At 62.0% G+C, this 115,343-nt stretch carries 98 protein-coding genes, 1 tRNA gene and 6 pseudogenes (2 of these 105 cut by a window edge); 66 read left to right on the top strand and 39 right to left on the bottom strand.

Features of this window, described 5'->3' with window-relative positions; translation table 11 throughout:
* Positions 1-484, bottom strand: partial view of an IS21-like element IS1491 family transposase gene (gene istA, locus J7655_RS11020; RefSeq protein WP_230924482.1) — the 5' portion only. It extends 1,031 nt beyond the left edge of the window; only the first 484 of its 1,515 coding nucleotides appear in the window; it begins with the start codon at positions 482-484; the stop codon falls past the left edge of the window.
* Positions 485-612: 128 nt separating this feature from the next.
* On the opposite strand from istA, the gene J7655_RS11015 reads away from it, so the two are divergent.
* Together J7655_RS11015 and J7655_RS11010 are read left to right on the top strand one after the other, a co-directional pair.
* Entirely contained in the window at positions 613-3,069 is a 2,457-nt protein-coding gene (locus tag J7655_RS11015) for a response regulator (protein ID WP_420850866.1), read from the top strand.
* The gene (locus tag J7655_RS11010) at positions 3,062-4,021 is read left to right on the top strand and encodes a GGDEF domain-containing response regulator (RefSeq protein ID WP_230924480.1); all 960 of its coding nucleotides are present in this window, start codon (positions 3,062-3,064) and stop codon (positions 4,019-4,021) included. Before J7655_RS11015 ends, J7655_RS11010 begins: the two co-directional genes overlap by 8 nt.
* Positions 4,022-4,214: 193 nt before the next feature.
* Here J7655_RS11010 and J7655_RS21055 read toward each other — a convergent pair.
* The 4 genes and pseudogenes from J7655_RS21055 to J7655_RS10995 all read right to left on the bottom strand — a co-directional run.
* A pseudogene (locus J7655_RS21055) lies at positions 4,215-4,652 on the bottom strand (methyl-accepting chemotaxis protein); the annotation flags it as partial.
* 114 nt (positions 4,653-4,766) lie between these two features.
* A pseudogene (locus tag J7655_RS21050) lies at positions 4,767-5,525 on the bottom strand (PAS domain-containing protein); the annotation flags it as partial.
* A gap of 170 nt (positions 5,526-5,695) precedes the next feature.
* Complete coding sequence (locus J7655_RS11000) at positions 5,696-7,087, bottom strand: heavy metal sensor histidine kinase (RefSeq protein ID WP_230924478.1); 1,392 nt, start codon at positions 7,085-7,087, stop codon at positions 5,696-5,698.
* Positions 7,084-7,755 carry a heavy metal response regulator transcription factor gene (locus tag J7655_RS10995; protein ID WP_230924477.1) on the bottom strand — a complete coding sequence of 224 codons (672 nt, stop codon included), beginning with the start codon at positions 7,753-7,755 and terminating at the stop codon, positions 7,084-7,086. The genes J7655_RS11000 and J7655_RS10995 overlap by 4 nt, the downstream gene beginning before the upstream one ends.
* Before the next feature lie 145 nt (positions 7,756-7,900).
* On the opposite strand from J7655_RS10995, the gene J7655_RS10990 reads away from it, so the two are divergent.
* The 11 genes from J7655_RS10990 to J7655_RS10945 all read left to right on the top strand — a co-directional run bounded on the left by J7655_RS10990 (position 7,901) and on the right by J7655_RS10945 (position 18,051).
* Complete coding sequence (locus tag J7655_RS10990) at positions 7,901-8,398, top strand: GlcG/HbpS family heme-binding protein (protein ID WP_230924476.1); 498 nt, start codon at positions 7,901-7,903, stop codon at positions 8,396-8,398.
* A gap of 14 nt (positions 8,399-8,412) precedes the next feature.
* Positions 8,413-8,823 carry a hydroxyisourate hydrolase gene (gene uraH, locus J7655_RS10985; RefSeq protein WP_230924475.1) on the top strand — a complete coding sequence of 137 codons (411 nt, stop codon included), beginning with the start codon at positions 8,413-8,415 and terminating at the stop codon, positions 8,821-8,823.
* Between the two features lie 221 nt (positions 8,824-9,044).
* Positions 9,045-9,614, top strand: a complete 570-nt coding sequence (locus J7655_RS10980) for a DUF6436 domain-containing protein (protein ID WP_230927713.1) — start codon at positions 9,045-9,047, stop codon at positions 9,612-9,614.
* A gap of 321 nt (positions 9,615-9,935) precedes the next feature.
* Complete coding sequence (locus J7655_RS10975; protein ID WP_420850865.1) at positions 9,936-11,216, top strand: methyl-accepting chemotaxis protein; 1,281 nt, start codon at positions 9,936-9,938, stop codon at positions 11,214-11,216.
* A 21-nt stretch (positions 11,217-11,237) separates the two neighbouring features.
* Complete coding sequence (locus J7655_RS21045) at positions 11,238-11,435, top strand: hypothetical protein (RefSeq protein WP_420850864.1); 198 nt, start codon at positions 11,238-11,240, stop codon at positions 11,433-11,435.
* A 323-nt stretch (positions 11,436-11,758) separates the two neighbouring features.
* The gene (locus tag J7655_RS10970; RefSeq protein ID WP_147810842.1) at positions 11,759-12,541 is read left to right on the top strand and encodes a MetQ/NlpA family ABC transporter substrate-binding protein; all 783 of its coding nucleotides are present in this window, start codon (positions 11,759-11,761) and stop codon (positions 12,539-12,541) included.
* A 252-nt stretch (positions 12,542-12,793) separates the two neighbouring features.
* Positions 12,794-13,984 carry a trans-sulfuration enzyme family protein gene (locus tag J7655_RS10965; RefSeq protein ID WP_230924474.1) on the top strand — a complete coding sequence of 397 codons (1,191 nt, stop codon included), beginning with the start codon at positions 12,794-12,796 and terminating at the stop codon, positions 13,982-13,984.
* A 326-nt stretch (positions 13,985-14,310) separates the two neighbouring features.
* On the top strand, positions 14,311-15,201 hold the full coding sequence (locus J7655_RS10960) for a TauD/TfdA dioxygenase family protein (protein ID WP_230924473.1): 891 nt from the start codon (positions 14,311-14,313) through the stop codon (positions 15,199-15,201).
* Between the two features lie 53 nt (positions 15,202-15,254).
* Positions 15,255-16,298 carry an ABC transporter substrate-binding protein gene (locus J7655_RS10955; RefSeq protein WP_230924472.1) on the top strand — a complete coding sequence of 348 codons (1,044 nt, stop codon included), beginning with the start codon at positions 15,255-15,257 and terminating at the stop codon, positions 16,296-16,298.
* 4 nt (positions 16,299-16,302) lie between these two features.
* Positions 16,303-17,172, top strand: coding sequence for an ABC transporter ATP-binding protein (locus tag J7655_RS10950; protein WP_230924471.1), 870 nt, complete (start codon positions 16,303-16,305; stop codon positions 17,170-17,172).
* A gap of 12 nt (positions 17,173-17,184) precedes the next feature.
* Positions 17,185-18,051, top strand: coding sequence for an ABC transporter permease (locus J7655_RS10945; protein ID WP_230924470.1), 867 nt, complete (start codon positions 17,185-17,187; stop codon positions 18,049-18,051).
* A gap of 102 nt (positions 18,052-18,153) precedes the next feature.
* Here J7655_RS10945 and J7655_RS10940 read toward each other — a convergent pair whose 3' ends face one another.
* From J7655_RS10940 to J7655_RS10925, 4 genes are all read right to left on the bottom strand, one after another.
* On the bottom strand, positions 18,154-19,338 hold the full coding sequence (locus J7655_RS10940; protein WP_230924469.1) for a YeeE/YedE family protein: 1,185 nt from the start codon (positions 19,336-19,338) through the stop codon (positions 18,154-18,156).
* A 211-nt stretch (positions 19,339-19,549) separates the two neighbouring features.
* A complete protein-coding gene (locus J7655_RS10935) occupies positions 19,550-20,476 on the bottom strand; it encodes a sulfurtransferase (RefSeq protein ID WP_230924468.1) in 927 nt (308 codons plus the stop codon).
* Positions 20,477-20,578: 102 nt separating this feature from the next.
* Positions 20,579-21,808 carry an acyl-CoA dehydrogenase family protein gene (locus J7655_RS10930; RefSeq protein WP_230924467.1) on the bottom strand — a complete coding sequence of 410 codons (1,230 nt, stop codon included), beginning with the start codon at positions 21,806-21,808 and terminating at the stop codon, positions 20,579-20,581.
* Entirely contained in the window at positions 21,805-22,764 is a 960-nt protein-coding gene (locus J7655_RS10925; protein ID WP_230924466.1) for an aliphatic sulfonate ABC transporter substrate-binding protein, read from the bottom strand. The genes J7655_RS10930 and J7655_RS10925 overlap by 4 nt, the downstream gene beginning before the upstream one ends.
* A 389-nt stretch (positions 22,765-23,153) precedes the next feature.
* Here J7655_RS10925 and J7655_RS10920 point away from each other — a divergent pair, with 389 nt between their 5' ends.
* The 6 genes from J7655_RS10920 to galU all read left to right on the top strand — a co-directional run bounded on the left by J7655_RS10920 (position 23,154) and on the right by galU (position 29,660).
* A complete protein-coding gene (locus J7655_RS10920) occupies positions 23,154-24,488 on the top strand; it encodes an OprD family porin (RefSeq protein WP_230924465.1) in 1,335 nt (444 codons plus the stop codon).
* 77 nt (positions 24,489-24,565) lie between these two features.
* Positions 24,566-25,558 carry an aliphatic sulfonate ABC transporter substrate-binding protein gene (locus J7655_RS10915; protein ID WP_230924464.1) on the top strand — a complete coding sequence of 331 codons (993 nt, stop codon included), beginning with the start codon at positions 24,566-24,568 and terminating at the stop codon, positions 25,556-25,558.
* Positions 25,559-25,561: 3 nt separating this feature from the next.
* Positions 25,562-26,392, top strand: a complete 831-nt coding sequence (locus J7655_RS10910; protein WP_230924463.1) for an ABC transporter permease — start codon at positions 25,562-25,564, stop codon at positions 26,390-26,392.
* On the top strand, positions 26,389-27,120 hold the full coding sequence (locus J7655_RS10905) for an ABC transporter ATP-binding protein (RefSeq protein ID WP_230924462.1): 732 nt from the start codon (positions 26,389-26,391) through the stop codon (positions 27,118-27,120). Before J7655_RS10910 ends, J7655_RS10905 begins: the two co-directional genes overlap by 4 nt.
* Positions 27,121-27,416: 296 nt before the next feature.
* Entirely contained in the window at positions 27,417-28,778 is a 1,362-nt protein-coding gene (locus J7655_RS10900; RefSeq protein ID WP_230924461.1) for a UDP-glucose dehydrogenase family protein, read from the top strand.
* A 42-nt stretch (positions 28,779-28,820) separates the two neighbouring features.
* The gene (gene galU / locus J7655_RS10895; protein WP_230924460.1) at positions 28,821-29,660 is read left to right on the top strand and encodes a UTP--glucose-1-phosphate uridylyltransferase GalU; all 840 of its coding nucleotides are present in this window, start codon (positions 28,821-28,823) and stop codon (positions 29,658-29,660) included.
* Between the two features lie 118 nt (positions 29,661-29,778).
* Here galU and J7655_RS10890 read toward each other — a convergent pair whose 3' ends face one another.
* Entirely contained in the window at positions 29,779-30,201 is a 423-nt protein-coding gene (locus tag J7655_RS10890; RefSeq protein WP_230924459.1) for a VOC family protein, read from the bottom strand.
* A gap of 72 nt (positions 30,202-30,273) precedes the next feature.
* Here J7655_RS10890 and gorA point away from each other — a divergent pair, with 72 nt between their 5' ends.
* The 4 genes from gorA (at position 30,274) to J7655_RS10870 (ending at position 33,741) form a co-directional block, all read left to right on the top strand.
* Positions 30,274-31,632 carry a glutathione-disulfide reductase gene (gene gorA, locus J7655_RS10885; RefSeq protein WP_230924458.1) on the top strand — a complete coding sequence of 453 codons (1,359 nt, stop codon included), beginning with the start codon at positions 30,274-30,276 and terminating at the stop codon, positions 31,630-31,632.
* A 7-nt stretch (positions 31,633-31,639) separates the two neighbouring features.
* Complete coding sequence (locus J7655_RS10880; RefSeq protein ID WP_230924457.1) at positions 31,640-32,263, top strand: trimeric intracellular cation channel family protein; 624 nt, start codon at positions 31,640-31,642, stop codon at positions 32,261-32,263.
* A 2-nt stretch (positions 32,264-32,265) separates the two neighbouring features.
* The gene (locus J7655_RS10875; RefSeq protein ID WP_230924456.1) at positions 32,266-32,658 is read left to right on the top strand and encodes a VOC family protein; all 393 of its coding nucleotides are present in this window, start codon (positions 32,266-32,268) and stop codon (positions 32,656-32,658) included.
* Positions 32,659-32,778: 120 nt separating this feature from the next.
* A complete protein-coding gene (locus J7655_RS10870; protein ID WP_230924455.1) occupies positions 32,779-33,741 on the top strand; it encodes a bifunctional GNAT family N-acetyltransferase/nucleoside diphosphate kinase regulator in 963 nt (320 codons plus the stop codon).
* 260 nt (positions 33,742-34,001) lie between these two features.
* Here the strand turns inward: J7655_RS10870 and J7655_RS10865 are convergent, their stop codons facing one another.
* Complete coding sequence (locus J7655_RS10865) at positions 34,002-34,895, bottom strand: chemotaxis protein CheV (protein WP_230924454.1); 894 nt, start codon at positions 34,893-34,895, stop codon at positions 34,002-34,004.
* A gap of 59 nt (positions 34,896-34,954) precedes the next feature.
* Complete coding sequence (locus J7655_RS10860; protein WP_230924453.1) at positions 34,955-35,977, bottom strand: zinc-dependent alcohol dehydrogenase family protein; 1,023 nt, start codon at positions 35,975-35,977, stop codon at positions 34,955-34,957.
* A gap of 217 nt (positions 35,978-36,194) precedes the next feature.
* Here J7655_RS10860 and J7655_RS10855 point away from each other — a divergent pair, with 217 nt between their 5' ends.
* The 4 genes from J7655_RS10855 to J7655_RS10840 all read left to right on the top strand — a co-directional run bounded on the left by J7655_RS10855 (position 36,195) and on the right by J7655_RS10840 (position 43,200).
* Positions 36,195-37,109 (top strand): LysR family transcriptional regulator, encoded by a 915-nt coding sequence (locus tag J7655_RS10855; protein WP_230924452.1) that lies wholly within the window; start codon positions 36,195-36,197, stop codon positions 37,107-37,109.
* 260 nt (positions 37,110-37,369) lie between these two features.
* Positions 37,370-38,608: a multidrug efflux RND transporter periplasmic adaptor subunit MexE gene (mexE, locus tag J7655_RS10850; protein ID WP_230924451.1), complete on the top strand. Its 1,239-nt coding sequence runs from the start codon at positions 37,370-37,372 to the stop codon at positions 38,606-38,608.
* 27 nt (positions 38,609-38,635) lie between these two features.
* Positions 38,636-41,815, top strand: coding sequence for an efflux RND transporter permease subunit (locus J7655_RS10845; protein ID WP_230924450.1), 3,180 nt, complete (start codon positions 38,636-38,638; stop codon positions 41,813-41,815).
* Positions 41,812-43,200: an efflux transporter outer membrane subunit gene (locus J7655_RS10840; RefSeq protein WP_230924449.1), complete on the top strand. Its 1,389-nt coding sequence runs from the start codon at positions 41,812-41,814 to the stop codon at positions 43,198-43,200. The genes J7655_RS10845 and J7655_RS10840 overlap by 4 nt, the downstream gene beginning before the upstream one ends.
* A gap of 97 nt (positions 43,201-43,297) precedes the next feature.
* Here J7655_RS10840 and J7655_RS10835 read toward each other — a convergent pair whose 3' ends face one another.
* Positions 43,298-45,151: a sensor domain-containing diguanylate cyclase gene (locus tag J7655_RS10835; RefSeq protein ID WP_230924448.1), complete on the bottom strand. Its 1,854-nt coding sequence runs from the start codon at positions 45,149-45,151 to the stop codon at positions 43,298-43,300.
* A gap of 146 nt (positions 45,152-45,297) precedes the next feature.
* On the opposite strand from J7655_RS10835, the gene J7655_RS10830 reads away from it, so the two are divergent.
* Positions 45,298-45,645 (top strand): MmcQ/YjbR family DNA-binding protein, encoded by a 348-nt coding sequence (locus tag J7655_RS10830; protein WP_230924447.1) that lies wholly within the window; start codon positions 45,298-45,300, stop codon positions 45,643-45,645.
* A gap of 138 nt (positions 45,646-45,783) precedes the next feature.
* Here J7655_RS10830 and J7655_RS10825 read toward each other — a convergent pair whose 3' ends face one another.
* The 4 genes from J7655_RS10825 to J7655_RS10810 form a co-directional block, all read right to left on the bottom strand.
* Positions 45,784-46,401: a hypothetical protein gene (locus tag J7655_RS10825; RefSeq protein ID WP_230924446.1), complete on the bottom strand. Its 618-nt coding sequence runs from the start codon at positions 46,399-46,401 to the stop codon at positions 45,784-45,786.
* A gap of 355 nt (positions 46,402-46,756) precedes the next feature.
* Positions 46,757-47,520, bottom strand: a protein-coding gene (locus J7655_RS10820) for an IS5 family transposase (protein ID WP_106735623.1) whose coding sequence is annotated in 2 segments (ribosomal slippage) — positions 46,757-47,205 and positions 47,205-47,520 — 765 coding nt in all. Because the reading frame shifts where the segments join, the coding sequence is not laid out codon by codon here.
* A 52-nt stretch (positions 47,521-47,572) separates the two neighbouring features.
* The gene (locus tag J7655_RS10815; RefSeq protein ID WP_230924445.1) at positions 47,573-48,298 is read right to left on the bottom strand and encodes a DUF1294 domain-containing protein; all 726 of its coding nucleotides are present in this window, start codon (positions 48,296-48,298) and stop codon (positions 47,573-47,575) included.
* On the bottom strand, positions 48,295-49,125 hold the full coding sequence (locus J7655_RS10810; RefSeq protein WP_003460188.1) for an undecaprenyl-diphosphate phosphatase: 831 nt from the start codon (positions 49,123-49,125) through the stop codon (positions 48,295-48,297). Before J7655_RS10810 ends, J7655_RS10815 begins: the two co-directional genes overlap by 4 nt.
* A gap of 264 nt (positions 49,126-49,389) precedes the next feature.
* Here J7655_RS10810 and J7655_RS10805 point away from each other — a divergent pair, with 264 nt between their 5' ends.
* From J7655_RS10805 to J7655_RS10795, 3 genes are all read left to right on the top strand, one after another.
* Positions 49,390-51,024: a methyl-accepting chemotaxis protein gene (locus J7655_RS10805; RefSeq protein WP_230924444.1), complete on the top strand. Its 1,635-nt coding sequence runs from the start codon at positions 49,390-49,392 to the stop codon at positions 51,022-51,024.
* A 165-nt stretch (positions 51,025-51,189) separates the two neighbouring features.
* Complete coding sequence (pnuC, locus tag J7655_RS10800; RefSeq protein WP_230924443.1) at positions 51,190-51,759, top strand: nicotinamide riboside transporter PnuC; 570 nt, start codon at positions 51,190-51,192, stop codon at positions 51,757-51,759.
* Positions 51,756-52,307, top strand: a complete 552-nt coding sequence (locus J7655_RS10795; protein WP_230924442.1) for an AAA family ATPase — start codon at positions 51,756-51,758, stop codon at positions 52,305-52,307. Before pnuC ends, J7655_RS10795 begins: the two co-directional genes overlap by 4 nt.
* On the opposite strand, the gene J7655_RS10790 is transcribed toward J7655_RS10795, so the two are convergent.
* Together J7655_RS10790 and J7655_RS10785 are read right to left on the bottom strand one after the other, a co-directional pair.
* Positions 52,275-52,742: a DUF3429 domain-containing protein gene (locus tag J7655_RS10790; RefSeq protein WP_230924441.1), complete on the bottom strand. Its 468-nt coding sequence runs from the start codon at positions 52,740-52,742 to the stop codon at positions 52,275-52,277. The two genes, J7655_RS10795 and J7655_RS10790, sit on opposite strands and share 33 nt — an antisense overlap.
* A gap of 69 nt (positions 52,743-52,811) precedes the next feature.
* Positions 52,812-53,003: pseudogene (locus tag J7655_RS10785) on the bottom strand (helix-turn-helix domain-containing protein); the annotation flags it as partial.
* 596 nt (positions 53,004-53,599) lie between these two features.
* On the opposite strand from J7655_RS10785, the gene J7655_RS10780 reads away from it, so the two are divergent.
* From J7655_RS10780 to J7655_RS10765, 4 genes are all read left to right on the top strand, one after another.
* The gene (locus J7655_RS10780) at positions 53,600-55,474 is read left to right on the top strand and encodes a c-type cytochrome (protein WP_230924440.1); all 1,875 of its coding nucleotides are present in this window, start codon (positions 53,600-53,602) and stop codon (positions 55,472-55,474) included.
* A 32-nt stretch (positions 55,475-55,506) separates the two neighbouring features.
* Positions 55,507-56,700: a catalase family protein gene (locus J7655_RS10775; RefSeq protein WP_230924439.1), complete on the top strand. Its 1,194-nt coding sequence runs from the start codon at positions 55,507-55,509 to the stop codon at positions 56,698-56,700.
* A 171-nt stretch (positions 56,701-56,871) separates the two neighbouring features.
* The gene (locus J7655_RS10770) at positions 56,872-57,138 is read left to right on the top strand and encodes a hypothetical protein (protein WP_147810855.1); all 267 of its coding nucleotides are present in this window, start codon (positions 56,872-56,874) and stop codon (positions 57,136-57,138) included.
* Positions 57,139-57,249: 111 nt separating this feature from the next.
* The gene (locus J7655_RS10765) at positions 57,250-57,477 is read left to right on the top strand and encodes a DUF1272 domain-containing protein (RefSeq protein WP_230924438.1); all 228 of its coding nucleotides are present in this window, start codon (positions 57,250-57,252) and stop codon (positions 57,475-57,477) included.
* Between the two features lie 51 nt (positions 57,478-57,528).
* Here the strand turns inward: J7655_RS10765 and nfuA are convergent, their stop codons facing one another.
* Both nfuA and J7655_RS10755 read right to left on the bottom strand, forming a co-directional pair.
* Positions 57,529-58,113, bottom strand: coding sequence for a Fe-S biogenesis protein NfuA (nfuA, locus tag J7655_RS10760; RefSeq protein WP_147810853.1), 585 nt, complete (start codon positions 58,111-58,113; stop codon positions 57,529-57,531).
* 207 nt (positions 58,114-58,320) lie between these two features.
* Positions 58,321-60,597, bottom strand: a complete 2,277-nt coding sequence (locus J7655_RS10755) for a fatty acid cis/trans isomerase (protein WP_230924437.1) — start codon at positions 60,595-60,597, stop codon at positions 58,321-58,323.
* 151 nt (positions 60,598-60,748) lie between these two features.
* Between J7655_RS10755 and metH the strand changes: the two genes are divergently transcribed.
* Both metH and J7655_RS10745 read left to right on the top strand, forming a co-directional pair.
* Positions 60,749-64,459, top strand: a complete 3,711-nt coding sequence (metH, locus tag J7655_RS10750; protein WP_230924436.1) for a methionine synthase — start codon at positions 60,749-60,751, stop codon at positions 64,457-64,459.
* A gap of 7 nt (positions 64,460-64,466) precedes the next feature.
* A complete protein-coding gene (locus J7655_RS10745; RefSeq protein ID WP_230924435.1) occupies positions 64,467-64,967 on the top strand; it encodes a hypothetical protein in 501 nt (166 codons plus the stop codon).
* Here the strand turns inward: J7655_RS10745 and J7655_RS10740 are convergent.
* Positions 64,964-65,263: a DUF1883 domain-containing protein gene (locus J7655_RS10740; protein ID WP_147810850.1), complete on the bottom strand. Its 300-nt coding sequence runs from the start codon at positions 65,261-65,263 to the stop codon at positions 64,964-64,966. The genes J7655_RS10745 and J7655_RS10740 overlap by 4 nt on opposite strands.
* 140 nt (positions 65,264-65,403) lie before the next feature.
* Between J7655_RS10740 and J7655_RS10735 the strand changes: the two genes are divergently transcribed.
* The 6 genes and pseudogenes from J7655_RS10735 (at position 65,404) to J7655_RS10715 (ending at position 71,720) form a co-directional block, all read left to right on the top strand.
* Positions 65,404-66,435, top strand: a complete 1,032-nt coding sequence (locus tag J7655_RS10735) for a DUF5924 family protein (RefSeq protein ID WP_230924434.1) — start codon at positions 65,404-65,406, stop codon at positions 66,433-66,435.
* Positions 66,436-66,515: 80 nt separating this feature from the next.
* Positions 66,516-68,255 carry an N-acyl-D-amino-acid deacylase family protein gene (locus tag J7655_RS10730; RefSeq protein ID WP_230924433.1) on the top strand — a complete coding sequence of 580 codons (1,740 nt, stop codon included), beginning with the start codon at positions 66,516-66,518 and terminating at the stop codon, positions 68,253-68,255.
* Positions 68,256-68,300: 45 nt separating this feature from the next.
* Positions 68,301-69,341 (top strand): RNA methyltransferase, encoded by a 1,041-nt coding sequence (locus J7655_RS10725; RefSeq protein ID WP_230924432.1) that lies wholly within the window; start codon positions 68,301-68,303, stop codon positions 69,339-69,341.
* A 140-nt stretch (positions 69,342-69,481) separates the two neighbouring features.
* Positions 69,482-70,507: pseudogene (locus J7655_RS21040) on the top strand (HAMP domain-containing protein); the annotation flags it as partial.
* A gap of 30 nt (positions 70,508-70,537) precedes the next feature.
* Entirely contained in the window at positions 70,538-71,365 is an 828-nt protein-coding gene (locus tag J7655_RS21035) for a methyl-accepting chemotaxis protein (RefSeq protein WP_420850944.1), read from the top strand.
* Positions 71,366-71,495: 130 nt separating this feature from the next.
* Positions 71,496-71,720, top strand: a complete 225-nt coding sequence (locus tag J7655_RS10715) for a DUF2970 domain-containing protein (RefSeq protein ID WP_230924430.1) — start codon at positions 71,496-71,498, stop codon at positions 71,718-71,720.
* Here J7655_RS10715 and J7655_RS10710 read toward each other — a convergent pair whose 3' ends face one another.
* Entirely contained in the window at positions 71,721-72,707 is a 987-nt protein-coding gene (locus J7655_RS10710) for an ABC transporter substrate-binding protein (protein ID WP_230927712.1), read from the bottom strand. It lies immediately after the preceding gene.
* Positions 72,708-73,213: 506 nt separating this feature from the next.
* Between J7655_RS10710 and J7655_RS10705 the strand changes: the two genes are divergently transcribed.
* Both J7655_RS10705 and J7655_RS10700 read left to right on the top strand, forming a co-directional pair.
* The gene (locus J7655_RS10705) at positions 73,214-74,872 is read left to right on the top strand and encodes a nitrite/sulfite reductase (protein WP_230924429.1); all 1,659 of its coding nucleotides are present in this window, start codon (positions 73,214-73,216) and stop codon (positions 74,870-74,872) included.
* On the top strand, positions 74,856-75,353 hold the full coding sequence (locus J7655_RS10700) for a DUF934 domain-containing protein (RefSeq protein ID WP_230924428.1): 498 nt from the start codon (positions 74,856-74,858) through the stop codon (positions 75,351-75,353). Before J7655_RS10705 ends, J7655_RS10700 begins: the two co-directional genes overlap by 17 nt.
* A 159-nt stretch (positions 75,354-75,512) precedes the next feature.
* Here J7655_RS10700 and J7655_RS10695 read toward each other — a convergent pair whose 3' ends face one another.
* The 3 genes from J7655_RS10695 to J7655_RS10685 form a co-directional block, all read right to left on the bottom strand.
* Positions 75,513-77,207, bottom strand: coding sequence for a DEAD/DEAH box helicase (locus J7655_RS10695; protein WP_230924427.1), 1,695 nt, complete (start codon positions 77,205-77,207; stop codon positions 75,513-75,515).
* Positions 77,208-77,498: 291 nt separating this feature from the next.
* Positions 77,499-78,272, bottom strand: a complete 774-nt coding sequence (locus J7655_RS10690) for a spermidine synthase (protein WP_230924426.1) — start codon at positions 78,270-78,272, stop codon at positions 77,499-77,501.
* Positions 78,273-78,436: 164 nt separating this feature from the next.
* Positions 78,437-79,408 carry an AraC family transcriptional regulator gene (locus J7655_RS10685; RefSeq protein ID WP_230924425.1) on the bottom strand — a complete coding sequence of 324 codons (972 nt, stop codon included), beginning with the start codon at positions 79,406-79,408 and terminating at the stop codon, positions 78,437-78,439.
* A gap of 103 nt (positions 79,409-79,511) precedes the next feature.
* Here J7655_RS10685 and J7655_RS10680 point away from each other — a divergent pair, with 103 nt between their 5' ends.
* The 6 genes from J7655_RS10680 to J7655_RS10655 all read left to right on the top strand — a co-directional run bounded on the left by J7655_RS10680 (position 79,512) and on the right by J7655_RS10655 (position 86,545).
* Positions 79,512-80,852 carry a flavin-containing monooxygenase gene (locus J7655_RS10680; protein ID WP_230924424.1) on the top strand — a complete coding sequence of 447 codons (1,341 nt, stop codon included), beginning with the start codon at positions 79,512-79,514 and terminating at the stop codon, positions 80,850-80,852.
* Between the two features lies 1 nt (position 80,853).
* Complete coding sequence (locus J7655_RS10675) at positions 80,854-81,789, top strand: bile acid:sodium symporter family protein (protein ID WP_230924423.1); 936 nt, start codon at positions 80,854-80,856, stop codon at positions 81,787-81,789.
* A complete protein-coding gene (locus J7655_RS10670; RefSeq protein ID WP_230924422.1) occupies positions 81,786-82,568 on the top strand; it encodes an SDR family NAD(P)-dependent oxidoreductase in 783 nt (260 codons plus the stop codon). Before J7655_RS10675 ends, J7655_RS10670 begins: the two co-directional genes overlap by 4 nt.
* Entirely contained in the window at positions 82,568-83,308 is a 741-nt protein-coding gene (locus J7655_RS10665) for a sulfite exporter TauE/SafE family protein (RefSeq protein ID WP_230924421.1), read from the top strand. The genes J7655_RS10670 and J7655_RS10665 overlap by 1 nt, the downstream gene beginning before the upstream one ends.
* The gene (locus J7655_RS10660; RefSeq protein WP_230924420.1) at positions 83,305-85,095 is read left to right on the top strand and encodes an N-acyl-D-amino-acid deacylase family protein; all 1,791 of its coding nucleotides are present in this window, start codon (positions 83,305-83,307) and stop codon (positions 85,093-85,095) included. The genes J7655_RS10665 and J7655_RS10660 overlap by 4 nt, the downstream gene beginning before the upstream one ends.
* 103 nt (positions 85,096-85,198) lie before the next feature.
* Positions 85,199-86,545, top strand: coding sequence for a class II 3-deoxy-7-phosphoheptulonate synthase (locus J7655_RS10655; RefSeq protein ID WP_230924419.1), 1,347 nt, complete (start codon positions 85,199-85,201; stop codon positions 86,543-86,545).
* A 93-nt stretch (positions 86,546-86,638) separates the two neighbouring features.
* On the opposite strand, the gene J7655_RS10650 is transcribed toward J7655_RS10655, so the two are convergent.
* Positions 86,639-87,583: a DMT family transporter gene (locus J7655_RS10650; protein ID WP_230924418.1), complete on the bottom strand. Its 945-nt coding sequence runs from the start codon at positions 87,581-87,583 to the stop codon at positions 86,639-86,641.
* A 315-nt stretch (positions 87,584-87,898) separates the two neighbouring features.
* On the opposite strand from J7655_RS10650, the pseudogene J7655_RS10645 reads away from it, so the two are divergent.
* Positions 87,899-87,997, top strand: a pseudogene (locus tag J7655_RS10645) (LysR family transcriptional regulator); the annotation flags it as partial.
* Here the strand turns inward: J7655_RS10645 and J7655_RS10640 are convergent.
* Positions 87,992-88,759, bottom strand: coding sequence for a sulfite exporter TauE/SafE family protein (locus tag J7655_RS10640; protein WP_230924417.1), 768 nt, complete (start codon positions 88,757-88,759; stop codon positions 87,992-87,994). The pseudogene J7655_RS10645 and the gene J7655_RS10640 sit on opposite strands and share 6 nt — an antisense overlap.
* A 101-nt stretch (positions 88,760-88,860) precedes the next feature.
* Here J7655_RS10640 and J7655_RS10635 point away from each other — a divergent pair, with 101 nt between their 5' ends.
* Positions 88,861-89,823 carry a LysR family transcriptional regulator gene (locus J7655_RS10635; RefSeq protein WP_230924416.1) on the top strand — a complete coding sequence of 321 codons (963 nt, stop codon included), beginning with the start codon at positions 88,861-88,863 and terminating at the stop codon, positions 89,821-89,823.
* A gap of 146 nt (positions 89,824-89,969) precedes the next feature.
* Here J7655_RS10635 and J7655_RS10630 read toward each other — a convergent pair whose 3' ends face one another.
* The 9 genes from J7655_RS10630 to J7655_RS10590 form a co-directional block, all read right to left on the bottom strand.
* On the bottom strand, positions 89,970-91,394 hold the full coding sequence (locus J7655_RS10630) for an IS1182 family transposase (RefSeq protein ID WP_230924415.1): 1,425 nt from the start codon (positions 91,392-91,394) through the stop codon (positions 89,970-89,972).
* 107 nt (positions 91,395-91,501) lie between these two features.
* Entirely contained in the window at positions 91,502-92,074 is a 573-nt protein-coding gene (efp, locus tag J7655_RS10625) for an elongation factor P (RefSeq protein WP_074678540.1), read from the bottom strand.
* Between the two features lie 34 nt (positions 92,075-92,108).
* Positions 92,109-93,281, bottom strand: coding sequence for an elongation factor P maturation arginine rhamnosyltransferase EarP (gene earP, locus J7655_RS10620; protein ID WP_230924414.1), 1,173 nt, complete (start codon positions 93,279-93,281; stop codon positions 92,109-92,111).
* A 534-nt stretch (positions 93,282-93,815) separates the two neighbouring features.
* On the bottom strand, positions 93,816-94,217 hold the full coding sequence (locus J7655_RS10615; RefSeq protein ID WP_031306592.1) for a type II TA system antitoxin MqsA family protein: 402 nt from the start codon (positions 94,215-94,217) through the stop codon (positions 93,816-93,818).
* Between the two features lie 2 nt (positions 94,218-94,219).
* Positions 94,220-94,516, bottom strand: a complete 297-nt coding sequence (locus J7655_RS10610) for a type II toxin-antitoxin system MqsR family toxin (protein ID WP_147811842.1) — start codon at positions 94,514-94,516, stop codon at positions 94,220-94,222.
* Positions 94,517-94,692: 176 nt separating this feature from the next.
* On the bottom strand, positions 94,693-95,463 hold the full coding sequence (locus J7655_RS10605) for a hypothetical protein (RefSeq protein ID WP_230924413.1): 771 nt from the start codon (positions 95,461-95,463) through the stop codon (positions 94,693-94,695).
* 271 nt (positions 95,464-95,734) lie between these two features.
* Positions 95,735-96,535 (bottom strand): DUF6538 domain-containing protein, encoded by an 801-nt coding sequence (locus J7655_RS10600; RefSeq protein WP_230924412.1) that lies wholly within the window; start codon positions 96,533-96,535, stop codon positions 95,735-95,737.
* A 103-nt stretch (positions 96,536-96,638) separates the two neighbouring features.
* Positions 96,639-96,728 (bottom strand) — tRNA-Ser (locus tag J7655_RS10595).
* Between the two features lie 93 nt (positions 96,729-96,821).
* Positions 96,822-97,040 carry a hypothetical protein gene (locus J7655_RS10590; RefSeq protein ID WP_230924411.1) on the bottom strand — a complete coding sequence of 73 codons (219 nt, stop codon included), beginning with the start codon at positions 97,038-97,040 and terminating at the stop codon, positions 96,822-96,824.
* Positions 97,041-97,227: 187 nt separating this feature from the next.
* On the opposite strand from J7655_RS10590, the gene J7655_RS10585 reads away from it, so the two are divergent.
* Positions 97,228-97,917, top strand: coding sequence for a crotonase/enoyl-CoA hydratase family protein (locus tag J7655_RS10585; RefSeq protein ID WP_075747856.1), 690 nt, complete (start codon positions 97,228-97,230; stop codon positions 97,915-97,917).
* 119 nt (positions 97,918-98,036) lie between these two features.
* Here the strand turns inward: J7655_RS10585 and J7655_RS10580 are convergent, their stop codons facing one another.
* Positions 98,037-98,429, bottom strand: a complete 393-nt coding sequence (locus J7655_RS10580) for a hypothetical protein (protein ID WP_003460092.1) — start codon at positions 98,427-98,429, stop codon at positions 98,037-98,039.
* A 154-nt stretch (positions 98,430-98,583) separates the two neighbouring features.
* Between J7655_RS10580 and J7655_RS10575 the strand changes: the two genes are divergently transcribed.
* The 12 genes and pseudogenes from J7655_RS10575 to cobA all read left to right on the top strand — a co-directional run bounded on the left by J7655_RS10575 (position 98,584) and on the right by cobA (position 114,229).
* Entirely contained in the window at positions 98,584-98,898 is a 315-nt protein-coding gene (locus J7655_RS10575; RefSeq protein WP_012018520.1) for a hypothetical protein, read from the top strand.
* Positions 98,899-99,284: 386 nt separating this feature from the next.
* Positions 99,285-100,568, top strand: a complete 1,284-nt coding sequence (locus J7655_RS10570) for a CmpA/NrtA family ABC transporter substrate-binding protein (protein ID WP_230924409.1) — start codon at positions 99,285-99,287, stop codon at positions 100,566-100,568.
* A 12-nt stretch (positions 100,569-100,580) separates the two neighbouring features.
* Positions 100,581-101,432 (top strand): nitrate ABC transporter permease, encoded by an 852-nt coding sequence (gene ntrB, locus J7655_RS10565; RefSeq protein ID WP_230924408.1) that lies wholly within the window; start codon positions 100,581-100,583, stop codon positions 101,430-101,432.
* Between the two features lie 183 nt (positions 101,433-101,615).
* On the top strand, positions 101,616-102,407 hold the full coding sequence (locus tag J7655_RS10560) for an ABC transporter ATP-binding protein (RefSeq protein ID WP_230924407.1): 792 nt from the start codon (positions 101,616-101,618) through the stop codon (positions 102,405-102,407).
* Positions 102,408-102,503: 96 nt separating this feature from the next.
* Positions 102,504-103,193 (top strand): polysaccharide lyase family 7 protein, encoded by a 690-nt coding sequence (locus tag J7655_RS10555; RefSeq protein WP_230924406.1) that lies wholly within the window; start codon positions 102,504-102,506, stop codon positions 103,191-103,193.
* Between the two features lie 48 nt (positions 103,194-103,241).
* Entirely contained in the window at positions 103,242-103,685 is a 444-nt protein-coding gene (locus tag J7655_RS10550; protein ID WP_017676825.1) for a thioesterase family protein, read from the top strand.
* Positions 103,686-104,386: 701 nt separating this feature from the next.
* Positions 104,387-105,598 (top strand): nitrate/nitrite transporter, encoded by a 1,212-nt coding sequence (locus J7655_RS10545; RefSeq protein WP_230924405.1) that lies wholly within the window; start codon positions 104,387-104,389, stop codon positions 105,596-105,598.
* Between the two features lie 116 nt (positions 105,599-105,714).
* Positions 105,715-107,379, top strand: a complete 1,665-nt coding sequence (locus J7655_RS10540) for a bifunctional protein-serine/threonine kinase/phosphatase (RefSeq protein WP_230924404.1) — start codon at positions 105,715-105,717, stop codon at positions 107,377-107,379.
* A gap of 357 nt (positions 107,380-107,736) precedes the next feature.
* Entirely contained in the window at positions 107,737-110,193 is a 2,457-nt protein-coding gene (gene nirB / locus J7655_RS10535) for a nitrite reductase large subunit NirB (protein ID WP_230924403.1), read from the top strand.
* Positions 110,190-110,507 carry a nitrite reductase small subunit NirD gene (gene nirD / locus J7655_RS10530; protein WP_230924402.1) on the top strand — a complete coding sequence of 106 codons (318 nt, stop codon included), beginning with the start codon at positions 110,190-110,192 and terminating at the stop codon, positions 110,505-110,507. The genes nirB and nirD overlap by 4 nt, the downstream gene beginning before the upstream one ends.
* Before the next feature lie 83 nt (positions 110,508-110,590).
* Positions 110,591-113,307, top strand: a pseudogene (locus tag J7655_RS10525) (nitrate reductase).
* 178 nt (positions 113,308-113,485) lie between these two features.
* A complete protein-coding gene (cobA, locus tag J7655_RS10520; protein WP_230924401.1) occupies positions 113,486-114,229 on the top strand; it encodes a uroporphyrinogen-III C-methyltransferase in 744 nt (247 codons plus the stop codon).
* 145 nt (positions 114,230-114,374) lie between these two features.
* On the opposite strand, the gene J7655_RS10515 is transcribed toward cobA, so the two are convergent.
* Positions 114,375-115,343 carry the 3' portion of an OmpA family protein gene (locus J7655_RS10515; protein ID WP_230924400.1) on the bottom strand. Its footprint extends 12 nt past the window's final position, so 969 of the gene's 981 nt are visible here — the last part of the coding sequence; its start codon lies off the right edge, out of view; the stop codon is at positions 114,375-114,377.

The following is a 115,343-nucleotide window of genomic DNA, read 5'->3' as shown; positions in this document are numbered from 1 at the left end:
CGACGAACACCTGCGCCTGGCGGATCTCGCCGCTGTGGCGATCGATAACCGGCACCGTCTGGCCGGCATAGTCGACGAACAGCTTCTCGCCGACGCGGTGCTCCTGACGCATCACCACGTCCAACTTGCCCTGCCAGGCTCGGTAATGCTCACAGAACCAGCTGTACTGAAAGCCCTGCGGCTGGCTCAGGCGGTACTCCTGCCAGAGCAGCGCCAGGGTCACCCCGGGGCGGCGCAGTTCGGCATGCACCCATGCCCAATCGGGTAAAGGCCGCTTCTCGCTGACAACCGCCGGGGCCGGCGGGAACAGTTGCTGCTCCAACTCGGCATCGGACAACGAACAGGGCCAACTGAGACCACTGGCGGCAAAACGATTGAGGTAGTCGCCGACGGTGACACGACCGACCTGCACGCTGACCGCAATCTGGCGAGCTGATAGTCCGACCTCGAACTTGAGACGTAGTACTTCGCGAATCTTACGCATGGATAAACGCTCCACGACGACCTCTCTGCTTCGAAAAAGAGGTCGATGGTAGTGAAGAAATCCTGCGTAGCTGCCTGCCCGGTTGAGTGGCCGGATGGCCGTGGAATCAGTGGCCGGATGCGCGTGGAATGGGTGGCCGGATCAGCGTGGAATCGGTGGTCAGATGTTCATGGAATGGGTGGCCAGATGACCGTGGAATCCGCACTTACGTACGCAAGGACGGCTCGCGGGTTCCGGTCTGGATGGTCATTACCCCCATTCGCATCAGCGGGGGCGAACTGATCGGGCACCTGGGCATTGCCCAGGACATTACCGAGCGTTTGCGTATCAGCGCAGAACTGCACCAGGCAAAGGCGGCTGCGGAATCGGCAAATGCCGCCAAGAGCCTCTTTCTCGCGAATATGAGCCATGAAATTCGTACGCCGATGAATGCCGTCATCGGCATTGCGCACTTGTTGCAAACCACGCAGATGGACGAGGAGCAGCGCAGGCTTTTGCGTAAATTGCAGATAGCAGGGCGTTCGCTGCTGGGAATCATCAACGACATCCTCGATATAGCCAAGATCGAAGCCGGGGAAATGAGGCTTGAGAATCGTCCGTTCAGTCCACGTCAGTTACTCGATGATCTGGCTGAGCTTTTCGGGCCGCAGGCGCAGGAGAAGGGGCTGAGTTTCGTCATCAACGGTGCCGAGTCACTGCCACTCTGGGTGATCGGCGACGCCCTGCGGATCAACCAGATACTGATGAACCTGATCGGCAATGCCCTGAAATTCACGGCCCGCGGAAGCATTGCCGTGCAGGCCAATTGTGAGGTGTCGGTATCGCGGTTTTGCTGGCTGAGCTTTGCGGTCACCGACACCGGCTGTGGTATCGCAGCCGATGTAATCGATCATTTGTTCACGCCTTTCACCCAGGCAGATTCCTCGACCACACGACGCTATGGCGGTACAGGCCTGGGGCTGTCGGTGGTGCGTGGGCTGGTCGAACAGATGGGCGGCACTGTCGGCGTTAACAGTCGACTGGGGGAGGGCAGTGAGTTCTGGCTGCGTCTACCTCTGCGCCTTGCGCCTGTCGATTGGGATGCGAGCACCTCCAGCCAGGGGCTGGAGGTGTGGGTGGTCGATGATCAGCAGGCCGATCGTGAACAGTTGGCGAGCCTATGTCGGCGCCTGGGGTGGCGAGTGACCATGCTTGAGTCCGGTGAAAAAATGCTGGCTCTGCTTGAGGTTCGCCGGGAGCAGGGAATAGCGCTGCCCGATGCGCTGCTGGTGGATTGGCAAATGCCGCAGCTCGATGGGCTGCAGGCGCTCAGACAGGCTGCCAACCAACTGGGGCTGGAGCGTTTGCCCAGTAGTCTGATCGTGTCATCCCATGACAAGGTGGATCTTGTCGATGGCCGCTACGAGAAGTGCGTCGATCAGGTGCTATCGAAGCCAATCAAAGCTTCCGACCTCTTCAATGCGGTCAATACCGGCGTTGCACGCCATCAGGGAAGCACCGAGCGGGTTCTGCAGGCGACGGAGTTGGATACGGGCACGGCACGCTGGCTGGATGGCCTGAAATTGCTGCTGGTTGATGACTGCGAGCTCAATCGCGAGGTGGGCAGTCTGCTACTGAGCCAGCAGGGCGCTACAGTGTGCACCTGTGACAATGGGCGCGAAGTCCTGGAACGCTTGCGTGACAAACCTGACGCCTTTGATGCGGTGTTGATGGATGTTCAGATGCCGGAAATGGACGGTTACGAAGCGACCCGACGCATTCGTAAGGATTTGGGCCTTTCCAGGCTGCCAATCATCGCGCTCACCGCAGGTGCCCTGGCAGAGGAGCGGCGGCAGGCTGAAGAGGCCGGTATGGATGATTTCCTGACCAAACCGCTGGAGCCCGTATTGTTGATCCGTGCCTTGCGCAAGGCAGTCGAGCGCACGCGGGGTATGCCAATCAACGTCTCGACAGCAGTGCGTGAGCTACCGGCACTGGCTGACTGGCCGGCACTTGACGGTATCGATCTGCTCGAAGCAGCTCGCAATGTAGGCCATGACCGCAGTGTCTTCATGGGGGCGATTCGTCACTGCGTCACCGAATTTCCAGAGTTTGCCAAGCCTGCTGCCTTGCTCGAGCTTTTGCATGATCAGCCGGATGTTCTGCGGGCGCGTCTGCATAAGTTACGGGGCGCTGTGGGCGTTATCGGTGCCAAAGGTGTCCATGAAATGGCCAGCCGCGCGGAGCGCCTGCTGCGTATCGATGCCAATGACCAGCACATCCCGGATATCCTCGAGACGCTTTCCGGACTCTACGCCAGCCTGAGTCAACAGATCGAACCTTACTGCGAAGCACCCCTGACATTGGTCCCGCAGGGGCGTGCCGACAATGTTGACCCTGCAGCCATCGAGCGGCTCTACATACAATTGCGCGAGCAGGATATTGCTGCACTGGATCAGTTCGAATTAGCTGCACCCGCGCTGCTGGCTCAGGCCGATTCAGTCCTGGTCGAGCAGATCTGGCGTGCCATAGAGGCGCTGGATTATCCAAAGGCGCTGACGTTACTGGACCTCACTTTCAAGAAAGAACGCCACTTCCATGGATAATCAGCCCTCGCTGTTAATCGTCGATGATGACACCACGACCTTGCGTATTTTGAGTAAGGCCCTCAATGGCCTTGGGCAAATTCGTTTTGCCACGGCTGGCGATGAAGCACTGCGTCTGGTTCGGGAAAACCCGCCTGACCTTGTCCTGCTCGATGCTGAAATGCCCGGCATGAGTGGTTTCGAGGTTTGCAAGGCCATCAAAGCCGATCCGCATTTGGCCGATGTGCCTATTATTTTCATCACCAGCCATACCGAGGCCAGCATGGAAGAAGCTGGCCTTGCCCTGGGAGCAGTCGATTTCATTGGTAAGCCGATTCGGCCGGCGATTGTTCACGCCCGTGCCCAAGCGCACCTGCGCCTGAAACTGGCGATGGATCGTCTTAGTCAACTGGCGCAGACCGACGGGCTGACCGGGATTGCCAACCGCAGGCTGTTTGATCAGTGCATCGAGCGTGACTGGTCGGGCGCTCTACGCAATCAGCGTCCGTTCTCGTTGCTGTTACTCGATGTTGATTATTTCAAGCGTTACAACGACTGTTATGGCCATGTGCAAGGTGACCAGTGCCTGATCACGATTGCCGAGACGCTCCGCGCCTGCATACATCGGCCCACTGATATGGTTGCACGCTATGGAGGTGAGGAGTTTGCGGTGTTACTCCCAGACACCGCTGCCGAAGGCGCACTGCAACTGGCCAACAGGATCGTTGCTGATGTCGAGCAGCAGGCGATGGAGCACAGGGAAAGTCCATTTGGGCATGTCACGGTATCGGTCGGAGTCGCCAGCTTTGATCATGCCAGCAGCGGTTGGATGTTGACCGGTAACTCGCTGCAGGGGGCGAAGGCGCATCACCCCTTGAGCGTTTCCGAACTGATCGCGGTTACGGATCGTGCCTTGTACCAGGCAAAGGATGAAGGGCGAAATCGCACACATTTCATCCGTATTGAGGGTTGATTCCGGCCGGATCGGATGAGGTGAAAATGATCAGGCTTACCTGGCCGATATCAGTTATTGCCCCGGCCTCGATGGCACGCGCCATAAAATGCTTGCGCACAAGGGCTCGAGTCGGCATTGCAGATATGTGGTCGCCATTATTCGGCCTGGACGCTGATCAGGGCGTTCGCCGCGCAGCCTGTTCCGCAGAGCATTACAGCAATTCTTCGGTAAAGCGTCCTACGGCTCCCACGACCTGTTTGGCACCTTCCTGGATTTCCACAATCACGCTACCTGCCTGGTTGGCCAGTGCCAGGCCTTGCTCGGCTTGCTCACGGCTGCTGAACATTTCCCGCCTGGCGCGCTCGGCCAGCGCCTGATTCTGCTGCACCACGCTGACGATTTCTTCAGTGGCTTCGCTGGTTCGGCCAGCCAGCTTGCGCACCTCATCGGCCACCACGGCGAAGCCGCGGCCATGTTCACCGGCACGGGCCGCTTCAATGGCCGCATTGAGTGCCAGCAAGTTGGTCTGGGAGGCAATGCCGCCAATCGTCTGCACGATTGAGTTGATCAACAGCGATTGTTCGCCGAGCGCTTCGATGCTTTCCGTCGCCGACTGCATTTTTACCGCAATGTTCTGCATGGTCTGTACCGTTTGCTGCACAACTTCAGCCCCATGCACGGCCCTCACATCCGTTTGTCGAGACACGTCATAGGCAACCCCTGCAGCTTCGCGCACCTGGGCCTCCCGGATCACCTGCTCGGTCACGACGCTGGCGAATTTCACCACTTTGTATAACTTGCCTTCGGCATCATGAACAGGGTTGTAGGTCGCCTCCAGCCAAACCGCATTACCTCTGCTGTCGATCCGCTTGAAGCGATTGGCTACGTATTCACCCCGGTTGAGCGTCTGCCAAAATGCTGCATATTCCGGTGTATTTACCTCTTCAGGCAGACAAAAAATGCGGTGATGTTTCCCGGTAATCTGGCCCAGTGAATAGCCCATGGCATTGAGAAATTGCTGATTGGCAGTAATAACCGTGCCATCCAGATTAAATTGAATAACGGCAGTGGAGCGGATCAAGGCTTCAATGAACGCTTCATTTTCCTTGGCTTTTTCGAGAGCCTGAGTTATTTCGCTACCATAGCCCTGAACATGCGACAGCTTTCCGTTCTCGTCTTTGATCGGGAACCAATTCAGCCTGATCCAGGCCAGGCTCCCGTCGGCTCGCAGATAGCGGTAGTCATCAGCGACGGGTTCGAACTTCGAGATGGCAGTATTGAATGAGCGAAAGCAGGGCAAGTCCTTCACGTAAGGTGGAACGATGGCCGACAGCGGGAGCCCCCGGAGATCATTGCTATACCCCAGTGTTTCAGCAAAATTCGGGTTGAAATCGCAGATATTGAATTGTGCATCCAGTCGGATGGCGAGCATGCTTCTATTCATCTGCTCAGCTTGCTGGCGCAGTAGATACAGTTCTGCACTCTGCTCTTCTAGCGTTTTTTTAAGGGCACTGTTGAACATTAACGTCTCCGCAAGATTGGAAAATTACTGATATGCCACTGCATCCTTGTCAGTCCGGGCAAGGCTTGCCAGCCCGCCATTAGTCATTTGCAATGGCAGTCCTGCCTGGGACTTTTCTGCTCTTTTTGCCTTGCCTGACTTGCGCGCGACGACTGTCCTACAGACCCTGGTCAGCCGGGTAGGCCTTCACTCTGTGCTCTGGTTGTGTCAAAGACAAGCCTGAATGTCGTTCCAGTGTGGTCGCTCGTCACCCTCACTTCACCTGCATGTGCATGCATGATCGAGCGCACGATGGCCAGGCCGAGACCGCCGGAGTCGCCAGGTTGATTGCGTGATGCGTCGCAGCGATAGAACCTTTCGAAAATATGCGGCATGTGCCCGGGTTCTATCACGTCGCCAAGGTTGTGAACCGATAGTTCCAGGGTACTTTCCGTCGTGTGGGTGCTGATGGTGACGGGGCTATTCGCTGCGCCGTAACGAAGTGCATTGGCGATGAGGTTGGCAAGCGCCCGGCGCAGTAGTTCGGGATCGGCCAGGAGCTTGGCATTACTGTGGTTGACCAGCGTGATGCCGCGGTCAGCTGCCATACCCTCGAAGTACTCGCACAGCTGTTCAGTCAGCGCGCGCAGATCGGTCGCTTTGCGCTTAGGCGTTGCCTTCGGCTGCTCGCTCCTGGCCAGGAACAGCATGCTGTCTATCATCCGCGCCAGCCGCTCGTACTCTTCCAGATTGGAGGCGAGCGCATTCTGGTATTCCTCCTGTGAGCGGCTGCGGTCAAGCAGTTGCTGGCTCTGTCCCATGAGGTTGGTCAGAGGCGTGCGCATCTCGTGGGCCAGGTCTTCAGAAAAGCGCGATAACTGGGCGAAGCCCTGTTCCAGTCTTTCCAGCATCTGGTTCAGTGCCTGGCTGAGCACTTCCAGTTCGACGGTGTCGGCGAAATCATCGAGGCGCAGATGTATGTGCCGGGGGTCAATGCTTGCGGCCTGTGTGGCCAGCGTTCTAACCGGGCGCAGGCCTCGCTGGCTGATGAGCCAGCCGAGCGCGAATGCAAGCAGCACACCTGCTGCAAGTGCCATCCAGATTTTGCTGCGATAGGCCCCGAGCATCTGTTCGCGCTCATCCGAACGCTTGCCTGCGATCAGCTTCAGAGCCCCTGCGGCGCGCGCTACATCCAACCAGGCCAGGCGCAGTGAGGGGTTGTGTGGGTCATTGCCCAACTGCGGAGCTGGGGCGGGCGCCAGGTCGGGCAATTGCAAGGATGCTGGGTTGACCTCAATCAGCATGCGCCCATTCGCATCGACTATCCAGAGGAAGCTATCCCGGTTGCCCAACATGTTTTCGTAAAGCTGAGGGCGATTGCGCAGGGCTTCAATGCTCTGGGTGTCATCCAGGAGGGCCTGCATGTGCTGCAGGCGACCGAGCAGAGCCTGATCGTCTCGCCAGAGAATTTCCCGCTCCAGAGAGTGATACAGGTAGACGGCTACCGCCCCGAGCAACAGGCAGCTCGAGAATGCGAACATCAGTGCCAGGCGCAGGCTGAGCGTTCTGGGCCACACCTTCATGGCTGGAGATCCAGCATATAGCCCATGCCCCTGACGGTATGTATCAGTTTCACTGGGTAGGGATCGTCAACCTTGGCCCGTAGCCGTCGAATGGCGACGTCCACGACGTTGGTGTCACTGTCGAAATTCATCTGCCAGACGTGCGAGGCGATCAATGCGCGTGACAGCACTTCACCTTGGCGGCTGAGCAGGAGATGGAGCAGAGCGAACTCCTTGTTGGTCAGGTTGAGACGATCCCCCGCACGGCTGACCTTGCGCTTGAGCAGATCGAGTGCAAGGTCGGCCACCTGGAAGCTTTCGATTTCGCGCGACGGCCCACGCCGCAGCAGGGTGCGAACCCTGGCGAGCAACTCGGCATAGGAGAAAGGCTTGACCAGATAATCGTCAGCTCCCAGCTCCAGCCCTTTGACGCGGTCTTCCACGGCGTCACGCGCAGTCAGAAACAGCACCGGAGTGTCGTGCCTGCGCCGGATGATCTGCAGCAATTGCCAGCCATCGAGCCCCGGCAGCATGACATCGAGAATGATCAGGTCGAATTCGAACTCCTGCGCCAGATGCTGACCATCCAGACCATTGAGCGCCACCTCGACCATGAAGCCTGATTCGCTCAAGCCCTTTCTCAGGTAATCAGCCGTTTTGACTTCGTCTTCAACCACCAGAATTCGCATTTTCTCTCCTGAATCTGTGCATAGCCTAGGCGCAACCGCTGCCGACTCCCATTACAAATTCGTAATCCTGGTGCAATCCGCCTGACGGTCATGGCTGGGCAAGATTGCCGGCATCCGCTCAGCCGAGCCTTACCAGGAGAACAGCATGTTCAAGCTTCACATCACCTTGTCAGCACTGACGCTGTCGATCCTCGCATCCAGCTCATGGGCCGCCGAGCAAGTCGCGATGCGTCAGGACGTGACCTTGCCGCTGGCCAATCAGCTGCTGGATGCAACCCTGTCTGCCTGCCACGCCGATGGCCGCAGCGCGGTCGCGGCGGTGGTCGATCGTGGCGGCAACCTGGTTGCTCTGCAGCGTGACGACAACGTTGGCCCGCACAACACGGCAGCAGCACAGCGCAAGGCCTTCACCGCGCTGTCGACGAAAACAGCAACAGGTCTCTTGGCCGAGCGCGCCCGCAATACCCCGGATACCGAAAACCTCAACACCCTCGATGAGCTTCTGCTGTTGGGCGGTGGCCTGCCTCTGAAAGTCGGTGATCAGGTCATTGGTGCCATTGGCGTTGCCGGGGCGGGCGGGGCGGCCAATGACGAGCGCTGCGCGCGCACGGCCATCGAACAGATTCTTTCCACCCATCAATGAAACGGAGATACAACATGAAAACGCTCAAAACCCTTCTCGCCGGTGCCATTCTCAGTGGCCTGTCGTCCCTGGCCCTGGCAGATGGCAATCCACTCAGCGTTCACGTGCTCAACCTGCAGGATGGTCTGCCGTCTCCTGCGGTGACCGTGACACTGGAGAAAAAGGACGGGCAGAGCTGGCAAACGCTCAATGATGGCATCACCAACGAGCAGGGCCGTATCACTGCCCTCTACCCGCAAGGCAAGTCGCTGGAGAAGGGCACCTATCGGGTGACGTTCAAGACCGGCGAGTGGTTCGCCAAGCACGACATGAAGAGCTTCTTCCCCGAAGTCCCCGTGATCTTCGAAGTCGATGGCACCGTGCCGCATTACCACATCCCGCTGCTGCTCAGCCCTTACGGTTTTTCGACATACCGTGGCAACTAAGGTGCCAGGCGCTTAAGTGCAGCCTGCAAGGAGGTGTCCGGCGGATCGGGCATCTCCTTGCACCTGAGATTCAAGGCAAGTTGGCTTGGCTGGCCACGCCACTGCTGATGGCGGATCAGAATGCCCAAGCCTGCACTATTGCCCTGCAGAATATCTGCAGGGTGACGTTCTGTTTTCAGGACGACGGTGGCAAGCTGGGGCAATTGATCAGAAGGTCGGCAATGACAGCTCCCAGACGAAACCTTGTCCTGGCAATCCTCCTGCTTGCTGTGTGGGGGGTGGCCATGCTGTATGCGTTCTGGTGGTTCGAGGGGCGCTATCTGCGCAGCTTCAGCGATCAACTCGCCCTCTTCGACAGTGCCAGCTTGCAGTTACCTGCCGACATGGCCGGCCCTGGCCCCATCCGTATCGTGCATTTCTGGAACCCCACGTGCCCATGCAATGCCGGTAATCAGCAGCATCTGGCTGATCTGATAGACCGCTATGCCTCGCCGGACGTGACCTTTCACTTCACGCAAAAAGCGGGCAGCCAGGGTGAGTTGCCGATCACATTGAAGGCGTTGCAGCCCCTGTTGGGGATGACCGCCGCCGAGCACATTCCCGCCAGCCCTGCCGTGGCGATTTGGGATCGTGAGGGTGAGCTGGCTTATTTCGGCCCCTACAGCGAAGGGGCGGTTTGCAGTTCGAGCAACAGTTTCATCGAACCCATTCTCGAGGCGTTGATTGCTGGACGCAGAGTAAGAGCAGGCAATGGCATGGCTGTTGGTTGCTTCTGCAGTTGGCGATCTTAGGCTTTGCACGCGAGTGCCTGCGCTCGGTAAGCCTGCATCGATATCCCCCCAGAATACGTCTGTGCATCACCTGGATGCGCAGAGCGCTGCTGCAGCGATGCGGCGCGCCTGACCTTTGCCCGAGGATGTTTCATGCAGCGTCCTGCTCGCAGTATCTGTCGGCAACTTCGGCATCTATGCTTTTCACGAGTCGTTACAGTCCGTTGCAACGACAGGTGCGTATATAGCTGGACAAAACATTTACAAAATATAGAATTTGTATAGGTTTGCGGCGCGACTCACACCTTTATTTTCCACAGCGTCTGCCCAGAGAACTGAAAAATGAGTGCCCAGCAGTCACTGATTGAAAAACACTACCGCAAGGCCGATCGCATCATGCTCGGTGTGCTCTGGCTGATGTTCGTCTATGCCCTCGGGCTGGCAGCCTGGCATGGCACATGGGGACAGGCACTGCTGGTCGGCGGTAGCACGGTGCTGATCATGACCGCGCTCCATCAGCTGATTCCAGGGCGGCGTCTGCTGCGTTGTGCCATCGGCGCAGCCTTCATGGTCATGTCGGCGTTGCATATCAACCAGAGTGGCGGTTTGCTGGAGATGCACTTCGGTATTTTCGTGCTCTTGGCCTTTCTGGTGTATTACCGCGACTGGCTGCCCATTGCGGTGGCGGCTCTGGTGATTGCATTACATCACCTGAGCTTCTTCGCCCTGCAGTTGCAAGAAGTCGGGGTGGTGGTCGTACGCGACGGTAGTTGGCCGGTGATCTTTCTGCACGCGTTCTATGTCGTCCTGGAATCGGCAATCCTGATCTATCTCGCGCGCCAGACTTATGCCGAGGCGGTGGAGGGGGCTGCACTGATGGACACCGTCGCGCAGTTGAGCGAAGAGAGCAAAGGCATCGATCTCAGTGTGCGCAGCCGCCTGAACGGCAAGGTATCGCTGCGTTTCAATCATTTCCTTGGCCTGCTCGATGAGCTGGTCAGCGAAGTGCTCAAGGATACTCATGGTCTGCAACGCATGAGCATTAGCCTCGTACAGGCTACGGAGCAACTGCGTCAGGGGGCTGCCAGCCAGCAAAACGAGGTGCGCTACATGAGTGGCGCGATGCAGCAGATGAGCGTAGCCATCGATGAGGTGGCCGGCCATGCCGATGAGGCGGCAACTGCAGCCCAGGCGGTGAATGGACAGGCACGGGAGGGCAGCCGCGCAGTCGACCATGTGCGCAGCGAGATCAACAAACTCTCGGATCACATAGATGAAACTGAGCGCGAGATGCAGTCCCTGGCGCTACAGTCGGAGCAGATCGGCAGGGTTGTCGAGGTGATTCGCGCCATTGCTGAACAGACCAATCTGCTGGCCCTCAATGCAGCCATCGAGGCTGCCCGTGCGGGTGAGCAGGGGCGAGGCTTTGCCGTGGTTGCAGATGAGGTGCGTAATCTGGCGCAGAAGACCGCGCTGTCGACTTCCGAGATCCAGAACATCATCAGCGCGCTGCAGCAAAGCAGCCGTCAGGCTGCCAGCGCCATGCAGCAGAGCCGAGACAGCGTCCGCAGTTGCGTGACGGACAGTGTCACCACCGCGCAGTTGCTGGCTGCCGTGGCATAAGACATCGAAGCCATCACCCGCATGAACGAGCTGATCGCAGCCGCAACCCACCAGCAGGCTGCAGTCAGTGCCGAGATCAGCCAGCATCTGGGCAGCATCGAACAGGTCGCTGAGCGTAATCTACAAGACGCTCATGAACTCGATGGCGACGGTCAGGAACTCAGCCAACTGGCGGGCCGATTGATTGCCCTCAGTCAGCGCTTCAGCGTCTCCACCTGAGCGCTGCCGGCCGAATCGGAGCAATCCAAGGCCGGCAAGTGAAACCCTTGTCAGCCAGGTCGGTATACGTGCCTGAACACACGAAGCTCAGCCAGCGGTACTGACGGGCGTGATATTCGCAAACACCTGCAGGCACGTGCTCTGTTTCGAGAGCGTCATGGTCATCGGTAATAAATTTTCTGCATAAGAAAATAAATAATAATTATTTTGTGGAATAAACATTTCTCCGTACTGTTGCATTCAGCCCGCCACATCTGCCGGGCACCTGCCCAACGCGCCGGACTGCTGATCCAGTCTGCGCCAAGACCGAGAACAAGGACATCATGAAGAAGACTCTGCTGCTGACTGCCCTGGCCGCTGCCCTGACTGCCTCCCTGGCCCACGCTGGCGAAAAGCTGAGCGTGGCTGCCACCCCGGTGCCGCACGCCGAAATCCTCGAACTGATCAAACCCGAGCTGGCCAAGCAAGGCGTGGATCTGGATATCAAGGTCTTCACCGACTACGTGCAACCCAACCTGCAGGTCAGCCAGAAGAATCTGGATGCCAACTACTTCCAGACCAAGCCGTACCTGGACACCTTCAATGCGCAGCGCGGTACCGAACTGGTGATCGTGCAGGGCGTACACGTCGAGCCTTTCGGCGCCTATTCGGCCAAGTACAAATCTCTCGACGAGCTGCCGAACGGGGCCACCATCGCCATCCCCAACGAAGTCAGCACCACCGGCCGGGCCTTGCTGCTGCTGCAGAAAGCCGGCCTGCTGACCCTCAAGGACCCCAACAGTGCCCAGGCACTGCCGCGTGATATCGTCGATAACCCGCGCAACTTCAAATTCCGCGAGCTGGAGGCGGCTACCGTGCCGCGTGTGTTGAATCAGGTGGACCTGGCACTGATCAACACCAACTACGCGCTGGAGGCCAAGCTCAATCCCAAGCGCGATGCGCTGGCGATCGAGGGGAGCGACTCGCCCTACGTCAACTACCTGGTGGCGCGCCCGGACAACCAGGACAGCGAGGCGATCAAGAAGCTTTCCGCCGCGCTGACCAGCCCGCAAGTCAAAGCCTTCATCGAGAAACGTTACGAGGGTGCGGTGCTGCCGGCTTTCTGATCGGATTTATACGGCGGCTGGGGCTGGGGCTTGGCAGCGCAGTGGATTGACTGAAACACCCGTCACTGCTGCACAGGAGGCAAGCCGGAGACCCCGCAATACCTGGGCTGCCTTCGTTGAACACGCCCGTGAACCTGTTTGAACAGGTTTGCGCCTACGCCGAGCCGGCTTAGCTGGCTCGGCGTTCTTTTTTGGCCATTCGGCCAGGTATGCTTCGCCGTCGCTTCTCAAGCCTGAATCGTGGAGATTGTTATGAGTGAACGACTGCCTGGGGTGTCTACCCGCGCGGTACACAGTGGCGTTGCGGTCGACCAGCGTATGGTCACCCGTGCCAAGACCCTGCCGATCTACGAAACGTCGGTGTTCGTCTATGACTCGCTGGAGCAGGTCGACGACTTTCTCGCGGGCAACCCCGACAACTACATGTACACGCGCCTGGGTAATCCCAACACCAGTGCGCTGGAAGAACTGATTCGTGACCTGGAGGGCGGTGCAGCAGCATTGTTCTCGGCCTCCGGGATGGCCTCGGTCAGCGCCGCGCTGCTTGGCCGGCTCAGTGCCGGGGATCACCTGATCGCCAGCCGCGAGCTGTATGGCACCACGCAGAGTCTGATCGAGCGTGAACTAAGCCGTTTTGGCATCAGTGCCACCCTGGTGGACATCAACGACCTGACCGCAGTGCAGGCGGCGATTACGCCCAGTACCCGGCTGATCTACACCGAGACTGCCTCCAACCCGTTGGTACGGATCAGTGATATTCCGGCGCTGGCGCGCCTGGCCAAGGCGCATGACCTGAAGCTGCTGGTCGACAATACCTTTCTCTCGCCGGCGCTGTACCAACCGTTGGCCGATGGCGCCGATCTGGTACTGCACAGCACCACCAAATACCTCAACGGGCACAGTGACGCCACGGGCGGCATCCTGGTCGGCGATGCCGAATGGGTGGCGCAGGCGAGGCGCTTCCAGATCAATGCCGGCGGCAGCGCCAGCCCCTTCGAGGCCTGGCTGACCTTCCGTGGTGCGAAAACCCTGGCCCTGCGCATGCGCGCCCATTCCAGCAATGCCCTGGTACTGGCCGAAGCGCTGCAGGCGCACCCGCGGGTGGCCAAGGTGTACTACCCAGGCCTGGCTTCGCACCCGGATCATGCCCTGGCGCAGCGACTGTTCCGCAAGGGGTATTCCGGGATGCTCAGCTTCACCCTCAAAGGTGGCCTGGAAGATGTGGATCGGCTGATCCGCGAATTGCAGTACACCGCCTTTGCGCCCTCGCTGGCGGGCGTAGCCAGCAGCATCACCCACCCCGGCAAGACCTCGCACCGTGCACTGTCGGCCGAGACCTTGAGCAGCCTCGACATCCACGACGGCACCATTCGTGTATCAGTCGGTATCGAGGATGCCGAGGATATCGTTGAAGACTTCATCCAGGCGCTGAATCGTCTCTGAGTCATACGGCCATATACGGCTGCGTGATTGCAGCCAGCCACTGCGGCGAGAGAGCACTGGCAGTGCTCGGTCGATCCGCAGAGGCTGGCCATGCAGCTGTGTCTGCCCCGATGGTGCCGCGCATTTGCAGCATGCGCAGGCGTACGGATGACTCGCTTATGGATCATATGGATATGATTAAAAGGTATTTAAAATAATTTTCTTATACCTATGAAGTTAAACCCATGCGTACCTGCCGACCAATCGGCGCGCCGCACTGAACACATGGCCGACACCACGGCCGGTCAAAGTGATGCGCCGATTGGCGCCCTTGCATGGAGTTTTCTATGTCGGCAGTAGCTCATACCCCCTCTGCGACGTCGGCGCAGTCGTTCGCAATTCGCCCCTTCGATGCGCCCCTGGGCGCCGAGATCATCGGTCTGGATCTGACCCGGCCGCTGAGCGATGAGGACTTCGCCCGCATCCATCGCGCCCATCTCGATCATGCGCTGCTGGTGTTCCGTGACCAGCGCATCACCCCCGAACAGCAGATCGCCTTCAGCCGCCGTTTTGGCCCATTGCAGATCCATGTGCTCAGGCAGTTCCTGCTCAGCAATCACTCGGAGATCTTCATCATCTCCAACATCATCGAGAACGGTCAGCCCATCGGTCTGGGCGATGCGGGCAAGTTCTGGCATTCGGATCTGTCCTACAAGGAGCTTCCCAGCCTCGGTTCCATGCTGCTGGCCCAGGAGCTGCCGGAGGAGGGCGGCGATACGCTGTTCGCCAGCCAGCAACTGGCCTATGAAACCCTGCCCGCCGCGCTGCGTCAGGCCATCGACGGCAAACGCGCCGCGCATTCCTACACCGCGCGCTATGCCGATCAAGTGTTCGCCGGTGTTCACCGCCCGACGCTGACCGAGGCGCAATTGGCCGAAGTCAAGGCAGTGGTGCATCCGGTGGTACGCACCCACCCGGAAACCGGGCGCAAGGGATTGTTCGTCAACGAGAACTTCACCACCCATATTCTCGACGTTCCCGAGGACGAGAGCCGGCAAATTCTCGCCGAACTCTATGCCCACAGCGCCCGCCCCGAGTTCATCTACCGCCACCAGTGGCAGCCGCATGACCTGGTGTTCTGGGACAACCGCGCGCTGATCCATCTGGCTACCGGTTGCCCGAGCCAACTGCGCCGGCGCATGCACCGCACGACCATCCAGGGCGACGCGCCGTTCTGATTAACCGCAACCCCCTAATTCCCTTTTCGCGTGCATCCGAATGGAGTCACACCATGTCTCTAGGTAAACGCTTTCCCTTCATTCCACGTTTTGGCCGGCTGGCCAGCGGTATCGGTCTTTCCCTGAGCCTGCTGGCAGGCTCGCTGGCAGCACCTCAGACGGCGCAGGCCGAGGGGCAGATTCGCATCGCCGAGCAGTTCGGTATCGTCTACCTGCTGCTCAATGTGGTGCGTGACCAGCAGTTGATCGAGAAACACGGCAAGGCCGACGGCCTGGAGATCGAGGTCGACTGGCAGCAGCTCTCCGGCGGCGCGGCGATCAACGATGCGCTGCTGTCCGGCGTCATCGACATTGCCGGTGCCGGCATCGGCCCGCTGCTCACCGTCTGGGATCGCACCCACGGCAAGCAGAACGTCAAGGGCGTGGCCTCGCTGGGCAACTTCCCCTATTACCTGCTGAGCAACAACCCCAAGGTCAAGACCATCGCCGACTTCACCGAGAAGGATCGCATCGCCGTGCCGGCGGTGGGCGTCTCGGTGCAGTCGCGCTTCCTCCAGTACGCCGCTGCCAAGCAGTGGGGCGACAAGGCGTTCGACCGCCTCGACAAGTACACCGTGGCGCTGCCGCACCCGGATGCCACGGCCTCGCTGTTGTCTGGCGGCACCGAGCTGACCGGGCACTTTTCCAACCCGCCGTTCCAGAACCAGGCGCTGGAAAACCCCAATGTGCATGTGGTGCTCGACACCTACGAGCTGCTCGGCCCGAATTCGCCGACCGTGCTCTACACCACCGAGAAATTCCGCAACGACAACCCCAGAACCTACAAGGCTTTCGTCGCTGCACTGGCCGAGGCTGCCGATTTCGCCCAGAACGACAAGGGTGCGGCCGCCGACACCTACATCCGCGTGACCGGCGCCAAGATCAGCCGCGAGGAGCTGCTGAAGATCATCGACAACGAGCGCTTCCAGTTCAGCGTGACGCCGACCAACACCTACCCGCTGGCCGAGTTCCTCCAGCGCGTTGGGGCGATCAAGCACAAGCCGGCCTCCTGGCAGGACTACTTCTTCGCAGATCCCGCCATCGGCGAGGGAAGCTGATCTCATGAATGCCGCTCTGCAAGGCCATACGGCCAGCATTGTCAGTCCTGGCGTATTCGACACCGTGCTGCAGGTGGAGAAGGTCAGCCTCGAATACCGCACCCCGCAGCGCGTGGTGCGCGCCACCCACGAAGTGAGCTTCGAGGTGGATCGCGCCGACCGTTTCGTGCTGCTTGGCCCTTCGGGGTGCGGCAAGTCCACGCTGCTCAAGGCCGTGGCCGGTTTTATCGAGCCGGTCGGCGGCCGCATTCGCCTGGATGGCGCCGAGGTGCGCGAGCCCGGCCCGGATCGCATCGTGGTGTTCCAGGAATTCGACCAGTTGCCACCGTGGAAGACGGTCAAGCAGAACGTCATGTTTCCACTGCTGGCCTCGCGCACTCTGGGGCGCAAGGAGGCCGAAGAACGGGCCCTGCATTATCTGGGGAAGGTCGGCCTGGCCGCCTTTGCCGACGCTTACCCGCACACCCTGTCCGGCGGCATGAAGGCACGCGTGGCCATCGCCCGCGCACTGGCCATGCAGCCGAAGATCCTGCTGATGGACGAGCCCTTCGCCGCGCTCGACGCGCTGACCCGCCGCAAGATGCAGGAAGAGCTTTTGGCGCTGTGGGAGGAGGTGCGCTTCACCCTGTTGTTCGTCACCCATTCCATCGAGGAAGCGTTGATCGTCGGCAATCGCATCCTGCTGCTATCGCCGCATCCGGGGCGGGTGCGGGCGGAGGTGGGCAGCCATCAGTTCGACCTGCACAGCCTGGGTGGTACAGCGTTCCAGCAGACCGCACACCGCATCCATCGCCTGTTGTTCGAGGCGGACAGCGAGGAGGGCGCACGCGCCGCTGCCGAGCTGGGCTTCCATGACATCCGCATTGCCTACTGAGGAGCGTGCACAATGAGTCTTTCCCCCGCACGCCGAGACGATTACGAAATTTCCCTGCAGCCGCTGCCGGATCTCAAGCTGGAACGTGAGCTGCCGTTGCTGCAGCGTCTGTGGCAACAGGGCTGGCTGCGCAAGACGCTGATCCTGCTGGTGCTGGCACTGATCTGGGAGCTGGCGGCACGTTACCAGGGCAATGACCTGCTACTGCCCAGCTTCCTGCAGACGGCCAAGGCTTTCTTCGAGGGCATCGGCAGCGGCGAGCTGCTGGAAAAGGTGGCGATCTCGCTGTCGGTGCTGGTCAAGGGTTATCTGCTCGGCATCGTCCTGGCCTTCCTGCTCACCACCCTGGCGGTGTCGACCCAACTGGGCCGCGACCTGCTGTCGACCCTGACCTCGATGTTCAACCCGCTGCCGGCCATCGCGCTGCTGCCGCTGTCGCTGCTGTGGTTCGGCCTGGGCGAGAACAGCCTGATATTCGTGCTGGTGCATTCGGTGCTCTGGGCACTGGCGCTGAACACCTACGCCGGCTTTCTCGGCGTCTCCGAGACCCAGCGCATGGCCGGGCGCAACTACGGCCTCAGGGGCCTGCGCTTCGTGCTGTTCATCCTGATTCCGGCAGCGCTGCCGTCGATCCTCTCGGGGTTGAAGATCGGCTGGGCCTTTGCCTGGCGCACGCTGATCGCCGCCGAGCTGGTGTTCGGCGCCTCCAGCGGCAAGGGCGGCCTGGGCTGGTACATCTTCCAGAACCGTAACAAGCTGTACACCGACAAGGTCTTCGCCGGCCTGGCAGCGGTGATCCTGATTGGCCTGCTGGTGGAGAACCTGGTGTTCGCCACGGTCGAGCGGGTGACCGTCAAGCGCTGGGGGATGCAGCGCTGAGCCCGCCAGCGGCGTACCCAGTTGGTGGGCTGAAGCCCACCCTACAGGTGCTCCTTGCCGCCAGCGAGCCGCCCTTGGATTCGAAGCACAACACGACACTGATTACCCCAGGCGCAGGCACGCTCTGAGCCTGAGCCCCAGCACGATGCCAAACAGGCAGAACAGGCCGAACACCCAGCCCGAGGCGGCGCCGGCCATGATGCCCGAGAGCAGCGTGCCTACCGTGCAGCCCAGTGCGAGCAGGCTGCCCCAGCCCAGCAGTACACCGCCGAGCAGGCCGCGTAGCCAGTCGCGAGGCGCGCCAGTGCTGGGGCGATAATCACCGGCTGCCAATGCACTGGCCCAGGAGCCGAACACCAGGCCGAGGATGAACAGGCCGTTGTTCGATAGCAGGGTTTCCTTGATCACTGTGGCGCAGCCGGAAAAGCCATCCAGCCCCTCCAGGCGCGGCGGCAGCCAACCCAGGTTGTCCGCGCTGGTGCGCGCCAGGCTACCCAGTTCGGCGGTCACCCCCAGCGGTGCGACGCGAAAGTAGGCCAGCACCGCCAGCCCGCCGATCAGTACACCGCCGACCCAGCTTGGCCAGCGCGCACCGAACAGCAGTGACCACAGCCCGTGAATCTGTGCCTGGCTGCTGGCTTGGCGATAACGCAGCAGCCAGGCGGCGAGCGTGCCGAGCAGGATCAATTGCAGCAGCAGTGAGGCGCCGTAGCCGAACCGGCCAGGCAGCCAGAGCACGGGCGCTTCCTGCAGGGCGGCCAGATACAGCGGATTCCAGCTGAGAAAGCCGAGGGCGAAGCCAAGCAACGCGCCGGCCAGCGTGGCCAGTGAGGCGAAGTGACCTTCGCCGAGTCGATACAGATGCGCGCTGATGCACGAGCCGGAAATCGCCATGCCGACGCCGAATACCGTGGCAGCCAGCGCCAGCACCCAGCTCAGCGGGCCGATATGGGCATCCGGGGGCAGACGCCCGCCGCTGGGATCAGGCAGGAAGGCGCCGAATACCGCGTGATAGCCAAGGGTACCGACCGCCAGGGCAGCGAGCAGACCGAGCAGGCCGTCTGGCACGCGGCGTTCGATAAAGTCGCGGGTGACGCAGAAGAAGCAGAAGCGTGAGCGCTGTAGAAACAGACCGAACAGCGCGCCGCTGGCCAGCGAGTAGCTGAAGGCGCGGCCCTGGTTGCTGCCATCGGACAGTTGCCAGATGAAGGCGAGCAGGGCGAGAGCGAGCAGGCCCGCCAGGGTGATGGGCAGCATGGCGCGAGTGGAGACGATACTGGCGGTCATAGGTTGTCCTTTCCGACCGTGATGACGAAAGATGCCCCGGCGTTTAGGCCGGGGCCGCGTTTTGCGTGACTGACATGTGTTTTGTAGGAGCGGCTTCAGCCGCGAAGCTCGCGGATAAATCCGCTCCTACAGGAAGCATCAGCCTTGGGGGATGACCTCGTGTTGGTGGTGAATCGCTGACGCGTGATTCACCCCCGCACCGAGTACCCCCTTACTTGCCGCCCCAGACGGTGCCGGCCACGTTTACCATCGGCACGCCCACGGCATTGCCATATTCGGTCCAGGAACCGTCGTAGTTGCGCACGTCGTAGCCGAGGATTTTCTTCAGGGCGAACCAGGTGTGGCTGGAGCGCTCGCCGATGCGGCAGTAGGTGATGATCGGCTTGCTGCCGTCGATGCCGACTGCGCCGTAGACCTTCTTCAGCTCTTCAGCCGATTTGAAGGTGCCGTCAGCGGCCACCGCCTGGCCCCAGGGCACGTTCACCGCGCCAGGCACGTGGCCGGCGCGCACCGCCAGCTCCTGCACGCCCTGCGGGGCGAACACCTTGCCGTTGTATTCGTCCGGCGAACGGATATCCACCAACTGCACGTCGCTGCGCTTTTCGGCGGCGGCCAGCACATCCGGGAGGAAGGCGCGCAGCTCCTTGTTGGCGGCCTGCACCGTGACGTTACCGGCTTTCGGCGTGCTGGCGCGGCTGTCCAGTTGGCGGCCTTCGGCTTCCCATTTGGCGCGGCCACCGTCGAGCAGTTTGACGTTATCCACGCCATACACGTCGAACACCCAGGCGCCCCAGGCCGCGAACCAGTTGTTGTTGTCGCCGTAGAGGATGGTGGTGCTGTCGTCATTCACTCCGGCTTTGCGCAGTAACTGCTGGAAGGCTTCCTGGCTGGCGATATCGCGGCGTACCGGGTCGACCAGGTCGCTGTGCCAGGCGAAGTTCACCGCGCCGGGGATATGCCCGCGCTCGTAGACGCCGGGCACCACGCTGACTTCGATGATGCGCACCCTGGGATCTTTCAGGTTCTTTTCCAGCCAGTCAGTGCTGACCAGGTATTCGCTGGCGGCATGCGCAGTCACCGATTGCAGCAGAGCGGCGGCGAGCAATGCGCCGGCGCCGAATAGGGTCTTGATCTTCATTGTGTTGACCTCGTTGTCGTTGGCAGTTTTGCGGCTGTTTAGCCTTTGTCGATGCCAGATATGGGTTTTCCATGCCTGTTGGTTGTGGCGCTAACCTCCTTGTCAGCTGTACAGCGACGCCTGTGGGCCCTGACCGCTGAGCAGCCAGTGGCCGAGGTCGCGCACCTTGTAGTCGATGGGGTCGTGCAGGCTGTGCACGCGCACGTTGCGCCAGAAGCGGTCGAAGCCGTAGCGCGAGCTGGTAGCGCGGGCGCCCATGGCTTCGAAAATCTGGCTGGTGATGTCGAGGGCAGCGCGCACCGCCACCACCTTGGCCTCGCTGATGGCCAGCGCCACTTCGGCGCGTTCGGCGGCTGTCAGCGCCGGTTTTTCCCAGGCGGCTTGCAGGCGCTGTGCGGCGTGCTCGGCCAGGGGCAGGGCGCTGCGGTAGCGCAGCCATAGCTCACCGTAGCGCTGCTGGATGAAGGGATCGTCGCTGGCATTCGCCACGCCCGACGCCGGCCAGGCGCGGCTCTGCTCGCGGGTGTAACGCAGCGCTGCGTCCAGCGCGCCCTGGGCGTTCCCCAGGTAAAGCTGGGTGAGGATCAGCTGTGACAGGCAGGCCCGCAGGGTGGTACGCGGGCTGGGGCCAACCGGGCCAAGCAGCTCGCCGGCATCGACGAACACCTGCTCGAACTGCACCGTGCCGCTGTCGGTCTGACGCTGGCCGAAGCCGTCCCAGTCGCTGTTCACCGCCAGGCCTTCGCGCTGGCTGGGCAGCACGATGAATACGCGATCCTCAGGGTTCTTGCCGCGCGGTGCGCTGATCACCAGCGCATCGGCGCCGAGCGCACCGGAGCAGAACGATTTGCTGCCATTGAGCTCGTAATGTTCCTCACGCGTGCTGAGCTTGAGGCCGGTGTCGCGCCCATTGGTGGCATTGCCCCAGAACCAGCGCTCCTGCACCGTGCGCGTCAACCAGTGGCGCTGCTGATCGGGGGTGCCGAACAGCAGAATGGTGGCCACCTGCAGGTGCTGGAAGGCGAACAGGTGGGCCAGTGAGCTGTCCACCGCCGCCAGGTAGCGCACGATGCGGTAGATTTCCGGCCAGGCCACGCCCTGACCACCGTATTGCTGCGGCACGGCCAGGGTCAGCAGGCCGCTCTCACGGATCAATTCGCGTTCGGCCTGGGCGCTGCCGCCAGCACGATCACGCTCCACCGCGCTTACCGCCAGGCGCCTTGCCAGGCGTTCGACCTTGGCCGTGCGGCTGCCGAAGTCCACGGGGAACAGATGCGCGGCGAACAGCGGTTCGTCGCGCAGGCTGGGATGTAGGCGGGCCTCGGCACTCATTGCGGGCTCCAGATGCTGACTTCGCGGGCATCCAGCGAGGTCGGCAGCAGGCTGGCGCCGTAGAAGGCATCGGCGATCTTCTGCTGCTCGGCGAGGCTATCCGGCTGTACCAGACGCACCTGGTAGCTGCGCTTGGCGTTGGCTTTCTCGACGATGGCCGGGTCGAGGTTGCCCCACAGCGGGCCAAGGATTTCGGCCGCCTGGCGCGGGTTGGCGCGCAGCCAGTCGCCGGTCTTCACCAGCTCGGCAAACACGGTCTGCAGCACCTGTGGGTGGTTCTTGGCGAAGGTGGCGCTGGTCAGGTAGTAGCGCTGGTAATCGGCCAGCCCCCTGCCGTCGGCGAGAATGCGCGTCGGCAGCTGTTGCTGCGCGCCGCTGAGGAAGGGTTCCCAGGTGACCCAGGCGTCCACCTTGCGGTTCTCGAAGGCGGCGCGGCCGTCGGCTGGGGTCAGGTAGGCCGGTTCGATGTCGCTGAACTTCAGGCCAGCCTTGTTCAGCGCGGCGATCAGCAGGTAATGCACACCGGCTGCCTTGGTCACGGCGACCTTTTTGCCCTTGATGTCGGCCAGGGTTTTGATCGGCGAATCCTCGCGCACGATGATCGCTTGCGCACTGGGGGAGGGTGCTTCCTGGGCAAAATAGGCGAGGTCGGCGCCGGCGGCCTGGGCGAATACCGGCACGGTGTCGGCGACATCGGCGGAGAGGTCGATATTGCCGACGTTGAGCGCCTCCAGCAGCGGTTGGCCGTTGGGGAATTCGTGCCAGCTGATCTTGATGTCCTGATCGGCCAGCGCTTTTTCCAGGGTGCCCTGGCTCTTCAGCAGGCTGATCAGCGTGGAGGACTTCTGGTAGCCGATGCGCAGTTGCTCGGCGGCCTCGGTGAGCGGAGCGACGAACAGGCCGATGGCCAGCGAGGCGGCGATCAGTGTGCTGCGTTTGGAATGAGTGTGGGGCATGGCGGCTCTCGGTACGAACACGTGCCGGCCATGGGGGCGGCGGATCACGCGTACTTCAGTGTTGAGGGAAAGAAGTCCGGTGATCCGGTGGAGAGAAGCTAGACGATCTAAAAAACAGCCAGCAAATAATTTTTAGGAATTAGCTTAGAGGTAAGCCTGATTTCAGGCTTATATTCCTTTTGGTTACTAAAAGATGAAAAATAATTCTTTCAGGGATTAACGCGTATTTCGTAGATTAGCCACCAGCCGACAGCGGACCACCGCATCGGGCCCGAATCAGGGGCTCTTTGCCAATCCGCCGAGACCAGCGCCACGTACGCTGTCCTGCCGAGCCCCTGTGCAGTGCCAACCCCAGAACAGCACTCAAAGCACTTGGAGCATCGAGCATCATGAAAAAAACCACCCTGGCCTTGGCCGTAGCCGCCACCACCCTGAGCCAAGTGGCCTCTGCCGATTTCATCAGTGACAGCAAGGCCACCCTCGACCTGCGCAACCTGTACTTCAACTCCGACAACCGTGAAAGTCAGAACTACTCCGGCCAGACCGAAGAGTGGGGCCAGGGCTTCATCCTCAACTTCCAGTCCGGTTACACCGAAGGCACGGTCGGCTTCGGCATTGACGCCATCGGCCTGCTCGGCGTGCGCCTGGACGGTGGCGGTCGCAACGTCACGCCCGCCAAGGCTGGCCAGGACCGTACCCCGGGGCAACTGTTCCCGCTGGATACTGACGGGTCGGCCGTCAGTGACTACAGCAAGGCCGGCGTGACCGCCAAGGCGCGTATTTCCAAGACCGAGCTGCGCATCGGCACCCTGCAACCGAAGCTACCGGTCGTGACCTTCAACGATGGTCGCCTGCTCCCGCAACTGTTCGAGGGCGGGCAGATCACCTCCAGCGAGATCGACGGCCTGACCCTCACCGCCGGCCAGTTGGAGCACGCCAAGGGGCGTAGTTCCACCGATTCGCGTGGCCTGTCGATCGCCGGTGCCAACAGCGGGGCAACCAGCCAGTTCGTCAACACCTTCTATTTTGCCGGTGGCGACTACAAGCTGACCAAGGACCTGACCGCGCAGTACTACTACGGCAACCTGGAAGACTTCTACAAACAACACTTCCTCGGCCTGATCCACAACTACGGGCTGGGCGGCGGCAACCTCAAGACCGACCTGCGCTACTTCTACAGCGACTCCGATGGCAAGAACAGCAGCGCTGCCGGGCGCGCCGAAGGCTACCGCAGCAGCGGCTACTGGGCCGCTGGCGACAGTGACAGGTTCGAGGTGGATAACCGCACCTGGAGCGCCCTGTTCACCTACAGCCACAGCGGTCATGAACTGAGCGCCGGCTATCAGCAGGTTTCGGGCAACAGTGCCTTCCCTTTCCTCAATCAGGGTGATGGTGCCACCTCCTACCTGATCACCGACCGTCAGATCGGCAAGTTCGCCAGCGCTGGCGAGCGCACCTGGCTGGCAGGCTACGGCTACGACTTCGGCAAGCTGGGCATACCGGGGCTGAAGGCATCGCTGACCTACCTGTCCGGTGACAACATCGACAACGCCACGGGCGACAAGACGGAATGGGAGCGTGACTTCCGTCTGGATTACGTCTTGCAGGAAGGCGTCCTCAAAGGGCTCGGCTTGTCCTGGCGTAATGCCAGCCTGCGCAGCGAAGTGGCCAACGACACCGACGAGAACCGTCTGTACGTGACCTACAGCCTGCCGCTGCTCTGATCCACTAACCCAGTTGTGACATCTCCTGACCGGCCCGCCAACGGGCCGGAAGGCCATTCATCCATGAGGAGATGACCATGAAAAAGAACACCTTGCGTGTTGGCCTGGCGGCGCTGTTCGCTGCCTGGTTACCGACTGCCGTACATGCTGCACCACCAAAGGAAGTCCGCCTGGACTACGCCTACTACGTCCCCACCAGCCTGGTGCTCAAGCAGCAGGGCCTGCTGGAAAAAGTCCTCGCGCCGCAGGGCATCGCCGTCAAATGGGTGTTCAGCCAGGGCAGCAACCGCTCGCTGGAATACCTCAACAGCGGCAGCACCGATTTCGCCTCCACCGCCGGCCTGGCGGCCGTGCTCAGCCGCGCCAACGGTGCACCGATCAACACCGTCTACGTCGCCAGCCGCCCGGAATGGACAGCGCTGGTGGTGCCCAAGGACTCGCCCATCCAGTCGCTGGCCGACCTCAAGGGCAAGAAGGTCGCCGCCACCAAGGGCACCGATCCCTTCCTGTTCCTCCTGCAAAGCCTGCAGAAGGCCGGGCTGGACAAGAACGACGTGGAAATCGTCCACCTGCAACACCCCGACGGTCGCGTCGCCCTGGAGCGCGGCGACGTGCAGGCCTGGGCCGGGCTCGACCCGCTGATGGCTTCCAGCGAACTGCAGGCCGGTTCGCGCCTGCTGTACCGCAACCGCGACTTCAACAGCTACAGCGTGCTCAGCGTCACCGAAAAGCTCGCCAAGGAGCAGCCCGAGCTGATCAAGCAGGTGATCGCCGCTTATGAGCAGGCGCGCCAGTGGGCCATCGCCAACCCCGATGCCCTGGCCCAGTTGCTCGCCAGTGAGGCCAAGCTGCCGCTGGAAGTGGCCAAACTGCAACTGTCGCGCACCGACTTCAGCAACCCGCAGCCGGGCGCCGAACACATCAAGGCGCTGAAAGCCGCCGCACCGATCCTGCTCGACGAGCAACTGGTGCGTCCGGGCACCGACGTGGCCCAGGTGGTCGACCAACTGATCCAGCCGCAACTGGCCGCTCAGGTGATCGGCCGCAACGTCGTCAAGGCGGGGAACTGACCGATGGGCGCGCTCAACCTCGTCATCGGTCGCTGGGCCGAACGGCTCCCCGGCTGGCGGCCGGCACTGACCGACCTGCGCGGTTGGGTGGTGCCCCTGCTGCTGCTGGCCCTGCTGGAAACCCTGGTGCGCAGCGGCATATTGCCCGCGCACCAGATGCCCGCGCCGAGCCAGGTGGCGCAAACCCTGTACCTGTTGGCGCAGAGCGGCGAGCTGTGGCGGCATCTGAACGCCAGCCTGTTGCGCGTCGGCGCCGGCTTTGCCATCGGCGCTACGCTGGCCATCGTCATCGGCACCTGGGTGGGCCTCAGCCGCCGCGCCGAAGCCTATCTGGAACCGACCTTCCAGGCGCTGCGGGCGATTCCCAGCCTGGCCTGGGTGCCTTTGTTGCTGCTCTGGTTGGGCATCGACGAAACGCCGAAGATCGTGCTGATCGCCCTTGGCGCCTTCTTCCCGGTGTACCTGGCACTGCTCGCCGGCATCCGCAACATCGACCGCAAACTGGTGGAAGTGGGCCGGCTCTACGGCCTTTCGTCTCTGGCGCTGGTGCGCCGTATTCTTTTGCCCGCTGCGCTGCCGAGCCTGTTCACCGGCCTGCGCGGCTCGCTCAGCCTGAGCTGGATGTTCCTCGTCGCCGCCGAACTGATCGCCGCCACCCGTGGCCTTGGCTACCTGCTCAGCGATGGCCGGGAAACCTCACGGCCGGATCTGGTGATCGCCGCCATCCTGCTGCTGGCGCTGCTCGGCAAACTCAGCGACAGCCTGCTCAAGGCCTGGGAAATCCGCGCGCTGCGCTGGCGCGACAGCTTTCAGGGTGGGGAGGGCGGAGCATGAGTGCGCTGCTGAAACTGCAGAATATCCACAAGGCCTTCGCTGACGTGCGTGTGCTCGAAAACGTCAGCCTGAGCCTGGCTGCTGGCGAAGTGGTCAGCCTGCTCGGCCCTTCCGGCTGTGGCAAGAGCACCCTGCTGCGCATCGCCGCCGGGCTGGATCAGGATTACCAGGGCGGGCTGGAACTCAACCCGCTGCTCAACTTCGGACGTGGCAGCGGCATCGGCGTGGTGTTCCAGGAGCCGCGGTTGATGCCCTGGCTCAGCGTGGCGCAGAACGTCGGCTTCGCCGATGGCTGGGTGGCCGACGATGCGTGGATTGAGCAACTGCTGCGTGACGTCGGCCTGCACGGGCGTGGTGATGCATTGCCCAAGCATCTTTCCGGCGGCCAGGCCCAGCGCGTGGCCATTGCCCGCGCGCTGTATGGCAAACCGCAGGTGCTGCTGCTGGATGAGCCCTTCAGCGCGGTGGACGCCTTTACCCGCATGAAGCTGCAGGACTTGGTGGTGGAACTGGCCGCCCGCTACGAGATCGCCGTGCTGCTGGTCACCCATGACCTCGACGAAGCCTTCTACCTCAGCGACCGCGTACTGATCCTCGGCGGAACGCCCAGCCGCCTGCAACGCGAACTGGCCGTCCCTCTGGCCCGCCCGCGCGACCGCCGCTCGGCGGAGCTGGCCTACCTGCGTGGCGAGGCCCTGACCGAGCTTTACCAGTCGCACATGCTGTAAACGAGCTCTTCAAGGTGGAGTACTTTTCGGGCCGTAAGGCCCGATTTTTTTGTCCGTGCAGGCTGACTGATTATTTGTGATGGTTCAGTAGGAAGTGCTCATGCCAGCCTTAATTAGCTTTCCCGATACAGCTTTCGTAGCAGTACCAGCAGTTGTGCGCGTTTCTCTGCTGGCTGTTGCACACAGGCAGATGACCGGGTGCAACAGCGGCGCTCGTCATCATTGCTTCGCCATTTCGTCACATGATTGCCACCGGGTTTGGTTGCAATCGCAGCAACGACCTGGAGGGTGCTGCGATGCAGATTTGCGTGATAGGAGCGGGTTACGTGGGGCTGGTGACGGCCACCTGTTTTGCCGAGATGGGCAATCAGGTGGTGTGCGTCGAGCGCGATCCGCAGCGCGTGGCGATGCTTGCGCGGGGTGAAGTACCGATTTATGAGCCTGGCCTGGAGGCGATGCTCAGGGCGCAACTGGCAGGCGGCCAGCTCAGCTTTACCGCGCAGTTGCAGGCGGGTGTCCGCCGCGCCGACGTCATCTTCATTGCCGTGGGTACACCCAGTGGCGAAGACGGCTCGGCCGATTTGAGCCATGTTCTGGCGGTGGCCGACGAGCTGGGTGAACGGCTCGATCATGCGTGCCTGGTCGTCGACAAATCCACCGTACCGGTGGGCACTGCAGAGCGTGTGGCGCAGCGCATCAATGCCGGCATGGCTCGCCGCGAGAAAACCGCACGGGTGCTGGTGGCGAGCAACCCGGAATTTCTCAAGGAAGGCTCGGCGGTCGAGGACTTCATGCGCCCTGATCGGGTCATCGTCGGCTGTGACGATGAGCGCGGCCGTGAGCTGCTGCGCAGGCTGTATGCGCCGTTTCTACGCAATCATGATCGTCTGCTGTGCATGGGCGTGCGCGCTGCCGAGTTCAGCAAGTACGCGGCCAACGCCTTCCTGGCGACCAAGATTTCCTTCATCAATGAAATGGCCGGCATTTGCGCGCGTCTCGGGGTGGACATCGAGGAGGTACGCCGGGGCATCGGCAGCGACCGACGTATCGGCACGCACTTCATCTATGCCGGTTGCGGTTACGGCGGCTCGTGCTTTCCCAAGGACGTGAAAGCGCTGATCCGCACGGCCGAATACGAAGGCATCGAACCGGGTATCCTGCGTGCGGTCGAAGCCCGCAACGCGCTGCAGAAGACGCTGCTGTTTCAGGCCTTGCGCGAGCATTTCAATGGTCATTTGCAGGGCAGGGTGGTTGCGCTCTGGGGGCTGGCCTTCAAACCCGGTACCGATGACCTGCGCGAAGCGCCCAGCCTGGTGCTGCTCGATGCGCTGCTGACCGCCGGTGCCAAGGTACAGGCCTGTGACCCGGCGGCCACGGCAGCGGTCGCTGCACGGTATGCCGTCGCAGTCGAGGCGGGGCAACTGGTGCTGAGTGAGTCACCCTATGCCGTTATCCAGGGCGCCGATGCCCTGGTACTGGTGACGGAGTGGAAACAGTTTCGCCAGCCGGACTTTCCGCGTATTCGTGGCGTGATGCGCATGCCGGTGCTGTTTGACGGGCGCAATATTTACGATGCCGAGCAACTGGCGCAGCTGGGTTTTCTGTATCGCGGCATCGGCCGCCCTGCAAGCGGCAGTTGTAAGGCCAGCGCGGCTTGATAGACTGAGCGCGCATTCAACCCACCCCCATTAGGGAGTCCCATGATCAAGAAATGCCTGTTCCCCGCGGCCGGTTATGGCACGCGCTTCCTGCCTGCGACCAAGGCAATGCCCAAGGAAATGTTGCCGGTGGTGAACAAGCCACTGATCCAGTACGGTGTTGAGGAGGCTCTGGAGGCGGGCCTCAACCAGATTTCCATCGTCACCGGGCGCGGCAAGCGTGCGCTGGAAGACCATTTCGATGTGAGCTACGAGCTCGAGCACCAGATTCAGGGCACCGACAAGGAAAAATACCTGGTTGGTATCCGCCGCCTGATCGATGAGTGCAGCTTCTCCTACACCCGTCAGGTCGAGATGAAAGGCCTGGGGCACGCCATCCTCTGCGGCCAGCCGCTGATCGGTGACGAGCCATTTGCGGTGGTTCTCGCTGACGACCTGTGCCTGAATCTGGAGGGCGACAGCGTCCTGGCGCAGATGGTCAAACTGTACAACCAGTTCCGCTGCTCCATCGTCGCGATTCAGGAAGTGCCGAAGGACGAAACCTCCAAGTACGGCGTGATCGCGGGCGAGATGATCCGCGAGGACATCTACCGCGTCAGCAACATGGTGGAGAAGCCCAAGCCGGAAGATGCGCCGTCGAACCTGGCGATCATCGGCCGCTACATCCTCACCCCGGATATCTTCGACCTGATTCGCAGCACACCGCCGGGCAAGGGTGGCGAAATCCAGATCACCGACGCGCTGATGCGCCAGGCCCAGCAGGGCTGCGTTATGGCGTACAAGTTCAAGGGCCAGCGTTTCGACTGCGGCAGCGCCGAGGGTTACATCGACGCGACCAACTTCTGCTTCGAGAACCTGTACAAGACCGGCAAGGCGTTCTGATACGCCTGCAGATCATGTAGGAGCCCCGCCCCGGGGCGAAGCTTTGCGATGCCTCGCTGTCCCGGTTCGCGGCGGGGCGCCGCTCCTACCAACGCCACCTGCGGGTGGCGTTTTGTATTCAGGGGATGGGCATTTCCTCGGAACCAGGCCCGAGCGGCTGGCCGTAGCTGAATTCGACGTAATTGCCGGCCGGGTCGCGCAGGCCGCAGTAATAGCCAACCGGGTAGGGTTCGTCGCGGGGCGGCCAGATCAGGCAGCTGTCGACGTCTGCCATGGCGGCAATGCGGTCGACCTCTGCGCGGCTGCCCAGAGCAAAGCCGAAGTGGCTGTAGTCGTTGGCAGCCAAATTGCGCTCTTGCCCACCCGGCATGATCACGAAAATGAACAGGTGCTCCTTGCCAGGCTCGGCCATCCAGACGATACGCGTGCCCTTGCCAGGGCGTTCGTGGATCACCTGCATGCCACAGAAACGCTCATAGAAAGCGATGCAGGCATCCAGATCGGGGACGTGCAGGGCAAGGTGGGTCAGGGTAGGGCGCATGTTCTTCACCTCCGGCGTTCAGCTTAGCGCGGGCCTTTGCGGTATGCTCCGCGTCTGCCAAGGAGATACCCCATGAGTTACGACTTTGACCTGTTCGTTATCGGCGCCGGTTCCGGCGGCGTACGTGCGGCGCGCTTCGCCGCTGGTTTTGGCGCTCGCGTTGCAGTCGCCGAGAGCCGTTATCTTGGCGGCACCTGTGTCAACGTTGGCTGCGTGCCGAAAAAGCTGCTGGTGTACGGCGCGCATTTCGCCGAGGACTTCGAGCAGGCCTCGGGTTTCGGCTGGTCGCTGGGTGAAGCCAACTTCGACTGGGCGACGCTGATCGGCAACAAGAACCGCGAAATCGAACGGCTCAATGGCATCTACCGCAATCTGCTGGTCAACAGCGGCGTCAGCCTGTTCGAGGGGCATGCGCGCATCGTCGATGCCCATACCGTTGAGGTCAATGGTCAGCGTCACAGCACTGAACGCATTCTGATCGCCACCGGCGGCTGGCCGCAGATTCCCTATATTCCCGGGCGCGGGCATGCCATCAGCTCCAACGAGGCCTTCTTTCTCGAACAACTGCCCAAGCGGGTATTGGTCGTAGGTGGCGGCTATATCGCCGTCGAGTTCGCTTCGATTTTCCATGGCCTCGGTGCGCAGACGTCGCTGCTGTATCGCGGCGACCTGTTTCTGCGAGGCTTCGATGGTGCCGTGCGTGAGCACCTGCGCGAGGAGTTGAGCAAGAAGGGCATGGATCTGCAGTTCAACGCCGACATCTCCAGCCTCGCGCGCCAGGCCGATGGCAGCCTGGCCGCGACGCTCAAGGATGGTCGCGTGTTGGAGGCCGACTGTGTGTTCTACGCCACCGGGCGCCGGCCGATGCTGGACAACCTCGGCCTGGAGAACGTTGAGGTCAAACTGGACACGCGCGGCTATATCGAAGTCGATGACCTGTTCCAGACCGCCACGCCATCGGTTCTTGCCATTGGCGACGTGATCGGTCGCGTGCAACTGACGCCAGTCGCGCTGGCTGAAGGCATGGCCGTGGCACGCCGGCTGTTCAAACCCGAGGAATATCGGCCGCTGGACTACCGCATGATTCCCACCGCCGTGTTCAGCCTGCCGAATATCGGCACCGTTGGCCTCAGTGAAGAACAGGCCGTCGAGGAGGGCTACCAGGTCAAAGTCTTCGAGAGCCGCTTCCGTCCGATGAAGTTGACCCTGACCGAGAATCCTGAACGCACCCTGATGAAACTGGTGGTCGACGCCGACAGTGATCGCGTGCTTGGCTGCCATATGGTCGGCCCGGAAGCAGGGGAGATCATCCAGGGGCTGGCCGTGGCGCTGAAAGCGGGGGCAACCAAACAGATCTTCGATGAAACCATCGGCGTGCACCCAAGCGCCGCCGAGGAATTCGTCACCCTGCGCACGCCGGTCAAGCGCTGAGGACAGCATGGAAACGCTTTTCTATTTTGCCGATCTGTTCGGCGTTGCCGTATTTGCCATCACTGGCGCGCTGATGGCCGGGCGCAAATCCATGGATCTGTTCGGTGTGCTGGTCATGGCCATCGTGACCGCACTGGGCGGCGGTACGCTGCGCGACCTGATCCTGGACAACCACCCGGTCAGCTGGATTCGTGACGACACCTATATCCTCGTTGCCTCATTGGCCGCGCTGGGTACCGTAGCCTGGGTACGCATGACCCGACCGATTCACGAAAAAGGCCTGCTGATCGCCGATGCCTTCGGCCTGGCCGTATTCACCGTGTACGGCACCGAACTGGCGCTGCAGCACGGTACACCGATCAGCACGGCGGTGATCATGGGGGTGATGACCGGCGTGGTCGGCGGGGTGATTCGCGATGTGCTGTGTAACGAGATCCCGCTGATCTTCCAGAAGGAAATCTACGCCACGGCCTGCATCGCCGGCGCGCTGACCTTCATCGGCCTGCGCGCCCTGGGCACGCCGCATTGGCTGGATACTGCAGCGGCGATGTTCGTGGTGCTGGCCGCCCGGCTGGCGGCGATCCACTGGCACCTTGGTTTGCCGCGCTTTCATCTACTCGACAGGCACTGAGCATGATCGACAGACTGGATCATCTGGTTCTGACCGTGGCGGACATCGAGGCCACTGTCGCGTTCTATCAGCGCGTACTGGGCATGCGTCACGAGCACTTTGGCGCCGGCCGCAGTGCTCTGCTTTTCGGCCAGCAGAAATTCAATCTGCACCAGGCCGGTCGCGAGTTCGAGCCCAAAGCGCGCAAGCCGACGCCAGGCGCCATCGACCTATGCCTGATCACGCGCTGGACGCTGGCGCGGGTTCTGGCCCATCTGGCCGAGCAGGGCGTAACAGTGGAAGAGGGGCCGGTAGCCCGTACCGGCGCCACAGGGCCAATCGAGTCCGTGTATTTTCGCGACCCGGACGGCAACCTGATCGAGGTAAGCCGTTATCCAGCGAACGAGCAGTGCTGATACCTCTGCAGCAAAGGTAATGCGCTCACGCCACGCTCGAATGGCCGAGTCATATCCGCCACTCGGTCTTCTCCTGGCCTGCCTTATGTCTTAAGGTCACGGGTTGCCGAAAGAACCGTCATGGCCATTGCCATGAAGGGCTTTCATCCTTTACACACAAGTACGGTGAAGATGAACAAGCCTTTCATTTCCCTGTGCCCTGAAATTACCCGGGCACACGCACTGACACTGATGAGTTGGTTGGAAGATGAGCGTGTCACGCGCTATCTGAGTGATTCGCGTGATGTTTCCCGCTCCATCGAGCATGCCATCGACCGCACCCAATTACCGATCCTGACCCATCTGTTCAATCGGGGCGGCCGATTCTTCATGGCCTATGACCGGCATGACGCTCCTGTGGGCTTCGTTCGCCTGATCAAGACGGGTGCAATGTGCGAAATAGTCCTGGCCATCGGAGACAGCGAAAAATGGGGGCGCAACCTTGGCGCGGGCACAATCCGCGAGGGCATGAAAATGGCCTTTCTCGATATGCGGGCCGAGAAGCTCATGGCCAAGATTCACCCGGACAACACGCGCTCGCTGAAGGCTTTCCTGCGCAGTGGTTTCACGCTTGAGAGTGAAACGCCGACATTGAAATCATTTTCCATGACGGCGGGGCGCTATCTGCAGTTTTTGCGCGAGGATGCCGTTGGCGACTCTGGCGGCATCTACATCACTGAAGTCGACAAAGCTCGCCTGGAGTGCCTCATCGCGCTCGAACAGGGCCAGGCCGTTATTGAGCTGGAACATGAGCTGGAACGAGCCATTGTCGTCAAGCCAGATCAGGTGGCACGCAATGTCGTCACCATGAATTCCAGGGCCTTACTGCAGCTGGACGATGAAGAAATCGAAGTGGCCGTGGTCTATCCCGAAGATGCTGACAGCCATGCAGGCAAGTATTCCGTGTGCTCAGACATCGGCGCGGCCATTCTCGGCTATCAGGAGGGAGACGCCATCGACTGGCGAATCGCAGATCGAACCCGCCGCATTGAAATCCGCAAGGTGCTCTACCAGCCGGAGGCTGCAGGGGATTATCACCTGTAGGTGCAACTTCAACTCAGACTTCGCACATCTGGCACGAACCCCGAAGTGGAAGGGGGCTCGTGCCGGACAGGTAATTCACCTGAAAAGCGCTTCACGGCCACAGCAGTCATCTAACGCAACATGTAATTTAACATAATATACATTATGCGAAGCCTTGGATAGAAAGCACTGCGGCAATGGCCGCGAGAATCGCCATGATCGACGCCGCGCTAAACGACCTTGCCGGCTTCTCTCGGGACTTGCCGACCATCCTTGGCGGACTACTGCAGTGTGCTCATTTTCCTGAAGGCATCGACCAGTGCCTGGCTGAGATCCACCGAGGAGAATTTGGTGAGCACCGCATTGGCACCCACTGTGCGTGCTTTCTCGGTATTCATGGTGCTGTCCAGCGAGGTATGCAACAGCACGTAGGTATCGGCAATGTCTGCGCTGCGGCGGATTTCCTGGACAAGGCTGTATCCGTCGAGCTCGGGCATTTCGATGTCCGATACCAGTAATTCGAATGGCATGCCGGCCTGGTGATACTCGCGCAGTTGCTGCAATGCGGCTTGGGCGCTGCGTACTGCCGTGCAATCGAGACCCAGTTGACGCAGTACGTTGAGCGTCTGCTGCAGGGCCACTTGCGAGTCATCGACCAACAACACACGACGCCCCTGCAGCAGGCGGCTGTCCTGGCTGTCGAGCAGTTGCCCTATCGCCCCCTCTTCCAGTGGCGGCGCGATATCGTGCAACACCTTCTCGATGTCGAGAACCTGCACAATGGCACCACCGATCTGCGTGACGCCGGTGATGAAGGCACGATTGCCGGCACCAGCGGGTGGCGGACGCACATCACGGGTTGAGCACTGCACGATGCGCTCGACACTTTTCACGTGCAGTCCCTGGCGCGAGCGACTCACCTCAGTGACGATCAGACAGCCATCGTCTTCATCGGCAGCGCCGCGCTCACCAATGGCCCGGGCCAGGTCGATTACCGTCAATGCAGAGCCGCGCAACGTGGCAATACCGCGCACATTGGGATGACGACTGGGCAGTTTGGTCAGGGCGGGACAGGGAATGATCTCGTTGACCTTGAGCAGGTTGATGCCCAACAAGCGCCCGCTATGAAGACGAAACAACAACAGCGACAGCGCATCGCCGGTAACCAACCCCATGACCCTTTCCTTAAAAGAACGTACGGTAGTGAGTATAGCGGCCAACGAGGCGAGAGACTTTAATCCGCACTCAGTTTCAGGGCCACACGTCCACGGCTGGGGCATGTTTCCATGTAGCGATGGGCGGCGATGAAGTCCTCGAAGTCGAAGACTTTGTCGATGACCGGCGTCAGCAAGCGGTCGGCGGTCATTTGGTTGATATGCACCAGTGCGCGCTGCACGGCTTCATGGTTTGGCTCGATGCCCAGTTCAGGGCAGCCGGTGAAGTCCAGCACACAATGCCGGAAGAAATGCAGGTGCTTCTTGAATGCCGCGCAGGCTGGGAAGGTCGCATCATTGCCGCCATTGATGCCATACAGGATCAACTTGCCGCGTGGCGCGGCGACATCACCCAGTAGTTTCATCTGCGGCCCTGCGCACTGGTCGAGAATCACCTCGACCCCCTTGCCTTCCGTATAGCGTTCAACCTCCAGCACCAGATCCTGCTCCTCGGTTGCGATCACCTTGTCGGCCCCCAGCCCATGCAGGAACTCGCGATCATCCGAAGCGCTTGTGGACGCAATGACCCTGGCACCCAGAGCCTTGGCCAGTTGCACGGTCTGGGGTGCCATGCAGCGGCTGGCTTCGGTGATGAGCACATGCTCGCCCGGCTTCAGTTGCGCCAGTTCGATCAGCGCGAGGTAACCAAACAGCAGGCAGGTGTAGTGAACACTGGCCTCGACCGGGTTGAGCACGTTGGGATATGGGGTCAGCGCATGCCTGGGCATCAGCACCAGATCACCCCAGGCCGGGTAACGGTTAGGCGTACTGGCCGGGAAACCGGCAACAACATTGCCCACTGCAAAGTCGCTCACACCCTCGCCCAGCGCCGCAACCTTACCGGCCAGTTCGAAACCGGTACCGGCCGGAAGCCTGGCCTGCTCGGCCGCCAGGTTTTGCCGCCACAGGACGTCTTTCCAGCCCAGCCCAACGGCCTGAACGCGCACCAGCACTTCACCAGGCCCGGGCACAGGCGTCGGAACCTCTTCGAGCTGGAGCACGTCGGCATCGCCGAACTTATGAAAACGGATCATGCGGGACATCGTTTACCTCGGGCTTGATCGCGGCTTAACACTGCAATGACTGTGGACTTTATCCGTTGCGCGGTGGCGACACTATCAGAGCGCGTCGATAGTCTTCATGCCTGGCAGTGATTCGGCGCCTTTCAATCCGCAGCGCACTGCCCGTACTATTCACGGGCAAAGGCTCTCATTAGCCCCCGCATGCTGACAAGGCCCGTATTCCTCGAATGGTAATCGGATGAACCGCAATGACCTGCGTCGCCTCGATCTCAACCTGCTGATCGTCTTCGAGACGCTGATGCACGAGCGCAGTGTGACCCGGGCTGCAGAGAAGCTGTTTCTTGGCCAGCCGGCCATCAGTGCCGCCCTCTCCCGCCTGCGTACCTTGTTCGATGACCCTTTGTTCGTGCGTACCGGCCGCAGCATGGAGCCTACGCCTCGCGCGCAGGAAATCTTTGCCCTGCTCTCGCCGGCGCTGGATTCGATCTCCACGGCCGTCAGCCGTGCAGCCGACTTCGATCCGGCCACCAGCAAGGCGGTGTTTCGCATCGGCCTGTCCGATGATGTCGAGTTCGCCCTCCTCCCAGCCCTGCTCCGCCGCCTGCGCGCCGAGGCCCCCGGCGTGGTGCTGGTGATCCGCCGCACCAATTACCTGATGATGCCGGCGCTGCTGGCATCCGGGGAAATCTCCGTCGGTGTGGCTTACACCGAGGAGCTGCCGGCCAACGCCAAGCGCAAGGTGCTGCGCCGCAGCAAGCCCAAACTGCTGCGCGCCGATACCGTACCCGGCGCGCTGAGCCTGGATGACTACTGCGCCCGCCCGCATGCACTGGTGTCGTTCGCAGGTGACCTCACCGGCTTCATCGATGACGAGCTGGCCAGGCTTGGCCGCGAACGTCATGTGGTACTGGCCGTGCCGCAGTTCAATGGCCTGGCGACCCTGTTGGCGGAAACCGACATCGTCGCCAGCGTGCCGGACTACACCGCTGCAGTCCTGACCGCCGCAGGCGGCCTGCGCGCTGAGGATTTGCCGCTGCAGACACAGTCCTTCGAGCTGCACATGGCCTGGCGTGGCGCCCAGGACAACGACCCGGCCGAGCGCTGGTTGCGCTCGCGCATTCAAATGTTCTGTGGCGACCCCGATAGTCTCTAGGCACGAACTGCCCTTGGCTGCTGCGTTTCAGTGAGCCTCAGGGGTTTCTTCGCCAACCAAGGCGCTCGTCAGTGTTCGTGTGCCCCCCGGATACCGGCCGTTGCCTGTCCTTGTGCCGAATGACAGGGCACCCGGCAGTGTCGCCATGAACGGTCAATCATCATTAACGCTGATAATGAGTTTCGTGGCATTCGATTCGTCGCCTGCCAGGCTCGGTCGCAGACTCCGCCAATCCATAAATCCGACTGGCGGAGTCACCCATGGAACAGCAGCACAAGAACATCTGGATATTCCCCCTGGCCCTCGCCGGCGTCCTTGCCCTCAGCGGCTGCGAGCAGGCAGCGCAGACCCAGGCGCAAATGCCTGCCCCCAAGGTCAGCGTCGCAGAGGTCATCGAACAACCCATCAACGAGTGGGACGAGTTCACCGGTCGCCTCGAAGCGCCGCAATCCGTCGAAATCCGTCCGCGCGTCTCCGGTTACATCGACAAGGTCGCCTTCGACGAAGGCACCCTGGTGAAGAAAGGCAATCTGCTGTTCCAGATCGACCCGCGTCCGTTCCAGGCGGAAGTCAAACGCCTCGAAGCCCAACTGCAACAGGCCCGCGCCAGCCAGGCCCGTGCCGCCAACGAAGCCCGCCGCGGCGAACGCCTGCGCCAGAGCAACGCCATCTCCGCCGAACTGGCCGATGCCCGCGCCAGCGCCGCCACTGAAGCTCAGGCTCAAGTCGCCGCAATCGCCGCCGAGCTGGAAAACGCCCGCCTCAACCTCAGTTTCACCCGCATCACTGCGCCCATCGACGGTCGCGTCAGCCGCGCCGAAATCACCGAAGGCAACCTGGTCGGCGCCGGTGAAAGCCTGCTGACCTCGGTGGTTTCCACCGACAAGGTTTACGCCTACTTCGACGCCGACGAGCGCGCCTTCCTCAAGTATGTCGAGCTGGCCCGCCAGTCCGGCGCCGACGCCCGCGGCGCCAGCCCGGTGTACCTCGGACTGTCCGATGAAAGCGGTCACCCGCATCTGGGCCAGCTGGATTTTCTCGATAACCAGGTCAACCCACGCACCGGCACCATCCGTGGCCGCGCCGTGTTCGACAATCAGGACGGCCGCTTCACCCCGGGCCTGTATGCGCGCCTGAAACTGGTGGGCAGCAAGCCCTACGCCGCCACCCTGATCAAGGATGAAGCGGTCGGCACCGATCTGGGCAAGAAGTACGTGCTGGTGCTGGGCGAGGACAATGCCGTGGCCTATCGCTCCATCGAACTGGGGCCGAAGCTCGAAGGTCTGCGCATCGTCCGCAGCGGCCTGAGCAAGGGCGAGAAGATCGTGGTCAACGGTCTGCAGCGCGCCATGCCTGGCTCCACCGTCGATCCGCAACCGGTATCCATGGCTGATGACAGCACCCTCGAACGACTGGCTCGCATGCGCCAGGCCGTCGATGGCAGCCAGGCCCCGCGCATCGCCGCCGAAAAAATCGAAGCTCGCTCGCCGCGCGGCTGATCCAGACCGCGCTCAGAGGAAAGACCCATGAATTTCTCACAATTCTTCATCCAGCGGCCGATCTTCGCCGCGGTGCTGTCGCTGCTGATTCTGATCGGCGGTGCCATCTCGCTGTTCCAGCTGCCGATCAGCGAATACCCGGAAGTGGTGCCGCCCACCGTCGTGGTGCGTGCCGATTTCCCCGGCGCCAACCCCAAGGTGATCGGTGAAACCGTCGCCTCGCCGCTGGAGCAGGCCATCGTCGGCGTCGAGGGCATGCTCTACATGTCGTCGCAGTCGACCATCGACGGCCGCCTGACGCTGACCGTGACCTTCGCCCTCGGTACCGACCTGGACAACGCCCAGGTGCAGGTGCAGAACCGCGTCACCCGCACCATGCCGACCCTGCCCACCGAGGTGCAGCGTCTCGGCGTGACCGTGGACAAGGCCTCCCCGGATCTGACCATGGTGGTGCACCTGACCTCGCCGGATCAGCGCTACGACATGCTTTACCTGTCCAACTACGCCGCGCTCAACGTCAAGGACGAGCTGGCGCGCCTGGACGGCGTGGGCGACGTGCAACTGTTCGGCATGGGCAACTACTCGCTGCGCGTCTGGCTCGACCCGAACAAGGTGGCCTCGCGTGGGCTGACCGCTACCGATGTGGTCAATGCCATTCGCGAGCAGAACCGCCAGGTCGCCGCCGGTGCCCTCGGCGCGCCGCCTTCCGATGCCGGCAACAGCTTCCAGCTGTCGATCAACGCTCAGGGCCGCCTGGTCTCCGAGGAAGAGTTTGAGAACATCATCATCCGCGTCGGCGACAACGGTGAGATTACCCGTCTGCGCGACATCGCCCGCGTCGAGCTGGGCTCCAACCAGTACGCCCTGCGCTCGCTGCTGAACAACGAGCCGGCGGTCGCCATCCCGGTGTTCCAGCGCCCGGGCTCCAATGCCATCGAGATTTCCGACTCGGTGCGCGAGCGCATGGCCGAGTTGAAACAGAGCTTCCCGCAGGGCATGGACTACGAGATCGTCTATGACCCGACCATCTTCGTACGCGGCTCCATCGAGGCTGTGGTGCACACCCTGCTCGAAGCCATCGTGCTGGTGGTGTTGGTGGTGATCCTGTTCCTGCAGACCTGGCGCGCCTCGATCATCCCGCTGGTGGCCGTACCTGTCTCGCTGATCGGCACCTTCGCGGTCATGCACCTGCTCGGTTTCTCGCTCAACGCCCTGTCGCTGTTCGGCCTGGTGCTGGCCATCGGTATCGTGGTGGACGACGCCATCGTCGTGGTGGAGAACGTCGAACGCAACATCGCCCTGGGCAAGTCGCCGCTCGACGCCACGCGTCAGGCCATGAAGGAAGTGACCGGCCCCATCGTCGCCACGGCGCTGGTGCTGTGCGCCGTGTTCATCCCGACGGCCTTCATTTCCGGCCTCACCGGGCAGTTCTACCAGCAGTTCGCGCTGACCATCGCCATTTCCACGGTGATTTCCGCGATCAACTCGCTGACCCTGTCGCCGGCCCTGTCGGCCATCCTGCTCAAGGAGCATCATGCGCCGAAGGACCGTTTCTCGCGCGGGCTCGACAAGCTGTTCGGCGGCTGGCTGTTCGCCCCGTTCAACCGTGTGTTCGAGCGTGCCAGCAACGGCTACGTTGCTACCGTGCGCCGCGTGCTGCGCGGCAGCAGCATTGCCATGCTGGTTTATGGCGGTCTGCTGCTGCTCGGTTACCTGGGCTTCGCCAGTACCCCGGCCGGCTTCGTGCCACAACAGGACAAGCAGTATCTGGTGGCTTTCGCCCAACTGCCGGACGCCGCGACGCTGGATCGCACCGAAACAGTCATCAAGCGCATGAGCGAGATCGCCGGCCAGCATCCGGGGGTGGAAAACACCGTGGCTTTCCCTGGCCTGTCGATCAATGGCTTCACCAACAGCCCCAACAGCGGCATCGTTTTCACCCCGCTCAAGCGTTTTGATGAGCGCACCGATCCGTCGCTGAGCGCTACGGCTATCGCCGCCGAACTCAATGCGCAGTTCGCCGATATTCAGGACGCCTACATCGCCATCTTCCCGCCGCCACCGGTACAGGGGCTGGGCACCATCGGCGGCTTCCGCCTGCAGATTCAGGATCGCGGCAACCTGGGCTACGAAGAGCTGTATACGCAGACCCAGAACATCCTCAACAAGGCCCGTCAGTTGCCGGAGCTGAACCCGATGTCGGTGTTCACCAGCTACCAGATCAACGTGCCGCAGGTCGATGCCGCCATCGACCGCGAGAAGGCCAAGACCCATGGCGTGGCCATCAGCGACATCTTCGACACCTTGCAGGTGTACCTGGGCTCGCTGTATGCCAACGACTTCAACCGCTTTGGCCGTACCTACCAGGTCAACGTCCAGGCCGACCAGCAGTTCCGCCTGGAGCCGGAGCAAATCGGCCAGCTCAAGGTGCGCAACAACCGTGGCGAGATGGTGCCGCTGTCGACCTTCGTCAAGGTCGATGACAGCGCAGGCCCGGATCGGGTGATGCACTACAACGGCTTCCTCACTGCCGAGATCAACGGTGCCGCCGCGCCGGGCTACAGCTCGGGCCAGGCCGAGGCGGCCATCGCCAAATTGCTGGAAGAAGAACTGCCAATCGGCATGACCTTCGAGTGGACCGATCTGACCTACCAGCAGATTCTCGCCGGCAATACCGCGATCTTCATCTTCCCGCTCTGCGTGCTGCTGGCGTTCCTGGTACTGGCGGCTCAGTACGAAAGCTGGAGTCTGCCGCTGGCGGTGATCCTCATCGTACCGACCGTACTGCTCGCCGCCATCACCGGCGTAATCATGGCCGGCATCGACAACAACATCTTCACCCAGATCGGCCTGATCGTATTGGTGGGCCTGGCCTGCAAGAACGCCATCCTGCTGGTGGAGTTCGCCAAGGACAAACAGGAAGAAGGCATGGACCGTGTCGCTGCCGTGCTGAAGGCCTGCCGCCTGCGCCTGCGGCCGATCCTGATGACCTCGATCGCCTTCATCATGGGCGTGGTGCCGCTGGTGTTGTCGAGCGGCGCGGGTGCCGAGATGCGCCATGCCATGGGCGTGGCGGTGTTCAGCGGGATGATCGGCGTGACCTTCTTCGGTCTGCTGCTGACACCGGTGTTCTATGTACTGATCCGTGGCTTCGTGGAAAAACGCGCAGCGCGCAAAGCTGCCCGCCTGCAGGAGTCGCATGCATGAAAGCCTTCGCCCCCGCTCTGCTGACCCTGGCGCTGTCGGCCTGCGCCGTCGGCCCGGACTACCGGGCACCTGCTACCGAGCCTGCGCGCTTCAGGGCGCTGGAGGCTGCCGAGTACGACCGCAGCCGGTTTGAAGCCGTCTGGTGGCAGCAATTCGACGACCCGACGCTGAACCTGCTGGTGCAGCGCTCGCTGGCGGATAACCGTGAGCTGCGCGTGGCGTTCAACCGCCTGCGCGCGGCGCGGGCCATTCGCGATGACGTGGCCAACGACCGTCTGCCCACCATAACCAGCCGCGCCAGCGGCGAGTTCGGCAAAGCGCAGCAGCCGCCTACCACGGACGAGCGCATCCGTCAGGAGCGCTACGACCTGGGCCTGGACATGGCCTGGGAAGTGGATCTGTTCGGCCGCATCCAGCGCCAGCTGCAAGCCAGCGAGGCGCGCATCGAAGTGGCCGAAGCCGACTACTACCAGTTGCAGGTCAGCCTGATCGCCGAGCTGGTCGATGCCTACGGCACTCTGCGCGGTGCGCAACTGCGCGAGCGCATCGCCCGCGACAACCTGAAGAACCAGCAGGACTCGCGCGCCATCACCGAGCAGTTGCGCGATGCCGGCGTCGGTACCGAACTCGACGTGCTGCGCGCCGACGCCCGCCTGGCCGCCACCGAAGCCAGCCTGCCGCAACTGCAGGCGCAACAGGTACGGGCGCAGAACCGTATCGCCACCCTACTCGGCCAACGCCCGGAGCGCTTGCAGGTCGACCTGACGCCCAAATCATTGCCGGTCATCGCCAAGGCGCTGCCGATCGGCAACCCGGCCGAACTGCTACGGCGCCGCCCGGATATCCAGGCGGCCGAACGCCAGCTGGCAGCGGCGACCGCTGAGGTGGGTGTGGCGACGGCAGACCTGTTCCCGCGGGTCAGCCTCTCCGGCTTTCTCGGCTTCACCGCTGGTCGTGGCTCGCAACTGGGCGCCTCGGCGGCGCGGGTCTGGGGCGTAGCGCCGAGCATCAGTTGGGCGGCGTTCGACCTGGGCAGCGTGCGCGCCCGTCTGCGGGGTGCCGAAGCCGAAGCCGATGGTGCTCTGGCGCAGTACGAGCAGCAGGTACTGCTGGCCCTGGAAGAATCGGAAAACGCCTTCAGCGATTACGGTAAACGCCAGCAACGCCTGATCGCCCTGGTTCGCCAGGCCGAAGCCAGCCGTGCGGCAGCGGATCAGGCCGCGATTCGCTATCGCGAAGGCACGGCGGATTTTCTCGTGTTGCTCGATGCCGAACGCGAACGCCTGGCTGCCGAAGACGCCCAGGCAGTGGCCGAGGTTGAGCTGTACAGCGGCATCGTCGCTATCTACAAGGCGCTCGGCGGTGGCTGGCAACCGCCGGCCTGAACCCTCTCTCCAGGGAGCGGCCCAGCTCCGCCGCTCCTTTAGCCCTGGTCGCGCCTGGCGTGTCCGGGGCTTTTTTATGCGACGCCGTGAAGTCCTTTTACGGACTCTGGTCGCACTCGACGCGGTTACGTCCACCCTGTTTGGCCCGGTACAGGGCTGCATCGGCCCGTTGCAGAAGTTGTTGCGGATCCCCTCCCGCAGTGGCCTGCATTGCGGCCACGCCGATGCTCAGGGTGACGCGAGCGTAGGGCGAGCCGCTATGGGCAAGGTTCAGAGTCGCCATGGCGGCGATCAGTTTTTCGGCCCGTTGCAGCGCGCCGGCCAACTCGGTGCCCGGCGCCAGGAAGACGAACTCCTCCCCTCCGTAGCGGGCAACGAAATCCGTCGAGCGCGCCAGCGTCGCCGCCAGTGTCTGCGCGATCTGACGCAAACAGGCATCGCCTGCAGGGTGCCCGTAGAGGTCGTTGTAGGCCTTGAACCAGTCAACATCCATGATGGCCAGCGCCAGCGGCGTAGCATTGCGTTGCGCCTGTCGCCATTGTCGCGTGAGTTCGGCATCGAACTGCCGGCGGTTGCCGATATTCGTCAATGCGTCGGTCACACTGAGATTTTCCAGGCGTTGATTGAGTCGCTGCAGTTCCTGCGTGCGTTCCTGCACACGCTGCTCCAGTTCACGCTCGGAGCGCTGCAGGGTCTCTACCAGTTGTGCCTGGGTTTGCAGCAGTTGCGCCTGGGTGCGCATCTTTTCCTGACGCATGACGTTGATGCGGTCGGCCAGGGCAAAGGCCAGCAGGAGCATCTCCAGCGATGAGCCCAGCTGCAGGCCATCGACGGTAAATACGTTGGTCGGCAGCACGCCCATGGCACGCAGCGTGGTGGTGGCGCCACCGAGTATCAGCAGGCCAAAGGCTGCAAGGAAAAAATAGGCGCTGCGCTGACGTTTCAGCGCGCAGGCGAGTGCGATGGCGAATATCGCCAATGCCGTGAGCAGGTTGAACATAATGGCCATGCACGCAACCTGCGGCAGTGCCAGGGCATAGATCACGGGAGTGATCAGGTACAGGGCAATCATCGCCAGCAACAGACGATCCGCCCATGGCAGTGTGTGCCGGGTCTGCAGCATCTGACGCATGAACAGCATCAGCGCACACAGGGCAAAGGAGGCACTGCTGTAATAGGCCACATTGCCGTTCAGTGGCAGACCGAACAGGAGCCAGCCCGGCGCCATGCCATTTTTCACCGTCAGTACGCAGACGGTGCACAGGACGAATGTCACGTACAGCAGGTAAATCCGATCACGCAGGGCGATGAACAGCATCAGGTTGAACAGGATCATCGCTATCGCGATTCCCACATAAGCACTGCGCACCATGTAGTCATCGCGCTCGTAGGCATGGAAGGCGTCGACTGACCAGAGCTGCAACGGCACCAGCAAGCCGATGCTCGATTGCACGCGCACATGGATCACCTGCTCGGCATGTGCCGGCAGTTCCAGGGGGAAGACGAAATTGCGGTTGGCGTAAGCCTTGCTGAGCGCGGGGCGGTCGGCACCGGTGGACCAGGTGCGAGACATCCCCTGCTCGTCCGTCACATAAACATCGACGAAGGAAATACGTGGGTTGTCCACCACCAGCAGGCGTTTTAGCGCCTGATCGCTGGTATTGGTCAGGTGCAGGCGAAACCAGTAGGCCGAACGAGTGAAGCCCAGGGCGAAGGCGGCGCTGTCGACGACGTCGTACTGAAAACGCTCGACCATCTCAGGCGAGCGCAGCGCCTCCAGCGTCAGGCTTTGGCTCGTATCCTCGAACTTGCCGACCAGGGTCGTCAGCGATTGCGGGTCGTGCACGAGCTGGGCAATATCGAGCCTGCGCTCCAGCGCCCATGTATCCGGCAGGCAGACAACCGACAGCACTATCCAGATGATGAGCCGAAGAATGTAAACACGCTTCATTAGGGACGTTCTGTGAGTACCAATGGGCCTGAACTCAGGGCTGAAACCTCCGGACGAAGCCGAGGCGATGACCAGATGCCACCATCGTGCACTGTCACGCGCCCGCTTACGATCTTAATATGCGCGACCGCGTGAAGGAACACCCCATGACGCTGCAACAGATCATCACCTTCTGCCTGGCCCTGCCTGGCGCCCGCGAAGATTTCAAATGGGGCGGCAATCGGGTGTTTTCCGTGGCCGGCAACAAGATGTTCGCCATTATCGACTCACTCGGTGAGGGGCTGGCCTTCAAGGTCGATGCCGACCTGTTTCTCGGCTATATCGACCGCCCCGGCATCCGCCCTGCCCCTTACCTGGCCCGCGCCCGGTGGATCAGCATGGATGCGCGGCAATTGCCGCTCGGCGACGACGAGCTGCGCCAACTGCTGACGCGCTCGCACCAGCTGGTGGTTCGCAGGCTGCCAAAACGTCTGCAGCCGGGGTTGCTGCTATAAGGCACCTCTAAAAACGTAGGCGAGGCAGCCAGCGCAAGGCAAAAACAGGCGAAAAAGCGCAGTTTACGCGCTGTAAATGAGCATTTTGAGCCTGTTTTTAACGCCGCGATGGCAACGCAGGTAGTTTTTAGAGGTACCTTATAAGGGCGCAGCCATTTTCAGATGGATCACGCGACGCTGCTGCAGGCTGATCGCTGGCTCGAAAATCTGGCGATAGTGCTCTCTGGCCAGGCGGCGTATCAGCCCACTGCGCTGCGCCTGCGGCAGCAGCGTCTGCAACAGGCGGTGCAGCTCAGGGTATGCCGGCGAGACGTAGAGGATATGATCCTGTGGGTAGCTGAACAGCAGGTGGCGCTCCACCTCCAGATCGGCATGCTGCGTCCACTCATGCGCCATTTCGTGGGCGCCACGGGGCAGATAATCGATCAGGCGCGTCGTCGAGGCCACCATGCGGTACAGCCGTTTCCAGTCGCCCTCGATGGTCATCACCGGCAGATCATTGGCCTCCCAGATGGCCCTGTCCGCCCAGGCCGCTCCCATGCCTGCCACCTGCTGCAGGCGGCGAAAGTCCTCCAGGCTGTGCACCTTGTCATACACGGCCTGCCTGCCCTTGGGGATGAACAAAATGCGCTGGTTGACCAGGTTGTCGGTCATGCCCACCCGCACTGGCAGGAACCTTCGCTCACGCGCCTGCGTCGGGCCAAGGATCAGGACGCTGATTTCCCCACGCTGCAGCATGACCTCCAGGCGCGTCATGGTAGGGTTGCCACGCTCGCGTACAGTGACGCCATGGCCCCCGAGAGCCAGGGTCTGCTCAAGCACTTGTCGGGTATAGGCGACTGACTCAGGCGTCCCGCCCAGCGTCAACTCTAGCTCGGCAGAAGCGTACACAGGCCCAAGCAGGCAACACAGCAGCCACAGCCCCAGCACCCGAATACGGGGCCTCAGATGCACTGCAGCAGCGGTTTTGCCAGTTTTTTTCATTCTTGTTGTCATGGCCACGTTGTGCTCGCCAGGCAGGCGGTGTCCCTCTCTGGCAGGCTTGGAGCGCCAACATAGCCGCTTGGCACACTGCAATGCCAGTTCTGCAGCAAGCTGTCCCTAGGGCCTGTTAACACAACCTCAGTCCGTCAACGATCAGGGCAAAATTAACGAAGCCGATGAACATGACATCGAGCTTTTCAAAGCGGGAGAAAATTCTGCGAAATCCTTTCAAGCGCCGAAACAGACGCTCTACCTCATTTCGGCGCTTATAGATTTCTCGGTCATATTCCCAGGGATTGATGCGAGTCCTCAGCGGAGGAACCACTGGGATAAAGCCCAGATCCAGCGCAAGCTGACGGGTTTCGTTGCCCTCGTAAGCACGATCCATCAGCAGATGCAGCGGTCTTCCTTGCTCGCCCAGCTTGCGAAGCAGGTCGCGACCTGCCGGTGCGTCGTGTGCCTGCCCGGGTGACAGGGAGAACGCTATGGCTGTTCGATCATTCGCGGCAACCAGATGAATCTTGGTGTTCCAACCGCCTCGGGATTTTCCAATAGCTTGAGGGCCGTTTTTTTTCGAGCGCCAGTGCCATCGGGATGCACCTTGATGCTGGTGCTATCCAGGGACACCGCCTCGATCTTGATCCGGACAATTTGGGATTGCTGCAACTGGGCGAACACCCGATCCAACACACCCGACCTCGACCAGCGGCTCATGCGGGTGTAGATGGTGTGCCAATTGCCAAAGCGCTTCGGCAAGCCGCGCCACTTGCAGCCATGCTCAGCGACATAGAGGATCGCGTTCAACACGTTCAGATTGGACAGACTTACGTTGCCCCGCTGTCGCGGGAAGCAATGCTCAATGATCGAGAATTGTTCGGGGGTAATTTCCATGCGCGAAGTATCACGCATGGAGAGACTTGAAGCTAATTAGCGTTAACAGGCCCTAGTGCACCAATGAAGGCAGGTGGTCTAGTACGTAGATGCCATCGAACAGCAGCAGGTCGATCCAGAGTAGCTGGTGCAAGCCGACGATCAGCCAGAAAACCGTCTGGTAGGAGGCCTTGCGCGTCTTGTGACGAAAGACTTGCTGAGCGATTAGCGCGCCTGGCCAGCCGCCGAGCAGTTCGACCAGATGCAGGGTGTTCTCCGGCGTGCGCTGAGCACCGCTCTGGGCGTTGCGTTTGTCCAGCCAGTACTGCACGAAGCTCAGCAGGCTGGCCGACAGGTACAGCGGCGCCAGCCACCAGAGCCCCTTGCCGAACAGCTGCAGGGCAGCGAGCACTGGCAATACGCAGAGCAAGGCAAACAGGACGATCTTGCTGCCTGGGCTGTGGATGCCGCCTGACTGTGTCGCCGCTCTGCGTGCAGGTTTGGCAGCGGGTTTTGGCTGCGCCGGTGCAGCATTGTCCGGGGTTTTCGGCTTGCGCCGGATGGCCTGGCGGTCGAGGCTCAGTTCGCCGGCCAGACGCAGGTGCGCGGCACGTGGCCGACCACGCTCGTCGCGCCCTTCGATGAACAGCACATCGTCCCCGGGCTGCGGGCGGCGATCACCGCGCATGACGGAAATGTGCGCGAAAACGTCAGCACCGCCGTTTGCCGGCTGGATGAAGCCAAAGCCCTTGGCATCATCCCAGCTTTTCAGGCGCCCCTTGCGCTCGTTGTCCATCACGGCTGAGCGGTGCTCCAGTCGATCAGGTGCAACTGCCAGGTCGCCAGAATCACCAGGCCGAAGGCAATGCGATACCAGGCGAATACCGCATAGCTGTGGTTGGTGATGAACTTGAGCAAGGCACGCACGGTGATCATCGCCACGATGAAGGTGCTGACGAAGCCGATGGCGAAGATTGGCAGGTCGCTCATCTGCAGAATGTCGCGGTACTTGAACAGCGAATAGACCGTGGCCGCCACCATGGTCGGCATGGCCAGGAAGAAGGAAAACTCGGTCGCGGCCTTGCGCGACAACCCGAAGACCAGGCCGCCGATGATGGTAGCGCCCGAACGCGACGTACCCGGAATCAGCGCCAGGCACTGGGCGAAACCAACCTTCAGGGCCAGCTTCCAGTCCATGTCGTCGACCGTTTCGGCCTGGATAGTATGATCGCGCTTCTCTGCCCAGAGCATGATAATGCCGCCTATGATCAGCGCCATGGCCACGGTAATGGGGTTGAACAGCCAGTGCTCGATGAGATCGGCGAAGGCCAGGCCGAATATCACGGCCGGGATGAACGCCAACAGCAGATTGAAGGTGAAACGCTGGGCCTTGGGCTCATTGGGCAGCCCGACCACCACACCGAGCACCTTGGCCCGGAACTCCCAGATCACCGCCAGAATGGCGCCAAGCTGGATAATGATCTTGAATGCGGTTGCCGTTTGACCGTTGAAACCCAGCAAGTCTCCGACCACGATCAGGTGCCCGGTGCTGGAAATCGGCAAGAACTCGGTCAGCCCTTCCACAATGCCCAGAATCAGAGCCTGAAAGGCCATCCAGATATCCATCAACTCCCCCAAAGCGCGACGACTCCGCCGCGCGTAAACTCGAAAATGCAATACAGCCCGCCGTGGGACATAAATACGCTACGCAGGTTCCTGCGCGTGCGTCCTGGCAGAAGCAGCGCCTGGCTCGCCAATCACTCAGGTTCTGCGCCTGGCGGCCGGAATGCTATCAGACAACTGGCGTGAATAATGCCCCGATGCACAGTATCGCCAGTACTGCTCGGGGTTGCCCTGACGCTGACAATTACAACAATCCGGTATTCGCCCATGAACCATTTACGCAGTCTCCCCATCAGCCGTCGCCTGTGGTTGATTCTGGCGCTTGCCCTCCTGACGCTGATCCTCCAGGGCGCTTATATGTTGCGCCAGATACACAGCGATCTTTACCTCGCCAAATCGGAAAAAACCGAGCATGTGGTGCAGAGCGCGGCGGGTATCCTCAAGTATTTCCATGATCTGGAAAGCGCCGGCAGCCTTGACCGTGAACAGGCCCAGAAACAGGCGATGGAGGTCATACGCGGGCTGCGTTATGCCGGCCAGGAGTATTTCTGGATCAATGACCAGACGCCGGTGATGGTCATGCACCCGACCAATCCCAAGCTCGAAGGTCAGAACCTGCCCAGCTTCAAGGATCCGGACGGCAAGGCGCTGTTCAACGAGATGGTCGCCATCACCCGCAGCCAGGGTGCCGGCCAGGTCGATTACCGCTGGCCGAAGCCAGGCGCCAGTGACCCGGTACCGAAGATTTCCTATGTCGAGCTGTTCCAGCCCTGGGGCTGGATCATTGGCTCCGGTGTCTATGTCGATGATGTACAGGCAGAGTTCAAGGCGCAGGCACTGAAAGCCATCACCATCGGCTTTCTGATTGTCGTGCTGCTGACGGGGCTGGTAGTCGTCATTACCCGCAGCATCGTGCAACCGCTGCAGGCAGCGGTCGACGGCATGGCCAACATCGCCAGCGGCGAAGGCGACCTGACCCGTAATCTCGATACTCATGGCCGCGATGAACTCACCGCACTGGCCACCCACTTCAATGCCTTCACCGACAAACTGCGGCACGTCATCCGTCAGATGCTCGAGTCGGCCGGCTCGCTGGATCAGGCCGCGGGCAATCTCGGCGATATTTCCAGCGAAGCGCAGCGTCATAGCCAGCAGCAGGCGCAGCAGATGGAATTGGTGGCCACCGCTGTCAACGAAGTGACCTACGGCGTGCAGGACGTGGCGAAGAATGCCGAACACGCCTCCAGCGAAATGCACACGGCCGAGGATCAGGCCCGCCAGGGGCAGCAGAATATCGATGCCAGCCTGCGTCAGATTGGTGAATTGTCGGGCACCATCGACAAGGCGGTGGAAGTCATGCAGTCGCTGGCCAGCGAAAGCACGCAGATCGGCAGCGTCCTGGAAGTAATCCGCTCGATTGCCGAGCAAACCAACCTGCTGGCCCTCAATGCCGCCATCGAGGCCGCGCGCGCCGGCGAACAAGGCCGAGGCTTTGCCGTGGTCGCCGACGAGGTGCGCCTGCTGGCACAACGCACGCAAACCTCCACGGCCGAGATTCAGGGCATGATCGAGCGCCTGCAGGGCAACTCCGAGGCGGCAGTGAAGGTGATCAATGAAAGCAGCCGCGCCTCCCAGTTGACCGTGGAGCAAGCCAGCCAGGCGGGTGAAAGCCTTGCTCAGATAGCCCAGTCGCTGCGCAACCTCACGGGTCTCAATGCGTCGATTACCAGCGCTACCCTGCAGCAGTCTCATGTGGTGGAGGACATCAATCAGAACATCACGCAGACGGCGGCGTTGGCGCACAACACCGCCGAAGCTGCCGAGCAGTCGAACGCAGCCAGCCAGCATCTCCAGCAACTGGCCGAGCAACTCAATCGTCTGCTTGGCCAGTTCCGCGTCTGAGGCCGATACCGATCTGATCCGGGGCCGGTGAGCATAGCCGCCGTGCCCCGGCCGGACGCTTCATCGTTAGTGCGCATCGAAGTGTCTGGCGTCTGGTACGTCCCTGCTGTGCTCAGCCGCTGACGGCAGTACAATCGCCACCTTTTGCATGGTTGAGGATGCCGAATGTCCTGGCTCGAACTCCTGGCTGCCGGGCTCGGCATCATCGCGGTATGGCTGACCGTCAAGCAGAATCCCTGGTGCTGGCCCATCGGCCTGGTCATGGTGCTGCTCTACGCCTGGCTGTTCTATGACTGGCGCCTGTATTCCAACCTGCTTTTGCAACTGCTGTTCGCTGCGCTGCAGCTCTACGGCTGGCGGCAGTGGACCCGTGGTGGTGAGCGCCATGATGGGCGCAAGGTCAGCCGCCTGACTGCACGGGCGATCCTCGCGGGATTGCTGATCGGCGCGCTCGGCGCCTGGCTGCTCGGCCATCTGATGGCCACCTACACCGATGCCAGCTCGCCCTGGCTGGATTCGGCGCTCACGGCCTTCAGCCTGGTGGCGCAGCTATGGATGGCGCAGAAGCGCTTGCAGTGCTGGGCGCTTTGGGTGCTGGTAGACCTCTGTTACGTGGCGTTCTTCCTGCACAGCGAGCTGTACCTGACAGCTGCACTCTACGCAGCCTTCACCGCGCTGGCCGTCAGCGGCTGGCTGAGCTGGCGGCGCGACCCGGCCTTGCGGTACGCCGCATGAAAGTGCTGGTGCTGACCGGGCCGGAATCCAGCGGCAAGAGCTGGCTCGCGGCAGAGATACAGACACACTTCGGTGGCCTGGTGGTCGGCGAGTACGTGCGCCACTTCATCGATGAGCAGCAGCGCGATACCGGCTATGCCGACATCAGCGACATCGCGCGCGGCCAACTGGCCTGGGAAGATGCTGCGCGAGCAACACAGCCGGCGCTGCTGATTCTCGACACGCACCTGCTGAGCAACATGCTCTGGAGCCGCTGCCTGTTTGGCGATTGCCCGGACTGGCTAGAAGGTGAATTGCTCGCCCGTCGCTACGACCAACACCTGCTGCTCGACCCCGCCGGCGTACCCTGGGTCAGCGACGGCCAGCGTTGTCAGCCAGGGCTGGCAGAGCGCCAGGCGTTTCATCAGGCCTGTCGCGATTGGTTGCAGGCCAACGGACAGCGCTTCAGCCAACTGTCCGGTAGCTGGGATGAACGGCGCGAAGCCGCGCTGCAGCAGGTTGCAGCGCTGCTCGGCTCAGTGGATCAGCACGCTGGCCCAGGCCACTAGCAGGCTCAGACACACTGCCAGCGTAAGCGGCTTGCGCAATGCCGGATACCACTGCGGCGCGAGCCCCTCGCGTACTGCATGCATATCGGCCAGATACAGGCCAATGAAGGCGAACAGGAAAACGGGCAGCGACAGCGCCATCGGCAGCCCGCCCGCCAGCGCAGCCCAACCCAGCAAGGGCGGGATCACCGAAAGCCCCAGTTGCAGCCTGGCTTTGATATCGCTCGCCTCGCCACGCATGGCCAGGCCCCAGTGAATGGCGCCCATGAAAGCCAGAATCACGGCAGCGTAATCGAGCAAGGCATCGAGCACGAAAGGCCGCCAGCCCATGGGAATGCCCCAGATTCCCAGCGCACCACTGACAAACGGCACCAGCCCGGCGTATCCCAGCAGTAAAGCCAGTTGCGGCGGTTTCTTGGCATCGAACGGGTGCATGAAAAACTCCTTGGTGATGGATGTTGCGAGCACATTAGCAGTGTTTCATGGGCGTTACAGCCATAGTGCTCAACGCAGGCGATGCTTGTGCAGCAAGCGATACAGTGTCGGTCTGGATACACCAAGCGTACGCGCGGCTTGGCTCATGTTGCGATAACGGCTAAGCACATCGTTCAACGCCTGCAACTCGGCACGCAGGATGTAGTCCTCCAGCGTTACCGGCGCATCGTTGTGCTTCTGGCGCGGCTGCAAGGCGCTGTCGACCAACCAGGGCTTGGCCCGCTCGGCCTGTTGCAGCACGTCCAGCAAGAGCCAATGGTCGACCGCTGCGGGCAGGATGCGAAAGAGCCAGGTGCTCAATTGCAGCTCATCGACCTGCTGCAGCCATCCAGCATCTGCCAGCGCAACACAGGCAAGGCCCGTGCGTCGCAGTTGTTCGCGCAGCATCTGCCCGGGTTGCCGGTCGAGGTACAGCAGCAGCGCATCACCGCCCCGAGCGTTGAGCTCCCCGGCCGTGCAACGTTGCACAACCCACCCCGCTGCCTGCAGCGCCGTCATCAGGGTGTCTGTCATCATCACGAAGGGTTCGAGCACCAGCAATTGCCGAGAGGCGACGGAAACGGCCTGCATATTCCATCCTTGGCGCCATTATTTTGAAATAGCAATAAAAACAACAATTTGGCGCTAACAAACGTAACGCTAGCAAGAACTTTGACGGCTAATGGATCATTTCTCTATATGCCTTGTTCCGGCGGGTTATTGCACTTATTGCGTGATCGCAAAGATGGCACCTTGCCAACATTCAACAGTATTGGCATAACCGACGAACTAATAAGAACGCCACAAGGATGTTTCCTATGCGTCTGCTGCGCCGCACCCTGAAGCTTGTGATTGTGTTGGTACTGATCGGCCTGGCGGTGGCGCTGTATTACGTGGCCAACCCCAACCTGCCGAACCAGCAGTTGCCCGAAAAACTGCATTATCTGCAGCAATGGAGCGACGAACAGCGCCAGAACTATTACTACACCGCGCAAGGCACCACGGTAAAAGGCTTGCGTTACGACTGGTTCATCGCACTGGAAATGCCATTCGGCACGGATAAGTTCGCCCGTCTGGATTATCTGGCCCGCTTTGGGTTTCTTGGCGATCCCGAGCAGCAGCCGAGCGCGCTCAACCCCGGCAATCTGCCTGTCGGTTTCGCCCGCCACCAGGACAGTGAGAGCGGCGAGCATTTTCTCGACATCACTTGCGCCGCCTGCCACACCGGCGAGCTGCGCTACAAAGGCCAGGCCGTACGCATCGACGGCGGCGCTGCCCTGCACTCGCTGGCCTCCACCGTCCCCACTCTGCGCGGTGGTGGCTTCGGCCAGGCGCTGGGCATGAGCATGGCGTTCACCTACTACAACCCGCTGAAATTCCGGCGCTTTGCCCAGGAAGTCCTGGGCGACCAATACCCGCAGGGCCGTGCGCAATTGCGCGAAGACTTCAAGCAAGTGCTCGACCGTCTGCTGGCCACTGCATTCAACGACTGGCATCGCGGGCTATACCCGACCGAAGAAGGCTTTGGCCGCACCGACGCCTTCGGGCGCATCGCCAATACCGTGTTCGGTGATGCCCTGGATGAGGCCAACTACCGCGTTGCCAATGCTCCGGTGAGCTACCCGCACCTCTGGGATATCTGGAAGTTCGACTGGGTGCAGTGGAACGGTTCGGCCATGCAGCCCATGGCGCGCAACGTCGGCGAAGCCCTTGGTGTCGGCGCCAGTCTGCATCTGCTCGACGAACGGGGTAAAGGCGTTATCGAAGCAGATCGCTACGCATCCAGTGTGCGCCTGCACGACCTGTATACCCTCGAGGAAACCCTGAAACAGCTGCAGCCACCGAAGTGGCCAGAGGCCGTATTCGGCAAGGTGGATCTGCCGTTGGCCAGCCGTGGCAAAGCGCTCTACAGCGAGAATTGCGCCTACTGCCACGCACCCGATCCGAAACCGCACGATCAGCGCCTGGCGCCGTCGCGCAGCCCTGAATGGAAAATGCGCGTGGTACCGGTCAGTATCGTCGGCACCGACCCGACCACCGCCGACAATATCGCGGATCATCGTTTCGACATCAGCCGCCTGGGTTGGACCAAGACCGAACTGGCGAAACTGGATGTGCGCCTGTATGGCGCCAGCCTCGACGACGTCGACTTCAAGAACATCTCCAGTGCCAAGGGGCTGGCTTACATCACCGCCTACGTGGAGAACCGCGCCTATCAGGACGCCGGTATCGGCCCACGCCAGCGCCAGAAAATGGACGGCTACGGGTTGCCCATCGGCGTTCAGGAGTTACGCGGCTACAAGGCGCGCCCGCTCGACGGTATCTGGGCGACCCCGCCCTTCCTGCACAACGGCTCGGTAGCCAATCTGTTCGAACTGCTCTCCCCCGTTTACGAGCGGCAGACCCGGTTCTGGGTCGGTAACTTCGAGTACGACCCGGTTCGGGTGGGGTATCGCAGCGATGAATTTGCCGGCGGTTTCCTCCTCGACACCCGCGTTACCGGCAATGGCAACGGTGGCCATGAGTTTCGCGACGGCTGTCGCCAGGAAGGTGTGATCGGCCGCGCCTTGTCGCCTGAAGAGCGCCTGGCGCTGATCGAATACCTCAAGGTACTCGGTAACGCCGAGCTGGAAACCCAGCTCAGTGACCTGCCTGTGCGCCCATGGACGCCCGGCCCGCGCTGCGCAGGCTGATTTCAACCGATACCGGAACAAGGATTGCAACGATGTTGAAACGCTTCTGGCTCTGGCTTGGTCGCCTGCTCGGCAAACTGCTGCTCACCATCACGCTGGTTGGCCTGCTTGGCTGGGGCCTGGGTGAGGCCTATTACGCCTGGAAGTTCTCCGGCCCGGTCTCCACCGAGGAAGAGATCGCTGCGGATGAAGCCGCGCTGAGCCGGCTGATCATCGAGGATGCCGTGCGCATCGTCGAGCAACACCGCGATAACACCCGCGTGCTGCGAGATGCCCACGCCAAGGCCCATGGCTGTGTCAAAGCCGAAGTGCAGGTGCTCGATAGTCTCGACGAATCCCTGCGCCACGGCGTGTTCAGTAAGCCCGGGCATACCTGGCAGGCCTGGATGCGCCTGTCCAATGGCAACGCCTACCCGCAGTTCGACCGCGCCCGTGATGCTCGCGGCATGGCCATCAAACTGCTCGACGTGCCAGGCGAGAAACTCATGCAGAGCCCGGCACATGCTGGCGAACAGGATTTCGTGATGTTCAATCACCCCGCCTTCTTCGTCCGCGACGTGGCCGAGTACCGCAGCAACTTCGCCGCCCAGGCCGACGGCAAGAAGGCTCTGGCATTCTTTCCCAGCTGGGATCCGCGCACCTGGGAAGTACGCCACCTGATCATCGCCCTGAAGACCCTGGCACCGGCACCAGAAAGTCCCGTGGCCACCACTTACAACTCCATTGCGCCATTCAAGCTCGGTGAGTTGAACATCAAGTACCGCGTGATTCCGGCACCACAGAACTGCCCACCCTACCAACTGCCTGAACAGAACACCGACCTGCCCAACTTTTTGCGCAATGCGCTTTACCAGCAACTGTCACTGGATCGTGCCCCCGCGTGTTTTGAACTGCAGGTGCAGAAACAGAATGCGCAGTACTACATGCCCATCGAAGATCCGAGTGTGGAATGGAGCGAAAAGATATCGCCCTTCGAAAGCGTCGCACGTATTACCGTGCCGGCCCAGGACTTCGACAGCCGCGAACAAAACCTGTTCTGCGACAATTTGTCCTTCAACCCCTGGCATGCACTTGCCGAACATCGTCCGATTGGTGGAATAAACCGTTTACGCAAGTCGGTATATGAGGCAGTCAGCGCCTATCGGCAGCAGCGCAACGCCTCAGGTCCCACCATACCTGAGCTGCAGCCTGCCGAAGCTGATCCGCAAACGGAACTTTCGCAGTAGAAAGTTGTAATCGGCGAGACGTCCGAAGTATTTATTGAGGCACGGCACAGCCTAATAAAAGTTTTTTCAGCGGTGTGTGACTTATGGGGTCGCTGCGTTCATCAACAGCATTGTAAGGCCAACATACTGGCCGCACTTAATTGCTGGGATCAACTCGGAGAGATCGAACCCATGAACACACCGCTGCGTTTCAACGAAGCCCTGCTGATTGCCGATCGCGCCTTCCGCCCGTTCCAGTGCGTAGCCTGGGCTCCGCAGGACGGCACCGGCGTCGTCAGCATCAGCGTCATCGACCGTACCAACACCCGTTTGCTCGGTCGCCAACTGTCCAGCGCTACCTACAGTGATCCGCAACAGCTTGAAGACGCACTGCAGCGCTCGCGTGACGAACTGCGCAGCCAGGGTTTTGATCTGGCCCCGTGGAGCATGCCGGCGTAATGCTTTCGGGGCGCCCGGCGCGCCCCGAGGTTTGAAGCCTGATTGGCCACATTGCGCTTGCCAGTGAAGTGACTGCAGACTGCTGCCTCATCCTGTGCCGAGTCCAGCGCCATGCTCGAACTGCGCCCCAATTGCGAGAACTGCAACTGCGACCTACCAGCAGCCAGCGCCGATGCGTTGATCTGCTCCTTCGAATGCACCTTCTGCCGCGCCTGCGCCGAGTCCGAGCTGGCGCTGCGCTGCCCCAACTGCGGCGGCGAATTGGTGAGGCGGCCGACCCGTCCGGCAGAAAAGCTCGAACGCTTTCCCGCTTCCAGCAAACGTGTGCACAGGGCCTGAAATGCAAAGGGGCGATCTTTCGGTCGCCCCTTTTCATATGCGCAGCATTGATCAGTAGTAAGCGTTTTCGCGATTGCTGTGATCGGTCACGTCGCGCACGCCCTTGAGCTCGGGAATACGCTCGAGCAGGGTTTTCTCGATGCCTTCCTTGAGCGTGTAGTCAGCCTGGCCGCAGCCCTGGCAACCGCCACCGAACTGCAGCACGGCAATGCCCTCATCGACGACATCCACCAGCGTCACCTGGCCGCCATGGCTGGCCAGGCCGGGGTTGATCTCGGTCTGCAGGTAGTAGTTGATGCGCTCGTTCAGCGGGCTGTCCTCGTTGACCATCGGTACCTTGGCGTTCGGCGCCTTGATGGTCAGCTGGCCGCCCATACGGTCAGTGGCGTAATCAACGACAGCGTCTTCCAGGAAAGGCTCGCTCACGCCATCGATCCAGGCGGTAAAACTGGCCAGGCCAACGGCGGTGTCTTCTGGCTTCTGCTCACCCGGCTTGCAGTAGGCAATGCAGGTTTCCGCGTAAGGCGTACCTGGCTGGGTGATGAAAACGCGGATGCCGATACCCGGGGTGTCCTGCTTGCTCAGCAGCTCGGCCAGGTAGTCTTCGGCAGCTTGGGTAATGGTGATGGCACTCATGGCAACTCCTCACGGTCATGCGGCGATTGTACGCCAAGTGATGACCCGAACCTAGTCCTACTAATTTACTCAGGATAAGGGCTACTGCCCTTCTCGCCCGCTGCGACGCCCTGTCCAGGGGCTGATCCACGCGCCCCGACGGGCCCAGCAGGCGGCGATGACCAGCAGTGCTAGCCACCGCCTACCGCCTGGCGTTTCAGGGCATCCCTAGAAATTCTGGTAGCGGTTCATGTCCAGCACCCCCGCCTCCAGCGGCTGGGTTTCACGGATATGCTCGGCCAGATCGTGGAAATATCGCCAGAACTCGGGGTGGCTGCGGCGTATGCCCCAGCGCTCGACGATACGCTCGAAGGATTTTGCGTCGCGCACGCCTTCCATCTGCGTGACGAAGGCATTCACCTCCCCGACTTTGACGTTGAACAGAAAGTTCGGGTAGCTGCTCAGCACTTCCGGGTAAATGGTCAGGGTATCCAGGCGCGCCTGGTAGCGCAGCTCCTCGCCCAGCATGAACGCCACGTTGCTGTGCGCGCGGTTGCGCAGCAGGCTGTAGACCTCGCGCGAACCATCGCTCAGTTCGACCCGCAACATCGTCGCTTCCGGCAATTGATCGATCACCCGTAAACCACCGGCCGGCCGACTGGCCAGACGCGACAGTGCCTGTTCGGCATGTTGCAGCTCCTTGGGCAGACCGTCGCGGTAACAGTGCGCGCCCGCGCAGCGGTTGATCGGGTCCGGGCGCGCATTGAGCGTGGTGTGGCGCTGCAGCAACTGCTCGGCGAACTGCTTCTTGGGATCCTTGCCCGTCAGGCCAAGGGCGCTGGGTGAGTGATGATCGACCGAGGTGTAATCCAGCCACATCTTCAGTTTGCCGCTGTTCTGGTACCAATCGCCCAGGTAGGCCTCACGCGAGCGGGCCGGCAGCAGGCGCAGGAAGTTCACCTCGGCGCCGTTGCGGATCAGGTCAAAGTACAGCCGCGTCTGCGCCTGGTGCGAGACATTGCCGAAGACGTCGAAGTTGACCACCAGTTGGTAGTAGGTGCGCTCCAGCAACGGATAGTCCATCCACCAGAGGGTTTGCGGGATCTCGCCCAGCAATCCTTTGCGCACCGAGGCGCTGTCGTGCTGACGGAAGATCGACAGCAACGCGTTGTCATTGCCACTCCAGATATGCGTCCAGTCAGCTGGCAGCGCATCGGCATAGGCGTCCTTGCGCAGGTTCTCGTAGTCGTTGCGCTTGTTGCGGTAGTTGCGCCATAGCCCCAGCAGATCGCCGATCTCATCGAACTGCCCGGGCATGGCCAGCAGCGGCGTTGCCTCGCGCCGGTAATCGGCATCAGTGATGTATAGATCGTGCTCCGGCGCCTGGAACAGCGTCCAGAAGTTATCGCGAATCACGTCGGTAGCGATTTGCCCACGACACACCGGGCCCCGGATGAAGGTGCGCACGAAGTACTCGGCGTTATCCAGCATGAACTGGTAACGCGCCTGTGCCGGAATCGCGGCGAAGGTCTCGAAGGGATTGGCGCGGCGTTGTGCGCCATAGCCGGGTACGGCATCCAGCGTCCAGTCTTCAGCGAAGAACAGCGCCTTGACCCGCGCCAGCTTGGCGTCGCTGAGCGGGTAAGTGATGTGCGTCTTGTGCACGATCACGCCCTGGATCGGCCAGAGGCGGTAATAGAACTCGGTGCCCGGATCATCGTTGGGGCGACGCGTGGCGATCGGATCGATGGGTTTGCCGCTGGGTGTACGCGAACGCACCATCTGGAAGAAGTGCCCAGGCTCGCCGCCCTCGACGTGCAGATGCGCCAGGAACAGGTGCTCGTACAGCCAGCGCGACACCAGATCCTGCCGCGCACCGGGCGCATTCAAGAAACTTTCCCACTGTTCCACCTGGCGCAACTCGACCGCGCTGGGCTTGAGCGCCTGTTCGGCGACCGATGCACCTTGGGCCAGCCACTGTTCCAGGGTGGCGTACTCGTCATCGCTCAACCCGGTCACCGCGAACGGCATGCCGCCGTGGGGGTTCTTCTGCGCGTAGGCAGCGAACTCACCCGGCAACGGGCAACTGTTACTGCGGGTGATGGCGATATCGAGGTTGTCGGGGAGCTTGGCGTTGGGCTCCAGCGGCTGGCTGCGCCCAAGCTCCAGCATGCGCTTGATCAGCGCCGCCTGGCCGTTCTCGCCATCGAGCACCGAGTGAAAGCCGCGATGGCGCCAGGCTGCCTCGCCTTGTGCGTCCAGATATAGACGCGTGGTGGCTTGCGCCTGGGTGCGTGTACCGTCGTACACCAGTTGCTTGCTGGCACCACGCAGGATGCCCTCGCCGCTGCCAAGATTGAGCTGGCAGGGCGCGTCATAGCAGGTATGACAGGCCACGCACTTGTGGGTGAGGATCGGTTGTACGTCCTCGACATAGGAAATCGCCTGCGCACGGGCCAGGCCGGCTGCGAGAGACAGAATAAGCAGAGCAGCGGGCTTGAGCATGGCCACGTCCTTGAGTGAAGTCCGACGATTCTATCGGGACAGACCTCGCCGCAACATGAATGAAATTCATGGAAAAGCTGGACATGCTCCAGAACCCTGCAGCTTTGCTATCATCGCGCACCTTTGTTTCCGCTTTGCTCAGGTAGTCCCCATGTCCGACCGCAGCGCCCGCCTCCAAGCCCTCCAGCAAGCCCTGAAGGAGCGCATCCTGATCCTCGATGGCGGCATGGGCACCATGATCCAGAGTTATAAACTGGACGAAGCCGACTACCGTGGCACGCGCTTCGCTGACTGGCCGAGCGACGTCAAGGGCAACAACGATCTGCTGCTGCTGACCCAGCCGCAAATCATCGCCGCCATCGAGAAGGCCTACCTGGATGCCGGCGCCGACATCCTGGAAACCAACACCTTCAACGCCACCCAGGTGTCCCAGGCCGATTACGGCATGGAGTCGCTGGCCTACGAGCTGAACCTGGCCGGCGCCCGCGTCGCCCGTGAAGTGGCCGACGCCAAGACCTTGGAAACCCCGGATCGCCCGCGCTTCGTCGCCGGCGTTTTAGGCCCGACCAGCCGCACCTGCTCGATCTCCCCGGACGTCAACGACCCCGGCTACCGCAACGTCACCTTCGACGAGCTGGTGGACAACTACACCGAAGCGACCCGTGGCCTGATTGCAGGCGGCGCCGACCTGATCCTGATCGAGACCATCTTCGATACCCTGAACGCCAAGGCGGCGATCTTCGCCGTGCAGCAGGTGTTTGACGAGGACGGCGTTACGCTTCCGATCATGATTTCCGGCACCATCACCGACGCCTCCGGCCGCACCTTGTCCGGGCAGACCACCGAGGCGTTCTGGAACTCGGTGCGCCACGCCCAGCCCATCTCCGTTGGCCTGAACTGCGCCCTCGGCGCCAAGGACCTGCGCCCGTACCTGGAAGAACTGTCGAACAAGGCCGACACCCATGTGTCCGCGCACCCCAATGCCGGCCTGCCTAACGCCTTCGGCGAGTACGACGAGTCGCCCGCCGAGATGGCGGCGGTAGTCGAAGAATTCGCCGCTTCGGGTTTCCTCAACATCATCGGCGGTTGCTGCGGCACCACCCCGGCGCATATCCAGGCCATTGCCGAAGCAGTAGCCAAGTATCAACCGCGCGTGATCCCGGACATTCCCAAGGCCTGCCGCCTGTCGGGCCTGGAGCCCTTCACCATCGATCGCAGCTCGCTGTTCGTCAACGTCGGTGAGCGCACCAATATCACCGGCAGCGCCAAGTTCGCCAGACTGATCCGCGAAGAGAACTACACCGAAGCCCTGGAAGTCGCCCTGCAGCAGGTGGAAGCCGGCGCCCAGGTGATCGACATCAACATGGACGAAGGGATGCTCGACTCCAAGGCCGCCATGGTCAGGTTCCTCAACCTGATCGCCGGCGAGCCGGACATCTCCCGCGTGCCGATCATGATCGACTCCTCCAAATGGGAGGTGATCGAAGCAGGCCTGAAGTGCATCCAGGGCAAGGGCATCGTCAACTCGATCTCCATGAAGGAAGGCGTCGAGCAGTTCAAGCACCACGCCAAGCTGTGCAAGCGCTATGGCGCCGCCGTGGTGGTGATGGCTTTCGACGAAGTCGGCCAGGCCGATACCGCCGCGCGCAAGAAGGAAATCTGCCAGCGCAGCTACGACATTCTGGTCAATGAAGTCGGCTTCCCGCCGGAAGACATCATCTTCGACCCGAACATCTTCGCCGTAGCCACCGGCATCGAGGAGCACAACAACTACGCCGTCGACTTCATCGAAGCCTGCGCCTTCATTCGCGACAACCTGCCCTACGCCCTGAGCTCGGGCGGGGTGTCCAACGTGTCGTTCTCCTTCCGTGGCAACAATCCGGTACGCGAGGCGATCCACTCGGTCTTCCTCTACTACGCCATCCAGAACGGCCTGACCATGGGCATCGTCAACGCCGGTCAACTGGAAATCTATGACGAGATTCCCAAGGAGCTGCGTGATCGCGTCGAGGACGTGGTGCTCAACCGCAACGACGGCGCCACCGAGGCGCTGCTGGCCATCGCCGACCAGTACAAGGGCGACGGTGCCGCCAAGGAAGTCGAGAACGAAGAGTGGCGTTCTCTGCCGGTGGACAAGCGTCTGGAACACGCGCTGGTCAAGGGCATCACCGCCTTTATCGTCGAAGACACCGAGGAATGCCGTCAGCAGTGCGCGCGCCCCATCGAGGTCATCGAAGGCCCGCTGATGGCCGGCATGAACGTGGTCGGCGACCTGTTCGGCTCGGGCAAGATGTTTCTGCCCCAGGTGGTCAAGTCGGCGCGGGTGATGAAGCAGGCCGTGGCGCATCTGATTCCGTTCATCGAGGCGGAAAAAGGCGACAAGCCGGAAGCCAAGGGCAAGATCCTCATGGCCACCGTGAAAGGCGATGTGCACGACATCGGCAAGAATATCGTCGGCGTGGTGCTGGGCTGTAACGGCTACGACATCGTCGACCTGGGCGTGATGGTGCCGGCGGAGAAGATCCTGCAGACCGCCATCGCCGAGAAGTGCGACATCATTGGCCTGTCCGGGCTGATCACTCCGTCGCTGGACGAAATGGTGCATGTCGCCAAGGAAATGCAGCGCCAGGGCTTCAGCCTGCCGTTGATGATCGGCGGCGCCACCACCTCCAAGGCGCATACGGCGGTGAAGATCGACCCGCAGTACAGCAACGACGCGGTGGTCTACGTCACCGACGCCTCGCGCGCCGTGGGCGTGGCTACCCAGCTGCTGTCCAAGGAACTGAAGGCCGATTTCGTTAAGAAGACCCGCGAGGAATACGTGGTGGTACGTGAGCGCACCGCCGCCCGCGCCACCCGCACCGAGCGCCTGAGCTACGACAAGGCCATCGCCAACAAGCCACAGTTCGACTGGGCGAATTACACCGCGCCCCAGCCAAGCTTTACCGGCGCACAGGTATTGGACGATATCGACCTCAACGTACTGGCCGACTACATCGACTGGACGCCGTTCTTCATCTCCTGGGATCTGGCCGGTAAGTACCCGCGCATCCTCAGCGATGAAGTCGTCGGCGAGGCTGCCACGGCGCTGTTCGCCGATGCCCAGGCGATGCTGCGCAAGCTGATCGACGAGAAGCTGATCAAGGCCCGTGCCGTGTTCGGCTTCTGGCCGGCCAATCAGGTGCGTGACGACGATATCGAAGTCTACGGCGATAACGGCGAGCAACTGGCCACCCTGCACCACCTGCGCCAGCAAACCATCAAGCCCGACGGCAAGCCGAATCTGTCGCTGGCCGACTTCGTCGCGCCGAAGGAAAGCGGCGTGACCGACTACGTGGGCGGTTTCATCACCACCGCCGGCATCGGCGCCGAGGAAGTGGCCAAGGCCTACGAGGCCAAGGGCGACGACTACAACTCGATCATGGTCAAGGCCCTTGCCGACCGCCTCGCCGAAGCCTGCGCCGAGTGGCTGCACGAGCGTGTGCGCAAGGAGTACTGGGGTTATGCCACGGACGAGCAACTGGACAACGAGGCGCTGATCCGCGAGCAGTACAAGGGCATCCGCCCGGCGCCGGGTTACCCGGCCTGCCCAGATCACACCGAGAAAGGCACGCTGTTCAAGCTGCTCGATCCCGAAGCGGATTACAACAAGGCAGGCCGCAGCGGCGTATTCCTCACCGAGCACTACGCCATGTTCCCGGCGGCAGCGGTATCCGGCTGGTACTTCGCCCACCCCGAGGCGCAGTACTTCGCCGTCGGCAAGGTCGACAAGGATCAGATCGAGAGCTACACCGCGCGCAAGGGCCAGGACATCGCCATCAGCGAACGCTGGCTGGCGCCGAACCTGGGCTATGACGACTGACACGCCGATGACGCTCGACACACACCAATCGGTCTACCGCGAAAAACTGATCGAGCATCTGTTTATTGGCGAGTTACTCAAGCTGTCCTGGCTCAGGCATGCGGCGACATTGGAAGTCTCGCATGGCCTGATCGACCGCAGCGGCCACGACCTCGTGCTTGAGGTCGCCGGTATCGTGCGCCATGTCCAGCTCAAGACGTCGGCATCGTCATCGGCTACAGCCAGCCAGAAGATTCATCTGGGGCTTTGCGCGAAACCCTCGGGCTGCGTCGTCTGGATTCAGTTCGACAAAGCGAGCCTGGCGCTTGGGCCTTTCCCTTTTCTCGGCGGCGCTCCAGGCGAACCACTGCCCGATCTGACAGCCTGCAAAGTCGCTCGACACAGCAAAGGCAACGCTCTGGGTCACAAGGCCGAACGCCCCAACCTGCGCGTCGTGCCACGCTCAGGCTTCAAAAGGCTGGAATCGATCGAGGCGCTGTACAGCGCCATGTTCGGCTACGACGGCTAAATACCCTCGCGGCGCTGACGCTTGAAGGTGATGCTGTATTCGAGCTGCGGCTTGCGCGTCACGCTCACGGCCTTGCGGCTCACGGTATCCAGGGTGATGTTCCAGAAACCGCTGGAGGGCACGCGGATTTTCGCCGGGAACTTGATAAAGGCGCCGCCGTGGTAGGTATGCCGGCCGCGATTTCTGAAGGCGCGGAAGTTGGCATCGTTCATCAGGCGGATATTGCACGGCTGTGAACACTGGATGACCACCAGATCGCCCTCTTCCAGTTGCTCGCGTTGATGGATGAATTTCATCGATTCGGACTCGGTGGTGAAACGGGGGCGCAATAGTGCCGCAAGCGACGCGACACCGCCAGCGCAGCTGACGACTCGCTTGCACATGCTCATCGTGCTGCCTAGCATGCGCGCCCGACACCACCCCTTGCACAGCCCTTATGAAACGCCTGCTCGACCGCATCCCCCTGCTTATCGCCCTGCTCAAGCGCTATCGCGGTCTGGTTGCGCTATTCGGCTTCTGCTCGGGGGTCGCCAGTTTCCTGCTGGTTGATCGTCAGGCGCACCTGGCCAAGGTGCTGGGCGTGGTGCTGTTGATCAGTTGGCTGTGGCTGATTCTGGAAAATCTGCTGCGTGAACGCATCGCCCAGCGCTTCGGTTTCGAACTGCCGCTGCCGCTGCTGCGCTATGCCACGCAGATGATTCATCAGGAGAGCCTGTTCTTCGTTCTGCCGTTCTTCTTCATCACCACCACCTGGAACAGCGGCCAGGTGCTGTTCAGCGGCCTGCTGGCAGCCGCAGCACTTGCCTCGATTACCGACCCGATCTACTACCGCTGGCTGGCCCCACGGCGCTGGCTGTTGCTGATCCTGCACAGCCTGGCGCTGTTCGCGGTGATGCTCACTGCGCTGCCGATCATCTTTCACCTCACGACACCGCAGAGCTACCGCATCGCCCTGGTGGTCGCCACGCTGCTGGCCCTGCCCAGTCTGCCAGGGTTGATCGGCGGCGCTGGTTGGCGGCGCATCCTGCTGTTGGCCACGCTGCCCATCGTCATGGCCGGTGCCGGCTGGCTGGCCAGGGTCTGGGTGCCACCGGCCACCCTGTGGCTGACCGAGGTGGCGATCAGTGACCGCTTCGATGGTACGCAGCGCACACCGGGTGACAGCCTGCAGCAGCTCACCCCGGATCAGCTGCGCGACGATGGCCTCTACGCCTATACCGCGATCAATGCCCCGCGCGGTCTCGACGAGCGCATCTATCACGTCTGGCAGCACAATGGCCACGAGGTCGACCGCATCGCCCTGAACATCAGTGGCGGGCGCAAGGAGGGCTACCGGGCCTGGACGCACAAGCTCAACTTCCCCACGGCCCCCGAAGGCCGCTGGCAGGTAAGCGTGGTCACCGAAGCCGGGCAGATGATCGGTGTGCTGCGCTTCGAGGTTCTGCCGGCAGGCTCGGTCTCTCGTTAGCAGGCCGGCGCCTACCAGGGCACGCATTGCTGACGGCCTGCTAAGCTGTCACGACAACAAAAATAACCGAGTCCGACACCATGGCCCATTACGACCTGATCATCCAGGGCGGTCGCTATTTCGACGGCAGCACGGCCCCCTCAGCCATTCGTAGCCTGGCAATCAAGGACGGGCGCATCGCCCTGATCAGCGTCGAGCCACTCGACACGGCACTGGCCGAGCGGATCATCGATGCCCGTGGCAAGTGGATCACCCCCGGCTTTCTCGATACCCATACCCACTACGATGCCGAGCTGATGGTCGCCCCCAGCCTGTCGGAGTCGGTGCGCCATGGCGTGACCACCGTGCTGGTGGGCAGTTGCTCGCTGAGCATGGTATGCAGCGAAGCCGAGGATGCCTCGGACATCTTCACCCGCGTGGAAACCGTGCCACGCGAGAAGGTTCTGCCCATCCTGCGCGAACGCAAGACCTGGAGCGGCCCACGGCAATGGCGTGAATACATCGATCAGCACCCGCTGGGGCCGAATCTGGTGAGCTTTCTCGGCCACAGTGATCTGCGCGTGGCGGTGATGGGCCTGCATCGCGCCACTGATCGCCAGGTTATACCGGACGAAGCCGAGTTGCGGCGCATGGAGGCACTGCTCGAAGAGGCACTGGATTGCGGCTTTCTTGGCCTGTCCACCATGTGCCTGAAATGGGACAAGATCGACGGCGACCGCGAATGGTCCAAGAGCCTGCCCAGTACCTACGCACGCTGGCGCGAAGTGCGCCGCCTCAATCGTCTGTTGCGCCAGCGCGGCCGCGTGCATCAGGGCGCGCCCAATGCCGCCAATCCGCTGCAGATCACCCAGTACATCAGCGAGGCCATCGGCCTGCTGCGCAAGCCGCTGAAGACCACCCTGATCTCCCTGCTCGACCTCAAGGGCAATCGCAGCCTGGCGCTACTCGCCCGCCTCAGCGCCTGGCTGACCAATCGCCTTGGCGGGGATTTTCGCTGGCAACTGCTGCCCACGCCCTTCGCCATCTATGCCGACGGCATGGATATCGTCCTGTTCGAGGAGTTCGGTGCAGGCGAGATGGCGCTGGACGTCAAGGATCACATCGAGCGCAATCTGCTGCTGCAAAACGAGGAATACCGCCGCACCTTCCGCAAGTACTACGCTGACAAGCTGTCGCCGCGCGTCTGGCAGCGCGACTTTGGTGATGCGGTGATTCTCGGCTGCCCGGACAGCACGCTGATCGGCCGAAACTTCGCCGACATCGCCCGTGAGCGCGGTCTGCATGTGGTCGACCTGTTTCTCGACATGGTGGTGCAGTACGGACGCCAGTTACGCTGGTTCACCGTGATCGGCAATCATCGCCCGGATAAATTGCGGCAGATGGTGCGCAGCCCCCACACCCTGATCACCTTCTCGGATGCCGGCGCGCATATCCGCAACATGGCTTTCTACAATCTGCCGCTGCGTTTCCTCAAGCTGGTCAAGGACAGCCATGACGAAGGTCAGCCGGTGATGAGCCTGGAACAGGCCGTGCACCGTCTGAGCGGCGAGCAGGCCGACTGGCTGGGTATCGATGCCGGCTATATCCGCCTGGGCGATCGCGCCGACCTGGTGCTGCTCGACCCTGAAGGCCTGAAACAGAATCTGCAGCAGGAGAACTGGGACGAGATGCAGGGCTTCGGCATCCAGCGTATGGTCTGCCGCAACCCGGGCTGCGTCAGCCACGTGCTGATCAATGGCCGACTGGCCGTGGACGAAGAGCGAATTGTCCCCGAACTGGGCCAGGTGCGTGGTTTCGGCCAGTTCCTCGCCGCCCGCTGAAACGCCCTACGCAGGGGCGCGCGGCAGTGGTAGCATGCGCGCCCCATGCAGCTCACCGAACTCACCCAGCGTCTTGCCGACCTCGGCGCCAAACCCCAGCACATCGGGCGCATTACCCGTGCCTGGCTGCAGGGCAAGCCACTGGACAGCGGCACCAGGCACCAGAAAACCGAAAACTTCCTGCCACTGACGGTTCGGCAAGCGCTGCCTGCCATTGCCAATGAGCTGGATGGCCTGGTTCGGCTGCGCTCCGAACACCCTGGCGCCGACGGTTCCGCGCGCCTGCTGGTGGAGCTGGCCGACAAGCAGATGGTCGAGAGCGTGCTGTTGCCGCGCGATGGCCTGTGCATCTCCAGCCAGGTCGGTTGCGCCGTCGGTTGCGTGTTCTGCATGACCGGCAAGAGCGGCCTGCTGCGTCAGCTCACGAGCGCCGAAATGGTCGCCCAGGTCGCGCTGGGTCGGCGCTTTCGCCCGGTGAAGAAAGTGGTGTTCATGGGCATGGGCGAGCCGGCGCACAACCTTGATAACGTACTGGAAGCCATCGACCTGCTCGGCACCGAGGGCGGCATCGGCCAGCGCAACCTGGTGTTCTCCACCGTTGGCGACCCGCGCGTATTCGAACGCCTGCCCAAGCAGCGTGTGCGCCCTGCCCTGGCGCTGTCGCTGCACACCACCGATGCCGCACTGCGCCAACGCCTGCTGCCCAGGGCGCCGCGGATCGACCCTGAAGAGTTGGTGGAACTGGGTGAAACCTACGCCCGCACCATCGACTACCCGATCCAGTACCAGTGGACGCTGCTCAAGGGCATCAATGACAGCCAGGAGGAAATGGACAATATCCTGCGCCTGTTCAAAGGCAAGTTTGCCGTACTCAACCTGATCCCCTACAACAGCCTGGAAGCCGACGACTATCAGCGCCCGGACGGTGAACGTATCGTCGAGATGGTGCGCTACCTGCACAGCCGTGGCGTGCTGACCAAGGTACGCAACTCGGCTGGCCAGGATGTCGACGGCGGTTGCGGTCAACTGCGCGCCCGCGCAGTTGACCTGGTGAATACCAGCAGGTTACGTCTTTCACGCCCCTGAACCCTCAAGAACGGCGCCTGTAAGCCGATGTATGGCAGCAATGGCCGCTGCAAAAGAGCAAAACGCCAGTACCGACCCAAACTCGTCATGCTGACCTGCAAGGACGCAGCTTCGTCGTTTCGGTGCATCAGGAGCCCGCAATGAAAATCGCCCACAAGGTTGGCCTCGCAGCCGCCACCGTGCTTTTCCTCACCACTAGCCTGCTGTCGCTGCTGCAGGTCACCCAGGTTCGCGACACCCTGCGTAGCCAGGTCGAGTCGAGCATTTCAGAGTCGAGCAATGCCCTGGCGCGGCAAATCGAAAACTGGCTGAACGCCAAGTTGAGGTTGATCGACCTGATGGCGCAAACCATAGACAGCAACTACAGCCCTGAAGAAACCCAGCGGGTATTCAATGCGCCACTGCTCAAGAACGAATTCATACTCGTCTTTGGCGCGCTCGAGGCAGATGGCAAACCCATCAAGAACAGTGATGACTGGAAGCCCAGTGCTGACTGGGATGGGCGTCAACGCCCCTGGTACGCGACCGGCAAGAACAACAGCCAAGCCATGCTGACCGAGCCCTATCTGGACTCCACCACAGGCGAGATTCTGATTTCTGCTGTTGCCAAAATCACGGATGGCGGCCAGTTCCTGGGGGCCTTTGGCGGTGATATCCGCCTGCAGGCCGTGGCCGATGCGGTCAATACCCTGGACTTCAACGGCGCCGGCTACGCCTTTCTGCTCAGTCGCTCGGGCAACATCATTTCCCACCCCAATGCCGACTTTAACGGTAAGGCCTACAGCGAATTGTTCGACGGCCAGCGTCCGGCGCTGGACAAGGCATTGCTTGAGGTCTCGGCTGACGGCAAAAGTCTGCTGGTGTCCTTCACTCCCCTGCCCAACCTGCGCGGTATGGACTGGTACATCGGCGTGGTGCTGGACGAAAGCATAGTGATGGCCGAAGCCAACCGCCTGACCTGGCTGGCCATGGTCGGCACCGTAGCCGGCGTGGCCATCAGCCTGATCGTCCTGGGCCTGTTGATGAACAGCCTGCTCAAACCGCTGGGCCTGCTCAATGCCTCGCTGCGCGAAATCAACAGCGGTGAAGGCGACCTGACACGCCGCCTGAGCATCACCAGCAATGACGAAGTGGGTCAGCTCTCGCAGGAGTTCAACCGCTTCCTGCAAACCCTGCAAACCCTGATTGGCGACGTCATGGGCAGCTCGCATCAGGTTCGCGAAACCACCACCCTGACCTCCAACGAGTCGGAGCAGGCCGCTCGCCGTCTGCAGGAACAGTTGCAGGAACTCGACCAACTGGCCACCGCCATGCAGGAAATGGCCTCCACTGCCGAAGAAGTCGCGCGTAACGCCCAGGCAGCCGCCCAGGCAGCCGTTGCCGCCAATACCGAAGCTGAAAGTGGTGTGCGCGTAGTGTCGCAATCGAGCTCGGCGATCCGCCACCTGGCCGACGAGATGGATGAAACCAGCCACGCGATCAACGAACTGGCCAAGCTCAGCCACAACATCGAATCGATCCTGCAGGTGATCACCAGCATTGCCGAACAGACCAACCTGCTGGCCCTCAACGCCGCCATCGAGGCCGCGCGTGCCGGTGAATCCGGGCGCGGCTTTGCCGTGGTGGCCGACGAAGTGCGCTCGCTGGCGTCACGCACGCAACAGGCCACCCAGGAAATCCGCCAGATGATCGACCAGCTGCAAGGCGGCGTGCGCCAGGCCGAAAGTCGCATGCAACAGAGCCGCGATACCGCCAGCAAGACCGCCGAGGACGCAATCGCGGCCAACGACATGCTCGGCCGCATCCGTGAGGCGATCACCCGCATCAACGACATGAACCTGCAGATCGCCACCGCAGCCGAAGAGCAGAGCGCGACCACCGAAGAAATCAACCGCAACACCACCAACATACGCGACATCAGCCACGAGCTGGCTGGCGGTGCCCAGCAACAGGTCCGGCAGTGCGCCTCGATGGTGGAACAGGTCGGCCAGCAGGATCGTCTGCTGGGGCGCTTCAAGGTCTGAGGCTCCTGCTGCAGAGCGATTCAGCACAATAGAAAACGCCGCAACCTGCAAAGGTCTGCGGCGTTTTGTTTTTCAGGATGGCGAATGCACAACAAAGTCTATGCTTGCAGGATCAAAGGAGAGACCGACCATGACCGATCAGGAAAAAGACCCCCAAGCGCCTCTGACCCTGCGCGAGATGCTGCAAAGCGTGCTGGCGGCAGCGCTCGGCGTGCAGAGCGGGAAAAATCGCAGCCGCGATTTCAGCCGCGGCAAGCCCAGCCATTTCATTCTGCTCGGCGTGCTCTTCACTGCACTGTTCGTGGTTGTATTGCTGGGCGTGGTGAAGCTGATCCTGCACCTGGCGACTGGCTGATCACTCCAGCAGGGAGGCAATCGAGCACTGGTAACGCTGACGCTGAGGCTGCGACAGCACGCTGAACTGGCGAAAGTCCATACCAATATCCGGCTGTGCAAGGCGTTCGAGCAATTGTTTTGACTGCACTCTGTCGACAGTACGCAACAGCGATGCCACCTGATCCTTGCCGCCACGCTCGGCGAAATCCAGCCCCCGCGCGTGGTCGCTGAGCATCACCAGGGCGCAGGCGCCCAAAAAAAAGTGACCACTGGCCAAAATATCGATACGTCCGTCGATACGCGCCTTTAGCACGCGCTCCGAGTTGTTCAGGGCCGTGTAATGCAGGGTTCTGCCCAGCTCATTGGCTGCACGCAATACCCCAAAGGCCATTTCATCATTGGCAGACCAGATCAGGCTGACCGCCGGATAACGCGGCAACAGACCAATCGCCTGCTCGTATGCCCGCTGTTCCTTCCACTCCCCATGAACCGCCTGCATCAGTTTGATATGCGGTGCTTCACTCAAGGCACGCTGCAAGCCGGCCTGACGCAGAGTTGACGAAGGCGTACGGTTGACCCCGGAAAACGCCAGCAGCTCGGCAGGCTTGCCACGGGTCAGGGCGATCAGCTCACTCGCCATCAGATAACCGGCCTCCTCATCGTTGGGCACCAGGCTACCTATCCAGTTTCGGTGGTACTCGCGGCTGCCACCGATAAGGGCCTGCTGCTCTTCGGTCAAGGTGCTGTGCAGGGCAAACAGCCTGGCATCGCTGTTTTCGAACAGACGCAGCAATGCCGGCCCCAGGAACAGTTCATTAGTGAAGATCAGATAATCGGGGTGCTTACCCGCAAAAACCTGCTGGGCGTTGCGCAGCATACGTTCAGGATCGCGCTCGCCGTACAGCACCTCCAGCTCGACGCCCAGGTCACCAGCGGCATCCTGCATGTAGCGGCTGTAATCGCTCCAGAAACGCTCATTGGCGTAGCCAGGGTTGAGAAAAACCATGGTCGGCACGCGCGGTTGTGCCGACGCCAACGCGCAGCAAAACAACAGTCCCAGACCCAGCACCCACCTGCTCACATCGCCCCTCCACAATAATCGGGGCGCAGTATAAGGTGTTAATGGCAAAAGGCCGACCGCTAAAGCGCGTCGGCCTTTGCCCTCATTGCCCGCTGACCCAGAAGACTGCCGTGCCGACCGCAATCGAAATCAGGCAAAAAATCGCCCAGGCATCTATGAGGCTGTCGGACTTGTCCATATCGGTATGCTCGCTCATGGCTCCCCCTCTTCTTGTGATTGTGGGTGACGCACACTGCATTTAAGACCAGCCTTGGCCAGTGCTCAAACCATCTGGTTATGCTCTTGGGCACTCTTATTCCTTAAAGCTAGGTTTATATATTCAAACATCACTTTTACGCATAAACCTGAGCTGGTATCGTGCCCCGGCTCCTCGGGGAGTGCGCGGCCGTGCGCGCTGATTGGCAGTAAGCAGCCTGAAAACAGGACCCTTCATGTACGTATATGACCAGTACGATCAACAGATCGTCGAGGATCGCGTCAAGCAGTTCCGCGATCAAACCCGCCGCTATCTCTCTGGAGAACTGAGTGGCGAGGAATTCCGTCCGCTGCGCCTGCAGAACGGTCTGTATATCCAGCGTTACGCGCCCATGCTGCGCGTCGCCGTGCCTTACGGCCTGATGTCTTCGGCACAAGTGCGCATGATGGCCAAGATCGCCCGCGACTACGACAAGGGCTACGCGCACATCAGCACCCGCCAAAACGTGCAGTTCAACTGGCCGGAGCTGGAAGACGTGCCGGAGATTCTGGCTGAACTGGCCACCGTGCAGATGCACGCCATCCAGACCAGCGGCAACTGCATTCGTAACACCACCACCGACCAGTTCGCCGGTGTGGCCAAGGACGAGATCGTCGATCCGCGCCCGTGGTGCGAGATCATCCGCCAGTGGTCGACTTTCCATCCCGAATTTTCGCACCTGCCGCGCAAGTTCAAGATCGCCGTCAACGGCGCGGTAAGTGACCGTGCGGCCATCGAAGTGCATGACATTGGCCTGGAGGCAGTGCGCAACGAAGCGGGTGAACTGGGCTTCCGCGTCTCCGTCGGCGGCGGCCTGGGCCGTACTCCGATCGTCGGCAGCTTCATCAATGAATTTCTGCCATGGCAGCACCTGATCAGTTATCTCGACGCCATCCTGCGCGTGTACAACCGCTATGGCCGTCGCGACAACAAATACAAGGCGCGCATCAAAATTCTGGTCAAGGCGCTGACTCCCGAGGTGTTCGCCGAGCGCGTCAACGCCGAGTGGGCGCATCTCAAGGATGGCCCGACCACCCTGACCGAAGCCGAAGTCGCCCGCGTTGCCGCACACTTCGTTGATCCGGCCTATCTGTCCCTGCAGGACGAAGATGCCCTGCTCGCTCAGCAGGACGCCGAGCATCCTGGCTTCGCCCGCTGGCGCCAGCGGAACACCTTCGCCCACAAGAAGCCCGGCTACGTGGCCGTGACCCTGTCGCTCAAGCCCACCGGCGTAGCGCCGGGCGACGTCACCGACAAGCAACTCGATGCCATCGCCGATCTGGCCGACCGCTACAGCTTCGGCGAAGTACGTAACAGCCATAACCAGAACATCATCCTTGCCGACGTCGAGCAGCGTCAGTTGCTGACCCTGTGGGGCGAGCTGCGCGAACAAGGCTTCGCTACACCGAACGTGGGCCTGCTGACCGACATCATCTGCTGCCCGGGTGGTGATTTCTGCTCGCTGGCCAACGCCAAGTCGATTCCGGTGGCCGAAGCCATCCAGCGTCGTTTCGATGATCTCGACTACCTGTTCGACATCGGCAATATTGACCTGAACATCTCCGGCTGCATGAATGCCTGCGGTCATCACCACGTCGGCCACATCGGCATCCTCGGCGTCGACAAGAAAGGTCAGGAGTTCTATCAGGTCTCGCTCGGCGGCAGCGCTGGCCGTGACGCCAGCCTGGCGCAGATCCTCGGCCCCTCCTTCGCTGAAGCGGACATGGCCGACGTGATCGACAAGATCATCAAGGTTTACGTCGAGCAACGCACCGAAGAAGAAAGCTTCCTCGACACCTACCGCCGCGTCGGTATCGACCCGTTCAAGGAGCGCGTCTATGCAGCGAATCATTAAGAACGGCCAGGTGGTCGACGAAACCTGGCACCTGCTGGCCAAGGACGTGACCCTGGACGCCATCCCCAACTGCGACGACATCATCGTACCGCTGGCCCTGTGGGTCGAGCACGCACACGCGCTCAAGGCCCGCGATGGCGGTCTCGGTGTGTGGCTGGAAGCCGGCGACGAAATCGAGGAAATCGCCGATGACCTCGCGCATTTTCAGGTCATCGCCCTGGAGTTCCCGGCGTTCACTGACGGCCGCCACTCCTCCACTGCCTACCTGCTGCGCACCCGTTACGGCTACAAGGGCGAAGTACGCGCCATTGGCGACGTGCTGCGCGACCAGCTGTTCGCCCTCAGGCGTGTCGGCTTCGATGCCTTCGCCCTGCGTGCCGACAAGGATCCGTACGATGCACTGAAGGCCTTCGAGGATTACAGCGAGGTCTACCAGGCGTCGGCAGACCAACCGCTGCCCCTGTTCCGTCGCCGCGCCTGATCGCAGCGAGAACGACGCAAACGCCCCGACTGGTTCGGGGCGTTTTGCTTTCAGGCGCCGGCGTCCGGTTCAGCCTGCGCGGCCAGCGCACACACAAAAACGCCGCGCCCTGTGAGGGGCGCGGCGTTTTTTTGATCCTCGGCTAATCAGCCGGCTGGATCAATCCTCGCGATAGCGACGCAGCTTCAGCGCCTTACCAGCGACGCGGGTGTCTTTCAGCTTGCCGAGCAGACGGTCCAGGCCATCTTCCGGCAGCTCGACCAGGCTGAAGGTCTCGCGGATCTGGATACGGCCAATGGCTTCACGGGCCAGGCCGCCTTCGTTGAGGATGGCGCCGAGCAGGTTCTTGGCGGCAATACCGTCGCGCGTCCCCAGGGCGGTGCGGCAACGCACGCGGCCTTCGGTCAGCGGCAACGGCGCACGGCGCTCGCGGTATTCGCCGCGCTCACCACCGCTACGCTCGGAACGCTCGCCATCACGCTCGCGGCGCTCACGTGGTGCGCCACCAACGCCCGGCACCAGCGGCTGCTCGCGCTCGACGCTGGCCAGATCCAGTGCCTGGCCATTGGTGGCCTTTTTCAGCAGCGCAGCGGCCAGCGCGCGCGGGCTGCAACCGATATCGGCAGTCAGGCGATCGAGCAGATCGCCATGGTTGGCTTCGGCATCGGCTACCAGCGGCGCCAGGCTGCTGGTGAGCTTCTTGATGCGTGCATCAAGCACCTGCTGGGCGTTCGGCAGCTTGACCTCGCCGACCTTCTGCCCGGTGACACGCTCGATCACCTGCAGCATACGGCGCTCACGCGGCGTCACCAGCAGCAGCGCACGACCATCGCGACCAGCGCGGCCGGTACGGCCGATACGGTGCACGTAGGACTCCGGGTCATACGGCATGTCGACGTTGAACACGTGGGTGATACGCGGCACGTCGATACCACGAGCAGCAACGTCAGTCGCGACGACGATATCCAGACGACCATCCTTGAGCGACTCGATTACGCGCTCGCGCTGGTTCTGGGCGATATCGCCGTTCAGCGCGGCAGCCTTGAAGCCCTTGGCTTCCAGGGCGCTGGCCAGATCCAGCGTGGCCTGCTTGGTGCGTACGAAGGCGATCAGCGCGTCGAAGTCCTCGACTTCCAGCAGACGCAACACGGCGTTGGTCTTCTGGTCGGCGTGAATCATCAGGTGCGCCTGCTCGATGCGCGAGACGGTCTGGGTCTTGGCCGCGATCTTGATGTGTTGCGGCTCACGCAGGTGCTTCTCGGCGATGGCGCGGATCGAGTGCGGCAGCGTGGCGGAGAACAGCACGCTCTGACGGCTTTCCGGCATGGCTTCGAAGATCACTTCAAGGTCGTCCATGAAGCCCAGCTTGAGCATTTCGTCGGCTTCGTCGAGTACCAGGTGCTGGATGGTGGACAGCACTTTCTCGTCACGACGCAGGTGGTCGACCAGACGGCCCGGCGTAGCGACGATGACCTGAGCGCCCTGACGAATGGCCTTGAGCTGCGGGCCCATCGGTGCACCACCGTAGACAGCCACGACGTTCAGGCCAGGCATCTGCTTGGAGTAGGTTTCAAACGCGGTGGCGACCTGCAGGGCCAGCTCGCGGGTCGGTGCCAGGATCAGCACCTGCGGCTCGCGCTTGGCCGTGTCGACCTTCGACAGCAACGGCAGCGCGAACGCGGCAGTTTTGCCGGTGCCGGTCTGCGCCTGGCCGATCATGTCGTGGCCGGCAAGGATTACCGGAATGGCCTGCGACTGAATCGGAGACGGCTCTTCGTAACCAACGGCGGTCAGAGCGGCGAGAATATTGGGGTGAAGTCCGAGCGCGGCGAAGCCGCCGATTTCCTGGGTCATGGGTCTGCCTCAAGTGCATCCGCAAAGACCCATGTTCCAAAGCTGCGCATGCCGTGTAAGACCTTTTGGGTCACCCTGGCAGCCTGGTCGGCGGGGATTTGCGAAAACGTGGTGAAAGTGAATCGTCAAGGATAGTCCGCTGGGGGACTGGCTGCCGGAGGTCAATTCCCCCGGGCGAGTTGCACTACCTGAACGTGGCCAGAAAATTGGCCGGCGCGCACTATACCTGAAAATCCTGACTCGGGTGCTGGTTTTTATCGATCTATCTGCATCCAACCGCTCAACGGCGCATCAGCTGGCCGGGCGCAGTGCTTCGATCAGTGGTTGCAGCGAGTAACCCAGACGCGGCGCCAGCTCGCCCGCGCGCATTTGCAGGCACCCCATATCCAGGTTTTGCTCGAGATCAGCGGGGATCAGCAGCACCACGTTGCCTTCCTTCACCGGGCATTCCCAGTAGTGCCGGTGATAAAGCCCGCGCAATAAAGCCGCACCGAGCGGCTTGCCATCATTGCTGGCCCATTGATTGATGATCAGCCAGCCACCGGGATTGAGCTTGTTGCGGCAATCCTCCAGAAAACGCCAGGCCAGGTGACCAGTGGCCGGGCCATGGTCGGTGTACAGGTCGACAAACAGCAGGTCAGTCTTCTCTGCGCTATCCAGCAGCTCAATGGCATCACCGATGCGGATGGTCAGCCGTGGGTCATCGGTCAGCCCCATATGCTCCATGGCCAGGCGCGGCACATCCGGGCGTAGTTCAATGACTTCAACATCATCCAGGGGCAGAAACTTCAGGCAGGCCTGGGTCAGGTTACCGGCGCCCAGGCCGAGAAACAGGGCGCTTTCGGGTTGTTCATGACACAGCGCGCCCAGCAGCATGGCGCGGGTGTAGTCATACTCCAGCCAGCTGGGCTCGGGCATGTAGACGCAGCTCTGCTCGATGGCCTCGCCAAATTCGAGAAAGCGGTAGGCGCCCATCTCGACAACCTGAATCACCCCGAACTCATCCTGCACTTCGGCGATCAACAGCGGATCCGGCATCTGACCGACCGGCGGTAAACCAGGCATCCCCAACACTCCACCTTGCCCCTTTGCCATGACGGCAGCGGGAAAATACTGATTGTCCTAGAGGGGCCAGCCCCGGTCACGCGTTAACTGCCCCGAAGCCTGCACAATTCGCGGCTCACCCCTTCTGGCGGGAGAGCCAAAGCCGCTGTTACAGGGCGGCTGCGTCAGGCTGTTGCCGCGGCCTGACGAAACTGTCCGGGGGTCATATTGCTCCAGCGGCGAAACGCCTTGGCGAAGGCACTCTCGTCGGAAAAGCCCAGGCGTTCGGCCACCTCACTCAGGCGCACAGGTTCACGCAGCAGGTTTTCGGCCATGTCGAACAGAACCTGCTCACGCAGAAGTTTGAAGCTGGTGCCCTCATCGGCCAGTTTGCGATTCAGGTGACGGCCACTGAGCTCAAGCTGCTCGGCGATGCGCTCCTTGCCCCAGCGCGGCTGTTCACGCAGCAATTGTTGCACGCGCACGGTCAGGCTCTGCGTACCCAGACGCTCAAGCAGGCTCTGGGCCAGACCGCGCAGATGCTCGCGCATCGTGGCATTGGCTTGAATCAGCGGCACCTGCAGGTCGGCATCGGCGAACCACAGTCCATCGTGCTGTGCAGCAAAGGCCACATTGCATTCGAGCAATTCGGCATAACGACTCAGAGCGGCGCGGGCGTTATGACTCACACTCAGCTGCAGGGCGCCGAGCTTGTTGCCGGCAATCCAACGCGACATATGCAGCAGACTGGCCAGTACCGCCTCTACCCGCTCTTCGCGGCGCACCTGATAGTGCGCCCGATAGATCAGGCAGACACGGCCAGGCTCACGCAGCAGGCTGAATTCCCCGCCTACGCCCACGATTGGGTAGTACTCCAGCAGCGCCTCCAAGGCCTCGCCCACTGTTTCGCAGCTCATCAACAAGGCGCCGACCATATCCAGATGGCCGACCTGCAGGGCACAGCCCAGGCGCAGGCCGATCAACGGATCATCGGCGGCCGTGCAGAAGGCTTCCCACAACGCATCCTGGCGCGCCAGGGGAATGCGGGCAACGCCACCCAGCTCGCTCAACTCGGCAGGCAATGGCAAGGCCAATCGCTCCGCAGCCTGAAGAATGGCCTGGGCGTAGTGCACGGTGACGGTCGGCGTAGTGCTCATAGTCCTGAATTAACCGGAAAAGGTCCTGTTTCAGCCATTACGGCGGACGCTGGGCTGCATATGCTTGCGGAATAACTAAAGAAAGACAATCGAGACGCCTTGCATGTACGCCATTATCGGAGCCGGCCCTATGGGGCTGGCGGCTGCCCGTCAGCTGCAACGCTACGCCATCCCCTTCGTCGGTTTCGAGCAGCATACCGATGTTGGCGGGCTGTGGGACATCAACAACCCGCACAGCACCATGTACGAATCGGCTCACCTGATCTCATCCAAGGGCACCACGGCCTTCGCCGAGTTCCCCATGCCCGCCGAGGTGCCGCACTACCCACGGCACCAGCAGATCGGCCAGTACTTTCGCGACTACGCCGAGCATTTCGGCCTGCGCGAGCACTTCCAGTTCAACACCCGTGTGGTGCAACTGACGCGCCATGGCAACGGCTGGCGTCTGCTCAGTGAATCCCGGAGTGAGCAGCGGGAGTGGTTTTTCGAAGGTGTGTTGATCGCCAATGGCACCCTGCATACGCCCAACCAGCCAGCCCTGCCTGGCACGTTCGAAGGTGAGGTGCTGCACGCCTCGCAATATAAGTGCGCCGATGTATTGGCCGGCAAACGGGTACTGGTGATCGGCTGCGGCAACTCGGCTTGCGATATCGCCGTGGATGCCGTGCACCGCGCTGCTTCGGTTGACCTGTCGGTGCGCCGTGGCTACCACTTCCTGCCCAAGTTCATTCTCGGCAAGCCCACCGACACCTTCGGCGGTGCAGTCAAGCTGCCTCGTCGGCTCAAGCAGCTGGTCGACGGCCTGCTGGTGCGCGCCCTGCTCGGCAAGCCCTCGCAGTATGGTTTGCCTGACCCGGACTATCGCCTGTACGAGTCGCACCCGGTGATGAACTCGCTGGTGCTGCACCACATCGGCCATGGCGATATTCAACCGCGCGCTGACATCCGCCAGGTTGACGGCCATACAGTCACCTTCGCCGATGGTAGCCAGGCCGACTATGACCTCATCCTCCAGGCCACGGGCTACAAGCTCGACTACCCCTTTATCGACCGCGCTGAGCTGAACTGGCCCCAGGATTGCGGCGCGCCGCAGCTGTACCTCAACGTGTTCCATCCGCTGCACCGCAACCTGTTCATGCTCGGCATGATCGAGGCCTCGGGTCTCGGCTGGCAGGGCCGCGCCGAGCAGGCCGAGCTGGTGGCGCTGGTGATCCGCCGACAACTGCAGGGCAGCCCGCTGGCTGAACAGTTCCACCAGCAGGTGCAACAGCATTGCGCGCAGCGGCTGGACGGCGGCTATGCCTACCTGCCGCTTGAGCGCATGGCCTACTACGTGCACAAGGACAGTTACCGTCAGGCCCTGAAACGTCATATCAACGAGCTGAGCGCAGGCGAAGCTTCTCTGGTTGCACCGCGCACCGAATCACGGGCTCAGGAGGCCTGACATGGGTGAAGCACAGATTCACTTCGACCCTTCCAGCCTGGTCATCATCAATATCATCCTGGCGGTGATGATGTTTGGGGTTTCCCTTGATCTGCGGACCGAGGACTTCAAACGCATCCTGCGCGAGCCCAAGGCCCCGCTCATCGGCATGCTGGCTCAGTTCCTGCTGCTACCGGCCCTCACCTGCCTGGGCTGCTGGGCATTGGATGTCGAGCCCATGCTGGCATTGGGCATGATGCTGGTTGCCGCCTGCCCCGGCGGCAGCTTCTCCAACATCATGACCTGGATGGCGCGCGGTAATGTCGCTGTTTCAGTGAGCATGACTGCCATCTCCAGCCTGTTGGCCAGTGTGCTGACGCCGCTCAACTTCGCCTTTTATGCCTGGCTGAATCCGCAGACCCGGCCCCTGCTGACCGAAATCGCCATGGACCCGGTCAGCCTGTTGTGGCTGGTCTTGCTGGTGCTGGGGCTGCCGCTGATCGCCGGCATGGCGATTGGCCGCCGCTTGCCGACGCTGGCCTTGAAGGTGGAAAAGCCGCTTCGCGTGTTTGCGCTGTTGGTCATGCTGAGTTTTGTGCTGCTGGCGTTCAGCAAAAATCTGGACCAGTTTGTCGAGCATTTCTATCTGTTCTTCTGGCTGGTGGTGGCACACAACAGCATGGCGTTGTTGATCGGTTACACCGCCGCCCGGCTTTCTGGCCTGCCCGTGGCCGATCGGCGGGCCATCACGCTGGAGGTCGGCATTCAGAACTCGGCCCTGGGTTTGGCCATCATCTTCACCTTCTTCCCCCAGGCCAGCGGCATGCTGCTGATTGCAGCATTCTGGGGCTGCTGGCATCTGGTCAGCGGGCTGACGCTTGCCTTTATCTGGTCCCGTAATCCACCGGCACAGGCTGTGCCCCTTGCCACTGCTGAACCTCTGAGCCCTCAGCCATGAAGACGGTGTTGATCACCGGCGCAGCCAGCGGACTTGGTTGGTCCCTGGCGCGTCAGTACCACGCCCTCGGTTGGCAACTGCTGTTGACGGATATCAACGCCACCGGACTGGCCGAGCGTGTGGCCGAACTGGGTGATGCGCGGGTGCTCGGGCTTGCCGGCGATATCTGCGATCCCGCGCTGCACCAGCAACTGCTGGAGCACTGTCGCCAGCGTTTCGGCCGCCTCGACCTGTTGATCAACAACGCGGGCATCACCCACCGCTCGCCGACCCTGCAGACCGCGCCGGCTGTCTTGCGCAAGGTGATGGCCGTGGATTATCACGCCCCGGCAGAACTGACCCTGGCGGCACTGCCCCTGCTTCGGGAATGTGCCGGGCAGATTATTGCCATCGGCTCCATGGCGGGTTGGATGCCCGTGCTGGGGCGCGCCGGCTACTGCGCGGCGAAAAGTGCCCTGGGGCAATTCTTTGAAGTGCTGCGCGCTGAAGTCGAACGCGACGGCATGGCGCTGCTGCTCGTCTACCCCAGCTTTCTCGACACGGCTATCGAGCAAAATGCCCTGGCCGGTGACGGCCAGAAGGCGCGTCACGCCCGCTCCACCGTCGGCCGCATCCGCGGTGCCGAGTGGATGGCAACCCTGATCATCCAGGCTCAACAGGCACAGCAACAACGCCTGTTCCCGGATCGCGGCAGTTGGCTGGCCAGTTTGCTCTGGCGCCTTGCTCCGGGCTTTTTCTACCGGCAGATGCGCGCACGCTTCAGCGCGGAGATGGGCTGATGGACATGCTCTGGCTAACGCTCGCCGCGTTTATCCTGCTGGCTTACACCCTGGAAGCCATCACCGGCTTTGGCAGCATTGTGATTGCCCTGTCCCTGGGCGCCATGCTGTTGCCCATCGACCAATTGCTGCCGGTGCTGGTGCCTTTGAACATCTGCATGACCGGCTACCTGACCTGGCGTCATCGGGCGATGATCGATCGCCGCCTGCTGCTGGGCATGATCCTGCCCGGCATGTTGGTCGGCACCGTCATCGGCTATGCCCTGCTGCCCTGGCTGGATGCCACCCTGGCCAAACGCCTGTTTGGCGCCCTGGTGCTGTGGTTTGCCGCCCGTGAACTGTGGCGCCTGCGCCATGCAGCAGTGCAGCCAGTGCGCCCCATGTGGCTTAGCCGCCTGCTCAGCCTGGGCGCCGGGGTCAGCCATGGCCTGTTCGCCTCCGGTGGCCCGCTGCTGGTGTTTGCCCTGGCCGGCACACAGCTGGACAAGGCACGCCTGCGGGCGACCCTGGTCAGCGTGTGGTTCACCCTCAACAGCCTGCTGACCCTGGCGTTTCTGCTGGACGGCCGCCTGCTGCCAGCCTTGCCGCAGATCGCCGCTTACGCCCCGCTGTTGCTGCTCGGTGTCTGGCTGGGTGAATACCTGCACCGGCGCTGCAACGAACAGCACTTTCGCGTCGCCATCTACCTTCTGTTACTGATCACCGGCACCCTGCTGCTATCCCCCTGGAGCCTGCTATGAGCTACGACATCATCATCAAGAACGGCCTCTACTTCGATGGCAGCGATCAGCCCGGCAGCCTGCGGCATATCGGCATCAAGAACGGGCGGATCGATGCAGTCAGCCTCAGCCCCCTGGATGAAAGCGGCTGCCCTGAAGTGCTGGATGCCACGGGCAAATGGGTGACCCCCGGTTTTCTGGAAATTCACTCGCACTATGATGCCGAGGTGATCGCCGCGCCTGCGCTGAAAGAGTCGGTGCGCCATGGCGTCACCAGTGTGACCATTGGCTCCTGCTCGATCAGCATGGTGCTGGCCGACGCCGAGGACTGCTCTGACCTGTTTACCCGCGTCGAGGCGGTGCCGCGCGAATACGTGTTACCCATCCTCCAGGAGAAAAAGACCTGGCGCGATGCCTCCGGTTACCGCGCCTTCTATGACCAGCAACCGTTAGGGCCGAACGTCAGCTCCTTCCTCGGCCACTCCGAGCTGCGCGTGGCGGTGATGGGCCTGGAGCGCGCCACGAGCAAGGTCAAACCGACCGAAGCGGAGCTCGCGCGTATGGAGCAATTATTGGAGGAAGCGCTGGATGCCGGCTGCATCGGCCTTTCGGTCATGACCACGCGGCTGGACAAGATGGACGGCGACCGTGCCTGGTCCAGCCCATTGCCCTCCACCTTCGCCAGCTGGACGGAGTTTTCCCGCCTGTTCGCCATCCTGCGTCGGCGTGGCGCGGTGATGCAGGGCGCGCCGAATGCGGTAACCAAGGTCAATGTGTTCGCTTTCCTCTGGCAGGCCCATGGCTGGTTCCGTAAACCTCTGAAGTGCTCCATGCTCACCGCCCTGGACCTGAAATCCCAGCCGCTGCTGCACCGTTTCACCCTCCTTTCAGGCTGGCTGGCCAACAAGGTTCTACATGGTCATTTCCGCTGGCAGACGCTTCCGGCGCCCTTCACCCTGCGCCTTGAGGGGCTCAACGTGAACGCGTTCGAGGAATTCGGCGCCGGCGAGATTTTGCGCAACATCAAGGACCCGGATGAGCTGTACGCCAAGGTCCTGGAGCCGGAGTTCCGCGCCCTGTTCAAGAAGCAGGTCAAGGCCGTGCTGACCAAGGGGCTGTGGCACCGCGACTTCTCCGACTGCTGGGTAACCGAATGCCCCGATGCCAGCCTGGTCGGCAAAAACTTCAAGCAACTGGGCGCTGCCCGTGGTCTGGACCCGGTGGATGCCTATTTCGAGTTGGCCTGTCAGTACCGCGAGGCCCTGAAGTGGACCACCTGCTACGGCAACCAGCGCCTGCCGGTGATGCACAAGCTGCTCTCCAGTCCCTGGACACAGCCAGGCTTTGCCGACTCAGGCGCACACCTGCGTTCCATCGCCCAGTACAACTTCCCGCTGCGTTTTCTCAAATATGTCCGCGATGCGGAGCTGGCTGGCATGCCATTTATGGACACCGGTCGGGCGATCCACCGCCTGAGCGGCGAGCTGGCGGATTTTATCGGGGTGGATGCCGGCAAAATCCGTGTTGGCGACCGCGCCGATGTGGTTATCGTCAACCCGGCCGGCCTGACCGATGAGCTCGACGATATCCACGAAGCACCGATGGAAGTGCTGGGCCTTGAACGGGTGGTCAAACGTAATGATGCGGCGGTGGACGCCACCCTGATCAACGGCCGTATCGCCTATCGGCGTGGCAGCGAATACCCCGAGGCACTGGGTAAACAACAGGGCTTTGGCCACTTTCTGCCGGGCCGTGATGTTGCCTCACGCACGGCAACCGCCCGAGGCTTCAAACCTGCCACGGCCTGAGCTGCGCTTTATGCAGCGGCTCTATCACGGCTATCAGCTTGAAGCGCCTGGCTTATCGGTTACCATGCCCATCCGCCTGAATTGACTTAAGCCGAGAGCCGCGATGTCGCAACCCTGGAGCCCTGATAGCTGGAGAACCAAGCCGATCCAGCAACAACCGCACTACCCGGACGCCGCCCACCTGGGCCGTGTCGAGCAAACCCTGGCCGGTTATCCGCCACTGGTGTTTGCCGGTGAAGCGCGCGAGTTGCGTCGCCAGTTTGCCGAGGTCACCCAGGGCCGCGCCTTCCTGTTGCAGGGTGGCGATTGCGCCGAGAGTTTTGCTGAGTTTTCCGCCGCGAAAATCCGCGACACCTTCAAGGTGCTGCTGCAGATGGCCATCGTCATGACCTTCGCCGCCGGCTGCCCGGTGGTCAAGGTCGGACGCATGGCCGGGCAGTTCGCCAAGCCGCGCTCCTCCGGTAGCGAAACCATCGATGGCGTTACCCTGCCCGCCTACCGGGGCGATATCGTCAACGGCATCGGCTTCGATGCTGCCAGCCGTGTGCCGGATCCGGAGCGCCTAATGCAGGCCTATCACCAGGCCACCGCCAGCCTCAACCTGCTGCGCGCCTTTGCCCAGGGCGGTTTTGCCGACCTGCATCAGGTGCACCAGTGGAACCTCGATTTCATCGCCAACTCGGCGCTGGCCGAGAAGTACCACCAGCTCGCCGACCGTATCGACGAAACCCTGGCTTTCATGCGCGCCGTGGGCATGGACGGTGCGCCGCAACTGCGCGAAACCAGCTTCTTTACCGCCCACGAGGCGCTGCTGCTCAACTATGAAGAAGCCTTCGTGCGCCGCGACAGCCTCACTGGGCGCTGGTACGACTGCTCTGCGCACATGCTGTGGATTGGCGACCGCACGCGCCAACTGGACGGTGCCCACGTCGAGTTCATGCGCGGTATCGAGAACCCCATTGGCGTCAAGGTCGGCCCGAGTATGGATCCGGACGAGCTGATCCGCCTGATCGACGCGCTCAACCCGGACAACGACCCAGGCCGCCTCAACCTGATCGTGCGCATGGGCGCCGACAAGGTCGAAGCGCACTTCCCGCGCCTGCTGCGCAAGGTCAAGGAAGAAGGTCGCCAGGTGTTGTGGAGCTCCGACCCCATGCACGGCAATACCATCAAGGCCAGCAGCGGCTACAAGACCCGCGATTTCGCGCAGATTCTCAGTGAAGTGCGGCAGTTCTTCGCTGTACACCAGGCCGAAGGCACCCATGCGGGCGGCATCCATATCGAGATGACCGGGCAGAACGTCACCGAATGCATCGGTGGCTCGCGCCCTATTACCGAAGACGGTCTTTCTGACCGTTACCACACCCACTGCGACCCACGCATGAACGCCGACCAGTCGTTGGAACTGGCCTTCATGATCGCTGAGACGCTGAAGCAGGTTCGGCGCTAGGCACTGCGATACTTCATTAAACGCCAGTCCGACCAATGGCCTGGTAGCGCTGCGCGCAAGGAGGCGCTGGCACACAGATGCCAGCCCGCTGCATCAGGATCGCTGCGGCAGGCCGCGCCAGTCGGCCAAACGCCGACGCAGCCAGGCCTCGCTGCTGACCAGGACGATGCCTGACAACACCAACGCCGCACCAATGATGAAGTTCAGCGTCAGCGGCTCGTCCAGCACCAGCACACCGAAAGTCACGCCAAACAGCGGGGTCATGAAGGAGAACACCGCCATGTTCGACGCCAGGTAACGCCGCAGCAGCCAGAACCAGGTCAGGTAGGTGAAGAACGACACCACCACGCCCTGCAACAGCACACTGGCAATGGCCACGGGCGTCCAGCGCAATTGGGACAGGTCAACGACCGTCAACGCATAAACCAGCAACAGCACAAACGCCACCGCCAATTGATAGAACAGCGTGAGCCCGGCAGGCGCTTCGGACAAACGCGAAGCTCGCACCACCACCGTGGTCGCGCCCCAGGCCATGCCGGCGCACAGCCCCAGGGCATCGCCGAACAGCATGCCGGCATCGATCTCGGCCCAGTTACCGCCCACACCGAAAGCCATCACCACGCCAACGAAACACAGCGCGATGCCCAGCCATTGCAGGCGCCGCAAACGCTCGCTGGGCAGCAGCAGATGCAGCCCCAACGCGGAAAAGATCGGCGCCGTGTAGAGAAACACCGCCATGTGCGACGCCGTGGTGTGGCGCAGCCCAAGTGCGATAAAGAAGAACTCCAGAGCAAACAGTACGCCCGCCAGAATCCCGGCCTGCCAGGTCGAACTGATCCAGCCACGCCAGCCGCCCTGCCACGCCAACAACAAGCCGACCAGCAACGCAGCAATACCGGAGCGCAGCGCCACCTGCAGCATGGGCGCGATATCGTCCGCCGCCAGCTTGATCGCCACCTGCTGGCTGCCCCAGATGGCGCACAGCAACAGCATCAACTGGAACAGGAACAAATCGGCGCCCTTGCGTACTGCAGTCATTCAACAACTCCTACCCATCACATCTTCAACGGAGCATCCCAGAATGGCCGCACAGCCACCTGCATTGGTGCAGATTCTTCAACGCACTGTCATCCACGCGCGCCAGTTCATGCCAGCGCTGCAGGATACGCCATATGCCAGCCGGTGATGGCAGGCGCTCGACGCGGATGACCTGCGCCAAGACGTAACCTCCATGAGCATTCATCTTTTCGCCCTCCCTGTAGGGTGGCGTCAGCCTCGGGCCGTGCCGGGCTTCTGATCAATCCAGCGAATGCTTCTTGTGCAGTCCACCTCGGGGATTGATGAGGCCAAAGGCTGCCGCTGACCAGCATCGTGCTGCTACGCAACGAAAGCAGCCAATCACCCGTCACCGAATGCCTGGCCGAGCATATCGTCGAAGGTTTCCGTCTATAGGCGACCACCCGACTCCAGCGCGAGCAGCAGCGCACAGAGCAGCAGGAAGCCACAGAACAGGCTGCGCAGCAGGCGCTCCGGCAGCGAATGGGCCAGACGCACGCCCCAACTGATGCTGAGCAAGCCGCCCACCGCCAACGGCACGCCCATCCACCAGTTGACGTGATCATGAAGCGCGTAAGTGAACAGCGTGACGCTCGTGCTGGGCAACGCCAGCGACAACGACAACCCCTGCGCCACCACCTGGGTGGTGCCAAAGACGCTGGTCAGCACCGGCGTTGCCACCACCGCGCCGCCCACGCCGAACAGCCCGCCCATGGCGCCGGACACCCCACCCAGCACGCCAAACCAGCCCCAGTGATGGCGCAACTCGCCGCCGGCCGGCGCCTGAGCCATCAGCATCCGCAGCAGGTTGTAGGCCGCCAGGGCCAGCAGGAAACCGACGAAGGCCCAGCGCATGGTGCGTGAATCCACCTCCACTGCATAAAGCGAGGCCAACCAGGCGCAAAAGAAGCTGGTGACACCGAGCAGCAACGCATAGCGCAGATCGATGCGATTACGTTGGTGGTATCGCCAGATCGCCAGCATCACGTTCGGCACCACCATCACCAGCGCGGTGCCCTGAGCCAACTGCTGATCCAGCCCGAAAACGATGCCCAACACCGGAATGGCGATCAGCCCGCCGCCAATGCCAAATAACCCGCCCAGAGTTCCCAGACCCAGGCCGAGCAACAGATTGAGCAACAGGTCGAACAGATTCATGGCACCTCCAAACTGTGGCGTGCATGTTAAGCAGCCACGGCTAGCGTGGAAACGCACAGCAGCGCACAATGGCTGTGCCTTATACGCACAAACAGAACGCCATGAATCCCGATGCCCTGACCGACCAACTGGAACTCTTTCTCGACGTACTGGAAGCCGGCAGCTTCTCCGCTGCGGCCAGGCGCCATCCGCTTACACCATCAGCCGTGGCACGACGCATCGACGCCCTGGAACGTGCTCTGGGCAGCAGCCTGTTCAGTCGCACCACCCATGCCGTGCGCGTCACCCCGGCCGGCCTGGCATTCGCCGAGCGCGCCCGGCGTATCCTGGCCGAGCTGCACCTGGCCCGCGCCGAGGCGGTATCGCTGAGTAGCGCACCGGAAGGCCTGATTCGCATCGATGCGCCCTCGCCCTTCGGCAGACGCCATCTGGCGCCGGCGATTGCCGAGTTCCTGCGCGCCAACCCCGGCCTGGACGTGCAATTGCGCCTGATCGACAGCTTCATCGACCCGCAGGGCGAGCACCTGGGCGAAGTGGATATCGTCGTGCGCATCGGCCCGCTGCCGGACAGCCGCCTGGTGGCCACGCCGCTGGCCTCCATGACCCGCATCGTCTGTGCCAGCCCGGAGTATCTGCGTAGGCGTGGCATCCCGCGCAGCCCGCTGGAGCTGGAACAGCACGACGGCCTCGACTGGGATAGCCTGGCGCCGCCCTATGCCTGGCGCTTCGACGTCGACGGCAAGTTGCAACTGTGCAAGCCCAAGCGCCTGCGGCAGACCAGCAACAACGCTGAAACCCTGCTGTTCAGCGCCCTCGCCGGCCTGGGCATCGCCCACCTGCCCACCTGGATGAGCAGCGAGCACCTGCAACGTGGTGAGCTGATTCCGCTGTTCTGCGAACAGGGGCTGCCGCCCGTCGAGCCGGTGAGCATCTACGCCCTGCGCCTGGAGCGTGAAGCCAGCCCGCGCACGCGCCTGCTGCTGAGCTTTCTCAAGCAGCGCTTCGGCTTCCCGCCCCCCTGGGATCAGGCGCTGCAGGCCAGCCTGGCGACACCGCAGCAGTAGGCTTATGCGCCAAATGACAGACACAAAAAACCCGGCGCCTAGCAGGCTGTGTGAAAACGCTCTGAACTGAACCGGTTCAATACAAACGCCTCGATTGATTCGGGGCGTCTGTGTTTTTACTGATGCAATGATGCAAAGTGCAGCGTTCAGGTCAGTAGCTCGATCATGCGGCGCGCCCCGAGTACCGAAATAGCACGTTTGAGGTTGTAGGCTTGCACGGCCATCGCCATCTCAGCTCTCACCCCGCTGAAATGGCGCACTAGAAAACGACCGTTGCCCAGAATCGATTGTTTGAGATTGCCAAAAGGGTGCTCGACGATTGCTCGTCGCCGTCCCATCATCTCAGGGTAAGTTTCGAGTCGTTTCTCCATCCGCGCGAACGCCTCTTCGTTGGGATGGCGGCTGATATGACGCTGTTGGGCCTGTGTGCACTTGGCTTTTAATGGGCAGTTCCCGCAGTCCTCGGCACGGGCTGCGTAAAGGCGAGTGCCACGATTGAGCTGTTTGAGCGACAGGGTCTTACCCGCAGGACATTGGAAGCTGTCGGTCGCAGGATCGTAAGTGAAGTCCTGACGCGCAAACAGTGTGCCGCCGCCCTGGTTGTTGGGCGCGCGATTCACGGGGACGAAAGCCGTAATGCCCGCTTCTTCGCAGGCCTGAAACTGCGCCCCGTTGGAATAACCTGCATCAGCCGTGACGGTCAGCTCAGACTGCTGCAGAACCGCCTGAGTCGCTTTGGCCATCGGCTCCAACTGCTGGTTGTCGGTGCAGTCACTGGTCACTTCGTGATGCACGATCAGGCCATGCTCGGCATCGACAGCGCTCTGCACGTTGTAGGCCACGCAAGGGCTCTTGCCGGAGCAGCGCATCTTCTTGGCATCCGCTTCGCCTTCGACGAACTGTTCCAGGCCCTGCGCCTCCATCAGCGCTTGTACGGTCAAGTTATCGGCATGGCGATCCTGTAGCTGGCGTAGCGCCTGTTTCACCGCTGCCCGGTCAATCGTCTCTTGCGCGTCTTGTGCATCACCCTCATCAAGCTGGGCCAGGTACTGGGCAATGTGTTTTTCCAGCTTCGCTTGTTGACGCTTGAGCTTCTCCACGCTCAGGTGCTTGCGCAGCGAAGCTACCGCTTGGAACTTGCTGCCATCGATAGCCACCAGCTCCCCACTGATCAAGCTCGCCTGGCGACAGAACTGGACGAAAGCCTTGCAAGTCGCCTGAAAGGCCATGCTGTTGTCTTTGCGAAAATCCGCGATGGTCTTGAAGTCCGGCGCCAGACGACCCAGCAACCACATCACCTCGATATTGCGCTGGCACTCCGCCTCCAATCGACGAGAGGAGCGAATGCGCTGGAAGTAGCCATATAGGTATAGCTTGAGCAAATCAGCTGGATCGTAGCTAGGACGCCCAGTCTTGAGCGGCTCAGCCTTGCTGTACCCCAGTACCTTCAGATCCAGACGAACCACATAGGCCTCGATGACTCGAACTAGATGATCCTCAGGAACCAGCTCTTCCAATGTCGGCGGAAACAGGCTGCTTTGTTGCCGATCTTCACCTTGGATATAGCCCATAAACGACAATGCCCCTATCGACCGATAGAGGCATTGTCTTCACCATGCACTCAGACTGCTAGGTTTTCACACAGTCTGCTAGGCCGGGTTCTTCGTAGCGTTCAAGCTCAGGCCGGAGCCTGGGTGCGGCCCTTGTAGGAACCGTCACGGGTGTCGATCTCGATCCAGTCGTCGATGTCGACGAACTCGGCAACCTTGATCTCGGTGCCGTTGCGCAGCTTGGCAGGCTTCATCACCTTGCCGGAAGTGTCGCCACGGGCAGCGTTCTCGGTGTACACAACCTGACGCACGATGGTGGTCGGCAGGTCAACGGAGATCACCTTGCCTTCGAAGAACACGGCTTCGCAGACGTCGCTCATGCCTTCTTCGATGAACGGCAGAACGCTTTCCAGATCTTCGGCACGCAGCTCGTAGGAGTTGTACTCCGGATCCATGAACACGTAGTCCTCACCGCTGATGTAGGACAGGTTCACTTCCTTGCGCTCGAGAATCACCGGCTCCATCTTGTCGTCGGCTTTGTAAACGGTCTCGGTCTTGGAACCGTTGAGTAGGTTCTTCAGCTTCATCTTGACGATGGCGCTGTTACGACCGGACTTGGTGAACTCGGCCTTCTGGATCAGCCACGGCTGGCCATCGATCAGGGCCACGCTGTTGACTCTCATTTCTTGTGCAGTTTTCATGCGGATATCCGAAATATGCGGGAGGTACAGAAATCTAGGCCGCGTATGATAGCCAATTTAGGTAAAACTGTTCCAGCGCCGTGGCAAGATCCGCCCGGGCGGCCTGCTGATCACACCATTGTTCGGCATGCTGCTGCAGCGTCGGTAACGCCGCGGCAAGCGCGGGCCAGGCCGTTGCCATGCCTTCACCGGCGTTCCAGGCCCGCCACAATCGAGCCTGAGCACTGACTGCATCAGGCGGCAAGTCAGCGCTGTAAACCGCCAGAAAAGCTTCCAGCTTGTCCCAGTGCGCGCCCTCCTCCTGCGGGTAGATGTGCCAGAGCAAAGGCCGCCCGGCCCACTGCGCACGAATGAAGGAATCCTCACCGCGCACGGCATTGAAGTCGCAGCACCACAGCAAACGGTCGTAATCGTCCTGAGCGACGAAAGGCAACACCTGAATCTGCAGACTGCCGCGCCGGCGCTGATCACCGGGCAGCAACTGCGTTTCACCGAACCAGGCCTGCAAATCCCCCAGCACCTTGCCCTGCGGCACCAGCAACTGAGTCGGCTGCGCATCGGCTGCCAGCGCCTCCAACCAGCCCGCCAGCCCCACGTTCTCATAAGCGAACAGGGAAATCAGCCGCGCCCCGGCCTCCCTCGTCACACCCAGCGATTGCAAAAACGCCTGCTGCGCCTGCGTATCAGCCTGCAAGGCACGGCGCCGCGCCAACAAATCAGCCTCACGCAGCAAGCCACCTGTGCCATCCACGAAACCAGGAAAGAAGAAGAACTTCTGCAAGCCAACCGGCTGCGGCGACGGCAGGCCATGGCAGCCCGCGACCCAATCCTCGGCACTGAGGTATTCCAGGTTCAACCACAGCCGGCGCGTGCCGCTGGCCGCCATCGCGGCGACATAAGCGGGTGGCAACTGACAAGCGAACGCCTCGATCACCACCTGCGCCGGCTCGACCGCCGGGAAAGGCTCTGCCCAGCGCCGCACCTCGACACCCTGTAAGTGCTGGCACTCGGCATCGACGCTGGCTTCAGGGCACAAACGCACGAACGCCGCCAGATCATCGACCCACAGACGCAGCGCATGCCCCTGCTCCTCCGCCAATTGCTGGGCCAGCCGCCAGGTCACGCCGATATCACCGTAGTTATCCACCACGCTGCAGAAAATGTCCCACCTGGCCACGCTGCGCCCCTTCTCAAAAATGCCGGCCATTCTAACCGCCAGGCACGAAAAAGCCCGACAGAGGCGTCATGCGGTTCACTTGAGGATGCACAGGCATGCCTGCCTTCTCACCGTTATGAGAAAGGGGTTGAGCGTATAGATTGATGCCAATATGAGAATCTTGACTGCCGGCGCAAGCTATACAGATCGACACACTGCGCACTGGCACCTGCAATCTCGAACATCCCAAGGTAGCATCCATGCCACACGACAAACGCAAAGAACTACGCAGCATGCTGCTTGCCGACGCCGAATCAAAGCCGGCAAAGCTTGCTGACCAATACTTTTTTGCCCGCCTTCGCGAACGCATACAGAGCGCTAAACCGAACCCCGCATCTTGAAGTAGTGCGAGTAGTGACAGATACACGGCTACAGCCAGTGAAAAAGTAGCGGCAAAAAGAGATTCGAACCCGTTTCGGTAGCGTGTCAGTTCGTGCCAAACCCGCTCAATACGGGGCTTAGCGCCCTACCCGCTTGTTCGATTCGTCACTATTCGGCTCTATGATTTCGACACTTTTTCGACACTCAACCTGCACGCAGCTCGTTAATCAACTCCGGGTGTCGGCCCAGGATCTTGAACAACTGCACCAGCGGTTGCGGTGCTTCTGTGCTGCCTCGCTCGTAGCGAGAAAACGCATTCGGCCCACCACCGAACAGCTCGGCCGCTTCGCGCTGGCTCAACCGCAACTGCTTACGCACGCTGCGAATCAGCTCCTGATTGCCATCCTGGGCGTTCACCTGCTGGCGAAACTCGTTCATGGCACGCATAACGCGCTCACTTTCAGCCGGCCCAGTCAGTGACTCGCCACAGGCATCGCACCAGTCAGCCGTTACTGCAGTAATTTGGGTGGTTTGCCCCTTGTAGGTGAAGGGCATATCGCGGGTGTCGTGAACCAGTTCCGCCCCGCCGCATACTGGACATTTCATGGTCACTTCTCCTTAAAGGAAACGATTAGCAGATCGGCCACCAGCGTGAACTTCAGATAGACCTGCCCGAATTCGGTATCGGGTCGGTAAACGTCCTGCCAGGTAGTATGATCCGCATAGGTTGTCATGCTCTTGAAAAAGTCGCGGCTGCTCAGGGCACTGATGACGGCCAGCATGTCGGCCATCTCCATGCCCAGCGCAGCGCCTCCTTCCAAGGCTACGCGGGTGAAGCGATACCGCTGGTCGGCTACAGCCTGTTTCACCAACTCAAGCCTGAAATGGGGTTTGCGCTTTTCCATGCCGCACAAAATAACCTATTAGGTTAATTGCCTCAAGGTAATAGTCATGCCAGACGACAGACGCACACGACTACGCAATGAGCTGCTTGCCGGGGCCGCATCAGCCCCCACAAAGCCAGCTGACCCTCAATACTTTGCACGCCTGCGTAGGCAGTTGAGCCAGGTCAAATCAAAACCTAACCCATCGGATTAAAACTGCTCGCCGCAGAGCAATAGCGCGTCTTCATGCGATCACTGCTTGTCTTGCGGTCACTGTCATAGCGGGCACGCCAGGTTCTGCACTGTTCGTGAAAGTGCTGTTTGGCGGCCTTGCGGCATTCTCGGTAGTCCATTGATCCGCGCCGGTGATTGGCGCAGACGCTGGTGCCGTCGATGTAGTTGTTCACCGATAGCCACTCCGCCAAGTAGTTGCTGCCGCCGTTCCAGCTTTTGATCCACTTGGATGTACGCTCGCGGCTTACCTGCTTGGTTTGTCGCTGCTGCGTCTGCTGAGGTGCCTGGGCGATGCGATCGGTGGCGGGCGGTGTGTAGGTGCTGGCCGGCTGCTTGGGCGTGTAGTTCTTGTCACTGAACACGTTCTGAGAACTGGCAATCGCCCTCGCCTTTTCTTCCTCGGTCCACTCCATCGAGGCGTATGGCTGAGGCTGGCTTACCGGCTCGTATGCAACTCGTTGCGCGGGGGGATCGATGGGAATGGATGACAGCCTTAAAGGCTCTTCCGGCTCGCTGTAGGGCTGTGGCGCCGGTTGCTGGCTGAACAGGGGTTTGCCGTCTACGTGGATCGCCTGTTTTAGCTGATCCACATTGATCACGATTGGTTTGGCAAACATCGCGATCACGCCCCAGGTAATCGCGGAACCCACACCCAGGATGGCCACCATTCGCCATGGGCCGGACTTCTTCTTGCTGCGTAGATAGTCTGGAGCGTCGTCCCAGTCGGATTTCATCTCGCCTCCTTGCATTACGCTTTACTTTCTTACCAAAGGTGCGTAGCAAAACACGCAGCTTATGTTACAGCGTGCCAATGTACATCACTGAAGCCACTCATACTCTCCAGTATCCACATCCTTTGCTAGAAGCTTATCGGTTTTAACTCCAACCTCATTGTGTCGCCTTTCAAAGTATCCGATCAACGAAGAATAATCCCTAGGCATATCCGCAGGAACTGGAGACCCATATTGCACTAGAAGATCCATAGCAATTCTGTAGGCTTTTTTCTCACTCCTGGCAAAGCGCACGGGTGATCCTGGGCACATGAAGGTCACCGTATAGCTCAACGAAGCGCGTGACCGTTGCGCCGAACTCGGAGATGGTCTTGTTGGTGCTACGGGTATCGCCATCGGTCAGGCGCTTGTCATCCGCCCATTTCTTGAAGACTTCCGAAAGCCTGGGGCCGCTCAGCTTGCTCTCTGCTGCCTTCTGCTCCACCGCGAGCGGCTTCTCTACGAACGGAAGATTCATGGCTTCTCGCCAGTCACCTGCAAAGCGCGCCACTGCCATCCTGCAGAGGTCACACCAGCGGCTATAGAACGCATCCACCAGAGACCTGTAGGCGGGCTCAGAGGTATCAGGAACAGGCAAATGGTGCTCAGCCAGCACAGACTTCATGAACCCTTCTACAGCGTTCTGGCGAGCCATGTAGCTGCTGCTATCGACAACATCACAGGCAAGCTGAACATCGGCGGCGTCATCGCCATCAAGAGGCTGGATCAGAAAGTCGGTGAGATCCTCCGGCTTGCTCTCCCATGACTCAATCACAGCTTGCGCCCACCTATCGGCGAGCTTGGGGGCATCAGAGGCTAGAACTCGGGGGCGGCCAGCGAGTTGCTCTCTGGCTGCGAAGAAGATGTCCTCACAACGGATCAGCTCCGATGCGAAACGAGGACGGGCAGTGGCGAAGTCTCGGGTTCTGAGTGAGACCTTCCATTCGCGCTTGCCGATGATCTGACGGATGTCTTCGGGGACTTCACGGCGGAGGTAAAAAATCCCCGAACGAGGATGCTTCCACGGCTTGGTCATGACGTGCATTTGTTCCACCCATCTGTACCTATCGGATCAGAAAGGCGTCTAGCTGAAACAAAAAGCCCCTGATTCTCTAGGAAAATCAAGGGCTTATTGAAAGTGGCGGTGAAGAAGAGATTCGAACTCTTGATACGGTTTCCCGTATACACACTTTCCAGGCGTGCTCCTTCAGCCTCTCGGACACCTCACCGGATCTCGACGTTTTGGCGTTTACCCCGTCGAGGCGCGATAATGTAGTCGAATGTTTTCCCGATGGCAAATTTTTTTTAAAGGATTCATGCGCTTAAGAGCGAAGCGGGTTTTCGTCGTGCTCCTCGCGGGGCTGCTCGTCGAAGCGAATGTGGCCGAACAGCAGAAAACCCAGGGACATGAACAGGCCCAAGCCGAATAGCAGCAGCACGCCGGATGGGCTGCGCAGGTAGAAGGTTTCGCTGAGCACGACCGATGCCAGCAGCAGGCCGATCACGGCGACCATATAAAGGATGGAGTAGAGGGTGTTCATGGGGCAGCTCCTTTGGTTCGCTGCTCACCTTAAAGGCCTGGCTTTGCGTTCGACCAATTGCCATCCGGCATCGCCGCGATAGGCAAAAACACTGACCAGTCAGTCAGCCACGGCGCTTTACCAGAGCGCTTCGGCTGAGTACCTTCTGCCCACATTCGCCCCCAAGGCTCTAACAAGGAAAACCGCCATGAGCGACCTGATCAGCTATCAACTCGAAGACGGCATCGCCACCCTCACCCTGAGCAATGGCAAGGTCAATGCCATCTCGCCTGACGTGATCGCTGCGTTCAATGCCGCCCTCGACCGCGCCGAGCAGGATCGCGCCATCGTCGTCATCACTGGCCAGCCGGGGATTCTTTCCGGCGGCTATGACCTGAAGGTGATGACCTCGGGCCCGCAGAATGCAATCAATCTGGTCGCTGCTGGCTCTACCCTGGCGCGACGCATGCTCGCTCACCCCTACCCGATCATCGTCGCCTGCTCGGGTCATGCCGTGGCCAAGGGTGCGTTCATCCTGCTGTCGGCCGATTACCGTATCGGTGTGGAAGGTCCGTTCAATATCGGCCTGAATGAAGTGCAGATCGGCATGACCATGCACCACGTCGGCATCGAACTGGCCCGTGATCGCCTGCGCAAGTCGGCGTTCCACCGTTCGGTGATCAATGGCGAGATGTTCGACCCGGCTGGCGCGGTAGAGGCCGGCTTCCTGGACAAAGTGGTGCCGGCCGAACAATTGCTGGCCACCACTCAGGCGGTGGCGCAGCAGATGAAGAAGATCAACATGACCGCGCACAAGAACACCAAGCTGAAGGTGCGCAAGGCGCTGCTGGAAACACTCGATGCCGCTATCGAGATGGACAAGCAACACCTGCTGTAAGCATTCGGTAACCCATAAATGAAAAGCGCCGCTTCCGTTGAGGTCGCGGCGCTTTTTCTTTGCGCGTCTCGCCAATTAATCCGTCATCGAATGTCGGTGCGCGCGGCGCACCCAACGGGTCAGCCTGAGTAGTCCAGGGCCGTCCAGGCTCGACTCAGGCCTTGCGCAAGCACGCAGCCAGGCTTGCTCAGTTGCTCGTTGAAGGCGGCCGGCAACAGCGTGGTTTCACCCTCTGCGGCGCCATGACGCTCGGTCAGCCACTGCAGCTTGCCGCAGTTGGGCGTTTCGATCACGTAACTGGCGGCAATGTTGGAGTGATGGCTGGGCAGTCGAATCACGTCGAGCACTATACCCGTCTCCTCGACACGCTGGCCATCGGAAACCAGCACGGCCCAGGCCTGTTCGCCCTCGATCACCAGATAGGCACCGTTGGCCTGTGGTCGATCAATCTGCGGTTGCGCGCAGCCGCTCAGCAGGGCCAATAGCACAATCGTCATCAGCATCTGTTGCATTGCCAATACCCCCTCGCAAGGCGCCCACCTTCAGGTGGTGGACGGGTTGTTGTCGCCTAAGTGAGGCCAATATCACTCAATACTGTTTATTTGTACAGTATTTTTCGATTAGGCTATATCGCAGGTAAATGATCGATTGCACAGGAGCGCCATCATGCTGGACGTACTGCAGCTAAAACACCGAGTGAACCGCATGCCGCTGGAGCGGGTACGCGAGATGGTCGAGGAACTGCAGCTCGAGGGCATCGTCACCGAGAGCCGCACCCCTTTCAATCGTCAGCACTTCAATACCTGCTTCGCTGAGATCGAGGCGCTGCTGCAGCGCGCCGGCTACCATCGGCAACTGGATGTGGTCGGCTATCAGGGGCTGGCCTATGCGCTGTTCGATCCGGCTCGCTGGGAAGCCGTCGAAGTGCTGCGCTGGCTGCGCGACTTCGTCGAGGAGGCGCGCGTTCAACCGGCGTCCTGAGCCTGCGGTACGAACCAAAAAGGCTCAGCGCCGCCCGCTCATGCACGGCATTGGCTCAGAAGCATGCGGGGTGAGCTGAGCGTGCGCTTGCTCCACACACTTCAAAATTCTCTCAGAACACAGCTGCAACTTATTGATCCTAAACAGCTAGCCGCTGGCAATCCGGAATCCGGCCCCTACCTGGCAGGTGCCGCATGCCGCTGCTCGGCCGTTGTGCATGAAAGCTGGCAAGCCCCTTGCTAAGTCCCTGTCAACCATCCTGCGTAGCACGCCAACGGCGGCGGGCCGAGGATCACGGACAACGGCGTCCGTCAGGTCACCTTTCTCTCATCGAGGCGGCCTGGCGTACGCCGTTTTTGTTTATGCGCCTGACAAGGATTAGAACCATGACCGATCGTGATTCGAACAAGCCCCTGGCCACCAGCCGCCGTAACTTTCTCAAGCAATCCATCGCCCTGGCCGGCGCCGTGAGCGGCATCGCCGCACTTGGCTTGTCGGCGCCGGCTTCGCTGCGTAGCGCAGCATGGGCAGCTGGCTCCGACGCGCCGGAAAAAGCCGCGCTAAACGTCGGCTTCATTCCCCTGACCGATTGCGCTTCAGTGGTGGTCGCCGCCACCCAGGGTTTCGGCGAGAAATACGGCCTGACCATCAACCCGAGCAAGGAGGCCTCCTGGGCCGGCGTGCGCGACAAGCTCAACACTGGCGAACTGGATGCTGCCCATGTGCTCTACGGCATGATGTACGGCGCCCAGCTCGGCCTGGCCGGGCCGCAGCGGGACATGGCGGTGCTGATGGGGCTAAACCAGAATGGCCAGGCCATCACCCTGTCCAAGCAACTGCGTGAGGCTGGCGTGACCAACGGCGCGCAACTGGCCGAACACGTGAAGAAAGGCGGTAATCCGCTGACCTTCGCCCAGACATTCCCAACTGGTACCCACGCCATGTGGCTGTACTACTGGCTGGCCAGTGTCGGCATCAACCCCATGAGCGATGTGAAGACCATCGTCGTGCCGCCGCCGCAGATGGTCGCCAATATGCGTGTCGGCAACATGGACGGCTTCTGCGTCGGCGAGCCCTGGGGCGCGCGGGCGATCTTCGACAAGATCGGTTTCACCGCCACCACCACGCAGCAGATCTGGCCGGACCACCCGGAGAAGGTGCTCGGCACCACCCGCGCCTTTATCGAGCAGTATCCCAATGCCGCCCGTGCGCTGATCATGGCGATTCTCGATGCCAGCCGCTTCATCGAGGCCAGCGAGGAGAACCGCAAGAGCACCGCCAAGCTGATTTCCGGCAAGGCCTACGTCAACGCGCCGGTGCAGGTGATCGAGCCGCGCTTTCTCGCCCAGTACGAGGACGGCCTCGGCAACAGCTGGAAGGACGAACACGCCATGGCCTTCTGCAAGGACGGCAGCGTCAACTTTCCCTATCACTCCGACGGCATGTGGTTCCTCACCCAATTCAAGCGCTGGGGCCTGCTCAAGGATGCGCCGGATTACGCCGCCGTGGCCGCGCAAGTCAACCAGACCGCGCTCTACGCCGAGGCTGCCAGCGCCCTCAAGCTGGCGGTGCCGAGCAGCCCGCTGCGCAGCAGCACGTTGATCGACGGCGTGGTCTGGGACGGCAGCAATCCGGCCGCCTACGCCGACTCCTTCGCCATCAAAGCCTGACTGGAGGTGAGCATGAATGCGCCCCTGAAAACACCACTGCCGCCAATTGCCAAGCCGCGCCTCTCTGCGCAGGCCTTGCTGCCCAGCGCCGCCGCACTGGGCAGTATGCTCAAGGCCGGCATCGCCCCGCTGCTGGGCATCATCGCCTTCATCGGCTTCTGGTCGCTGCTGGCGCAGTACAGCGAGGGCCTGCCTGGCCCCTTGAGCACCTGGCAAGCCGCGCTGGTGTTGTTCGCTGATCCTTTCTACGACAACGGCCCCAACGACATGGGTATCGGCTGGAACATCCTCAACTCGCTCGGCCGCGTCGGCGTCGGCTTCGGTCTGGCGGCGCTGGTGGGCATTCCCCTGGGGTTCGCCATCGGCCGTTTCGCCTTTCTCGCCGGCATGCTGGCGCCGATCATCAGCTTGCTGCGTCCGGTCTCGCCGCTGGCCTGGCTGCCGATCGGCCTGCTGGTGTTCGAGGCGGCCGGCCCGGCGTCGATCTGGGTCATTTTCATCAGCTCGATCTGGCCGATCATCCTCAACACCGCCGCCGGCGTGGCCAGCGTGCCGCAGGACTACCTGAACGCGGCCCGCGTGCTGAAGCTGTCGGAGTTCAAGGTGCTGACGCGCATCCTGTTTCCCGCCGTGCTGCCGCACCTGATGACCGGCATCCGCCTGGCCATCGGCGTGGCCTGGCTGGTGATAGTCGCCGCGGAGATGCTCACCGGCGGCATCGGCCTGGGCTTCTGGGTGTGGGACGAGTGGAACAACCTCAACGTCGAGCACATTCTCATCGCCATCATCATCGTCGGCCTGGTCGGCCTGGCGCTGGAGCAGATGCTGCTGTTGATCGCCAAACGCTTTGACTACGCGAGCTGAAGAGGCGCATTCGCCCAACCCCGTAGCCCGGATGCAATCCGGGAACGCGATCTCCGTTTCCCCGGATTGCATCCGGGCTACGTAAGCTTACAAATCAGTTCAATAGTAGACGCCAAGTCTTTGTTTTAAATAAAAGTGTTACTGATTAAATTCGGGGCACAGCGCCAGAACGAGAGAACTCCGATGGACAAATTCGTGGAGCTGACAGCTGTCAGCAAGCACTTCGACACCAAGAAAGGCCGCTTCCAGGCACTGGCCGACGTCAACCTGAGCATCGCCCGCGGCGAGTTCGTCGCACTGATCGGCCACTCCGGCTGCGGCAAATCCACCGTGCTCAACCTGATCGCTGGCCTGCTCGACGCCAACGAAGGCGGGCTGATCTGCAATGGCCGCGAGATCGACGGCCCCGGCCCCGAACGCGCCGTGGTGTTCCAGAACCACAGCCTGCTGCCCTGGATGACCTGCTTCGGCAACGTCCACCTGGCCGTGGAAAAGGTCTTCGGCGCGCGCGAAATCAAGGCCCAGCTCAAGGCCCGCACCGAGCAGGCGCTGAACATGGTCGGCCTCAGCCATGCCATGCACAAGCATCCCAACGAGATCTCCGGCGGCATGAAGCAGCGCGTCGGCATCGCCCGTGCCCTGGCCATGGAGCCCAAGGTGCTGCTGATGGACGAGCCGTTCGGCGCCCTCGATGCCCTGACCCGCGCGCACCTGCAGGACGAGCTGCTGCGCATCGTCGGGCAGACCCAGAGCACCGTGGTGATGGTCACCCATGACGTCGACGAAGCCGTGCTCCTGTCCGATCGTATCGTCATGATGACCAACGGCCCGGCGGCCACCGTCGGCGAAATCCTCGCCGTCGACCTGCCGAGCCCGCGCGACCGCCTGGCGCTGGCCAATGACTCGCAGTACCACGCCTACCGTACCGCCGTGCTGGAGTTTCTCTACCAGCGCCAGCAGCGCCCGGCCGCCTGAGTGTCAAAACCGCTCTGGCTCAAGGGCTGGGGCGGCGGAACCTCTGACCCTTTGCAGGGACGAACAAGGGCCCTCAACCGACAATCAGAGAACCCCGTGCTCGACCTCACCACCTGGAATCTGTCGATTCCCACCGAACCAGTGCCGACCACCATCACCACCGAACGGCTGAATAACGGCTATACAAGCCGTTACTTTCGGCGCAATGCCGACGGCAGCGTGACGTTCTGGGTGCCGGTCACCGGCTCGACCACCGCCGATGCCCGCTATCCACGCAGCGAGCTACGCGAAACCCAGCACGACGGCAGACTCGACAACTGGCTCCACGCCAGTTCGGACAGCTATCTCAGCGCCGTGCTGCAGGTTGACCAGGTGCCCAGCCGCAACAAGGTGGTGATCGGCCAGATCCACAGTACCGACGTGCCGGGCAGCCAAAACGACCCGCTGCTCAAGCTGCAATATCACTATCGACGTGGCGTTGGCCGGGTGGAGCTGCTGCTGCGCGCTCGCCCAGGCGACAGCGACGTGCAAAACATTCTGCTGGCCGAGAACATCCAGCTTGGCGAGCGCTTCGGCTACGACCTGCGCGTCACGCCCAGCGGACGCATCGGCGTCAGCGTGGCCAGCACCGATGGCGACAATGGCTCGCTCTACCGCCAGTTGAGCAGCAGCTGGAGCAAGCAGTACCTGTACTTCAAGGCGGGCGCCTATATCCAGGACAATTCCGGAGCGGATAGCGAAGGTGGTCGCGTCACGTTCTATCACCTCAACAGCCTGCACCGCTGAGGAACGCGGCGGTTTACAATCGCCGCCCTCCTAGACGAAGGCTCGACCATGGCACGCCTGACCCTCGATTTTCCCGAAGACCAGTACTGCTACAGCACTCACCTGACCGTGCGCGTTACCGACATCAACGGTGCCAACCATCTGGGCAATGACTCGATGATCTCGATGATTTCCGAGGCACGTGCCCGTTTCCTCTTCGAGTTCGGCATCCGCGAAACCGACGGCAAAGGCACTGGCATCATCGTCACCGACCTGGCCACCACCTACAGGGCCGAGGCCCATGCCCGTGACCAGCTGCTGTTCGAGGTCGGCGTGATGGATTTCAACCGATATGGCGGTGATATCACCTTCCGCATCACCCGTCCGGCTGACGGCACGCTGGTGGCCATGGCCAAGTCCGGCTTCGTGTTCTTCGATTATCTGCAGTCGAAGGTGGTGCCGATGCCGGAATCCTTCAGCGCCAAGTTCCCCAAGGTCAATCGGCTCGACTGACTCAGCGATTCCACTGCTTCAGGGCCCCGGGCGAACAGGCGTCTGGCAAAACTTGCACAGTTATTGCTGCTAATAACGTGACACATTGTCATTCGTCTGCTACGCCTAGGTCAGAACTGAAAAAAGGGGGGATCGAGGATGACCGACACCTACCGCCGTGCCCGTCAGGCGGGGCTGCTCAGCAATCTGCTGGCACTCGCCCTGCTGACCGCGCCGCTACCCACTCACGCAACCAGCGTTGCCCAACTTTCCAGCGTCCAGTCTCAAGCCACTCTCAGTACGCAGCGATCGCCCCATTCGGGGGCATAGACGGCGCAAACGCCTCGTTTTACGGCAGTACTGCGCGTATTGAAGGTGCGTAGCACCTGATCCCAGGGCCTCTGCTCGGTTGGCTCGGCTCTTGCTTATTCCCTCGCACCAGGTAGCCAACGGCGGCCACCTCCCTCACGACAACGACGTCGCCTCACCTCGCCTTCATGGCCTGTGGTGAAGCGGCGTTTTTTTTCGTGTTCGCCCCAGTGACCGGGGCCGGCGCAGGCATCGCGATCCGAGCCTGCACCGCAATCGCGCAAACCTGCTGTGGCTTCGGCCGCAGGGCTCTGCACCACAAGTGCAGGGCCTTCCCGGCAGGCGCGGCCGCCGTGTCCACGACCACGGTTCGCCGCGCCTGGCCGGGCTCCTTCTCGCTGATGAGGTGATCGATGAATACAAGTTTCTGGAAAGCCGGCCACGCCCCCACCCTGTTTGCCGCCTTCCTCTATTTCGACCTGAGCTTCATGGTCTGGTACCTACTCGGCCCACTGGCGGTGCAGATCGCTACCGACCTCGACCTCAACGCCCAGCAACGCGGCCTGATGGTGGCCACGCCGATTCTCGCCGGCGCCGTGCTGCGTCTGCTGATGGGCTTTCTCGCCGACCGCCTGTCGCCGAAGACCGCCGGCCTGCTCGGCCAGGTGGTGGTGATAGTCGCGCTGTTCTGCGCCTGGCAGATCGGCATCGGCAGCTACGAGCAGGCGCTGCTGCTCGGCCTGTTCCTCGGCTTCGCCGGCGCGGCGTTCGCCGTGGCCCTGCCGCTGGCCTCCCAGTGGTACCCGCCGGAGCACCAGGGCAAGGCCATGGGCATCGCCGGCGCCGGTAACTCTGGCACCGTGCTGGCAGCGCTGTTCGCCCCCGGCCTGGCCGCGCTGTCCGGCTGGCAGAACGTGTTCGGCTGGGCGCTGATCCCGCTGCTGGCGACCCTGGTGATCTTCGCCCTGGTGGCCAAGAATGCGCCGGAGCGGCCCAAGCCCAAGGCCTTCGGCGACTACCTCAAGGCCCTCGGCGATCGCGACAGCTGGTGGTTCATGTTCTTCTACAGCGTCACCTTCGGCGGCTTCATCGGACTGGCCAGCGCCCTGCCCGGCTACTTCAGCGACCAGTACGGGCTGAACCCGGTGACCGCAGGCTACTACACCGCCGCCTGCGTCTTCGCCGGCAGCCTGCTGCGCCCGCTCGGCGGCGCCCTGGCCGACCGCATCGGCGGCATTCTCACGCTGCTGATGATGTACAGCATCGCCTCGCTGTGCATCACCGTGGTGGGTTTCAACCTGCCCAGCGCGACCGCCGCTCTGGCGTTTTTCGTCGCTGCCATGCTCGGTCTTGGCGCCGGCAATGGCGCGGTGTTCCAGTTGGTGCCGCAGCGCTTTCGCAGGGAAATCGGCGTGATGACCGGGTTGATCGGCATGGCCGGCGGCATCGGCGGTTTCTTCCTCGCCGCCGGTCTGGGCACCATCAAGCAGCACACCGGCGACTACCAACTGGGCCTCTGGCTGTTCGCCAGCCTCGGCGTGCTGGCCTGGATCGGTCTGCACGGGGTCAAGCAGCGCTGGCGCACCACCTGGGGCAGCGCCGCAGTGACCGCCGCACGGGTGTGAGCGAGTTCTCGACGACCGGCCACACTGCGTAGGGTGCGCCGCGCGCACCAGCGATTTGCGCCGAGCGCGGTGCGCACGGCGCCCCCTACGATCCAAAGATCTACGGAAACCACATCATGGCCCTGCAACTGAGCATCGGCGAAACCAGCGCCACCGGCCCGCGCAGCGAGAACCAGGATGCCCTGCGTGTGGTCACCCCGGCGCCGGCCCTGGCCGCCAGCAAGGGCTACCTGCTGGGCCTGGCTGATGGCGTCAGCCAGTGCGCCGACGGCGGCCTGGCCGCGCGCGCCACCCTGCAGGCGCTGGCTCTGGATTACTACTCCACCCCGGAAACCTGGCCGGTGCAGCACAGTCTGGATCGCCTGTTAGTCGCACATAACCGCTGGCTACAGGCCAACGGCGGCGGCCAGCCGCTGCTGACCACCCTCACTGCGCTGGTGCTGCGCGGGCGGCGCTACACCCTGGCGCATATCGGCGACAGCCGCGCCTATCTGTGGCGGGGCGGCCAGCTGTTGCGCCTGACCGAGGACCATGTTTGGGAACAACCGGGCATGCAGCACGTGCTCAAGCGCGCCATGGGCCTGGACCAGCATCTGGTGGTGGACTACCGCGATGGCGAACTGCAGCCCGGCGACCGTTTCCTGCTGGTCAGCGATGGCGTCTGGGCCAGCCTCAGCGACAAGCGCATAGGCGAATTGCTACAGGGCGATAACGCCGAGGCAATCTGCCAGGCGCTGGTCGGCGAAGCGCACCGCGCCGGCAGCCAGGACAACGCCAGCGCCCTGCTGGTACATGTCGAGCAGCTCCCAGAAGCGGCGCTGGCCGACACCCTGGCCCAGCTCGAGCACTGGCCGCTGCCGCCACGCCTGCGCGATGGCCAAGTATTCGAGGGATGGCAGGTCGAGCGCCTGCTCGGCGAATCGCGCCAGTCGCTGATCTACCGGGTACGCGATACCGACAATCACCCCTGGCTGCTCAAGACCCTGCCGGCCAGCCGCGCTGGTGAGGAGCAGGCCGGCCCGGCACTGCTGCAGGAAGAATGGTTCCTGCGCCGCGTCGCCGGTCGCCACTTTCCCGAACTGCACGCCCTGCCGCAGCGCCAGCACCTGTATTACGTGCAACGTGAATACGCCGGCCAGACCCTGCACGCACGCCTGCGCCAGCACGGCCCGCTGAGCCTGGCCGACTGGCAGGACCTGGCGCCGCGCCTGATCAAGGCGCTCGGCCTGCTGCACCGGCGCAATATCATCCACCGCGACATCAAGCCGGAGAACCTGCTGCTCGGCGACGACGGCGAACTGCGCGTGCTCGACTTCGGCCTGGCCTACTGCCTGGGCCTGACCCGCGACGAGGCCCACAGCCTGCCCGGCACGCCCAGCTATATTGCCCCCGAAGCCTTCGCCGGCAGCCCGCCCAGTGCGCAGCAGGACCTCTACGCCGCGGGCGTGACGCTCTATCACCTGCTTACCGGACACTATCCCCATGGCGAAGTCGAGGCCTTTCAGCACCCACGCTTCGGCCAACCGACACCGGCCAGCCGCTACCGCCCGGACTTGCCTGCCTGGCTCGATGAGGTCTTGAACCGCGCGGTAGCCGCCGCCCCAGCGCAGCGCTTCGAGACCGCCGAGGAGTGGCTGCTGGCACTGGAAAGTGGCGAGCGCCAATCCCTGAACAACCACCCACGACCGCTGCTGGAGCGCGAGCCACTGCTGGTGTGGCGCAGCGTGGCGCTGGTGTCGCTGCTGCTCAACCTGCTGCTGGCGTTCCTCCTGCTCAAATAGCCCATCCCGCACCAAAGCAGCGCAAAGCGCCTCTCAACGGTGCACAAACCCACTCACCAGCTTCACCCAAGTGACTGAAAAGCCTGAAAAACCGTGATTTGATCGAGTTGCCACAAGGGCTGCATTCAAAACTACCACAAACCACATAAAGTGCGACCTTCAACGACGAAGGCTGCACTTCCCGATAGAACGGGACCTGGACAAAGGCGTCCTCGCTAGGTGACTAGCGGGACGCCTTTTTTGTTTTTTTATGGCCTGCCATCCCTGGCGGCCACTCTTCGAGCCGTCGCGGAGCAACGTTAAAAATTGCTCCCGACAATTTTTTCGACCGTGATTTTTCTTCAGGAGATGGCCGGCATGCAAAAACTCAAGCTGGTGATGATCGGCAACGGCATGGCGGGTGTACGCACCCTCGAGGAGCTGCTCAAGCTCGCCCCCGATCTCTACGACATCACCGTGTTCGGCGCCGAGCCGCACCCCAACTACAACCGCATTCTGCTCTCGCCGGTACTGGCCGGCGAACAGACCTTCGAGGAGATCGTGCTCAACGATCTCAACTGGTACGCGGAAAACGACATCAAGCTGCTGCTCGGACGCAAGGTGGTCAAGATCGACCGCAAGAAGCGCTTGGTGATCGCCGACGACGGCAGCGAGGCAGAGTACGACCGCCTGCTCATCGCCACCGGCTCCAACCCCTTCATCCTGCCGATCCCGGGCAAGGACCTGACCGGGGTGATCGGCTATCGCGACATCGCCGACACCCAGACGATGATGGACACCGCCAAGACCCATAAGCACGCAGTGGTCATCGGCGGCGGCCTGCTCGGCCTGGAAGCGGCCAACGGCCTCAAGCTGCGCGGCATGGACGTCACCGTGGTGCATATCGGCGACTGGCTGCTGGAGCGCCAGCTCGATAGCACCGCAGGCCGTTTGCTGCAGAAATCCCTGGAAGACCGCGGCCTGAAGTTCCTCCTGCCCAAGCACACCGCTGAACTGCTGGACAACGGCGAAGGCCGCGTCTGTGCGGTGAAGTTCAAGGATGGCGAAGTGATTCCCGCCGACCTGGTGGTGATGGCCGCCGGCATTCGCCCCAACAGCGAGCTGGCCGAGAGCGCCGGCATCGCCTGCAACCGCGGCATCCTGGTCAACGACACCATGCAGACCTATGACCCGCGCATCTACGCCATCGGCGAGTGTGCCAGCCACCGCGGCATCGCCTACGGCCTGGTGGCGCCGCTGTTCGAGCAGGCCAAGGTCTGCGCCAACCACCTGGCCCAGCTCGGTTTCTCCCGCTATCAGGGCTCGGTAACCTCGACCAAGCTCAAGGTCACCGGTATCGACCTGTTCTCCGCCGGTGAATTTATGGGCGGCGAGGGAACGGAAACGATAACGCTGTCGGACCCCATCGGCGGCGTGTACAAGAAGCTGGTGATCAAGGACGACGTGCTGGTCGGCGCCTGCCTGTACGGCGACACCGCCGACGGCGGCTGGTACTTCCGCCAGATCCGCGAGAACCACAACGTCAGCGAGATCCGCGACCACCTGATGTTCGGCGAAGGCGCCATCGGCGATGTCGGCCACCAGGGCGCCGACAAGACCGCCAACATGCCCGACAGCATGGAGATCTGCGGCTGCAACGGCGTGTGCAAGGGCACCATAGTCCGGGCCATCCAGGAGAACGGGCTGTTCTCGGTCGACGAGGTGAAGAAGCACACCAAGGCCGCCAGTTCCTGCGGCTCCTGCGCCGGCCTGGTGGAGCAGATCCTGATCAGCACCGTCGGCGGCGCGGCGGACGTCAAGCCCAAGAGCGAGAAGGCCATCTGCGGCTGCAGCGATCTCAACCACGGGCAGATTCGCAAGGCCATCCGCGAGCAGCACCTGACGTCGATGGCGCAGACCATGGCGTTTCTCAACTGGAGCACGCCCAACGGCTGCGCCACCTGCCGCCCGGCGCTCAACTACTACCTGATCTCCACCTGGCCGGGCGAGGCCAAGGACGACCCGCAGTCGCGCCTGATCAACGAGCGCGCCCACGCCAATATCCAGAAGGACGGCACCTACTCCGTGGTGCCGCGCATGTGGGGCGGCGTGACCAACCCCTCCGAACTGCGCCGCATCGCCGACGTGGCGGACAAGTACAAGGTGCCCATGGTCAAGGTCACCGGTGGCCAGCGTATCGATCTGCTCGGCATCAAGAAGGAAGACCTGCCGGCGGTGTGGAAAGAGCTGGATATGCCTTCGGGCCACGCCTACGGCAAGTCCATCCGTACGGTAAAAACCTGCGTGGGCAGCGAGTTCTGCCGCTTCGGCACGCAGAACTCCACCCAGCTGGGCATCGATCTGGAACATGACCTGTTCAATATGTGGTCGCCGCACAAGGTCAAGCTGGCGGTCTCCGGTTGCCCGCGCAACTGCGCCGAGGCCGGCATCAAGGACGTCGGCATCATCGGTGTGGACTCGGGTTTCGAGATGTATATCGGCGGTAACGGCGGGATCAAGACCGAGGTGGCCGAGTTCTTCGTCAAGGTGAAAACCGCCGAGGAAGTGCGCGAGTACAACGCCGCCTTCCTCCAGATGTACCGCGAGGAGGCCTTCTATCTGGAGCGCACCGTGCACTACCTGCAGCGCGTCGGCATGGAGCACATCAAGAAGGCGGTTCTGGAAGACGAAGCCAACCGCAAGGCCCTGGCCGCGCGCCTGCAATTTGCCCTGTCGTTCGAGCAGGACCCGTGGAAGGAACGCATCGAACAGCCGCTGCTGAAGAAAGAATTCGAACCGATCAAGGTCGTGCAACTTGAGGAGGCCACCGTATGAACTGGCTGGATATCTGCGCCCTGGAAGAAATCAACGTGCTGGGCTCGCGCATTGTTGCCGGGCCGAAAGGCGATATCGCCATCTTCCGCACCAGCAACGATGAGGTCTTCGCCCTAGATGATCGCTGCCCGCACAAGGGTGGCCCGCTGTCCCAGGGCCTGATCTTCGGCAAGCGGGTGGCCTGTCCGCTGCACAACTGGCAGATCGAGCTGGAGTCCGGCGAGGCCGTGGCGCCGGATGTGGGCTGCGCTCACCGGCACCACGCCCGGGTCGAGAACGGCCGCGTGCTGCTGGCATTCGCTCACGGCAGCTAGCCCTGTGGGAGGCACTTCAGCGGCGACGGTCGCGGCTGAAGCCCCTCCCACCAGAACTTCCCCGCGCCTCAGGAGCTCCGAACATGGCCAGCCCCACTCAAGTCACCGCCTCCACCTGCTGCTACTGCGGCGTGGGCTGCGGCGTGCTGATCGAGCACGACGGCGAGCAGATCCTCGGCGTCGCCGGCGACCCCAGCCACCCGGCCAACTTCGGCAAACTGTGCAGCAAGGGCTCGACACTGCACCTGACCGGCGACCTCGACGCCCGTGCCCTCTACCCCGAGCTGCGTCTGGGCAAGGGCCTGGCCCGTTCGCGCACCGACTGGGACAGCGCCCTGGACCACGCCGCGGCGGTGTTCGCCGAGACCATCCGCGAACATGGCCCGGACAGCGTGGCCTTCTATATCTCCGGTCAGTTGCTGACCGAGGACTACTACGCCTTCAACAAGCTGGCCCGCGCCCTGGTCGGCACTCATAACATCGACTCCAACTCGCGGCTGTGCATGTCCAGCGCCGTGGTCGGTTACAAGCGCAGCCTCGGCGCCGACGCCCCGCCCTGCAATTACGAGGACATCGAGCAGAGCGACTGCCTGCTGATCGCCGGCTCCAACATGGCCTATGCCCACCCGGTGCTGTTTCGCCGTCTGGAAGAAGCCAAGGCGCGCCGCCCAGAGATGAAGGTGATCGTCGTCGACCCGCGGCGCACCGACACCTGCGAGCTGGCCGACCTGCACCTGGCGATCCTGCCCGGCACCGACGTCGCGCTGTTTCACGGCATCCTGCATCTCCTGCTGTGGGAGGGCTGGATGGACCGCGCCTATATCGACGCCCACACCGAAGGCTTCGAGGCGCTGAAGAACCTGGTGCGCGACTATAGTCCGGCGGCCACCGCCGATATCTGCGGCATCAGCCTGGACGCCCTGCAGCGCTGCGCCGAGTTGATCGGCCGTGCGCCCTCCTTCCTTTCGCTGTGGTGCATGGGGCTGAACCAGTCCAGCGCCGGCAGTGCGAAGAACAGCGCGCTGATCAACCTGCACCTGGCCACCGGGCAGATCGGCAAGCCCGGCGCCGGCCCCTTCTCGCTGACCGGCCAGCCCAATGCCATGGGCGGTCGCGAGACCGGCAGCCTGAGCAACCTGCTGCCGGGTCACCGCGAGGCCGGCAACGCCCAACACCGCGCCGAAGTCGCCGCCTACTGGGGCGTCGACGCCCTGCCGGAGACGCCCGGCCTGTCCGCCATCGAGCTGTTCGATGCGGTGCACGACGGGCGCATCAAGGCGCTGTGGATCGCCTGCACCAACCCGGCGCAGTCGCTGCCCAACCAGAGCAAGGTGCACGAGGCCCTGGCCGCCTGCCCCTTCGTCGTGGTGCAGGAAGCCTTCTTCACCACCGAGACCTGCCGCTACGCCGACCTGCTGCTGCCGGCCGCCAGCTGGGGCGAGAAGGAAGGCACGGTGACCAACTCCGAGCGCCGCGTCAGCCATGTACGCCGTGCCGTGCCAGCGCCCGCAGAGGCGCGGCCCGATTGGTCGATCACCTGCGACTTCGCCCGTCGCCTGGAAACTCTGCTCCGCCCCGGCCTGCCCAGCCTGTTCGATTTCGCCAACAGCGAAGCGCTGTTCGAGGAATACAAGCACCTGACCGCCCAGCGCGACCTCGACCTCTCGGGGCTGAGCTACGCGCTGCTGGATAACCAAGGTCCCCAACAATGGCCGTTTGCGCCTGGCGCGCGCCAGGGTACCGCGCGGCTCTACGCCGACGGCCGCTTCCCCACCGCCAGCGGGCGAGCGCAATTCCATGCCGACCCGTATCGTGCGCCGAAGGAAAAGCGCGAGGCGCGCTATTCGCTCACCCTCAACACCGGCCGTCTGCGCGACCAGTGGCATGGCATGAGCCGCACCGGCACCGCCGCGCGCCTGTTCGGCAATGTCGAGGCAGCGGTGCTCGGCCTGCACCCGGACGCGCTGCGTCGCCGCCGCCTGCGGGACGGCGATCTGGTCAGGCTGCGCAGCCGTCGCGGCAGCCTGATCCTGCCGGTACAGGCCGATGAGTCGGTGCGCCCAGGCCAGGCCTGGCTGCCGATGCACTGGGGCGACCGCTTCCTCAAGGGCCTGGGCACCAACGTGCTGACCCAACCGGCCTTCGATCCGCTTTCCAAGCAACCGGAGCTCAAGCATGCCGGCGTCGAGGTGGACAAGGTCGAGCTGCCCTGGCAGCTGTTCGCCCTGGTCGAGGGCGAGGTGCAGAGCCGCTTCGAGGCGCTGCGCCCGCTGTTCGAGGAGTTCGCCTACGCCAGCCTCACCCCCACCGGTCGCGAGCGCCCGCCCTGCTGATCCGCGCCGGCAGCGCCGTGGCGCCGCACCCCGAGCTGCTGGCGCAGATCGACCGCCTGCTGCGCCTGAACCAGGGTCCAGTGCTGGCCTATGACGACCCGCGCCGCGCAGTAGGCAAGCGCGTGCGTATCGAGGACGGCCGCATCGTCAGTATCCGCCTGGCCGGCGAAACCGCCGCCAGCGAATGGCTCAGAAGCCTGTGGCTGGACGGCCAGACCGACGCCGACCTGCGCCGCTGGCTGCTCGCCCCGGTCTCCGCACCGCCAGGCAATGCTGCCGCCAACACGCGCGGCAAGACCCTGTGCAACTGCCTGAACGTCAGCGAAGGCGCGGTGTGTGCCGGCATTGCCCGCGGCCTGGATCTGGATGGCCTCAAGCAGGAACTCAAGTGCGGCACCAGTTGTGGCTCCTGCGTACCCGAAATCAAACGCCTGCTGGCGCAACAGCCGGTGCTAGTGACTGCATAACCCTAGCGTGCGCTGTGCGCACCAACCCCAGATATTGATCGTACCCACGCTCTGCGTGGGTATGTAGCCGAGACGCTCCGCGTCTCATGGGACGCAGAGCGTCCCCGAATCCGTTCCCACGCCGGTGCGTGGGAACCAGCGGCAAACGCCGGCACTTGACACGAGAGAGGTGGTGAACATGAGCGCAAAAGTCTGGCTGGTCGGTGCTGGCCCTGGTGATCCCGAGCTGCTGACTCTCAAGGCGGTCAAGGCGCTGAATCAGGCCGATGTGGTGATGATCGACGATCTGGTCAACCCGGCCGTACTGGAGCACTGCCCCGGCGCACGCATCGTCTCGGTGGGCAAGCGCGGCGGTTGTCGCTCTACACCGCAGGCCTTCATACATCGCCTGATGCTGCGCTACGCACGGCAGGGCAAGTGCGTGGTGCGCCTGAAAGGCGGCGACCCATGCATCTTCGGGCGTGGCAGCGAGGAAGCCGACTGGCTCAACGAGCATGGCATCGAGGTGGAGCTGGTCAACGGCATCACTGCCGGGCTGGCTGGTGCCACCCACTGCGGCATCCCCCTGACACTGCGCGGCGTGGCCCGTGGCGTGACCCTGGTCACCGCCCACACCCAGGACGACAGCAGCCTGAACTGGGCGGCACTGGCGCAGAGCGGCACAACCTTGGTGGTCTATATGGGTGTCGCCAAACTGGCGGATATTCGCGACGGCCTGCTCGCCGGTGGCATGAGTGGCGAAATGCCGGTGGCGATGATCGAGAATGCCTCGCTGCCACAGCAGCGCGAATGCCGCAGCAGCCTCGCGGTCATGCAGGATGACGCGGCAGCATTCGCCCTGAAGAGCCCGGCCATTCTGGTGATCGGCGAAGTCGCCCGCGCCAGCAGCTGGCTCAGCATGCCCCAGCGTCTGCATGCCTGAGCGCTACGCAGTCATTGCCTGCGATTCGCTGCGAGGCGCAGCTCCAACACGATGCGGTATGGGCTGGCATTGCCCATTGCGTGCTTTTATCCCAGAAAAAAGAAACCCGGCCGAGGCCGGGTTTCTGTTTACAGCACCAGAAGCATTACTGCTGGATCTGGGCTTCTACTTCAGCTTCAACGCGACGGTTGATGGCGCGACCGGAGTCGGTGGCGTTGTCAGCTACCGGACGGGTTTCGCCGTAACCAACAGCGGTCACACGGTTGCCATCGACACCGTACTGGTTGACCAGCACGTTACGCACGGCGTTGGCACGACGCTCGGACAGACCCTGGTTGTAGGCGTCAGAACCGACGGAGTCGGTGTGACCTTCAACGGTGGTGGTGGTCTGCGGGTACTGGTTCATGAAGTCAGCCAGGTTCTTGATGTCACCGTAGCTTTCTTCTTTGACGCGATCCTTGTCGAAGTCGAACTTGACGTCCAGCTCAACGCGAACGGTTTCCAGAGCCGGCTCCGGAGCAGGCTCGGGCATCGGCTCGGGTGCAGCAGCCACGACCGGAGCCGGAGCAGGCTTGCTGCCGCCACCGAAGTTCAGACCGACACCGACGCCGGCTTGCCACTCGGTGTCGCCCTGGTCGATGTTGTACAGCGCGTCAACGCCGGCACGGGCGTAGAACATTTCGGTGAAGTAGTACTTGGCACCAGCGCCAGCGATGGCCAGGGTGGAGTGGTTACGACCACCACCGTTGGCGTCGCCGATGCTCTGATGGCCGAAACCGGCAGAGACGTACGGACGCAGACCAACACCCGGCTGACCGAAGTGGTAGATGGCCTTCAGGTCGGTCAGGTTGCCTTTGATGTCCTTGCTGCCGCGAGAGCCTTCGCCACGCAGGTCGTGGTACTCACCGTAGGACAGTGCCAGCTCGACATCATCGGTCAGGTAGTAACCGATGCTGCCGCCGAACAGGTTGCCTTCGTCGTGTGCGAAATCACGCTGCGAGTCGGTGAAATAGCGATTGACGAAGCCTTCCACCTCGACAGCGCCTTGACCTTGCGCCAGCGCGCCAAAGGAGGTTGCGGCAACCAGAGAGCCAATGACTACGCCCAAGGTGTT

This window comes from Pseudomonas wenzhouensis, assembly GCF_021029445.1.
Classification (GTDB): Bacteria; Pseudomonadota; Gammaproteobacteria; order Pseudomonadales; family Pseudomonadaceae; genus Aquipseudomonas; species Aquipseudomonas wenzhouensis.
This window is presented reverse-complemented; position numbering and strand designations above follow the sequence as displayed.

Coding starts and splice junctions, on each gene's coding strand:
- J7655_RS10615 (WP_031306592.1), bottom strand. CDS start 94,217: ATGAAATGTCCAGTATGCGGCGGGGCGGAACTGGTTCACGACACCCGC.
- metH (WP_230924436.1), top strand. CDS start 60,749: ATGTCCGACCGCAGCGCCCGCCTCCAAGCCCTCCAGCAAGCCCTGAAG.
- J7655_RS10675 (WP_230924423.1), top strand. CDS start 80,854: ATGGGTGAAGCACAGATTCACTTCGACCCTTCCAGCCTGGTCATCATC.
- nirB (WP_230924403.1), top strand. CDS start 107,737: ATGCAAAAACTCAAGCTGGTGATGATCGGCAACGGCATGGCGGGTGTA.
- ntrB (WP_230924408.1), top strand. CDS start 100,581: ATGAATGCGCCCCTGAAAACACCACTGCCGCCAATTGCCAAGCCGCGC.
- galU (WP_230924460.1), top strand. CDS start 28,821: ATGATCAAGAAATGCCTGTTCCCCGCGGCCGGTTATGGCACGCGCTTC.
- J7655_RS10975 (WP_420850865.1), top strand. CDS start 9,936: ATGAGTGCCCAGCAGTCACTGATTGAAAAACACTACCGCAAGGCCGAT.
- J7655_RS11000 (WP_230924478.1), bottom strand. CDS start 7,087: ATGAAGGTGTGGCCCAGAACGCTCAGCCTGCGCCTGGCACTGATGTTC.
- J7655_RS10795 (WP_230924442.1), top strand. CDS start 51,756: ATGAAAGTGCTGGTGCTGACCGGGCCGGAATCCAGCGGCAAGAGCTGG.
- J7655_RS10970 (WP_147810842.1), top strand. CDS start 11,759: ATGAAGAAGACTCTGCTGCTGACTGCCCTGGCCGCTGCCCTGACTGCC.
- J7655_RS10995 (WP_230924477.1), bottom strand. CDS start 7,755: ATGCGAATTCTGGTGGTTGAAGACGAAGTCAAAACGGCTGATTACCTG.
- J7655_RS10705 (WP_230924429.1), top strand. CDS start 73,214: ATGTACGTATATGACCAGTACGATCAACAGATCGTCGAGGATCGCGTC.
- J7655_RS10690 (WP_230924426.1), bottom strand. CDS start 78,272: ATGCCTGGTTTACCGCCGGTCGGTCAGATGCCGGATCCGCTGTTGATC.
- J7655_RS10935 (WP_230924468.1), bottom strand. CDS start 20,476: ATGAAGATCAAGACCCTATTCGGCGCCGGCGCATTGCTCGCCGCCGCT.
- J7655_RS10735 (WP_230924434.1), top strand. CDS start 65,404: ATGAAACGCCTGCTCGACCGCATCCCCCTGCTTATCGCCCTGCTCAAG.
- J7655_RS10900 (WP_230924461.1), top strand. CDS start 27,417: ATGCAGATTTGCGTGATAGGAGCGGGTTACGTGGGGCTGGTGACGGCC.
- uraH (WP_230924475.1), top strand. CDS start 8,413: ATGAAAACGCTCAAAACCCTTCTCGCCGGTGCCATTCTCAGTGGCCTG.
- J7655_RS10715 (WP_230924430.1), top strand. CDS start 71,496: ATGACCGATCAGGAAAAAGACCCCCAAGCGCCTCTGACCCTGCGCGAG.
- J7655_RS10740 (WP_147810850.1), bottom strand. CDS start 65,263: ATGAAATTCATCCATCAACGCGAGCAACTGGAAGAGGGCGATCTGGTG.
- J7655_RS10665 (WP_230924421.1), top strand. CDS start 82,568: ATGGACATGCTCTGGCTAACGCTCGCCGCGTTTATCCTGCTGGCTTAC.
- J7655_RS10860 (WP_230924453.1), bottom strand. CDS start 35,977: ATGTCCCGCATGATCCGTTTTCATAAGTTCGGCGATGCCGACGTGCTC.
- J7655_RS11010 (WP_230924480.1), top strand. CDS start 3,062: ATGGATAATCAGCCCTCGCTGTTAATCGTCGATGATGACACCACGACC.
- J7655_RS10960 (WP_230924473.1), top strand. CDS start 14,311: ATGTCGGCAGTAGCTCATACCCCCTCTGCGACGTCGGCGCAGTCGTTC.
- J7655_RS10780 (WP_230924440.1), top strand. CDS start 53,600: ATGCGTCTGCTGCGCCGCACCCTGAAGCTTGTGATTGTGTTGGTACTG.
- mexE (WP_230924451.1), top strand. CDS start 37,370: ATGGAACAGCAGCACAAGAACATCTGGATATTCCCCCTGGCCCTCGCC.
- J7655_RS10855 (WP_230924452.1), top strand. CDS start 36,195: ATGAACCGCAATGACCTGCGTCGCCTCGATCTCAACCTGCTGATCGTC.
- J7655_RS10955 (WP_230924472.1), top strand. CDS start 15,255: ATGTCTCTAGGTAAACGCTTTCCCTTCATTCCACGTTTTGGCCGGCTG.
- J7655_RS10610 (WP_147811842.1), bottom strand. CDS start 94,516: ATGGAAAAGCGCAAACCCCATTTCAGGCTTGAGTTGGTGAAACAGGCT.
- J7655_RS10685 (WP_230924425.1), bottom strand. CDS start 79,408: ATGAGCACTACGCCGACCGTCACCGTGCACTACGCCCAGGCCATTCTT.
- J7655_RS10710 (WP_230927712.1), bottom strand. CDS start 72,707: ATGGTTTTTCTCAACCCTGGCTACGCCAATGAGCGTTTCTGGAGCGAT.
- J7655_RS10650 (WP_230924418.1), bottom strand. CDS start 87,583: ATGACTGCAGTACGCAAGGGCGCCGATTTGTTCCTGTTCCAGTTGATG.
- J7655_RS10570 (WP_230924409.1), top strand. CDS start 99,285: ATGACCGATCGTGATTCGAACAAGCCCCTGGCCACCAGCCGCCGTAAC.
- J7655_RS10870 (WP_230924455.1), top strand. CDS start 32,779: ATGGCCATTGCCATGAAGGGCTTTCATCCTTTACACACAAGTACGGTG.
- J7655_RS10560 (WP_230924407.1), top strand. CDS start 101,616: ATGGACAAATTCGTGGAGCTGACAGCTGTCAGCAAGCACTTCGACACC.
- J7655_RS10945 (WP_230924470.1), top strand. CDS start 17,185: ATGAGTCTTTCCCCCGCACGCCGAGACGATTACGAAATTTCCCTGCAG.
- nirD (WP_230924402.1), top strand. CDS start 110,190: ATGAACTGGCTGGATATCTGCGCCCTGGAAGAAATCAACGTGCTGGGC.
- J7655_RS10660 (WP_230924420.1), top strand. CDS start 83,305: ATGAGCTACGACATCATCATCAAGAACGGCCTCTACTTCGATGGCAGC.
- J7655_RS10835 (WP_230924448.1), bottom strand. CDS start 45,151: ATGAAGCGTGTTTACATTCTTCGGCTCATCATCTGGATAGTGCTGTCG.
- J7655_RS10600 (WP_230924412.1), bottom strand. CDS start 96,535: ATGACCAAGCCGTGGAAGCATCCTCGTTCGGGGATTTTTTACCTCCGC.
- J7655_RS10880 (WP_230924457.1), top strand. CDS start 31,640: ATGGAAACGCTTTTCTATTTTGCCGATCTGTTCGGCGTTGCCGTATTT.
- J7655_RS10585 (WP_075747856.1), top strand. CDS start 97,228: ATGAGCGACCTGATCAGCTATCAACTCGAAGACGGCATCGCCACCCTC.
- J7655_RS10840 (WP_230924449.1), top strand. CDS start 41,812: ATGAAAGCCTTCGCCCCCGCTCTGCTGACCCTGGCGCTGTCGGCCTGC.
- earP (WP_230924414.1), bottom strand. CDS start 93,281: ATGGCCGGCATTTTTGAGAAGGGGCGCAGCGTGGCCAGGTGGGACATT.
- J7655_RS10830 (WP_230924447.1), top strand. CDS start 45,298: ATGACGCTGCAACAGATCATCACCTTCTGCCTGGCCCTGCCTGGCGCC.
- J7655_RS10930 (WP_230924467.1), bottom strand. CDS start 21,808: ATGAGTGCCGAGGCCCGCCTACATCCCAGCCTGCGCGACGAACCGCTG.
- J7655_RS11015 (WP_420850866.1), top strand. CDS start 613: ATGGGTGGCCGGATCAGCGTGGAATCGGTGGTCAGATGTTCATGGAAT.
- J7655_RS10730 (WP_230924433.1), top strand. CDS start 66,516: ATGGCCCATTACGACCTGATCATCCAGGGCGGTCGCTATTTCGACGGC.
- J7655_RS10745 (WP_230924435.1), top strand. CDS start 64,467: ATGACGCTCGACACACACCAATCGGTCTACCGCGAAAAACTGATCGAG.
- J7655_RS10890 (WP_230924459.1), bottom strand. CDS start 30,201: ATGCGCCCTACCCTGACCCACCTTGCCCTGCACGTCCCCGATCTGGAT.
- J7655_RS21035 (WP_420850944.1), top strand. CDS start 70,538: ATGGGCAGCTCGCATCAGGTTCGCGAAACCACCACCCTGACCTCCAAC.
- J7655_RS10865 (WP_230924454.1), bottom strand. CDS start 34,895: ATGGGGTTGGTTACCGGCGATGCGCTGTCGCTGTTGTTGTTTCGTCTT.
- J7655_RS10630 (WP_230924415.1), bottom strand. CDS start 91,394: ATGGGCTATATCCAAGGTGAAGATCGGCAACAAAGCAGCCTGTTTCCG.
- J7655_RS10640 (WP_230924417.1), bottom strand. CDS start 88,759: ATGAATCTGTTCGACCTGTTGCTCAATCTGTTGCTCGGCCTGGGTCTG.
- nfuA (WP_147810853.1), bottom strand. CDS start 58,113: ATGAGTGCCATCACCATTACCCAAGCTGCCGAAGACTACCTGGCCGAG.
- J7655_RS10670 (WP_230924422.1), top strand. CDS start 81,786: ATGAAGACGGTGTTGATCACCGGCGCAGCCAGCGGACTTGGTTGGTCC.
- J7655_RS10755 (WP_230924437.1), bottom strand. CDS start 60,597: ATGCTCAAGCCCGCTGCTCTGCTTATTCTGTCTCTCGCAGCCGGCCTG.
- J7655_RS10790 (WP_230924441.1), bottom strand. CDS start 52,742: ATGCACCCGTTCGATGCCAAGAAACCGCCGCAACTGGCTTTACTGCTG.
- J7655_RS10550 (WP_017676825.1), top strand. CDS start 103,242: ATGGCACGCCTGACCCTCGATTTTCCCGAAGACCAGTACTGCTACAGC.
- J7655_RS10775 (WP_230924439.1), top strand. CDS start 55,507: ATGTTGAAACGCTTCTGGCTCTGGCTTGGTCGCCTGCTCGGCAAACTG.
- J7655_RS10770 (WP_147810855.1), top strand. CDS start 56,872: ATGAACACACCGCTGCGTTTCAACGAAGCCCTGCTGATTGCCGATCGC.
- J7655_RS10905 (WP_230924462.1), top strand. CDS start 26,389: ATGAGTGCGCTGCTGAAACTGCAGAATATCCACAAGGCCTTCGCTGAC.
- J7655_RS10910 (WP_230924463.1), top strand. CDS start 25,562: ATGGGCGCGCTCAACCTCGTCATCGGTCGCTGGGCCGAACGGCTCCCC.
- gorA (WP_230924458.1), top strand. CDS start 30,274: ATGAGTTACGACTTTGACCTGTTCGTTATCGGCGCCGGTTCCGGCGGC.
- J7655_RS10655 (WP_230924419.1), top strand. CDS start 85,199: ATGTCGCAACCCTGGAGCCCTGATAGCTGGAGAACCAAGCCGATCCAG.
- J7655_RS10700 (WP_230924428.1), top strand. CDS start 74,856: ATGCAGCGAATCATTAAGAACGGCCAGGTGGTCGACGAAACCTGGCAC.
- J7655_RS10575 (WP_012018520.1), top strand. CDS start 98,584: ATGCTGGACGTACTGCAGCTAAAACACCGAGTGAACCGCATGCCGCTG.
- J7655_RS10810 (WP_003460188.1), bottom strand. CDS start 49,125: ATGGATATCTGGATGGCCTTTCAGGCTCTGATTCTGGGCATTGTGGAA.
- J7655_RS10635 (WP_230924416.1), top strand. CDS start 88,861: ATGAATCCCGATGCCCTGACCGACCAACTGGAACTCTTTCTCGACGTA.
- J7655_RS21045 (WP_420850864.1), top strand. CDS start 11,238: ATGAACGAGCTGATCGCAGCCGCAACCCACCAGCAGGCTGCAGTCAGT.
- J7655_RS10580 (WP_003460092.1), bottom strand. CDS start 98,429: ATGCAACAGATGCTGATGACGATTGTGCTATTGGCCCTGCTGAGCGGC.
- J7655_RS10965 (WP_230924474.1), top strand. CDS start 12,794: ATGAGTGAACGACTGCCTGGGGTGTCTACCCGCGCGGTACACAGTGGC.
- J7655_RS10875 (WP_230924456.1), top strand. CDS start 32,266: ATGATCGACAGACTGGATCATCTGGTTCTGACCGTGGCGGACATCGAG.
- J7655_RS10540 (WP_230924404.1), top strand. CDS start 105,715: ATGGCCCTGCAACTGAGCATCGGCGAAACCAGCGCCACCGGCCCGCGC.
- J7655_RS10590 (WP_230924411.1), bottom strand. CDS start 97,040: ATGAACACCCTCTACTCCATCCTTTATATGGTCGCCGTGATCGGCCTG.
- J7655_RS10980 (WP_230927713.1), top strand. CDS start 9,045: ATGACAGCTCCCAGACGAAACCTTGTCCTGGCAATCCTCCTGCTTGCT.
- J7655_RS10680 (WP_230924424.1), top strand. CDS start 79,512: ATGTACGCCATTATCGGAGCCGGCCCTATGGGGCTGGCGGCTGCCCGT.
- J7655_RS10695 (WP_230924427.1), bottom strand. CDS start 77,207: ATGACCCAGGAAATCGGCGGCTTCGCCGCGCTCGGACTTCACCCCAAT.
- J7655_RS10990 (WP_230924476.1), top strand. CDS start 7,901: ATGTTCAAGCTTCACATCACCTTGTCAGCACTGACGCTGTCGATCCTC.
- cobA (WP_230924401.1), top strand. CDS start 113,486: ATGAGCGCAAAAGTCTGGCTGGTCGGTGCTGGCCCTGGTGATCCCGAG.
- efp (WP_074678540.1), bottom strand. CDS start 92,074: ATGAAAACTGCACAAGAAATGAGAGTCAACAGCGTGGCCCTGATCGAT.
- J7655_RS10925 (WP_230924466.1), bottom strand. CDS start 22,764: ATGCCCCACACTCATTCCAAACGCAGCACACTGATCGCCGCCTCGCTG.
- J7655_RS10725 (WP_230924432.1), top strand. CDS start 68,301: ATGCAGCTCACCGAACTCACCCAGCGTCTTGCCGACCTCGGCGCCAAA.
- J7655_RS10605 (WP_230924413.1), bottom strand. CDS start 95,463: ATGAAATCCGACTGGGACGACGCTCCAGACTATCTACGCAGCAAGAAG.
- J7655_RS10765 (WP_230924438.1), top strand. CDS start 57,250: ATGCTCGAACTGCGCCCCAATTGCGAGAACTGCAACTGCGACCTACCA.
- J7655_RS10845 (WP_230924450.1), top strand. CDS start 38,636: ATGAATTTCTCACAATTCTTCATCCAGCGGCCGATCTTCGCCGCGGTG.
- J7655_RS10915 (WP_230924464.1), top strand. CDS start 24,566: ATGAAAAAGAACACCTTGCGTGTTGGCCTGGCGGCGCTGTTCGCTGCC.
- J7655_RS10825 (WP_230924446.1), bottom strand. CDS start 46,401: ATGACGCGCCTGGAGGTCATGCTGCAGCGTGGGGAAATCAGCGTCCTG.
- pnuC (WP_230924443.1), top strand. CDS start 51,190: ATGTCCTGGCTCGAACTCCTGGCTGCCGGGCTCGGCATCATCGCGGTA.
- J7655_RS10805 (WP_230924444.1), top strand. CDS start 49,390: ATGAACCATTTACGCAGTCTCCCCATCAGCCGTCGCCTGTGGTTGATT.
- J7655_RS10920 (WP_230924465.1), top strand. CDS start 23,154: ATGAAAAAAACCACCCTGGCCTTGGCCGTAGCCGCCACCACCCTGAGC.
- J7655_RS10545 (WP_230924405.1), top strand. CDS start 104,387: ATGAATACAAGTTTCTGGAAAGCCGGCCACGCCCCCACCCTGTTTGCC.
- J7655_RS10950 (WP_230924471.1), top strand. CDS start 16,303: ATGAATGCCGCTCTGCAAGGCCATACGGCCAGCATTGTCAGTCCTGGC.
- J7655_RS10940 (WP_230924469.1), bottom strand. CDS start 19,338: ATGACCGCCAGTATCGTCTCCACTCGCGCCATGCTGCCCATCACCCTG.